The 113,497-nt window shown below is 71.4% G+C and carries 102 protein-coding genes and 3 tRNA genes (1 of these 105 running past the window's edge); 46 read left to right on the top strand and 59 right to left on the bottom strand.

Features of this window, described 5'->3' with window-relative positions; translation table 11 throughout:
- Positions 1-63: 63 nt before the first annotated feature.
- Entirely contained in the window at positions 64-486 is a 423-nt protein-coding gene (locus tag BLW09_RS03085; protein ID WP_089908322.1) for a hypothetical protein, read from the bottom strand.
- A 57-nt stretch (positions 487-543) separates the two neighbouring features.
- Here BLW09_RS03085 and BLW09_RS03080 point away from each other — a divergent pair, with 57 nt between their 5' ends.
- From BLW09_RS03080 to BLW09_RS03070, 3 genes are all read left to right on the top strand, one after another.
- Positions 544-1,518: a pirin family protein gene (locus BLW09_RS03080; protein WP_089908320.1), complete on the top strand. Its 975-nt coding sequence runs from the start codon at positions 544-546 to the stop codon at positions 1,516-1,518.
- Positions 1,519-1,665: 147 nt separating this feature from the next.
- Positions 1,666-1,947, top strand: coding sequence for a FitA-like ribbon-helix-helix domain-containing protein (locus BLW09_RS03075; RefSeq protein ID WP_089908317.1), 282 nt, complete (start codon positions 1,666-1,668; stop codon positions 1,945-1,947).
- Between the two features lie 11 nt (positions 1,948-1,958).
- Positions 1,959-2,357: a type II toxin-antitoxin system VapC family toxin gene (locus BLW09_RS03070; protein WP_231947202.1), complete on the top strand. Its 399-nt coding sequence runs from the start codon at positions 1,959-1,961 to the stop codon at positions 2,355-2,357.
- A 36-nt stretch (positions 2,358-2,393) separates the two neighbouring features.
- Here the strand turns inward: BLW09_RS03070 and cls are convergent, their stop codons facing one another.
- The 15 genes from cls to tilS all read right to left on the bottom strand — a co-directional run bounded on the left by cls (position 2,394) and on the right by tilS (position 16,404).
- Positions 2,394-3,857 (bottom strand): cardiolipin synthase, encoded by a 1,464-nt coding sequence (gene cls / locus BLW09_RS03065; protein ID WP_089908312.1) that lies wholly within the window; start codon positions 3,855-3,857, stop codon positions 2,394-2,396.
- Positions 3,858-4,036: 179 nt separating this feature from the next.
- Positions 4,037-4,210, bottom strand: a complete 174-nt coding sequence (locus tag BLW09_RS19040; protein ID WP_018192119.1) for a hypothetical protein — start codon at positions 4,208-4,210, stop codon at positions 4,037-4,039.
- A 33-nt stretch (positions 4,211-4,243) separates the two neighbouring features.
- Entirely contained in the window at positions 4,244-5,773 is a 1,530-nt protein-coding gene (gene lysS, locus BLW09_RS03060; protein WP_089908309.1) for a lysine--tRNA ligase, read from the bottom strand.
- Positions 5,774-5,814: 41 nt separating this feature from the next.
- Complete coding sequence (gene panC, locus BLW09_RS03055; protein ID WP_089908306.1) at positions 5,815-6,693, bottom strand: pantoate--beta-alanine ligase; 879 nt, start codon at positions 6,691-6,693, stop codon at positions 5,815-5,817.
- 34 nt (positions 6,694-6,727) lie between these two features.
- Complete coding sequence (locus tag BLW09_RS03050) at positions 6,728-7,591, bottom strand: Rossmann-like and DUF2520 domain-containing protein (RefSeq protein ID WP_089908304.1); 864 nt, start codon at positions 7,589-7,591, stop codon at positions 6,728-6,730.
- Positions 7,591-9,414: a PH domain-containing protein gene (locus BLW09_RS03045; RefSeq protein ID WP_231947030.1), complete on the bottom strand. Its 1,824-nt coding sequence runs from the start codon at positions 9,412-9,414 to the stop codon at positions 7,591-7,593. Before BLW09_RS03045 ends, BLW09_RS03050 begins: the two co-directional genes overlap by 1 nt.
- A complete protein-coding gene (locus BLW09_RS03040; protein WP_089908301.1) occupies positions 9,411-9,896 on the bottom strand; it encodes a PH domain-containing protein in 486 nt (161 codons plus the stop codon). Before BLW09_RS03040 ends, BLW09_RS03045 begins: the two co-directional genes overlap by 4 nt.
- The gene (locus BLW09_RS03035; protein ID WP_089908299.1) at positions 9,880-10,359 is read right to left on the bottom strand and encodes a DUF3180 domain-containing protein; all 480 of its coding nucleotides are present in this window, start codon (positions 10,357-10,359) and stop codon (positions 9,880-9,882) included. The genes BLW09_RS03040 and BLW09_RS03035 overlap by 17 nt, the downstream gene beginning before the upstream one ends.
- Positions 10,356-10,898: a 2-amino-4-hydroxy-6-hydroxymethyldihydropteridine diphosphokinase gene (gene folK / locus BLW09_RS03030; RefSeq protein ID WP_089908297.1), complete on the bottom strand. Its 543-nt coding sequence runs from the start codon at positions 10,896-10,898 to the stop codon at positions 10,356-10,358. The genes BLW09_RS03035 and folK overlap by 4 nt, the downstream gene beginning before the upstream one ends.
- Positions 10,895-11,278 (bottom strand): dihydroneopterin aldolase, encoded by a 384-nt coding sequence (folB, locus tag BLW09_RS03025; protein WP_089908292.1) that lies wholly within the window; start codon positions 11,276-11,278, stop codon positions 10,895-10,897. Before folB ends, folK begins: the two co-directional genes overlap by 4 nt.
- The gene (folP, locus tag BLW09_RS03020; RefSeq protein WP_089908287.1) at positions 11,271-12,074 is read right to left on the bottom strand and encodes a dihydropteroate synthase; all 804 of its coding nucleotides are present in this window, start codon (positions 12,072-12,074) and stop codon (positions 11,271-11,273) included. The genes folB and folP overlap by 8 nt, the downstream gene beginning before the upstream one ends.
- Entirely contained in the window at positions 12,071-12,649 is a 579-nt protein-coding gene (folE, locus tag BLW09_RS03015; protein WP_089908285.1) for a GTP cyclohydrolase I, read from the bottom strand. The genes folP and folE overlap by 4 nt, the downstream gene beginning before the upstream one ends.
- A 13-nt stretch (positions 12,650-12,662) precedes the next feature.
- Positions 12,663-14,666 carry an ATP-dependent zinc metalloprotease FtsH gene (gene ftsH, locus BLW09_RS03010; protein WP_089908283.1) on the bottom strand — a complete coding sequence of 668 codons (2,004 nt, stop codon included), beginning with the start codon at positions 14,664-14,666 and terminating at the stop codon, positions 12,663-12,665.
- Between the two features lie 78 nt (positions 14,667-14,744).
- Positions 14,745-15,296, bottom strand: a complete 552-nt coding sequence (gene hpt, locus BLW09_RS03005; protein WP_089908281.1) for a hypoxanthine phosphoribosyltransferase — start codon at positions 15,294-15,296, stop codon at positions 14,745-14,747.
- Between the two features lie 16 nt (positions 15,297-15,312).
- Positions 15,313-16,404: a tRNA lysidine(34) synthetase TilS gene (gene tilS, locus BLW09_RS03000; protein WP_089908277.1), complete on the bottom strand. Its 1,092-nt coding sequence runs from the start codon at positions 16,402-16,404 to the stop codon at positions 15,313-15,315.
- Between the two features lie 45 nt (positions 16,405-16,449).
- On the opposite strand from tilS, the gene BLW09_RS02995 reads away from it, so the two are divergent.
- Positions 16,450-16,941, top strand: coding sequence for an inorganic diphosphatase (locus BLW09_RS02995; protein WP_089908273.1), 492 nt, complete (start codon positions 16,450-16,452; stop codon positions 16,939-16,941).
- Positions 16,942-17,022: 81 nt separating this feature from the next.
- Here BLW09_RS02995 and BLW09_RS02990 read toward each other — a convergent pair whose 3' ends face one another.
- Both BLW09_RS02990 and BLW09_RS02985 read right to left on the bottom strand, forming a co-directional pair.
- Positions 17,023-18,309 carry a C40 family peptidase gene (locus BLW09_RS02990; protein ID WP_089908271.1) on the bottom strand — a complete coding sequence of 429 codons (1,287 nt, stop codon included), beginning with the start codon at positions 18,307-18,309 and terminating at the stop codon, positions 17,023-17,025.
- The gene (locus BLW09_RS02985; protein WP_089908268.1) at positions 18,302-19,588 is read right to left on the bottom strand and encodes a peptidoglycan DD-metalloendopeptidase family protein; all 1,287 of its coding nucleotides are present in this window, start codon (positions 19,586-19,588) and stop codon (positions 18,302-18,304) included. The genes BLW09_RS02990 and BLW09_RS02985 overlap by 8 nt, the downstream gene beginning before the upstream one ends.
- Before the next feature lie 352 nt (positions 19,589-19,940).
- Between BLW09_RS02985 and BLW09_RS02980 the strand changes: the two genes are divergently transcribed.
- The 3 genes from BLW09_RS02980 (at position 19,941) to BLW09_RS02970 (ending at position 20,300) form a co-directional block, all read left to right on the top strand.
- Positions 19,941-20,013: transfer RNA gene (locus tag BLW09_RS02980), tRNA-Glu, on the top strand.
- A 77-nt stretch (positions 20,014-20,090) separates the two neighbouring features.
- Positions 20,091-20,167 (top strand) — tRNA-Asp (locus BLW09_RS02975).
- 60 nt (positions 20,168-20,227) lie between these two features.
- Positions 20,228-20,300: transfer RNA gene (locus BLW09_RS02970), tRNA-Phe, on the top strand.
- Positions 20,301-20,545: 245 nt separating this feature from the next.
- Here BLW09_RS02970 and BLW09_RS19325 read toward each other — a convergent pair.
- The 7 genes from BLW09_RS19325 to kdpF form a co-directional block, all read right to left on the bottom strand.
- On the bottom strand, positions 20,546-20,659 hold the full coding sequence (locus tag BLW09_RS19325) for a VOC family protein (RefSeq protein WP_442911283.1): 114 nt from the start codon (positions 20,657-20,659) through the stop codon (positions 20,546-20,548).
- A 29-nt stretch (positions 20,660-20,688) separates the two neighbouring features.
- Positions 20,689-21,042 carry a hypothetical protein gene (locus BLW09_RS02965; RefSeq protein WP_157696893.1) on the bottom strand — a complete coding sequence of 118 codons (354 nt, stop codon included), beginning with the start codon at positions 21,040-21,042 and terminating at the stop codon, positions 20,689-20,691.
- Between the two features lie 233 nt (positions 21,043-21,275).
- Complete coding sequence (locus BLW09_RS02960; protein ID WP_089908262.1) at positions 21,276-23,816, bottom strand: ATP-binding protein; 2,541 nt, start codon at positions 23,814-23,816, stop codon at positions 21,276-21,278.
- Between the two features lie 12 nt (positions 23,817-23,828).
- Positions 23,829-24,452, bottom strand: coding sequence for a K(+)-transporting ATPase subunit C (gene kdpC / locus BLW09_RS02955; RefSeq protein ID WP_089908259.1), 624 nt, complete (start codon positions 24,450-24,452; stop codon positions 23,829-23,831).
- A gap of 22 nt (positions 24,453-24,474) precedes the next feature.
- Positions 24,475-26,634, bottom strand: coding sequence for a potassium-transporting ATPase subunit KdpB (gene kdpB, locus BLW09_RS02950; RefSeq protein WP_089908256.1), 2,160 nt, complete (start codon positions 26,632-26,634; stop codon positions 24,475-24,477).
- Positions 26,635-26,636: 2 nt separating this feature from the next.
- Positions 26,637-28,310: a potassium-transporting ATPase subunit KdpA gene (gene kdpA / locus BLW09_RS02945; RefSeq protein WP_089908253.1), complete on the bottom strand. Its 1,674-nt coding sequence runs from the start codon at positions 28,308-28,310 to the stop codon at positions 26,637-26,639.
- A 2-nt stretch (positions 28,311-28,312) separates the two neighbouring features.
- Positions 28,313-28,402, bottom strand: coding sequence for a K(+)-transporting ATPase subunit F (gene kdpF / locus BLW09_RS02940; RefSeq protein ID WP_081815236.1), 90 nt, complete (start codon positions 28,400-28,402; stop codon positions 28,313-28,315).
- A gap of 381 nt (positions 28,403-28,783) precedes the next feature.
- Here kdpF and BLW09_RS02935 point away from each other — a divergent pair, with 381 nt between their 5' ends.
- The 5 genes from BLW09_RS02935 (at position 28,784) to BLW09_RS02915 (ending at position 32,821) form a co-directional block, all read left to right on the top strand.
- Positions 28,784-29,344, top strand: a complete 561-nt coding sequence (locus tag BLW09_RS02935) for a hypothetical protein (protein ID WP_089908252.1) — start codon at positions 28,784-28,786, stop codon at positions 29,342-29,344.
- Between the two features lie 23 nt (positions 29,345-29,367).
- On the top strand, positions 29,368-29,886 hold the full coding sequence (locus BLW09_RS02930) for a DUF6611 family protein (protein WP_089916569.1): 519 nt from the start codon (positions 29,368-29,370) through the stop codon (positions 29,884-29,886).
- Positions 29,887-29,948: 62 nt separating this feature from the next.
- Positions 29,949-31,103, top strand: a complete 1,155-nt coding sequence (locus BLW09_RS02925; protein ID WP_089908249.1) for a cation:proton antiporter — start codon at positions 29,949-29,951, stop codon at positions 31,101-31,103.
- 91 nt (positions 31,104-31,194) lie between these two features.
- The gene (locus BLW09_RS02920; RefSeq protein ID WP_089908246.1) at positions 31,195-31,989 is read left to right on the top strand and encodes an oxidoreductase; all 795 of its coding nucleotides are present in this window, start codon (positions 31,195-31,197) and stop codon (positions 31,987-31,989) included.
- A 37-nt stretch (positions 31,990-32,026) separates the two neighbouring features.
- On the top strand, positions 32,027-32,821 hold the full coding sequence (locus tag BLW09_RS02915; protein WP_231947029.1) for an alpha/beta hydrolase: 795 nt from the start codon (positions 32,027-32,029) through the stop codon (positions 32,819-32,821).
- On the opposite strand, the gene BLW09_RS02910 is transcribed toward BLW09_RS02915, so the two are convergent.
- Genes BLW09_RS02910 through BLW09_RS02900 form a run of 3 tightly spaced genes read right to left on the bottom strand, consistent with a single transcriptional unit; the run spans position 32,818 to position 36,631 of the window.
- Positions 32,818-33,645: a helix-turn-helix domain-containing protein gene (locus BLW09_RS02910; RefSeq protein WP_089908243.1), complete on the bottom strand. Its 828-nt coding sequence runs from the start codon at positions 33,643-33,645 to the stop codon at positions 32,818-32,820. The genes BLW09_RS02915 and BLW09_RS02910 overlap by 4 nt on opposite strands.
- 29 nt (positions 33,646-33,674) lie before the next feature.
- Positions 33,675-35,570, bottom strand: coding sequence for a heavy metal translocating P-type ATPase (locus BLW09_RS02905; RefSeq protein WP_231947028.1), 1,896 nt, complete (start codon positions 35,568-35,570; stop codon positions 33,675-33,677).
- The gene (locus tag BLW09_RS02900; protein WP_089908240.1) at positions 35,567-36,631 is read right to left on the bottom strand and encodes an alcohol dehydrogenase catalytic domain-containing protein; all 1,065 of its coding nucleotides are present in this window, start codon (positions 36,629-36,631) and stop codon (positions 35,567-35,569) included. The genes BLW09_RS02905 and BLW09_RS02900 overlap by 4 nt, the downstream gene beginning before the upstream one ends.
- A 147-nt stretch (positions 36,632-36,778) precedes the next feature.
- Between BLW09_RS02900 and BLW09_RS02895 the strand changes: the two genes are divergently transcribed.
- Together BLW09_RS02895 and BLW09_RS02890 are read left to right on the top strand one after the other, a co-directional pair.
- Positions 36,779-37,204 (top strand): hypothetical protein, encoded by a 426-nt coding sequence (locus BLW09_RS02895; RefSeq protein WP_089908239.1) that lies wholly within the window; start codon positions 36,779-36,781, stop codon positions 37,202-37,204.
- Complete coding sequence (locus BLW09_RS02890; protein WP_089908236.1) at positions 37,201-38,577, top strand: MBL fold metallo-hydrolase RNA specificity domain-containing protein; 1,377 nt, start codon at positions 37,201-37,203, stop codon at positions 38,575-38,577. The genes BLW09_RS02895 and BLW09_RS02890 overlap by 4 nt, the downstream gene beginning before the upstream one ends.
- Here the strand turns inward: BLW09_RS02890 and mgtA are convergent.
- Both mgtA and BLW09_RS02880 read right to left on the bottom strand, forming a co-directional pair.
- Entirely contained in the window at positions 38,549-41,200 is a 2,652-nt protein-coding gene (mgtA, locus tag BLW09_RS02885; protein ID WP_089908235.1) for a magnesium-translocating P-type ATPase, read from the bottom strand. The two genes, BLW09_RS02890 and mgtA, sit on opposite strands and share 29 nt — an antisense overlap.
- On the bottom strand, positions 41,197-42,135 hold the full coding sequence (locus BLW09_RS02880; protein ID WP_089916562.1) for a universal stress protein: 939 nt from the start codon (positions 42,133-42,135) through the stop codon (positions 41,197-41,199). The genes mgtA and BLW09_RS02880 overlap by 4 nt, the downstream gene beginning before the upstream one ends.
- A gap of 154 nt (positions 42,136-42,289) precedes the next feature.
- Between BLW09_RS02880 and BLW09_RS02875 the strand changes: the two genes are divergently transcribed.
- Positions 42,290-42,844, top strand: a complete 555-nt coding sequence (locus tag BLW09_RS02875; RefSeq protein ID WP_089908234.1) for a flavodoxin family protein — start codon at positions 42,290-42,292, stop codon at positions 42,842-42,844.
- A gap of 83 nt (positions 42,845-42,927) precedes the next feature.
- Here the strand turns inward: BLW09_RS02875 and BLW09_RS02870 are convergent, their stop codons facing one another.
- From BLW09_RS02870 to BLW09_RS02860, 3 genes are read right to left on the bottom strand one after another with little or no spacing between them, the layout of a single operon-like run.
- Positions 42,928-43,410 (bottom strand): universal stress protein, encoded by a 483-nt coding sequence (locus BLW09_RS02870; RefSeq protein ID WP_089908231.1) that lies wholly within the window; start codon positions 43,408-43,410, stop codon positions 42,928-42,930.
- A gap of 23 nt (positions 43,411-43,433) precedes the next feature.
- Positions 43,434-43,853, bottom strand: coding sequence for a pyridoxamine 5'-phosphate oxidase family protein (locus tag BLW09_RS02865; RefSeq protein ID WP_089908230.1), 420 nt, complete (start codon positions 43,851-43,853; stop codon positions 43,434-43,436).
- The gene (locus BLW09_RS02860) at positions 43,840-44,742 is read right to left on the bottom strand and encodes a universal stress protein (protein WP_089908227.1); all 903 of its coding nucleotides are present in this window, start codon (positions 44,740-44,742) and stop codon (positions 43,840-43,842) included. The genes BLW09_RS02865 and BLW09_RS02860 overlap by 14 nt, the downstream gene beginning before the upstream one ends.
- A gap of 124 nt (positions 44,743-44,866) precedes the next feature.
- On the opposite strand from BLW09_RS02860, the gene BLW09_RS02855 reads away from it, so the two are divergent.
- From BLW09_RS02855 to BLW09_RS02840, 4 genes are all read left to right on the top strand, one after another.
- Positions 44,867-45,883 (top strand): zinc-dependent alcohol dehydrogenase family protein, encoded by a 1,017-nt coding sequence (locus BLW09_RS02855; protein ID WP_231947027.1) that lies wholly within the window; start codon positions 44,867-44,869, stop codon positions 45,881-45,883.
- A gap of 56 nt (positions 45,884-45,939) precedes the next feature.
- Complete coding sequence (locus BLW09_RS02850) at positions 45,940-46,809, top strand: universal stress protein (protein WP_089908224.1); 870 nt, start codon at positions 45,940-45,942, stop codon at positions 46,807-46,809.
- 114 nt (positions 46,810-46,923) lie between these two features.
- Positions 46,924-48,606, top strand: coding sequence for a GAF domain-containing sensor histidine kinase (locus BLW09_RS02845; RefSeq protein WP_089908221.1), 1,683 nt, complete (start codon positions 46,924-46,926; stop codon positions 48,604-48,606).
- Positions 48,603-49,250, top strand: a complete 648-nt coding sequence (locus BLW09_RS02840) for a response regulator (protein WP_089908218.1) — start codon at positions 48,603-48,605, stop codon at positions 49,248-49,250. The genes BLW09_RS02845 and BLW09_RS02840 overlap by 4 nt, the downstream gene beginning before the upstream one ends.
- Here the strand turns inward: BLW09_RS02840 and BLW09_RS02835 are convergent.
- Positions 49,239-49,994 (bottom strand): SDR family NAD(P)-dependent oxidoreductase, encoded by a 756-nt coding sequence (locus BLW09_RS02835; RefSeq protein ID WP_089908214.1) that lies wholly within the window; start codon positions 49,992-49,994, stop codon positions 49,239-49,241. The two genes, BLW09_RS02840 and BLW09_RS02835, sit on opposite strands and share 12 nt — an antisense overlap.
- A 192-nt stretch (positions 49,995-50,186) precedes the next feature.
- On the opposite strand from BLW09_RS02835, the gene BLW09_RS02830 reads away from it, so the two are divergent.
- Positions 50,187-50,906 (top strand): BON domain-containing protein, encoded by a 720-nt coding sequence (locus tag BLW09_RS02830; RefSeq protein ID WP_089908211.1) that lies wholly within the window; start codon positions 50,187-50,189, stop codon positions 50,904-50,906.
- A 45-nt stretch (positions 50,907-50,951) separates the two neighbouring features.
- On the opposite strand, the gene BLW09_RS02825 is transcribed toward BLW09_RS02830, so the two are convergent.
- Genes BLW09_RS02825 through BLW09_RS02810 form a run of 4 tightly spaced genes read right to left on the bottom strand, consistent with a single transcriptional unit; the run spans position 50,952 to position 53,715 of the window.
- On the bottom strand, positions 50,952-51,809 hold the full coding sequence (locus tag BLW09_RS02825) for a universal stress protein (protein WP_172824166.1): 858 nt from the start codon (positions 51,807-51,809) through the stop codon (positions 50,952-50,954).
- A gap of 28 nt (positions 51,810-51,837) precedes the next feature.
- Complete coding sequence (locus BLW09_RS02820) at positions 51,838-52,299, bottom strand: universal stress protein (RefSeq protein ID WP_089908207.1); 462 nt, start codon at positions 52,297-52,299, stop codon at positions 51,838-51,840.
- Between the two features lie 25 nt (positions 52,300-52,324).
- Positions 52,325-53,227 carry a universal stress protein gene (locus BLW09_RS02815; protein WP_089908204.1) on the bottom strand — a complete coding sequence of 301 codons (903 nt, stop codon included), beginning with the start codon at positions 53,225-53,227 and terminating at the stop codon, positions 52,325-52,327.
- Positions 53,224-53,715 carry a pyridoxamine 5'-phosphate oxidase family protein gene (locus BLW09_RS02810; RefSeq protein WP_089908201.1) on the bottom strand — a complete coding sequence of 164 codons (492 nt, stop codon included), beginning with the start codon at positions 53,713-53,715 and terminating at the stop codon, positions 53,224-53,226. The genes BLW09_RS02815 and BLW09_RS02810 overlap by 4 nt, the downstream gene beginning before the upstream one ends.
- A gap of 108 nt (positions 53,716-53,823) precedes the next feature.
- Here BLW09_RS02810 and BLW09_RS02805 point away from each other — a divergent pair, with 108 nt between their 5' ends.
- The 5 genes from BLW09_RS02805 to BLW09_RS02785 all read left to right on the top strand — a co-directional run bounded on the left by BLW09_RS02805 (position 53,824) and on the right by BLW09_RS02785 (position 57,115).
- The gene (locus BLW09_RS02805; RefSeq protein ID WP_089908198.1) at positions 53,824-54,129 is read left to right on the top strand and encodes a DUF5652 family protein; all 306 of its coding nucleotides are present in this window, start codon (positions 53,824-53,826) and stop codon (positions 54,127-54,129) included.
- Positions 54,130-54,231: 102 nt separating this feature from the next.
- Complete coding sequence (locus BLW09_RS02800; RefSeq protein WP_089908195.1) at positions 54,232-55,485, top strand: polymer-forming cytoskeletal protein; 1,254 nt, start codon at positions 54,232-54,234, stop codon at positions 55,483-55,485.
- Complete coding sequence (locus BLW09_RS02795) at positions 55,482-56,159, top strand: hypothetical protein (RefSeq protein ID WP_089908193.1); 678 nt, start codon at positions 55,482-55,484, stop codon at positions 56,157-56,159. The genes BLW09_RS02800 and BLW09_RS02795 overlap by 4 nt, the downstream gene beginning before the upstream one ends.
- 31 nt (positions 56,160-56,190) lie before the next feature.
- Entirely contained in the window at positions 56,191-56,568 is a 378-nt protein-coding gene (locus tag BLW09_RS02790; protein ID WP_089916557.1) for a DUF805 domain-containing protein, read from the top strand.
- A gap of 28 nt (positions 56,569-56,596) precedes the next feature.
- A complete protein-coding gene (locus BLW09_RS02785) occupies positions 56,597-57,115 on the top strand; it encodes a DUF805 domain-containing protein (protein WP_089908190.1) in 519 nt (172 codons plus the stop codon).
- Between the two features lies 1 nt (position 57,116).
- On the opposite strand, the gene BLW09_RS02780 is transcribed toward BLW09_RS02785, so the two are convergent.
- Positions 57,117-57,317, bottom strand: coding sequence for a hypothetical protein (locus tag BLW09_RS02780; RefSeq protein ID WP_089908187.1), 201 nt, complete (start codon positions 57,315-57,317; stop codon positions 57,117-57,119).
- Between the two features lie 206 nt (positions 57,318-57,523).
- Here BLW09_RS02780 and BLW09_RS02775 point away from each other — a divergent pair, with 206 nt between their 5' ends.
- Positions 57,524-59,155: an MFS transporter gene (locus BLW09_RS02775; protein WP_089908183.1), complete on the top strand. Its 1,632-nt coding sequence runs from the start codon at positions 57,524-57,526 to the stop codon at positions 59,153-59,155.
- A 33-nt stretch (positions 59,156-59,188) separates the two neighbouring features.
- On the opposite strand, the gene BLW09_RS02770 is transcribed toward BLW09_RS02775, so the two are convergent.
- From BLW09_RS02770 to BLW09_RS02755, 4 genes are all read right to left on the bottom strand, one after another.
- On the bottom strand, positions 59,189-61,060 hold the full coding sequence (locus BLW09_RS02770) for an alkyl/aryl-sulfatase (RefSeq protein WP_089908180.1): 1,872 nt from the start codon (positions 61,058-61,060) through the stop codon (positions 59,189-59,191).
- A gap of 59 nt (positions 61,061-61,119) precedes the next feature.
- On the bottom strand, positions 61,120-63,435 hold the full coding sequence (locus BLW09_RS02765) for an FUSC family protein (RefSeq protein ID WP_231947026.1): 2,316 nt from the start codon (positions 63,433-63,435) through the stop codon (positions 61,120-61,122).
- A gap of 171 nt (positions 63,436-63,606) precedes the next feature.
- On the bottom strand, positions 63,607-63,996 hold the full coding sequence (locus tag BLW09_RS02760) for an META domain-containing protein (RefSeq protein ID WP_089908177.1): 390 nt from the start codon (positions 63,994-63,996) through the stop codon (positions 63,607-63,609).
- Positions 63,997-64,050: 54 nt separating this feature from the next.
- Positions 64,051-64,473 (bottom strand): hypothetical protein, encoded by a 423-nt coding sequence (locus tag BLW09_RS02755; protein WP_231947024.1) that lies wholly within the window; start codon positions 64,471-64,473, stop codon positions 64,051-64,053.
- A 166-nt stretch (positions 64,474-64,639) separates the two neighbouring features.
- Here BLW09_RS02755 and BLW09_RS19035 point away from each other — a divergent pair, with 166 nt between their 5' ends.
- From BLW09_RS19035 to BLW09_RS02745, 3 genes are all read left to right on the top strand, one after another.
- A complete protein-coding gene (locus BLW09_RS19035; protein WP_172824165.1) occupies positions 64,640-64,798 on the top strand; it encodes a hypothetical protein in 159 nt (52 codons plus the stop codon).
- 169 nt (positions 64,799-64,967) lie between these two features.
- Positions 64,968-66,005 (top strand): L-glyceraldehyde 3-phosphate reductase, encoded by a 1,038-nt coding sequence (gene mgrA, locus BLW09_RS02750; RefSeq protein WP_089908171.1) that lies wholly within the window; start codon positions 64,968-64,970, stop codon positions 66,003-66,005.
- A gap of 303 nt (positions 66,006-66,308) precedes the next feature.
- Positions 66,309-67,880: a hypothetical protein gene (locus BLW09_RS02745; protein WP_089908169.1), complete on the top strand. Its 1,572-nt coding sequence runs from the start codon at positions 66,309-66,311 to the stop codon at positions 67,878-67,880.
- 69 nt (positions 67,881-67,949) lie between these two features.
- Here BLW09_RS02745 and BLW09_RS02740 read toward each other — a convergent pair whose 3' ends face one another.
- Entirely contained in the window at positions 67,950-68,669 is a 720-nt protein-coding gene (locus BLW09_RS02740) for an SOS response-associated peptidase (RefSeq protein WP_089908166.1), read from the bottom strand.
- Positions 68,670-69,076: 407 nt separating this feature from the next.
- Between BLW09_RS02740 and BLW09_RS02735 the strand changes: the two genes are divergently transcribed.
- The 3 genes from BLW09_RS02735 to BLW09_RS02725 are packed head-to-tail and all read left to right on the top strand — an operon-like array spanning position 69,077 to position 76,529.
- Positions 69,077-70,594, top strand: a complete 1,518-nt coding sequence (locus BLW09_RS02735; RefSeq protein WP_089908163.1) for a sugar transferase — start codon at positions 69,077-69,079, stop codon at positions 70,592-70,594.
- Between the two features lie 59 nt (positions 70,595-70,653).
- On the top strand, positions 70,654-75,375 hold the full coding sequence (locus tag BLW09_RS02730) for a PKD domain-containing protein (RefSeq protein ID WP_089908160.1): 4,722 nt from the start codon (positions 70,654-70,656) through the stop codon (positions 75,373-75,375).
- Positions 75,372-76,529 (top strand): glycosyltransferase, encoded by a 1,158-nt coding sequence (locus BLW09_RS02725; protein ID WP_089908157.1) that lies wholly within the window; start codon positions 75,372-75,374, stop codon positions 76,527-76,529. The genes BLW09_RS02730 and BLW09_RS02725 overlap by 4 nt, the downstream gene beginning before the upstream one ends.
- Positions 76,530-76,556: 27 nt before the next feature.
- On the opposite strand, the gene BLW09_RS02720 is transcribed toward BLW09_RS02725, so the two are convergent.
- The 6 genes from BLW09_RS02720 to BLW09_RS02695 form a co-directional block, all read right to left on the bottom strand.
- On the bottom strand, positions 76,557-77,885 hold the full coding sequence (locus tag BLW09_RS02720) for a hypothetical protein (protein WP_089908154.1): 1,329 nt from the start codon (positions 77,883-77,885) through the stop codon (positions 76,557-76,559).
- Positions 77,886-77,888: 3 nt separating this feature from the next.
- Complete coding sequence (locus BLW09_RS02715) at positions 77,889-79,403, bottom strand: polysaccharide biosynthesis tyrosine autokinase (RefSeq protein ID WP_089908150.1); 1,515 nt, start codon at positions 79,401-79,403, stop codon at positions 77,889-77,891.
- Positions 79,404-79,455: 52 nt separating this feature from the next.
- Positions 79,456-80,178: a hypothetical protein gene (locus BLW09_RS02710; RefSeq protein ID WP_089908147.1), complete on the bottom strand. Its 723-nt coding sequence runs from the start codon at positions 80,176-80,178 to the stop codon at positions 79,456-79,458.
- Positions 80,175-80,939 carry a CDP-alcohol phosphatidyltransferase family protein gene (locus BLW09_RS02705; RefSeq protein ID WP_089908144.1) on the bottom strand — a complete coding sequence of 255 codons (765 nt, stop codon included), beginning with the start codon at positions 80,937-80,939 and terminating at the stop codon, positions 80,175-80,177. Before BLW09_RS02705 ends, BLW09_RS02710 begins: the two co-directional genes overlap by 4 nt.
- The gene (locus tag BLW09_RS02700; RefSeq protein WP_089908140.1) at positions 80,936-82,135 is read right to left on the bottom strand and encodes a DUF1972 domain-containing protein; all 1,200 of its coding nucleotides are present in this window, start codon (positions 82,133-82,135) and stop codon (positions 80,936-80,938) included. Before BLW09_RS02700 ends, BLW09_RS02705 begins: the two co-directional genes overlap by 4 nt.
- 179 nt (positions 82,136-82,314) lie before the next feature.
- On the bottom strand, positions 82,315-83,232 hold the full coding sequence (locus BLW09_RS02695; RefSeq protein WP_089908138.1) for a glycosyltransferase: 918 nt from the start codon (positions 83,230-83,232) through the stop codon (positions 82,315-82,317).
- Positions 83,233-83,333: 101 nt separating this feature from the next.
- Here BLW09_RS02695 and BLW09_RS02690 point away from each other — a divergent pair, with 101 nt between their 5' ends.
- Both BLW09_RS02690 and BLW09_RS02685 read left to right on the top strand, forming a co-directional pair.
- Positions 83,334-84,284: a glycosyltransferase family 2 protein gene (locus BLW09_RS02690; RefSeq protein WP_089908134.1), complete on the top strand. Its 951-nt coding sequence runs from the start codon at positions 83,334-83,336 to the stop codon at positions 84,282-84,284.
- On the top strand, positions 84,281-84,994 hold the full coding sequence (locus tag BLW09_RS02685; RefSeq protein ID WP_089908131.1) for a polysaccharide deacetylase family protein: 714 nt from the start codon (positions 84,281-84,283) through the stop codon (positions 84,992-84,994). Before BLW09_RS02690 ends, BLW09_RS02685 begins: the two co-directional genes overlap by 4 nt.
- Here BLW09_RS02685 and BLW09_RS02680 read toward each other — a convergent pair.
- Positions 84,984-86,009: a glycosyltransferase gene (locus BLW09_RS02680; protein ID WP_089908128.1), complete on the bottom strand. Its 1,026-nt coding sequence runs from the start codon at positions 86,007-86,009 to the stop codon at positions 84,984-84,986. The genes BLW09_RS02685 and BLW09_RS02680 overlap by 11 nt on opposite strands.
- A gap of 164 nt (positions 86,010-86,173) precedes the next feature.
- Between BLW09_RS02680 and BLW09_RS02675 the strand changes: the two genes are divergently transcribed.
- Positions 86,174-87,280, top strand: coding sequence for a glycosyltransferase family 4 protein (locus tag BLW09_RS02675; RefSeq protein ID WP_231947020.1), 1,107 nt, complete (start codon positions 86,174-86,176; stop codon positions 87,278-87,280).
- Complete coding sequence (locus tag BLW09_RS02670) at positions 87,277-88,632, top strand: lipopolysaccharide biosynthesis protein (protein WP_089908122.1); 1,356 nt, start codon at positions 87,277-87,279, stop codon at positions 88,630-88,632. Before BLW09_RS02675 ends, BLW09_RS02670 begins: the two co-directional genes overlap by 4 nt.
- 25 nt (positions 88,633-88,657) lie before the next feature.
- On the opposite strand, the gene BLW09_RS02665 is transcribed toward BLW09_RS02670, so the two are convergent.
- Positions 88,658-91,303 (bottom strand): right-handed parallel beta-helix repeat-containing protein, encoded by a 2,646-nt coding sequence (locus BLW09_RS02665; protein ID WP_089908118.1) that lies wholly within the window; start codon positions 91,301-91,303, stop codon positions 88,658-88,660.
- A 240-nt stretch (positions 91,304-91,543) separates the two neighbouring features.
- Between BLW09_RS02665 and BLW09_RS02660 the strand changes: the two genes are divergently transcribed.
- Positions 91,544-92,131 carry an arsenate reductase/protein-tyrosine-phosphatase family protein gene (locus BLW09_RS02660; RefSeq protein ID WP_089908115.1) on the top strand — a complete coding sequence of 196 codons (588 nt, stop codon included), beginning with the start codon at positions 91,544-91,546 and terminating at the stop codon, positions 92,129-92,131.
- Between the two features lie 104 nt (positions 92,132-92,235).
- Complete coding sequence (locus BLW09_RS02655; RefSeq protein WP_089908112.1) at positions 92,236-92,658, top strand: adenylyltransferase/cytidyltransferase family protein; 423 nt, start codon at positions 92,236-92,238, stop codon at positions 92,656-92,658.
- Here BLW09_RS02655 and pip read toward each other — a convergent pair.
- Positions 92,655-93,611 carry a prolyl aminopeptidase gene (pip, locus tag BLW09_RS02650; RefSeq protein WP_089908109.1) on the bottom strand — a complete coding sequence of 319 codons (957 nt, stop codon included), beginning with the start codon at positions 93,609-93,611 and terminating at the stop codon, positions 92,655-92,657. The genes BLW09_RS02655 and pip overlap by 4 nt on opposite strands.
- A 17-nt stretch (positions 93,612-93,628) precedes the next feature.
- Positions 93,629-94,516: a KPN_02809 family neutral zinc metallopeptidase gene (gene ypfJ / locus BLW09_RS02645; RefSeq protein ID WP_089908106.1), complete on the bottom strand. Its 888-nt coding sequence runs from the start codon at positions 94,514-94,516 to the stop codon at positions 93,629-93,631.
- 65 nt (positions 94,517-94,581) lie between these two features.
- Here ypfJ and BLW09_RS02640 point away from each other — a divergent pair, with 65 nt between their 5' ends.
- Positions 94,582-95,571, top strand: coding sequence for a malate dehydrogenase (locus BLW09_RS02640; protein ID WP_172824164.1), 990 nt, complete (start codon positions 94,582-94,584; stop codon positions 95,569-95,571).
- Positions 95,572-95,671: 100 nt separating this feature from the next.
- Here BLW09_RS02640 and BLW09_RS02635 read toward each other — a convergent pair whose 3' ends face one another.
- The 3 genes from BLW09_RS02635 to recQ form a co-directional block, all read right to left on the bottom strand.
- Positions 95,672-97,783: an acyl-CoA dehydrogenase family protein gene (locus BLW09_RS02635; RefSeq protein ID WP_089908099.1), complete on the bottom strand. Its 2,112-nt coding sequence runs from the start codon at positions 97,781-97,783 to the stop codon at positions 95,672-95,674.
- Positions 97,784-98,007: 224 nt separating this feature from the next.
- Positions 98,008-98,499 (bottom strand): DapH/DapD/GlmU-related protein, encoded by a 492-nt coding sequence (locus BLW09_RS02630; RefSeq protein ID WP_231947019.1) that lies wholly within the window; start codon positions 98,497-98,499, stop codon positions 98,008-98,010.
- Positions 98,500-98,842: 343 nt separating this feature from the next.
- Entirely contained in the window at positions 98,843-100,846 is a 2,004-nt protein-coding gene (gene recQ, locus BLW09_RS02625) for a DNA helicase RecQ (RefSeq protein WP_089908093.1), read from the bottom strand.
- Positions 100,847-100,944: 98 nt separating this feature from the next.
- Between recQ and BLW09_RS02620 the strand changes: the two genes are divergently transcribed.
- Complete coding sequence (locus tag BLW09_RS02620) at positions 100,945-101,508, top strand: dihydrofolate reductase family protein (protein ID WP_218857058.1); 564 nt, start codon at positions 100,945-100,947, stop codon at positions 101,506-101,508.
- Positions 101,508-102,371: an EamA family transporter gene (locus BLW09_RS02615; protein WP_089908087.1), complete on the top strand. Its 864-nt coding sequence runs from the start codon at positions 101,508-101,510 to the stop codon at positions 102,369-102,371. Before BLW09_RS02620 ends, BLW09_RS02615 begins: the two co-directional genes overlap by 1 nt.
- Before the next feature lie 90 nt (positions 102,372-102,461).
- On the opposite strand, the gene BLW09_RS02610 is transcribed toward BLW09_RS02615, so the two are convergent.
- Together BLW09_RS02610 and BLW09_RS02605 are read right to left on the bottom strand one after the other, a co-directional pair.
- A complete protein-coding gene (locus BLW09_RS02610; RefSeq protein WP_089908085.1) occupies positions 102,462-102,929 on the bottom strand; it encodes a MarR family winged helix-turn-helix transcriptional regulator in 468 nt (155 codons plus the stop codon).
- Entirely contained in the window at positions 102,913-104,655 is a 1,743-nt protein-coding gene (locus tag BLW09_RS02605) for an MFS transporter (protein ID WP_089908082.1), read from the bottom strand. Before BLW09_RS02605 ends, BLW09_RS02610 begins: the two co-directional genes overlap by 17 nt.
- A gap of 163 nt (positions 104,656-104,818) precedes the next feature.
- On the opposite strand from BLW09_RS02605, the gene BLW09_RS02600 reads away from it, so the two are divergent.
- The 5 genes from BLW09_RS02600 to BLW09_RS02575 form a co-directional block, all read left to right on the top strand.
- Complete coding sequence (locus tag BLW09_RS02600; protein WP_231947018.1) at positions 104,819-107,479, top strand: lamin tail domain-containing protein; 2,661 nt, start codon at positions 104,819-104,821, stop codon at positions 107,477-107,479.
- Positions 107,480-107,672: 193 nt separating this feature from the next.
- Positions 107,673-108,791 carry a DUF1611 domain-containing protein gene (locus BLW09_RS02595; RefSeq protein ID WP_089908076.1) on the top strand — a complete coding sequence of 373 codons (1,119 nt, stop codon included), beginning with the start codon at positions 107,673-107,675 and terminating at the stop codon, positions 108,789-108,791.
- 44 nt (positions 108,792-108,835) lie between these two features.
- A complete protein-coding gene (locus BLW09_RS02590) occupies positions 108,836-109,405 on the top strand; it encodes a GNAT family N-acetyltransferase (RefSeq protein WP_089908072.1) in 570 nt (189 codons plus the stop codon).
- A gap of 115 nt (positions 109,406-109,520) precedes the next feature.
- A complete protein-coding gene (phoA, locus tag BLW09_RS02585; protein ID WP_089908068.1) occupies positions 109,521-111,416 on the top strand; it encodes an alkaline phosphatase in 1,896 nt (631 codons plus the stop codon).
- A gap of 461 nt (positions 111,417-111,877) precedes the next feature.
- Positions 111,878-113,497: the 5' portion of an alpha/beta hydrolase gene (locus tag BLW09_RS02575; protein WP_231947016.1), read on the top strand. The gene runs 282 nt beyond the window's last position; only the first 1,620 of its 1,902 coding nucleotides appear in the window; it begins with the start codon at positions 111,878-111,880; its stop codon lies off the right edge, out of view.

Genomic DNA, 113,497 nt, shown 5'->3' with positions numbered 1-113,497 from the left:
GTCCCGTTGCCCTGTTCGCCGTGGGCGTGACGTGCCGTCGGGGACCGAGCGGATTGCGGCCGATCAGCCCCGATCGGCGGGCAGCGTGAGCGTCGAGTCGGGCAGGACGACGCTCACACCGGAGTCCTTCGCGATGCGGTCGGGCGTCGCGAAGACGGTGGTGTGCGGCACGTAGTCGCGCGTGCAGATGCCTCCGGGTGCCGGAGCCAGCGTGGCCGTGATGGTGTCGCCCGCGGTCGCGGTCACGCTGGCGACCTTCGGGGGGCACGTGGAGCTGCCGTAGAGGACGATCGCGAACCGGTCGCCGCCGTCGAGCCAGGCGGCCCAGGACGCGCCGCCCGCGCTGCTCGCCGGAGCATCCACCCCCTTGGGCTCCCCCGAGTAGTCCTCGACCGGCTTGCCCGCCGCCGTGCTGCAGCCGGCGAGCGCCGCGACCACCAGGATCGCCGCGGCGGCGGGGAGGAGTCTGGTCGCGATCCGGGGCACTCCACCATTCTAGGAAGCCCGCCTCCGACCTTCCTGCCCGACGCCTAGGATGCCGCTATGAGCAATCTGGAGCGCGATCCGGCCGAGCTCGTCGCCACATCGGCCGTGCTCACGGACGCGGGCGTCGAGATCCTCGAACCGCGGGATGTCCCTCTCGGCGGCCCGCGCGCGATGACCGTCCGGCGCACCCTCCCCCAGCGTCGCCGTTCGCTGATCGGCGGCTGGTGCTTCATCGACCACTACGGCCCCGACGACGTGTCGGCGACCGGCGGGATGCAGGTCCCGCCGCATCCGCACACCGGCCTGCAGACGGTGAGCTGGCTGTTCGAGGGCGAGATCGACCATCGGGACAGCGTCGGCAGCCATGCGCTCGTCCGGCCGGGCGAGCTGAACCTGATGACGGCCGGTCGCGGGATCAGCCATTCCGAGGTGTCCACACCGGGCACGCAGCGACTGCACGGCGTCCAGCTCTGGGTGGCGCTACCCGGCGCCTCGCGCGATGTCGCGCCGTTCTTCGAACATCACACGCCCGCCGTGGGCAGCATCGGCCCGGCCACGGTGCGGACGTTCGTCGGCTCGCTGGCCGGGAGCGGGACGACCGCGACCGTGTTCTCCCCGCTGGTCGGGGCGGAGATCGTCGTCCCGGCCGGAAGCCGCATCGAGGTCCCGCTCGACGTGGACTTCGAGCACGGCGTGCTCGTCGATGCCGGCGATGTCACGATCGACGGCACCCCGGTTCCGGTCTCGCATCTGGCCTATCTGTCCCCTGGGCGCACGAGCCTCTCGGTGGGCGCCGAGACGGATGCGCGCATCGTGCTCCTCGGCGGGGAACCGCTGGGCGAGCAGATCGTGATGTGGTGGAACTTCATCGGCCGCAGTCACGAGGACATCGTCGCCTCGCGGACCCAGTGGCAGGCCGAGGTGATCGCCGGCGCCGATCCGCACGGCCGTTTCGGCACGGTCGACGGCTATGACGGGATGCCGCTTCCGGCGCCCGAGCTGCCGACGGTCCGCCTACGGCCGCGCGGCTGACGCGGTTCCGTCCCCAGGCTGACGCCGACCCGACTTCTCCACAGTTCGGAGGGCGGCCGGGCGCTCCGGCGCACGCCCGGGTCAGAATAGACGTACAGTGCATGCAGATCTCTTGTTTCTGCATGCATCAACGTCTAAACTGAACCCATGGGAGTCACCGTGCAAGTGAGAGATCTGGATCCGGCCGTCAACGATCGCCTGAAGGCGGCGGCAGCGGCGAAAGGGTTGTCGTATTCCGAGTATCTGCGCAGGCAGCTCACCCGCATCGCGGAGAGGCTGCGCATCGAGGAGCGCTGGGCGGAGGTGACGGTCGAGCATCACGCGCTGAGCGAGCGCCAGGGTTCGAACGCGGCTCCGCGTCGTCGACCGCTCGACATCACCACCGAGGAGATCGTCCACGGCATCCGCGACGACCGGCAGAGCCGATGATCGCGGCGGTGATGGACTGCAGTGCGCTCGTCGAACTGCTGTCGCGCGACGGTCTCGCCGCGTTCGAGGAGAACGACGAACTGGCGGAGTGCATCCTGGTGGCGCCTCACCTGATCGACCCGGAGTTCGTCAGTGCGATGCGCCGGCACGCGCTCCGGCGACCGGGCGACGCTCAGCTCGCCGAGCAGGTGATCCTCGAGTTCTCGCGGCTCGAGATCATGCGCGTGGAGCACGAGCCGCTGTGGCCGGACGCCTGGCGGTGGCGCGATGATCTGACCGTCTACGACGCGATGTACGTGGCTCTCGCCCGCCTCCTCGAGTTGCCGCTCGTCACGGCCGACGACCGCCTCGCCGCGGCAGCGGAACGCTGGTGCGAGGTCAGGCCGCTGCGCGAGCTCCAGCCGGCATGACGTTCCGGGGCGCGGCTCCGCATGCGCGGCGTCGCCTCACTGCAGCGCGGAGGTCAGCCGGGCCAGGTTGTCCAGAACGGTGGAACGGAGCGGCTGCTTCATCCACTCGTCCAGGGTGAGTTCGCGGCTGTCTTGGCGATAGCCGTCCTCGACCTTGCGCATCTCGTCCACGAACGAACGCCCTCGCACCATCAGGGAGACCTCCATGTTCAGCTGGAAGGAGCGCATGTCCATGTTGCTCGAACCGATGACGGCGACGTCGTCGTCGATGGTGAAGTGCTTCGCATGCAGGATGTAGGGGGCTTTGTACATCCAGATCCGGACTCCGGCCCGCAGCAGCGCCTCGTAGTACGACCGCTGGGCGTGATAGACGAGCGCCTGGTCGCCGATCTCGGAGACGAACAGGTCGACACGGATGCCACGCTGCACCGCCGAGGTGATCGCCATCAGCATCGACTCGTCCGGCACGAAGTACGGAGAGGTGATCACGATGCGCTCCTGCGCGTAGTACAGCAGGGCGAGGAAGAGTCGGAGGTTGTTCTCGCCGGCGAACCCGGGCCCGGAGGGGACGACCTGGGCGTCGAGCTCGTTGGCGTCGATCTCGTCGGTGATGGGCTCGGTCTCACGGCGGAGGAGCTCGTCGGTCTCGCTGTACCAGTCGGTGATGAAGATGGCGTTCAGACCGGCGACGATGGGCCCCTCGAGACGGACGATGAGCTCCTTCCACTTCAGCCCGCGCCTGATGTTCGACTTCTTGTTGTAGCTGCGGTCGATGACGTTCTGCGATCCCATGAACGCCACGCGGCCATCGACCACGAGCAGCTTCCGGTGGTTGCGGAGGTCGGGCCGCTGGTACTTGCGTTTGAGCGGCTGGACGGGCAGCATCAGCTGCCACCGTGCCCCCATGGCAGTGAGCCGCTTGAGGGTGCGCTTGTAGTCCGGCGTCCGGAGCGACGCGATGTGGTCGAGGAGCACGCGAACGGTCACCCCGCGCTGGACGGCGGCCTCCAGGGCGTCGAAGAACGGGGCTGTCGTCTTGTCGAGCGTCAGGATGTAGAACTCGACGTGGACGTACCGCTTGGCCGTGCCGATCTCCTCGGCCATCGCGTCGAGCGAGCCCTGGTAGTCGCCGTTGAGGGTCGCCCGGTTACCGCCGACGAGCGGCATCGCCCCGAGGTTGCGATTCAGCTCGACCACGCCCTCGAGCCACGGGGGCCACGGATGATCGCGGCGGACGCGCTCGATGCCCTCCGTGCTGTCGATGATGAAGCGGTTGATCTCGTCCTGCTTCTGCCGTCGGCTCTTCGGGAGCTTGTAGCTGCCGATCAGGAGGAAGAACAGGATGCCGATGTACGGGATCAGGAAGATCGCGAGCAGCCAGGCGGTGGCCGAGGTGGGCTTGCGATTCCGCGGCACGAAGATGATCGCGAGAACGCGGATGACGAAGTCGATGAGAAGTGCCAGGACGATGGAGAACGAGACCCAGAACCCCGTCTCCATGCACGCATCCCTCGGTCGACCGCGGAAGACGCGAACGCGTCCCCAGGGATACCGTAGCGGGAACGGCATACCGTCGCGGCAACGGCATACCGTCGCGAGAACGGCGCGGCCGCGATATGAGTGCACCCGTATGGGTGCGCGCGGGGTCACCCGCGATACGAGGGGTGTCGCGCGGGAGCTCAGGCCTTGGGGGCGAGGCCGCGGCGGGCGCGCTCCTCGGCTTCCAGCCGCGAGTAGGCCTTGCGCTCGTTGCGGTCGGCGCGCACGATCGCGCGCATGATCGCCCAGAACAGCAGGCCGACCAGCACGGTCGGTGCGAGGGCCCAGACGATACCGCTGATGACGTCGTTCATAGCGCCTTCATCGTACCGCCGGCTCCTGGGAGGCTACTTCACCAGTGGGAAGAGGATCGTCTCGCGGATGCCGAGGCCGGTCAGCGCCATGAGCAGGCGATCGATTCCCATGCCCATGCCGCCCGTCGGCGGCATGCCGAACTCGAGGGCGCGCAGGAACTCCTCATCGAGACGCATCGCCTCGTTGTCGCCCGCGGCCGCCAGCTTCGCCTGCTCGACGAAGCGCTCCCGCTGCACGACCGGGTCGACGAGCTCCGAGTAGCCCGTCGCCAGCTCGAAGCCCCGGGTGTACAGGTCCCACTTCTCGACGACGCCATCGCGCGAACGATGCGCGCGGACCAGCGGGCTGGTGTCGACGGGGAAGTCCATGACGAAGGTCGGGCGCACCAGGTCGGTCTTGACGTAGTGCTCCCAGAGCTCTTCGACGTACTTGCCGGGCAGCGGGTGCTCGATCTCGATGCCGGCGAGGGCCGCGAGCTCGCGCAGGCGCTCGATCGGGGTCTCCGGGGTGATCTCCTCACCGATGGCGTCCGAGAGGCTGTCGTACATGCGGATGCGGTCCCACTGGCCGCCGAGGTCGTACTCCGTGCCGTCTGCCCACGTCACCACGTGCGATCCGGAGACCGCGACGGCGGCATCCTGGATGAGCGTCTGGGTGAGGTCGGCGATGGAGTTGTAGTCGCCGTACGCCTGGTAGGCCTCCAGCATGGCGAACTCCGGCGAGTGCGTGGAGTCGGCGCCCTCGTTGCGGAAGTTGCGGTTGATCTCGAACACGTGGTCGATGCCGCCGACGACGGCGCGCTTCAGATAGAGCTCCGGCGCGATGCGCAGGTACAGCTCCGTGTCGAAGGCGTTGGAGTGGGTCACGAACGGCCGAGCGGAGGCGCCGCCGTGCATCACCTGCAGCATCGGCGTCTCGACCTCGACGAATCCGCGCTCGCCGAACGTTCGACGGAGGCTCGCCACCGCGGCCGCGCGGTCGAGGACGGTCTTGCGGGCCTGATCGCGCGCGATCAGATCGAGGTAGCGGGCGCGGACGCGGGTCTCCTCGCTCAGCTCGCTGTGCAGGTTCGGCAGGGGCAGGAGTGCCTTGGCGGCGATCCGCCACTCCCGCGCCATGACGGAGAGCTCGCCGCGGCGGCTGGAGACGACCTCGCCGGAGACGAACAGGTGGTCGCCCAGATCGACGAGCTCCTTCCACGCGCTCAGCGACTCCTCGCCCACCTCGGCGAGGGACACCATGACCTGGATGCGCGAGCCGTCGCCGGCCTGCAGCACCGCGAAGCACAGCTTGCCGGTGTTGCGCAGGTGCACCACGCGCCCGGCGATGCCGACGATCTCGCCGGAGCCCTCGTCCGGCTGCAGGTGATCCCACTTCGCGCGCACGGCCGGGATGGTCGTGGTGACCGGGACGTGCACCGGGTAGGCGCCACCGCCGGGGCCCTCCGCCTCGGCGAGCAGACGGTCGCGCTTGCCGAGCCGGACCGCCTTCTGCTCGCTGATCTCGGCCTCGCTGAGCTGGTCGTCGCCGAGGTCGGCCGCGGTGGTCTGCGCGTCGGTCATCGCTGTCTTTCCGTTCGAGGGGGCGGGCGGTGGTGCGGTGGTCACGTCGTGAGGCGCTGGTTGTCGATCAGCCGGGTCGTTCCGACGCGAGCGGCTATCAGCATCAGGGCGGGACCGTGGTGGTCAGGCGACGCTTCGCGGAAGGTATCCGGGTCGACGATCGCGAGATAGTCAAGCTTAACGGCTGGGTCCGCCTCCACGTGCGCGCGGGCGGCGCGGAGGGCCGCCTCCACTCCGTCTCCCGCTCGTTCCGCCCCGGCGCCGAGAGCGCGGGACAGGGTCACGGCGGCGAGCCGCTGGTCGTCGTCCAGGTACCGGTTGCGGCTGGAGAGCGCGAGACCGTCCGACTCGCGCACGGTGTCGACGACCGCGATCGAGACCGGGAGGTTGAGGTCGTCGACCATGCGGCCGATGACGTGCACCTGCTGCGCATCCTTCTGACCGAACACGGCGACGTCGGGCTGGACGATGTTGAAGAGCTTGCTGACGACCGTCAGCACCCCATCGAAGTGTCCGGGGCGGGATGCACCCTCGAACAGGAGTCCCGACTCCCCCGCGGTCACCCGCGTCTCCGAAGGACCGCTCGGGTACATCTCGGACGCGGACGGCGCGAACACGACATCGGCGAGGCCCTCGAGGGCGGTGACATCCGCATCAAGCGTGCGCGGATAGCGTTCCAAGTCCTCGCCCGGGCCGAACTGCAACGGGTTCACGAAGATCGACACCACGACGAAGCCCCCGAGGTCGCGGGCCTGCGACACCAGCCGCAGGTGTCCCTCGTGCAGCGCACCCATGGTCGGCACGAGCACGACGCGACCGGTGGGCGCGTCGGACGGGCCGTCCTGTTGCGCGACACGGCGCGCATCCGCGACCCGGGCCCGCAGCTCGGCGATGGTGGTGATGATCTCTGGCATGCGCATCCCTCCGGCCGGGTCGGAACCGGCCGGAACCAGGCTACTCGCCGCGCAGGAACCACCCGCGCCCGTCGTCGTCGGGATCGCCCTCGGCGGAGCGGTCGCGAGCACCGCCCGAGCCGCCCGACGAGCCGGGAAGCGGTCCGACCGAGGCATCGTCGTTCAGCGCACCGATCACATCGAGGTCCAGCCGGGTCGGCGCTCCCGCGCGGGTCAGCGCGTTGTCCACCGCCGAGCGGATGAGCGAACTGAGGAAGGAGCCGGGCTTGTCGACGCCGATGCTCTTCAGCAGCCCCGTCGACTGCTCGACGATGGACCGCGAGAAGGCCGTCGCCGTCGCGATCGCCTCGGCGTAGGCGGGCCGATCGCCCTCGTCCACCACCACCGGCTCGCCGCCGATCTCGACCACCAGGGCCTGGGCGATCGGCAACACCGGCGCCGGGGCGGTCACCGCGAAGTAGCTCTCGCCGAGGCGGGCGAGGTCGAGGCTCGTCCCGGTGAACTCGAGGGCCGGGTGGATGGCGAGCGGGATGGCGCCGGCGGCCGCCGCGGGCTGCAGCACCTCGATCCCGAACCCGGGTGCCGTGTGCATCACGATCTGCCCGGGCTGCCATGTGCCGGTCGCTGCGAGACCGGCGACCAGGCTCGGGAGTTCCGCAGCGGGGACCGCGAGGATCACCAGCTCGCTGCGTTCCACCACGGTCGGGATGTCGAGCACCGGAACGCCGGGGAGCATCGCCTCTGCGCGTTCCCGGCTCTGCTCGGAGACCGCGGACACCCCGACGATCGCGTGGCCGGCGCCCGCGAGCGCGAGGCCGAGCACGGGGCCGACGCGTCCGGCGCCGACGATCCCCACGCCGAGCCGGCCGGAACGCTGCGAAGGCGGACGGGCGGATGGCAGCATCAGTGCTCCTTCTTGATCGGGGGTGCAACGTCGACACGCGGTGCAGCGTCGACACGCGGCACGGCATCGCCACGCGGCGCAGCGTCGACACGCGGCGCGGCGTCGACACGCGGCGCAGCGTCCACGCGCGGCGCAGCATCGGCGCGGGAGCCGCCGTCGGGCACAGCCTGGCCCCAGCGGTGGCTCCGGTCGGCGGCGGCAGCCGCGACGGCGCGCGCCGACACCTCCTCGAACAGGCGGACGCCGGTCGGAGCGTCGATCGCCGCCAGGCGCGGCCGGACCGGGCCGGACACGGTGTGGAAACGGGCCTCGGCGAGCGCGAGCGCCGCATCCAGCGGCCCCTGCTGCAGCTCCAGGCTCTGCAGGCGCGCGAGCGGCACGATCGCGAGACTCCGCCAGACGAAACCGCGGCGCAACAGGATCGCATCGTCCACCACGCGGAAGCCGGTGCGCTGCCAGGAGAGCGGACGGATCCACGCCGCCCGGCGGGGACTCCCGACGTAGACGTCGCGGCCGGCCGACGACATCCCCGACTCGATCAGCTCCCGGTGCTCGTCTGTGGCGAAGCCGGGCAGCGCCAGCGCCAGGACGCGGAAGACGTCGGCCGCGTCGCCCACCGGCAGCATCGTCGTGTTCGGCTGCCCGGCCGCCCCCTTCTCGCGCGAATGGCCCGCCGTGTCGATCCGGATCTGCCACCAGCCGAACGGGCGCCACAGCAGCGGCTGCAGCACCTCGACGGCGTGGATGCGGCCGGGCGGCAGCGTCTCGTTGCTCGTGCTCAGCAGGCCGAAGCCGACGCGCACGCCGTCCGGCGTCCCGGCGATCGAGTACCGCAGCGACTTGGTGAACCGGTTGATGTAGAAACTGGCCGAACCGATGAGCCCGGGCAGCACGACGATGAGGAGCCACAGCTCGCCGCTCGACGCTCCCCAGATCAGGAACGCGACGACGACGAGCACGAAGACCGTGAATCCGCTCAACAGCAGGGAGCCCAGCAGCCGGAGCGGCGGGATCTTCACGACCGACTCCGGCGGCGCCGCGTTCGGGTCGAGCTCGGGCGCCAGGAACTCGTTCACGCGACGACCGACGAGATCCCCCACCGCGGCGACGCGCGACGGCCCCGCGCCGGGTACGTTCTCGCCACCGACGGCCTCCGCAGTCGCCCTCGCACCGTCCGCTGCCGCCGCACCAGCAGCCGCCGCGGCGGCCTCCGCCGCCTCCGCCGCCTCCGCCGCACGCACCCCCGACGCCAGCCGCAGCACATCCGCGCGCAGGCCGTCCGCCAGCGACGACCCCAGGTACGCCAGCTGCACGTTCGCGTCGTGGCCGGCGACCGACACATCCAGCTTGGCCGCCCCGAAGATCCGGGCGAGCACCGGGCGCACGACGTTGATGCCCTGGATGCGGTCCAGCCGCGCCTTGCGCTGGGTGCGGAACAGGATGCCGCTGCGCACCTCGACCGCGTCGCCGGTGATCCGGAAGCTGTGCATCCTCCACGACAGATAGAAGGCGCCGAAGCAGAGCAGCAGCACGACCGCCACCCCGAGCAGCGCCCAGCCCTCCCAGCCGTGGTTGTAGATCGCGTCCAGCGGGTCGCCGCCGTAGTCGGGGGCGCCGACGAAGAAGCCGATCAGGCGTTCGCGCAGGTTCGACAGCACGAACCCGAACAGGGCGATGAACACGATGCCGCCGCGGAGCAGCGGGGTCGCGGGATGCAGCCGATGCCACTCGCCGTCGGTGTACCGCTCGGCGGCCCGCTCCGCACGCGTGAGGGGCGGGCCGAGGGGCGGACCCGTCGGCGCGCCGCCATCCGGGGCGCTCACAGTCCCGCCCGTCTGCTCTCTGCCAGCTCGACGAGCCGGTCGCGAAGCTCGGCGGCCTCCGGCTCCGGGAGGCCGGGGACCATCACCCCGGTGGAGGCTGCGGCCGTCACGAACTTGAGGTCGGCCAGTCCGAGCATCCGGCTGACCGGTCCGCGGTTGATGTCGATCAGCTGCATGCGCCCGTACGGCACCGACACGAAGCGCTGGAACATGATGCCCCGGCGGAACAGCAGGTCGTCGTCACGCAGCCGGTAGCCGATCGAGCGGGCGCGCCGCGGGGCGATGATGAGGGCGATCACCGAGATGACGACAACGACGACGAGCGCCAGCCAGCCGAACGGCCAGCCGCCGACCAGCCACAGGAACAGCGAGGCCGCCGCCAGCACCAGGCCGGTGATCACGGTGCTCGCGATGACGACGAGGACGTACTTGGGTGAGACGCGGCGCCAGTCGCCGATGCTCAGGTCAATCCGATCGGGCATTCACGGTCTCCGTGCGGTCGTCGTCGTCGCCCGGGGGCAGGGTGCAGAACAGCTCGGCGACGAGCCCGGCGACGAGCAGGATCACCGCTCCGGCGGTCGCGAGGGCGGTCAGCAGGATGGCGTTCCCGCCGGGCAGGACGTCCCGGCTGAGCAGATACGCGCCGAGCCCGACACCGATGCCCGTGAGGAGGGCGCCGCTCAGGCCGCACGCCTTGGCGAGCACCACGATCCTGGTCGCCTGGAACGGGTCGATGCGGCGCACGCTCCTGCCGCGGACGGCACGGCGGATCGGCAGCGCGAACGCGATGACGATGATCGCCACCGCGACCAGCGTGATCGGCAGCGTCAGCGGCGGGATGAAGATCGGCTGTCCCATCCCCGCGGCGGTCAGCTCGGCCAGGAAGCCGATGACGAGCCCGGCGACGCCGAGGCCGATGAGCGAGCTCGGACGGGTGCGCTTCACGAGCGGGCCTCCCAGACACGGACCGGATCCGTGGCGCGGGCGGCGAGGTCCGCGACCGGCCCGAAGCCGGCGAGCCGGGCGTCCGGATCGACGTCGAGCCAGGGCACGAGGACGAAGGCCCGCTCGTGGGCACGCGGATGCGGCAGCACGATGCGCGGGTCGTCGTCGGACACCATCCGGTCGTAGTCGACGATGTCGATGTCGATGGTGCGGTCGCCCCAGTGCTCCTCGCGGACGCGGCCCAGCCGGTCCTCGACGCGGTGGACGACGTCCAGCAGCGCGAGCGGTTCGAGCAGGGTGCGGACGAGCGCGACGGCGTTGAGGTACGCGGGCGCCTCGACATCGATGCCGTCCGGCTTCAGCGCGGGCGTCTCGTACAGGCGCGAGACGGCACGCACGTCGACGCCGGCCTCCTCCCCGAGCGCGTCGACAGCGGCCTGGATGGTGCCGGCACGGTCGCCGAGGTTGCTCCCGAACGCGAGCACGGCGGGAACGCCGACCCGCATGCGGACCGGCTTCCCCAGCGGCGCGGCGTTCACGCGCGCCCCCGGGTGATGCGGACGGCGACATCCCCGAATGGGACGCTGATCGGCGCCTGCGGCTTGTGGACGGTCACCTCGACGGCATCCACCGGCTCATGGGCGAGCACCGCCTCGGCGACGCGCTCGGCGACTGTCTCGATCAGGTCGACCGGGTCGCGCTCGACCGCCGCGACGACCTCCTCGGCCAGCTCGCCGTAGTGCACGGTCGCGGCGAGATCGTCACTGGCCGACGCGACCGAGAGGTCGAGCCACGCCGTCACATCGACGACGAACTCCTGCCCCTCGGCGCGCTCGAAGTCGAACACACCGTGGTTGGCGTGGACGCGCAGACCGGTCAGGATGATCGAGTCGGTGGGCCGAGGCTGGAGGCTACTCATCGCGTCCAGCTTGCCATGCTCGCACAACGTCGAGGGCGATCCGGGTCGACGGAACGTCGTGGACCCGGACGGCCCACGCTCCCGCCTGCGCGGCCAGCGCCGAGATCACGGCCGTCGGGGCGTCACGCGCCTCGGCGGGCGCACCCTCGGGCAGCAGCGCCCCCAGGAACCGCTTGCGGGAGGCGCCGATCAGCACCGGGTACCCGAGCGTCTCGATCTCGTGCAGCCCGGCGAGCACCTGCCAGTTGTGACGCGCGTTCTTCGAGAAGCCGAGCCCGGGGTCGAGGATGAGTTTGGCAGGGTCGACGCCGCGCCGCACGAGGTCGGTGACGCGTGCCGACAGCTCGGCGCGGACCTCGGCCACCGTGTGCCGATAGACCGCCCGCGAGTCGGCCGCGTCCAGGCGTCCGCGCCAGTGCATCGCGACGTACTGCGCGCCGGTCTCGAGGAGCACCTCCGGCATCCGCTCGTCGGCGAGCCCTCCGGAGACGTCGTTGATGATCGCCGCGCCCGCCTCGACGGCGGCCCGCGCGGTGGACGCGTTGAGCGTGTCGACGCTGACGGTCACCCCGCGGGAGGCCAGCTCGCGGATCACCGGGACGACCCGCGCCTGCTCGTCGACCGGGTCGACGCTCGCGGCTCCCGGCCGGGTGGACTCGCCGCCGACATCGACCAGGTCGGCGCCCTGCGCTACGAGGTCGAGGCCGTGCGCGATGGCGGCGTCCGGCTCCAGCCAGAGCCCGCCGTCGCTGAACGAGTCCGGCGTCACGTTGAGGACGCCCATGATGAGGGTCACTTGACGCCGCGCCCGATCAACGCGATGAGCTCGGCCCGGACCACGGGGTCGGTGTACGCGCCGCGAGCGGCGACGGTCACGGTCGTGCTGCCGGTCTGCCGGGGGCCGCGAGTGGTGACGCAGGAGTGCGCGGCGTCGAGGACGACGAGCACGCCGCGCGCGGCGGCGCCCTGCTCGATGGTGTCCGCGATCTGCTCGGTCAGGCGCTCCTGGATCTGCGGGCGCGACGCCAGGGTGTCGATGGCACGCGGGATGCGGCCGAGCCCGATCACGGTGTCCCCCGGCAGGTACGCGACGTGCGCGACGCCGACGAACGGAAGCAGATGGTGCTCGCACACGGAACGGAACTCGATGTCGCGCAGCAATACGGTCTCGGCCTGGCGGCCCTCCTCGAGCGGAACCGGCTCCCCGAGGTCGGCTTCGGCATCCCGCCCGATCCCGGCGAAGAACTCGGCGTAGGAGTCGGCGACGCGCGAGGGCGTGCTCTCCAGCCCCGGACGCGCCGGATCCTCGCCGATGGCGGCGAGGATCTCGGCGACGGCCGCTTCGATGCGCGGACGATCGATTCCGCTCATGCGCGCGACGGCCCTAGGCGGTCGCCGGGCGCGGCTTGATCGCGGGCGAACGCTTCGGCTTCGCCGCCGGCGGCTCGGAGTCGACGCCGCCGTCCACCGCGCCCGCGTCGATCGGGGCCTTGGGGAACGGGATGGGCGGGACATCCGAGATCGGACGCTTGTCGCTGGACAGCCACTGCGGGCGCTCCGGCAGCTTCTTCACGTCGGCGAAGATCTCGGCGATCTGATTGTGGTCGAGGGTCTCGTGCTCGAGGAGCGACGCGGCCAGACGGTCGAGCACCGCGCGGTTCTCGTTGAGCACCTCCCACGCCTCGTCGTGCGCCTTCTCGATGAGGGCGCGCACTTCGGCGTCGACCCGCTCGGCGATCCGCTCGGAGTAGTCGCGCTGGTGGCCCATGTCGCGGCCGAGGAACATCTCGCCGTTCGCCTGGCCGAGCTTGACCGAGCCGATGTCCGCGCTCATGCCGTACTCGGTGACCATCTTGCGGGCGATGGAGGTCGCCTTCTCGATGTCGTTCGAGGCGCCGGTGGTCGGGTCGTGGAACACGATCTCCTCGGCCACGCGACCGCCCATGGCGTAGGCGAGCTGGTCGAGCAGCTCGTTGCGGGTGATGGAGTACTTGTCCTCCAGCGGGAGCACCATCGTGTAGCCGAGGGCACGGCCGCGCGGCAGGATGGTGATCTTCGTCACGGGGTCGGTGTGGCGCATCGCCGCGGCGGCGAGCGCGTGTCCGCCCTCGTGGTACGCCGTGATGAGCTTCTCCTGGTCCTTCATGACCCTGGTGCGCTTCTGCGGACCGGCGATGACGCGGTCGACGGCCTCGTCCAGCGCGCGGTTGTCGATCAGCTGCGCGTTCGACCGGGCGGTGAGCAGGGCGGCCTCGTTGAGGACGTTGGCCAGGTCGGCGCCGGTGAAGCCCGGCGTCTTGCGGGCGAGCACCTCGAGGTCGACCGATGCCGCCAGCGGCTTGCCGCGGCCGTGCACCTCGAGGATCTTCTTCCGGCCGAGCAGGTCGGGCGCATCCACGCCGATCTGGCGGTCGAAGCGGCCGGGGCGCAGCAGCGCGGGGTCGAGGATGTCGGGACGGTTGGTCGCCGCGATGAGGATGACGTTGGTCTTGGGGTCGAAGCCGTCCATCTCCACCAGGAGCTGGTTCAGCGTCTGCTCGCGCTCGTCGTGCCCGCCGCCGAGTCCGGCGCCGCGGTGACGGCCGACCGCGTCGATCTCGTCGATGAAGATGATCGCGGGCGAGTTCTCCTTCGCCTGCTGGAACAGGTCGCGGACGCGGCTCGCGCCGACGCCGACGAACATCTCGACGAAGTCGGAACCCGAGATCGAGTAGAAGGGCACACCGGCCTCACCCGCGACGGCGCGGGCGAGCAGGGTCTTGCCCGTTCCGGGAGGGCCGTACAGCAGCACGCCCTTCGGGATGCGGGCGCCGACCGCCTGGAACTTGGCCGGCTCCTTCAGGAAGTCCTTGATCTCCTGCAGCTCTTCGATCGCCTCGTCCGACCCGGCGACGTCGTCGAAGGTGACCTTCGGCGTCTCCTTGGTCACGAGCTTCGCCCGCGACTTGCCGAACTGCATGACCTTGTTCCCGCCGCCCTGCATGCCGGAGATCATGATCCAGAAGAACACGCCGATGAGGAGTGCCGGGATGAGGAAGCCGAGGATGTTGACGAACCAGTTCGGCTGCGGGACCTCGTCGTCGTAGCCCTTGGGGAGGTTCGCGTCGTCGACCGCCTTCACGACGTCCTGGCCGCGCGGGGTGACGTAGTAGAACTGCACCTGGTTGCCCAGGTTGCCGTCCGGCTCCTTGAGCGTCAGGTCGACGCGGTTCTCGCCGTCGACGATCTTCGCGCTCGACACCTTGTCCTGGGAGAGGTACTCCAGGCCCTTCTGCGTCGACACGCTCTTGAAGCCCGACATCGTGATGAGGCTGGAGCCGATCCACACGATGATGATCGCCAGCACGACGTACAGAATCGGGCCGCGGAAGATCTTCTTGACGTTCATGGTGCGACCACAGTACCGCCTGGGCGCTGTGGGTCGCCTGCGTGTTCGCTCTGGGCGGTCTGCGTGCGGCCCGCTGCCTCAGCTGTAGACGGCGGGGGCCAGGATGCCGACCCCGCGCAGGGTGCGGTAGCGCTCGTCGTAGTCGAGGCCGTAGCCCACCACGAACTGGTTCGGGATGTCGAAGCCGACGTACTTCACGTCGATCTCGACGCGCGCGGCATCCGGCTTGCGCAGCAGGGTGAAGATCTCGATGGACTCCGGGCCGCGGCTGCGCAGGTTCGACAGCAGCCACGAGAGCGTGAGGCCCGAGTCGATGATGTCCTCGACGATCAGGACGGTCTTGCCGCTGAGGTCGGTGTCGAGGTCTTTCAGGATGCGGACGACGCCGCTGGACTGCGTCCCGCTGCCGTACGAGCTGACGGCCATCCAGTCCATCGTGACGGGGATGCGCAGCTCACGGGAGAGGTCGGCCATCACCATGACCGCGCCCTTCAGGACGCCGATCAGCAGGACGTCCTTGCCGGCGTAGTCCCGCTCCACCTCCCGGGCCAGCTCGGCGATGCGGGAGCGGATCTGCTCCTCGGTGATCAGAATCTCGGTCAGGTCGTTCTGAACGTCCGTGAGTTCCATGGGGGAGGCGCTGTCCTTACGTGGTGGGGTGAAACGTGAGCAGCCCGTTCTGCCTGACCACTCTAACGCCTGGCAGGTCGACCGGCCCCTGCCCGTGCCAGTCGGTGATGAGCGCCGCGACCGCGAGCGTGTGGGCACGCGTGAGGGACACGCCGAACTCCGCGGAGACCACCAGCCGGATGATGCGCTGGCGGAGCGCCGCGGGGTCGGCCGCCAGACCGCGGACGTCGAGCGCGACCGCGCCGTCGTCGGTCTGGCTGACCAGTTCGAGCGCCCATTCCAGCGCGAGGCCATCGAGCGCCTCGTCGTCCTCGCGCAGCTGCTCGGCCGTCCGCGCGAGGGCCTCGGCGACGCCGGGGCCGAGCTCGCGCTCCAGCACCGGGAGCACCGTCGTGCGCACGCGCACGCGCGTGTAAGAGGGGTCGTCGTTGTGCGGGTCGTCCCAGGGCTCCAGGCCACTGTCGGCGCAGAAGGCCCGCGTCTGGGTGCGGCGGAGGCCGAGGAAGGGGCGCAGCAGGCGGCCCGTGTCGGGCAGCATCCCCTGCAGGCTCGACGGGCCGGAGCCGCGGGCGAGGCCGAGGAGGACCGTCTCCGCCTGGTCGTCGAGCGTGTGGGCCAGCAGGATGCGCTCGGCGCCGGTGGCTACGCGAGCGCGGTCGAACGCGGCGTGACGGGCCGCACGCGCCGCGCCCTCGGGGCCGCCGTCGCCCTCGACGGCGACGCGGTCGACGATCACCGGGTCGAGGCCCAGGGCGGTCGCCTGCTCCGCGGCACGGGCGGCCACGGCATCCGAGCCGGGCTGCAGGCCGTGGTCGACGATCACCGCACCGGCACGGAATCCGTTCCTGGGCGCTTCGAAGGCGGTCGCCGCGGCGAGGGCGAGCGAGTCCGCTCCCCCGCTCAGGCCGACCAGGACGAGCGCTCCCGGGTGGAGGGGCGATGGCCGCTCCGGACCGTGGTCGTTGTGCGGGTCGACCTCCGGCAGGGCCGCCGCCGCAGCGAGCGCCGTGCGGACGGCGCGGCGGGCGTCGGCGATCGGCGGGGTCAGGCGCGGGCGGCGCTGCGGGTCGGGCGAGGCCTGCCCGGCCTCCGATCCGTCGAGGTGCATCCAGTAACGTTAGTGCAGGTTTCGCACAGAGCTAAGGAGTACGGAATGGCCGAATACGACGTCGTCATCGAGATCCCGAAGGGGAGCCGCAACAAGTACGAGGTGGACCACGAGACGGGTCGCGTGTACCTCGACCGCGTGCTGTTCACCAGCTTCGTCTACCCGACCGACTACGGCTTCTTCGAGAACACGCTGGGCGACGACGGCGACCCGCTGGACGCCCTGGTGCTGCTCGAGTACCCGGTGTTCCCGGGCGTCGGCGTGAAGGTCCGCCCGGTCGCCGTGCTCAACATGAGCGACGAGGCCGGCGGCGACGCGAAGGTCATCGCGGTGCCCTACAAGGACCCGCGCTGGCAGCACATCCAGGATGTGAACGACATCCCGGAGCAGACCCGCAAGGAGATCGAGCACTTCTTCGCCCGCTACAAGGACCTCGAGCCGGGCAAGTTCGTCAACATCGAGGGCTGGGGCGACGCGGCCGAGGCCGACGGCCTCATCCAGAAGGCGATCGCGAAGCTCGCCGCCGAGGGCCACTGACCCCTCCACCGTCGAGTACGCAAAAACTGCACGTCATCCGGCTGGATGGCGTGCAGTTTTTGCGTACTCGACGGTGGGGGGTCAGGCGCTGGGGCGGGCGACGAGGCGCCAGGGGGAGCCCCAGACGGACTGCACCTTGACGACGTCGCCCTCGGTGGGAGCCGCGATCATCATGCCGCCGCCGATGTAGATGCCGACGTGGTAGAAGTCGCCGGGACCGCTGCCCCAGAAGATCAGGTCGCCGGCCTGCTTGGCGCTGTACGAGACGAGCTGGCCCCGGTTGGCGGCGGTGTAGTACTGGTTGTTCACCGAGTGGGAGCCGATGTAGAGGCCGGCGTAGGCGTACGCCTTCATGGTCAGGCCGGAGCAGTCGTAGCCGACCGGGCCCTCACCGCCGAAGATATACGGCTTGCCGAGCTGCGCGCGCGCGTACGAGATCGCCGTCTGCACGACGTTGCCGTTCGGGGCGGCCGGCGCCGACCCTCCGCCGCCCCCACCGCCGGACGAGGCCGGCGGCTTGGGCGCCGCGGCCTGCTGCTGTTGCTGCTGCTGGAGCGCCGCTTCCTGCGCCTTGCGTGCGGCCTCCTGCTGCGCCTTCACCTGCTCCCCCTGCAGATACGCGGCCTCGGTCTGGGTCGAGGTGTTCTTCAGCGTGGCGAGCTGGGCGACGAGCTCCGTCGACTTCTGCTGCTGGGTCGCGAGGGCGGACTGCGCGGCCGCCTGCGCGGACTGCGCTGCGGCCAGCGCCTTGTCCGCCTCGGCGGCCAGGGCTTCGCGCTCGGTCTTGGCGGACTTGGCCTGCGCGGTCAGTGCGTCGGCGGTGTTCTTGTCCTTCGTCGCCTGCTCGTAGACCGCCTTCGACTGCTCCGTCAGCTTGCTCATCGTGCCGAGCTGGAACAGCAGTTTGTCCGCCGCGTCGCCGGATCCCCCACCCTTCAACATCAGGTCGGTGGTGACGTCCCCGCCGCCCGACTTCGCCAGGTGGGAGGCGAGGAGCCCTGCGCGCATCTTCGAGGTCTTGGCCTTCTCGGCCGCGGCCCCCGCCTGCTTCTCGAGGTCGGCGGCCTTCGCCGTGGCCGCGTCGAGCGCGTCCTTGGCCTGGAAGTAGGCTTCCGCCGCCTTCTCCGAAGCGATGCGGGCGGCATCCACGCTGGACTGGAGGTTGCCGATCAGCGTGGTGATGTTGTCGATCATCGCCTGCTGGTTGGCCACGTTGTTCTTGGCCTGCTGGACGTCGTTCCACGACGGATAGTCGACCGCCTGAGCAGGGGTGACGATGCCGATGGATGCCGTGACCGCGCCCATGACACCCGCACCGATGGCGAGGCCCGGACGGACCCGGCTGCTCTTCTCGTTCTGGTTAGCCAAGGGGGGCCCGCCTGTCTCTCATGAAGGGGATGCCGTCGATCTTCTCGCCACCGACCCGCACCTCGTAGTGGAGGTGGCATCCGGTGGAGGCACCGGTCGTCCCGACGCGGGCGATAGGCTGGCCGGCTCCGACCTGCTGGCCGATGCCGACCATGATGCCGCCGTTGCGGATGTGCGCGTACCCGGTCTGGATGCCGCCGCCGTTGTCGATCAGGACGAAGTTTCCGTACGACCCGTTGGGTCCCGCGTAGACGACCGTGCCGTCGTGGGCCGCGTAGATCGGCGCGTTGCAGGAAGCGCCGATGTCGATACCCAGGTGGTAGGTGCTGCCGACACCGCCGGGGGACGGACGGGCGCCGAAGCCGTCGGTGATCGGACCGGCTGCGGGCACAGCCCACCCCTGCGGTCCGACGTAGCCGCCGGGGAGTCCGCCTGAACCGCGGGCTGCTGCCGCTGCGGCAGCAGCCGCGACGCCGGCCTGATAGCCGGCGACGGTCTGCGCCGTCGCGTCCTTGAGCGCGGCGAGCTGCGCCTGCATGATGACGATCTGCTTCTGCTGCTCGGCGAGTTTGTCCTGCGCCGCTTTCGCCGCCTCGATCGCCGCCTGCATCGCCGCCTCTGCGACGACGCGCAGACGCTCGCGCTCGGCCTTGGCGACGGTCGCCTGGTCGGACAGCGATTTCGCGGTGTTCTGCGCGGCCTTGGCGTCGGAGTACACCTTGTTGGACTGCTCCACCAGCTTCGACATGCTGCCGAGGTCGGAGAGCAGCTGCTCCGGACTCGTGGAGGTCGCGTGGTTGCCGCTGAGGAAGAGGTTCGCCGTGAGGTTCCGGCCGCCGGTGCGGTAGAGCTGAGCGGCGAGCTTGCCCGCTTGCGTGCTGGCGTCGTCCGCCTTCTTCTGGCTCGCCGCCGCCTGCGATTCGAGATTGGACGCCTGGATCGCGGCCTTGTCGAAGTCCGCTTGAGCGGCCTCGAGCTCTTCGCCGCGCTTGACCGCGGCGGCCTGCGTGTCGGCGACCTCCTGCTGGAGCTGGGCGATGAGGCCGTTGATGCGGTTGACCTGAGCGGAGGCGGCCGCTTCATTGGCCTTCGCGGCCTGAACATCCTGCCAGCTCGGATAGTTGTCGGCGTAGGCGGGGGCGGCGACCGCGCCGATCGAGGCGACGACACCCACGACGAGGGCGGCGAGGGCTCGCGTCGCGCGGGCGCCGAGGACCGCCCGGCGGCGTTCGCCGCGGGTGGTCGGGGGAACCGTTCGGCTGGTCGTTTCGCGTCTCATGCTGTTTCTCGGCCCGCTCACTTCTGCGTCGACGTTCGTCACGCGAGTCACACGCGCCTCACCGTCAACATGCGCAACTCTAGCAACATACGCTTTTCCGTCCTGGTCGGAGGCCGGAATTGGGGTGGGATCGGCGTGCGTCCGCACGAGCGGTCGGGGGACCGCCTGGCTCGCAGACTATGGCGCTGCGTCGCCCGACCCGAGGATTTCCGAGTGGCGTTGCGCGAACCGGTGCCGGGCTCCCCACACGCCGACCCGCCCGGGATCCGAACCCGATTCGCATTCTCCTTCGCACTTCCGTATGCTTATGCGTCGGTGGTCATCGGAAAGCGCAAGCAATTCGGGACAATCCGGCCCCATCGTTTAGCGGCCTAGGACGCCGCCCTTTCACGGCGGTAGCACGGGTTCGAATCCCGTTGGGGTCACGCCGAACGGTGTCCACTAGTATGGATGAGCAGTAAAAACTCAGAAGCACCACACAATTGAAAAAGCACCACAGTAAGGCCCTGTAGCGCAGTTGGTTAGCGTGCCGCCCTGTCACGGCGGAGGTCGCGGGTTCAAGTCCCGTCAGGGTCGCCACGGCGACAAGCCCTTCCCACCGGAAGGGCTTCCGTCTAAGTGGATGCTCACGCATCCCCTGGCTCTGTAGCTCAGTTGGTAGAGCGTTCGACTGAAAATCGAAAGGTCACCGGATCGACGCCGGTCGGAGCCACCGAGAAAAACCCCCGGATTCCCAGCGGAATCCGGGGGTTTTTCTTTTCCGTCCGCCGATGACCCCTGTCAGGGCTGGGCGCTCTCGGACATGGGTGCGGCTTCGTCCTGAACCATCATCCCGACCATGTTCCCGGCCGGGTCACGGAACATCGCGAACGTCCCGACTCCGGGCACGCAAAACGGGATCCCGCCGCTGGTCTGCAAGACGCCCCCGGCGAGTGCGCCGCCACCGGGCGAGAGCAGTCAGTACTCCGGGCCGGAAGGCCGGACCTCCCAGCCGAACAGGCGGCCGTAGAAGCCCGCCAGCGCTCCGCCGTCCGGCGCGCCGAACTCGAAGTGTATGACGGGATGGGACATTGCTCCGCTCCTTCTGATCGAGTGTTCCCTCACGCCCGGCCGCTGCCTGGGGCGAAGAGACGGCGGCACAGCAGGACGCCCACGACCGTGTCGGCGATCACGGCAAGCACGTACAGGGTGTACGCGCCCACGACGAGCGCACGGGGCCAGCCCTCCGCTGGCGTGTCACCGGAGGCGAGACCCGTGAGGTCTGCGCTGACTCCGGTCAGGACGAAGAAGGCGACGATCGCCGCCAGGCCGGTGCCGGTGGCCCACCGGAGACTGCGCGCCAGGACCGCCGCAACGACCAGGGCTGCCGCTCCGGCGACGACGAAAGCGACGAGCTCGCCCGGCATGAGGACGTCGAACCGGAGCGGACCTCCCGCGAACAGAGTTGCAACCATGAACAGGATCGGGATTGCGAGCGGTGCACCCGTGAGGACCGTGCCGCCCACCCCCAGTGACTGCGCCACCACGGACCGTGTGCGTGGCTGACTCACTGTTGTCCGTCGGGCTGGTGCTTCGCCCGTGCCCGCGAATGACGATTCGTGTTGCATGCACCCACACTGCACACCGAGGGAAGGCGTGAACCGGGTCGAAAGTCACTCGGAACCCGATGGTTCCGACGATCCTCACGTCACGCGTGCTTCTCCGGGGCGGAGGCGGCGGAAGGATCGGCGGGATCCCGGGGCTCGCCGTCCTCGACCGGGAGAGAGACCACCATCGTGAGGCCGCCGGCCGGGGTGTCCTCCGCCGCGAGCGTTCCGCCCATGCCCTCGACGAAGCCCTTGGTCAGCGCCAGGCCGAGGCCGATGCCCGCGGTGTTGTCGGTGTCCCCCATCCGCTGGAACGGGTGGAAGATCTCCTCCTTGCGGTCGTCCGGCACCCCGGGGCCGTGGTCGGAGACGCGCAGCTCGATCCAGCCGGCGAAGGTGCTGGCGCTCAGGCGGGGCGGACGTCCCTCCGGCGAGTAGCGCAGCGAGTTGCTGAGCAGGTTGACGATCGCCCTGCGCAGGAGCACGGGGTCGGCGGTGACGGGCGGGAGCGAATCGGGGACGTCGATGGTGACCTCGCCCGGCTTCACCGCGAGCTCGTCGAGGACCGGTGGCAGCAGGTCCTCCAGGTCCACGGCCTGCAACGAGACTCCGAGCACACCCGCCTGGACGCGGCTGACATCGAGGAGATTCGTGAGGAGGTCGCCGAGGTCGCGGAGGCTGTCCTCCGCCGTGTCGAGCAGTTCCGTCTCGTCGCGGGCCGAGAGGCGGCTGCCGGCGGAGCGGAGGCCCGTCACCGCGGCGGTCGCGGCGGCCAGCGGGCGGCGCAGGTCATGGCCGACGGCCGCGAGCAGGGCGGTGCGGACGCGGTCGGTCGCCTCCAGCGGTCCCACCTCGCGCGCCGCCGTGCTGAGGTCCGCGTGCTCGAGGGCCGCCTCCAGCTGCGTGACGATGACCGAGAGCAGCCGCCGGTCCGCCGCCTGGAGGTCGTCGCCGAACAGCTCCAGCGTTCCGCGCTCCCCCACCGGAACGGAGGTCGGGAGGGTGTCCGCCGGGATGTCGCCGTCGGCGGACTGCACGGCGCCGTCGTCGGCCGTGAACCGCACAGCACGGAGTCCGAACGCCTCCCGCGTGCGCGACACCAGCGACTGAACGGCGTCCCCTCCGCGGATGACGCTTCCCGCGATGGTCACGAGAAGCTCGGATTCCGCGGCCGCCCGGGCGGCGCTGCGCGTCCGTCTGGCGGACTGGTCGACGACCACGCTCACTAGGACGGCGATGACGATGTAGAGGGCGAGCGCGATCAGGTGGGTGGGCCGGCCGATGGTGAGGGTGTTGTAGGGGCTGACGAACACGAAGTCGAGGGTCAGACCGGACAGCACCGCGGCGAACAGCGCCGGCCAGATGCCGCCGACCAGAGCGACGACCACCACGAGGAGCTGGTAGCTGAGGGCTTCGGCGGTCAGCGAGTCGTCGCTGCGGATGCGGGTGAGCGCCAGCGTCAGCGCCGGACCGGCGATCAGGGCGAGAGCGAGTCCGTAGAGCCGCCGTCGAACGCTCAGGGCGCCGGTGCGGCGGAACCGGGGGAGGTTGCGACCGCCCGCGGCTGCGTGCGAGACGATGTGGACATCGATGTCGCCGGACTCGCGGATCACGGTGGCGCCGACGCCGGAGCCGGTGAGGAACGCGGTGAGACGGTTGCGGCGCGACACCCCGATGACCAGCTGCGTCGCATTGCTCGCCTTGGCGAAGGCGACCAGGGCCTCCGGGATGTCCGTGCCGACGACCTGGTGGTAGCTTCCGCCGAGCTGTTCGACCAGCTTCCGCTGTGCGGCGAGTGCGGCTGGGTCGGTCTCGCGGAGTCCGTCCTGGCTGGCCACGTGCACGGCGAGGAGTTCGCCGCTCCCCGATCGTGCGGCCACCCGGGCGCCGCGGCGGAGGAGGGTCTCGCCCTCCGGACCGCCGGTGAGGGCGACGACGACGCGCTCCCGCGCCTCCCACTTCTCCTGGATGCCGTGCTCGGCACGGTACCGCTGGAGCGACTGGTCGACCTCATCGGCCAGCCAGACCAGTGTCAGTTCGCGCAGCGCCGTGAGGTTGCCGAGCCGGAAGTAGTTGGACAGGGCGGCGTCGATGCGGGCGGCGGGATACACCTGGCCGTCGGCGAGGCGGTCGCGCAGCGACTGCGGGGTGAGGTCGACGACCTCGATCTGATCCGCGCTGCGGACGATGGCGTCCGGGATGGTCTCGCGCTGCGGCACCCCGGTGATCTGTTCGACCACATCGTTGAGCGACTCGATGTGCTGGACGTTCACGGTGGAGATCACGTCGATCCCGGCCGCCAGGATCGCCTCGACGTCCTGCCAGCGCTTCGCGTTCGCCGAGCCCGGCGCGTTGGTGTGCGCGAGCTCGTCGACCAGGGCGATCGCCGGCTTGCGGTCGATCACGGCGGCGAGGTCCATCTCCGTGAGCGTGATGCCGCGATGCTCGACCGCTCTGCGCGGTATCAGTTCGAGGCCGTCGACGAGTGCTGCGGTGGCCTCGCGTTCGTGCGTCTCGACGACGGCGATGACGACGTCCTTGCCGAGGTCGTGCAGTCGATGCCCCTCTTCGAGCATCAGGTAGGTCTTGCCGACCCCGGGTGCTGCACCGAGCAGCACCCGGAGCCGGCCTCGAACCGCCATCCGGCCGTGTTCCTACTTGTTTCCGGCGGGGTCCATCGCGGCGAGCGCGATGTTCAGCTGCAGGACGTTGACCGTCGGCTCTCCGAGGTAGCCGAGATCGCGCTGCTGGACGTGGGCGTCCACCAGTGAGCGGACCGTGTCGGCGCTGATCCCCCTGGCCCTGGCCACGGCGTCCACCTGCAGGTAGGCGTAGGCGGGCGAGATGTGCGGGTCGAGTCCCGATCCGGAGGCCGTGAGCGCGTCTGCGGGGATGCGGCCCGCGTCCACGCCGTCGGTCTTCTCGATGGCCTGCTTGCGCTCCTCCACCGCCTTCAGCAGGTCGGGGTTGTTCGGCCCCAGATTGCTGCCGCTGGAGGCGCCGCCGTCGTAGCCGTCGCCGGCCGCGGACGGCCGGGACTGGAACCACTGCGGCAGGGATTTGCCCTTCTTGTCGGTGAAGGACTGGCCGATGAGGGCCGACCCGACGACCTTGCCCTGCGACGTGACCGCGGAGCCGTTGGACTGGTTCGGGAAGGCGAGCTGGCCGATCCCGGTGACGACGAGCGGGTAGGCGATCCCCAGCACGACGGTGAGGATGAGGAGGGCCCGCAGGCCCACCCAGTACTGGCGACCGGTTCCCCGTGCCGAAGCGTTCATGATGAGTTCCGTTCCTGGTTTCTCAGAGTCCGGGGATCAGGCTGACGAGCAGGTCGATCAGCTTGATTCCGATGAAGGGCGCGATGATGCCGCCGAGTCCGTAGATCAGCAGGTTGCTGCGCAGCAGCATCGACGCCGAGGTCGCCCGGTAGCGGACACCGCGCAGCGCGAGCGGGATCAGGATGACGATGATGATCGCGTTGAAGATCACCGCAGACAGGATCGCCGAGGACGGCGAGTGCAGCTGCATGATGTTGATCGCCTGCAACCCGGGGAAGACGCCGACGAACATCGCGGGGATGATCGCGAAGTACTTCGCCACATCGTTGGCGATCGAGAAGGTGGTCAGAGCGCCGCGGGTGATCAGCAGCTGCTTGCCGATGCGGACGATGTCGATCAGTTTCGTCGGGTCGGAGTCGAGGTCGACCATGTTGCCGGCCTCCTTCGCCGCCGAGGTCCCCGTGTTCATGGCCACCCCGACGTCGGCCTGGGCGAGCGCCGGGGCGTCATTGGTTCCATCGCCGGTCATCGCGACGAGGTTGCCGCCCTCCTGCTCCTTGCGGATCAGCGCGAGCTTGTCCTCCGGCGTCGCCTCGGCGAGGAAGTCGTCGACCCCGGCCTCCGCGGCGATCGCCTTCGCGGTGACGGGGTTGTCGCCGGTGATCATGACCGTCCGGATGCCCATCCGGCGCATGTCGGCGAACCGCTCGGTCAGGCCGGTCTTCACGATGTCCTTCAGGTAGATGACGCCGAGGATCGTCGCCTCGCCCGAGGCCGACTTCCTGGCGACGGCCAGCGGGGTGCCGCCGACCTCGGAGATGCGCAGGACCTTCTCGTCGAGGTCGCTGAGGACGGACGACGGCACGCGGGCCGACTCCTCCGCCCAGGCGACCACCATGGACGCGGCGCCCTTGCGGATCTGCGATCCGTCGGCGAAGTCGACGCCGCTCATCCGGGTCTGGGCCGTGAACGGCACGACCTCCCCGGCGAGCTCGCCATCGTGCGTGTAGCCGAGCTGCGCGGCGAGCGCGACCACCGAGGAGCCCTCGGGGGTCGGGTCGCTCAGCGAGGCGAGAGCAGCGGCCTCGACCAGCGCGGCGGAGTCGACGCCCTCCAGTGCGGTGAACTCCGCGGCCTGGCGGTTGCCGTAGGTGATGGTCCCGGTCTTGTCGAGAAGCAGCGTCGTCACGTCTCCTGCGGCCTCGACGGCACGTCCGGACATGGCGAGCACGTTGTGCTGCACCAGCCGGTCCATGCCGGCGATGCCGATCGCAGAGAGCAGCGCGCCGATCGTGGTCGGGATCAGGCACACCAGCAGCGCGACGAGCACGGTGACGCTCGGAGCCGCGTTCGCGAAGCCGGCCGTCGGGCCGAGGACGAGCACGACCACCACGAAGATGATCGTCAGGGCCGCGAGCAGGATGTTCAGGGCGATCTCGTTGGGGGTCTTCTGCCGGGCGGCGCCCTCCACCAGTTTGATCATCCGGTCGACGAAGGTCTCACCGGGCTTGCTGGTGATCGCGACCACGATGCGGTCGGAGAGCACCCGGGTGCCGCCGGTGACGGCGCTGCGGTCGCCGCCGGATTCGCGGACCACCGGGGCGGACTCGCCCGTGATGGCCGATTCGTCCACCGAGGCGATGCCCCAGATGATGTCGCCGTCCCCCGGGATGAGCTCCCCGGCGGAGACGATGACGACATCGCCCAGTGTGAGGTCGGCCGAGGCGACCTGGGTGACCGTCGCGTGGGTCGCGGCCGCATCGTTCCTGCCGTCGTAGCCGGTCACCCGGTTGGCGACCGTCGTCGTGCGCGTCTTGCGCAGGCTCGCCGCCTGCGCCTTCCCGCGGCCTTCGGCCACCGACTCGGCGAGGGTGGCGAAGAGCACGGTCAGCCACAGCCAGATGGCGATCGCCCAGGTGAAGGCCACGGTCGTGACCGTTCCGCCGGACTTCTGCGGACCGAGGAACGGCTCGGCGATCGCCAGAACGGTCGTGAGCGCCGCGCCGACCTCGACGATGAACATGACCGGGTTGTGCCACATGTCCCGCGGGTCGAGCTTGCGGAACGCGCCGGGGAGGCCGGCGATGAGCTGGCGGGCGTTGAAGGCGCCCTTCGGGGCCTTGTCGCCCTGATCGTGGTGCTGCTGTCCGCGGGGTTCCGCGGTGTCGGTGAGAGTGGACATGGTCAGTGAAGCCCTTCCGCCAGGGGACCCAGCGCGAGAACGGGGAAGTAGGTGAGCGCGGCGACGATGATCACGACGCCGACGACGAGGGAGACGAACAGCGGGCGGTGCGTCGGCAGGGTTCCCGACGTCGCGGGGACCTTGTCCTGCGCCGCGAGCGAGCCGGCCAGCGCGAGCACGAACACGATCGGAAGGAACCGGCCGAGGAACATCGCGGTCCCCAGGGCCGCGTTGAGCCACGGCGTGTTCGCGGTCAGACCGGCGAACGCGGAACCGTTGTTGTTCGCTGCGGACGTGAAGGCGTACAGGACCTCGGAGAAGCCGTGCTGGCCGGGGTTCCAGATCGAGACCTTTTCGATGTTGTCCCTGATCGCCGGGATCGCGAAGCTGAGCCCCGTCCCGACGAGCACCAGTGTCGGTGTCATCAGGATGTAGAGGCCGGCGAGCTTGATCTCCCGTGCGCCGATCTTCTTGCCCAGGTACTCGGGGGTCCGGCCGACCATCAGCCCGGCCAGGAACACCGAGACGATCGCGACGACCAGGATGCCGTACAGACCGGCTCCGATACCACCGGGCGCGACCTCACCGGTCATCATGTTGAGCATCGTCATCATGCCGCCCAGCGGCGTGTAGCTGTCGTGCATCGAGTCGACGGCGCCGGTCGAGGTGAGGGTGCTTGTCGTCCCGAACAGTGTGGAGCCGAGGATCCCGAACCGCTGCTCCTTGCCTTCGAGCGCACCGCCGGCGGCCTGAGTGGCCGTGCCGCCGCCCTGCAGCTCGAAGAGGGTCAGCGCCACCAGCGAGACGACGAAGATCGTCGCCATCGCGCCGAGGATCGCGTACCCCTGGCGGTTGTCGCCGACCATCCGGCCGAACGTGCGCGGCAGCGAGAACGGGATCAGCAGCATCAGGTAGATCTCGATGAGGTTCGTCCACGCCGTCGGGTTCTCGAACGGATGCGCGGAGTTCACGTTGAAGAACCCGCCGCCGTTGTTGCCGAGGAGCTTGATGGCCTCCTGCGACGCGACGGGGCCGCCGGGGATGGTCGCCGTGCCGCCCGTGATGGTGCTCACGGTGGTGAACCCGTTGAAGTTCTGGATCGCTCCGCCGACGATCAGGATGATCGCGAACACGAGCGACAGCGGCAGCAGGATGCGGAACGTGGCGCGGGTCAGGTCGACCCAGAAGTTGCCGATCGTGCCGGAGCGGTGCGCGGCGAACCCGCGCACCAGCGCGATGGCGACGGCGATGCCGACGGCCGCCGACAGGAAGTTCTGCACCGCGAGACCCGCGATCTGCACCGTGTAGCCGAGGGTCACCTCGGGCGAGTACGACTGCCAGTTCGTGTTGGTCACGAACGAGATCGCCGTGTTGAAGGACAGTCCCTCGGGAACGGGCGGAAGGCCGAGAGAGTACGGCAGCACCGCCTGCGCGCGCTGGAGGACGTAGAGCAGCAGGACACCGAGGACGGAGAACGCCAGGACGCTGCGCAGATACACCGGCCAGTTCTGCTCCACCCGGGAGTCGACCCCGATGATCCGGTAGAAGCCGCGCTCGACGCGCAGATCCTTCCGCGAGGTGAAGGTCGCGGCCATGTAGTCGCCCAGGGGACGGTAGGACAGCCCGAGCAGGAGGACGAGCGTGGCGAGCATCGCCACGAAGAGCCAGAACGTCATCTCTAGAACTTCTCCGGCTTCAGGAGGGCGTACACCAGGTACGCGATCGAAGCGACGGCCAACGCCGCCGCCAGCAGGTTGAAGAAGATCACAGCTTCTCCACCCCTCTGCCGACCAGGGCGACGATCGCGCCGAGCGCGATGATCCCCACGACGCAAATCAGGTCCAACACGGGAATGTCTCCATCCGGGTATCGGCACCTCGTCCTGACGACGAGGCGTCGGGTCCCGGCGCTCTGCCGGAACCAATCACCCATACAACGGCAGGGGGAGCGCGCGAATCCGGGTCCTAACGCGATCCATACGGGCTCGGCCGAAGTCCTAACGGCTTTCCCCCGGGCGAGCCGCGGCGCGCATTCGCGAAGCGTTAGTTTCCCGGGCCGGGGCGTTGAGGTTCCGTTAGGAGCGCCCCGCGACGCGCTCGGGCGGCGTAGAACCGTCGCTTGTGATCATCTTCCGCAGTGCAGGTGCCTCATGACCCTGACCCACATCCTCCCCACCCTCCGCGCCTCCGTGCCCGACCCTTTCGGCCGCGACCTCTGGCCGGAGTTCACCACCGCATCCGTCGACGACGTCACCGTCGCCGGCGTCTCCCTCACCTGCCTGGCCGGATGGTGCGGCACGCCCTGCGTCCACACCGCGGCGGCCGTGATCCCTGGGACCGGAGGGATGCCGTCCCTCACCGACATCGCCTCGGTCGTCGTCACCCGGGTCATCCAGATCAACACGGCGTCCGACGGAGTGCTCGACGTCTGGATCGATGCGCGCCTCGCCGGCGCCGACATCGAGATCGGCGAACTCCGGATGATCGGACGCGTCTCGACCGCGGGCGACGCGCGCGCACGCATCCACTCGGCGGGGGAGGCCGCCGGACCCCGCCCGGTCGAGGCGGTGGTCTCCGATCTCCGTGTCGGAGACCTGCTCGTCCTCCCCTGCCGCGGCGCCGCCCTGCTGCGGGAGGTCGACCCCCGTCGCCGGCATCGCCCGGAGCACCAGGACGCCGCCCCCTGGACGTCGGCGGTGTGCGGACGGTGATCGCGACGCAGAACGGAGGACCGATGAAGGAGACGGTTCGGCGCCTGCTCGAAGGCCGTGCCCTGTGGGGGACCCTCGACGTCTCCCCCGCGACGCGGGGCATCTGGCAGCAGGTGCGGCTCACGGTGTACCCGCCCGGGACCACGCCCGGTCAGCGTCGCCTGCTCCATCTCGGCCGCAGCTGGCCGTCCGGCGGAGCGGCGCTGTGCCTCGTCGTCCTCGTCTTCCTCGGCGACCAGGGGCCCGTGGTGAGCGTGGCGGCGGCAGCGACGATGTACCTCGCCGGCCTCGTCGTCACCGCGCGGCTCACCCGCGACCTGCGCGCACGATGCCGCCGGATCGCGGTGGCCTCCGAGCTCGTCGCCGGCGAGGTCCGCGAGTTCGGCGATGTCCCCCTCCTCCGCGCCGCGGCCACGCGTCTCCTGGAGCTCGAAGCGCGACGCCGGTCCGGTCTGGTCGACCCCGTCCGCTACGAGGCGGAGTGGAGCGAGGTGTACGACGCGCTGCCGGCCGCGGACGTATCGTCGCTCGAACGTCGCTGAGGGGCGACGCCGCGGGATGACCGCGGGGACGCGGCCCGCACGCCGTTGCTAGCATCGACGCCATGACTCCCGCGTCGCTGGCGCTCATCGTCGCGGTCGGGCTGCTCGGGCCGCTGCTCTCCGCGCGGAACGTGTGGCACGTCCCCGTGGTGGTCGGCGAGCTGGCGGGCGGAATCCTCATCGGCGACACCGGGCTGCGGCTGATCGACCCGCGCGCCCCGGACCTGCAGCTGCTCGCCAACATCGGATTCGGCCTCACGATGGTCGTCGTCGGCTCGCAGATCCCCGTGCGGGACCCGCGGCTCCGGTCGCGCACCGGAGCGCTCGGCGTTGCGGGCGCCGCGGTCGCCGGAGCAGCCTCCGCGGTGCTCGGGGTCGCCCTCGCCGGCGCGTTCGGCACCGGGCACGCCGCGGTCTACGGGATCGTCCTGGCGTCGTCCTCTGCGGCCGTCGTGCTGCCGATGCTCACCTCGCTCGGCCTCGCCATGGGGAATCTGGGCCAGCTGGTCACGCAGATCGCGGTCGCCGACGTCGTCTGCGTGATCGCCCTCCCCTTCGCCGTCGCCCCGGCGCACGCGGGCAGCGCCGCGATCGGCGCGCTCGTCATCGCCGTCGCCTCCGTCGCGCTGGTTGCCGTGCTCACCTGGCTGGGGCGGTCCGGCCTGCGGCGGCGGGCGCACGCCTACTCGGAGCGCCGCAGGTTCGCGCTGGAGCTGCGCCTGAGCCTGCTCGTGCTGTTCGTGTTCGCGGCCATCGCCCAGCTGGCGCAGCTGTCGATCATGCTGGCCGGCTTCGCGCTGGGGCTCGTCCTCGCCGCCGTCGGCGAGCCGCACCGCCTGGCCCGGCAGCTGTTCGGGATGACGGAGGGCTTCTTCGGACCGCTGTTCTTCGTCTGGCTGGGCGCATCCCTCGACATCCGCGGGCTGGGCGGGCACCCCGCCATGGTGCTGCTCGGGCTGGCGCTCGGCGCGGGCGCGGTGATCGCGCACAGCGCCTCCCGAGCGGTCGGCCTGCCGTTGACGCAGGCGGTGGCCTCCGCCGGGCAGCTCGGCGTGCCGGTCGCCGCGGTGGCCCTCGGCGTGCAGACGGCGACCCTCCTCCCCGGCGAGGGGCCGGCGATCCTGGTCGGCGCGCTCCTGACCGTCGCGGCGGCGGCCCTCGCGCTCGGCAGACTCGCCGGGCGCGCGTCCGCCGGAACGGTGCGGGCGCCGCGCTGACCCCGGAGGCACGCCTGCAGGACTGGGTGCCGGACTACCAGGAGAACGGCGACCATGCGCCGCCGCGCGCTCTCCCCGTAGCGTCACGCCCATGGACCTGCATCTGACCGACAGACTCGCCGTCGTCACGGGCGCGAGCTCGGGTATCGGCCTGGCGATCACGCGGGCGTTCCTCGACGAGGGGGCGAGGGTGGTCACCGGGTCGCGCACGGTCTCCCCCGAGCTGGCGGCGCTCGTCGACACCGGCCGCGTCGACGCGGTCGTCGTCGACCTGTCCACCCCCGACGGGCCCGCCGAGCTGGTGAGGCGCGCAGAAGCCCAGGGCGGCGCGGACATCCTGGTCAACAACGTCGGTGCGCTGACGCCGCGGACGGAGGGCTTCCTGGCGGTCGGCGACGACGAGTGGATGCGGACCTTCCAGCTCAGCTTCTTCGCCGCCGTGCGCGCGATCCGCGCGGTGATCCCGGGGATGCAGGCGCGCGGCGGCGGCAATGTCGTGACCATCGGATCGGTCAACGCCTTCCTGCCGGATCCCTTCATCGTCGACTACTCCGCAGCGAAGGCCGCCGTCTGGAACCTCTCGAAGGCGCTGTCGAAGGAGTACGGGCCGGACGGCATCCGCTTCAACACCATCAGCCCCGGGCCGGTGTCGACGCCCCTGTGGCTGGGCGAGCACGGGGTCGCCGCGACGGTCGCCGCAGCGCAGGGCACCGACTTCGAGACCGCGAAACGCGACGTGGTCGCCGCGCAGGGCGGCTTCAGCACCGGACGCTTCACCGAGCCGTCCGAGGTGGCGGACCTCGTCCTGCTGCTCTCGAGCGACCGCGCCGGCAACACCACCGGCGCCGACTTCCTGATCGACGGCGGGCTCGTGAAGACGCTCTGACCCCGCCGACCCCGAACGACGAATCGAAGGAGCCGCCATGCCCGCTCAGCCCGTGATGTTCATCCACGGCCTCTGGATCCACTCGTCCGCCTGGCAGCCCTGGCAGGACCTGTTCACCGAGGCCGGATACGAGACGGTCGCCCCCGGCTGGCCGGGCGATCTCGCGACCGTCGAGGAGACCAGGGCCGACCCGTCCGGCCTCGACGACGTCGGGATCGAGGCGATCTGCCGACACTATGCCGGCCTCATCGATGCGATGCCGGCGAAGCCCGTCCTGGTCGGGCACTCTTTCGGCGGACTCATCGCGCAGGAGCTGCTGGCCAACGGATACGGCGTCGCCGCGGTCGCGATCGATCCCGCGCCGATCAAGGGCGTCAACATCCTGCCGTTCTCGCAATTGCGTTCGGCCTTTCCGGTGCTGGGCAACCCGGCGAACAGGAAGCGCACGGTCGCCCTCACCGCCAAGCAGTTCCGCTACGCGTTCGGGAACGCGATCCCCGAAGCCGAATCGGACGCCCTTCATGACGCGTGGACGATCCCCGGGCCGGGTCGCCCGCTGTTCGAGGATGCGACGGCGAACTTCGTGAAGGGGTCGCCCGCCACCGTCGACACCCATGTCGCCGACCGGGGACCGCTGCTCTTGATCACCGGGACGGAGGACCACACCGTTCCGCGGTCGGTGACCGCAGCGGTGGCGAAGCTCTACGCAGGCGGTCCCGCGGTCACGGACTTCCAGGAGTTCGAGGGACGCGGCCATTCCCTCACCATGGACTCCGGGTGGCGCGATGTCGCCGACGCTGCGCTCGCGTGGATGAAGGAGAAAGGCTTCTAGCCCGCGACGCCGGACACGACGACCTCCAGCCGGGCGAGCGCCTCCTCGGAGGCGCTGCCGCGCTCGGCGTGGTAGACGACGATGACGGGGTGGTCGCTCCCCGCGAAGCACAGACGTTCGAAGGCGAGCTCGATGGGGCCGACCACTGGATGCGACAGCAGGTTCACTCCGCTCGCCGCAGCCCCCACGTCGTGCCTCCCCCAGAGCTCGGCGAACCGGCTGCTCCCCTCCATCAGGCCGGCGACGAGGTCGGGCAGGCGCGGATCCAGCGGGGGCGTCGCCGCCTGCGCCCGCAGGTAGGAGACGAGCCGCACGGTCATCTCCTCCCAGTTGACGTAGAGGGCGCGCAGGCGCGGGTCGAGGAACGCCGCCTCGACGAGGTTCACGCCGGGACGGAACGACGGCGACAGCGCTCCCGCCAGGGGATTGGCGCCGATCACGTCGAGGATCCGGTCGTGCACGATGGCGGGAGTCGACAGTGCGGCGATGAATGCGGCCAGGCGGTCCGCGCCCTCCGGCGTCTGCTCCGCTTCGTATCCGCGATCGGGCAGCGGCCGCACCAGCCGGTGGAGGAACTCCTCGGAGGCGGGGGCGAGCAGCAGCGCACGGGCGATGGCGGTGACCACCTGGGTCGACGGGTGACGTTCGCGACCCTGCTCCAGGCGCAGGTAGTACTCCGAGCTGATCCCGGCGAGCGCCGCGACCTCCTCCCGGCGGAGCCCGGAGACAAGGCGCCGGCGGCCGTCCTCGGGCAGGCCGACGTCCTCCGGCCGCACCGATTCGCGCCGAGCACGCAGGTAATCGCCGAGGGCGTTGTCCGCCATGAGTGGATGCTAGCCGTTCGCCTCCCGGATCACACCTGCGCCGGAGCACCGCCGCCGACGACGGGAGCCCTGGCCGCCCGGGGCGCCCGCGCGGCGCGCAGGGCGGCGAGGATCGTCGCGAGGTCGACGGCCTCCTGGAGGAGCGCTCCGACGATGGCCGGGATGACGCCGAAGGCGGCGATCAGCATCAGGACGACGGAGGCGGCGATGCCGAGCCAGATGCTCTGCAGTGCGATGCGGACGGTGCGGCGGGAGATCGCGACCGCGTCGACCACGCCGGCGATGTCGTCCACGAGGAGCACGACATCCGCCGATTCGCTCGCCGCCGTCGCGCCCTTCGCACCCATCGCGACGCCGACGTCGGCGCGGGCGAGCACGGGGGCGTCGTTGACGCCGTCCCCCACCATGACCACGGGACGGTCGGCGATCTCGGCCACCCTGCGCACTTTGTCGGCGGGGAGGCATTCGGAGAGGTACCGGGTGATGCCGAGCGCGGCAGCGGTGTGCGCGGCCGTCTCCTCCGCATCGCCGGTGAGGAGCTCGACGTCCGTCACGCCGAGGTCGCGCAGACCGCGGAGAGTCGCCTCGGCGTTGGGCCGCGGCGGATCGGCTTCGATGATGACCCCGGCGTAGGCGTCGTCGACGGTGACGTACACGGCCAGCTCCCCCGGGCCGATCTCGGCGCGCGGGGTGTCCGGTGCGAACTCCCGCGCGAAGGCGAGCTTCCCGACCGCCACGCGGCGTCCGTCCACCTGGGCGAGCACGCCGTTGGTGGCGTGCTCCTCGGCGGAGGCCACCTCGCGGAGCGCGACGGACCGCTTCTCGGCCGCCTGGACCACCGAGGCGGCGAGGACATGCGAAGAGTACTGCTCGGCGCTCGCCGTCAGCGAGAGCAGCTCGGTCGCGTCGACTCCGGGTGCCGGCCGCACCTCGCGGAGCACGGGGCGGCCGGTCGTCAGCGTCCCGGTCTTGTCGAAGACGACGGTGCGGGCACGCGCGAGCACCTCGAACACCGACCCGGTGCGCACCAGGATGCCGGTGTGCGCCGCCCGGCTCATGCCGCCGATGAACGCCACCGGCGCCGCGATCAGTAGCGGGCACGGCGTCGCCAGGACGAGGACCTCCGCGAACCGCACGGGATCGCCGCTCACCGCCCAGGCGACGGCGCCCAGCAGGAGGGAGAACACGGTGAACGGCACGGCGAACCGGTCGGCCAGCCGGACCACCCGCGGCCTGCTGCTCGCCGCCTGCGCAACGAGGGCGACGATCTGCTGGTATTGGCTGTCGGCGGCGACGGCCGTCGCGCGCAGCCGCACGGCCTCCGAGCCGTTGACGCTGCCGCTGAGGACCTCGTCGCCGGGCGACCGGTCGACGGGAAGGCTCTCGCCGGTGAGCGACGACAGATCGAACGCGGCGGCATCCAGCAGGACTCCGTCCACCGGCACCACTTCGGCCGGCCGGACGAGCAGGATGTCGCCGATGCGGACATCGCCGATCGGCACGTCCTCCAGCCGGTCGCCCGCGAAGCGGTGCGCCGACCGCGGCTCGCGCCGCAGCAGCGCATCCAGCTCGTGCCTGGCCCGGCGGTTGGCGTAGTCCTCGAGCGCCTCCCCGCCGCTCAGCATGAGGACGACGACGAGCGACGCCGCCACCTCCCCCACCGCCACGGTCGCCACGATCGCGACGACCGCGAGCAGGTCGACGCCGAGCCCGCCGGTAGCGAGCGTCCGCAGCATCCGGACGGTGTAGCCGACGGCCACCGCGATCGCGTACAGACCGGCGGTCCACTGCGCGGCGGTCACCGCCCCGGCGAAGAACAGCACGAGCGCGACGACGCCCACCAGCAGCGTCAGCGTGATCACGCGGTAGCGGAGGGCCGCCCTCACCAGCCGTCCCCCGACGCGCGGGCGCTCGGGAGCGGTCACTCCCGTGCTGCTGCGCCCGCGTCGGCAGGCGATTCGACCGGGAGCCCGGAGTCGTAGACGAAGACAAGCCGCGCGGGCACCTGCCCGGCGAGCACCTCTTCGACCGCCTCGTTCACGTCGGCGATGTCACGACGGGCGGCGACGACGCGGGTGCGTCCCGCCGCGTGCAGCGCGAACACCTCGACGAGGTCCTGCCGCGTCCCGACGATGGAGCCGATCACCGAGATGCCCTTGAGCACGGTGTCGAACACCGGGATGGTGAGGGTGCCGTCGGCCGGGAGCGAGACGAGCACGAGCCGGCCGCCGCGATTGAGCGACTGGAAGGCCTGGTCGAACACAGTCGGCGCGACGGCGAGCACGATGGCGACATCCACGCCGCCCAAGTGCCGGATGGCCTGCACCGGGTCGACCTCGGCCGCGTTGACGGCGTGGTCCGCGCCCAGCTCGACCGCCAGCTCGAGCTTCTCCTCTGTGACGTCCACGGCAACCACCTGCGCTCCGACCAGCCGCGCGTACTGCACCGCGAGGTGGCCGAGACCGCCGATGCCGAAGACGGCGACGCGCTCGCCCGGCACCACGCGTGCGGCCTTCACCGCGGCGTACGTGGTGACGCCGGCGCAGGTCAGCGGGGCGGCATCCAGCGGGGACACCCCGTCGGGGACCGGGACGGCGAACCGCGCCTCGGCGATGGCGTACTCGGCGTACCCGCCGTCGACGGAGTACCCGGTGTTGTGCTGCGCCTCGCACAGGTTCTCGCGTCCGTCGATGCAGTAGCGGCACTCGCCGCACGCGTACCCCAGCCACGGGAGCGCGACGCGCTGCCCGACCTCGCGCGTCGTGACGCCGTCGCCGAGGCGCTCCACGATCCCGACGCCCTCGTGCCCGGGGACGAACGGGAGGCCGGGCTGGACCGGCCAGTCGCCGTCGATGGCGTGGATGTCGGTGTGACACAGTCCGCACGCCTCCAGGCGGACCAGCACCTGACCCGGGCCGGGGGTCGGAATCGGACGGTCTTCGAGGGTGAGCGGTTCGCGGTACTGGCTCACGACGGCTGCGCGCATGGGCGGCTCCTTTCGGTATGCCGACAGTGTGCTGCGCGCCCGGCGGCGGCCGCCGGGCCGAAGGTCCCGCGGCCCGGTCGTGGGCCTTTGGACCCTGAACGACCGGCAGCGTCCTCGCCATCCTGGGAGCGAGAGTTCGGAGGAGACATGAAACGCTGGACCCGCATCGTCCTGACCGTCCTGACGGCCGCCGTCGGCCTGAGCGCGGTCGCCGGAGGCCTCGCGCTCATCATCGGAGGAGCGACGACGACGACCGGAGCGGGCGTCGTGCCCGACCGCGCCTACCTCGGCGGCAGCCCGTTCACCTCCTATGTCGCGCCCGGGGTCATCCTCGCGGTCATCGTCGGAGGGACGCACCTGCTCGCCTCCGTCTTGGTGGGCCGGCAGTCCGACGCCGGTGCGTTCGCCGCAGCGGTCGCCGCCTTCGGTCTGCTGATCTGGATCTTCGTGCAGATGATGTTCATCCCGTTCAGCCCGCTGCAGGCGGTCTACTTCGCCGCGGGTCTCGCCGAGCTCGGGCTCGTCCTCCTCGGCCTCGGCCTGTTCGGGCAGCGCCGGCCGGTCACCCCGTGACCGCATCGCTGCGGTTCCTCGGCGCGACCGACACGGTCACCGGCTCCCGGTACCTGATCGAGGACGACGGCGCGCGCATCCTCGTCGACTGCGGGCTGTTCCAGGGCTACAAGCAGCTGCGGGAGCGCAACTGGCGGCCGTTCCCCGTGGAGCCGGCGAGCGTGGACGCCGTCGTGGTCACGCACGCGCACCTCGATCACACGGGCTACCTCCCGGCCCTCGTGCGGGACGGTTTCCGCGGCCGCATCCACGCGACGATGGGGACAGCGGAGCTGAGCCGCCTCGTGCTGCTCGACAGCGGGAGGCTGCTGCAGGAGCAGGCCGCCTTCGCCGACCGTCACCACACCTCCCGGCACGCACCGCCCCGCCCGCTCTACACCGAGCAGGACGCCCTCGCCGCGCTGGAGCACGTCGAAGCGCACGCGTTCGCGCAGCCGTTCGACCTCGGCGGGATGACGTTCCGGTTCGTCCCGGCCGGGCACATCCTCGGCGCCGCCCAGGTGCTGGTGACGACCGGCGCGGGACGGCTGCACTTCACCGGCGACCTCGGCCGTGTGGACGACCCGCTGATGCGGCCGCCGTCGCCGCTGGAGGAGACGGACGTGCTCATCTCCGAATCCACCTACGGCGACCGCATCCACTCGCGGGTGGACGCGGAGGACGCCCTCGGCCGCATCGTCACGGACGTGTGCCGCGGCGGCGGCGTCGTGCTGCTGCCCGCGTTCGCCGTCGGCCGCGCAGAGACCCTGCTGCTGCACCTGAGCCGCCTGCGCGCCACCGGCCGCATCCCCGATGTGCCGATCTTCCTCAACAGCCCGATGGCGGTCGACGCCTCCGAGATCTACGCGCGCCACCCGGAGGAGCACCGGATCCCGCGCGACGAGTTCGCCGCGATGTACCGGCTGGCCACCCTCGTGCGCACGGTGGACGACTCCAAGCTGCTGAACCTGCGCGGCGGCCCCGCGATCATCATCTCCGCCAGCGGAATGCTCGAAGGCGGCAGGATCCTGCACCACATCGACGCGTACGGCGGCGACCCGCGGAACGCGATCGTGCTCACCGGCTTCCAGGCCGGCGGCACGCGCGGTGCTGCGCTGCGGCGCGGGGAGCGGGTGCTGCGCATCCACGGCCGCGACATCCCGATCCGGGCGCGCGTGCACACCCTCGACATGCTCTCCGCGCACGCGGACGCGCAGCAGATCGTCGAGTGGATGTCGACGGCGCCGACCGCGCCGGCCGCGGTGTACCTGACCCACGGCGAGCCGGATGCCGCCGACCAGCTGCGGCTGCGCATCCGCCGCTCCCTCGGCTGGTCGGCCCGCGTGCCCGAGTTCGGCGAGACGGTCAGCGTGAGCGCGGCGACCGGGCCGTGAACCGCGACGCCCGCCGCGCGACCCGGTGCGGGTACGCGCGGACGCGCTGCGGCAGCTCCGGCGGGCGCGACAGCCGCGCGTAGTACCAGATCTTCGCCACCTCGACGAGCACCAGGTAGGCGACCACCATCGCGGCGAGCGCCAGCACGAACACCGCGGGAAGCGGGGTGAAGCCCAGCACGCCGGCGAGCGGCGAGTAAGGCAGCCACGCCCCGATCGCCACGACGGCCAGCACCGAGAGCACGAGCGGACGCGACGGACGGCTGCGCAGGAACGGCACGCGCCGCGTCCGCACGGCGAAGACGATCAGCGTCTGCGTCGCGATCGACTCGATGAACCAGCCGGAGCGGAACTCGGGCGGAGCCGCGTTCAGCGCGAACAGCATCAGCGCGAAGGTGGCGAAGTCGAACAGCGAGCTGATCGGGCCGAACAGCAGCATGAAGCGACGGATCGCCGGGATGTCCCAGTGCGCGGGCGCGCGCAGCTGCTCCGCATCCACGTGGTCGGTCGGGATGGCGAGCTGGCTCGAGTCGTAGAGCAGGTTGTTCAGCAGGATCTGGCCGGGCAGCATCGGCAGGAACGGCAGGACGACGGAGGCGACCGACGCGCTGAACATGTTGCCGAAGTTGCTGGAGGTGCCCATCAGCACGTACTTGATCGTGTTCGCGAAGATGCGGCGGCCTTCGGTCACCCCGTCGGCGAGCACGTCGAGGTCCTTCTCCAGCAGGAGGACGTCCGCGGCGTCCTTCGCGACATCCACCGCCGAGTCGACCGAGATGCCCACGTCCGCGCGGTGCAGGGCGAGCGCGTCGTTGACCCCGTCGCCGAGGAACCCGACGGCGCGGCCCTTCCTGCGCAGGGCGCGCACGATCCTCGCCTTTTGCTCGGGCGAGACGCGCGCGAAGATGGAGGCCGCGCGCGCCGCGTCGATCAGCGCTCGGTCGTCGAGCGCATCCACCTCGTCGCCGGTGAGGGTGCCGCGCCGAGCCATGCCGAGCTGATCGCAGACGCGCTCGGCCACCGTCGCGCTGTCGCCCGTCGCGATCTTCATCTCGACACCCAGCGCGGTGAGGCGCGCCAGGGAGGCGGCGGCGTCGGGACGCACGGCATCGGCGAACACGAGGAAGCCGCGGATCGCGAGGCCCTCCTCCGCGGAGTCGTCGAGCTGGGTGAGCCCCGGGGCGGGGCGGGAGGCGACCGCCACCACGCGCGCGCCGGTCGCGTACAGTTCCGCCAGTTCCGCGGCGACGGCGTCCCCGGCGGCGGTGCACAGCGGCAGCACCGACTCCGGCGCGCCCTTGACGACCACGATCGGCTCGGAGCCGGCAGCGGCGGCGAGCGCCGTGCACCGGCGGCGCTCGTGGTCGAAGGGACGGACCGCGAGCCGCCGGTAGGCGCCGACCGGCGCCTCCGCAGCCCCGGGCGCCCCGAGCAGAGCCGCGTCGAGCGGGGTCAGCCCGGCGGCGTCCCGGCCGGATGCCCGGACGGCGACGGGATCGGCGTCGGTGGCCAGCAGGGCGAGCAGGAGGAGCTCGTCGGCCGGGACGCCGCCCACCGGGACGGCACGGTCGAAGGCGATCCTCCCGGTCGTCAGCGTCCCGGTCTTGTCGGTGACGAGGAGGTCGAGGTCGCCGAGGTCCTCGATGCACACCATCCGCTTCACCAGCACCCGCCGGCGGGCGAGAGCGCGCGACCCCGCCGCGAGGCTGGTGCTCACCACCGCGGGAAGCAGCTGCGGGGTGATCCCGACGGCGATGGCGAGCGAGAACAGCAGGGACTCGATGACCGGCCGGCCGAGCAGCAGCGCCGCAACGAAGATCACCGACGAGAGGATGAGCGCGACGACGAGCAGGAACACCGAGAACCGGCCGAGCCCGCGCTGGAACTCGGTCTGCGGGTTCTGGACGCCGAGGCCGACCGCGATCCGGCCGAACTCGGTCTCCCCCGCCGTCGCCACGACGGCGCCGGTGCCGGTGCCCGCGTGGACGACGGTCCCCATCAACGCGCACGACGCGAGATCCCCGATGCCCGCACTGTGCTCGACGGGCTCGACGGACTTGGCGACGGAGGCGGCCTCGCCGGTGACGATGCTCTCGTCGCATTCCAGCCCGGACGTCTCGATCAGCCGCAGGTCGGCCGGGACGACGGTGCCCACCGCCAGCGCGACGAGGTCGCCGCGGACGAGCTCCGTGACGTCCACGCTGCGGCGCACGCCGTCGCGCACGGCGACGACCGTGTGCCGCAGCCGGTCGTGCAGCGCGTCGGCTGCCCGCTCCGCGCGGAACTCGTTGACGAAGCCGAGGCCGATGCTGACCAGCAGGATGACGCCGATGATGAGCGCTTCGGCCCGCTCGCCGACCACGGCGGAGACCGCAGCGGTCGCGAAGAGGAGCACCAGGATGGGGCTGCGCACCTGCCGCCCGAGCACCCGCCACGGGCGGGCACGATGGCCGCGCACGGCGTTCGGGCCGAAGCGCTCCAGCCGCGACGCGGCCTCGGCGCCGCTCAGCCCGGCGGCGGACGATCCGACCGTGGCGAGCACCGCCTCGACGGACTCTGCTGCGGCTTCGCGCACCGGGCTCACGCCCGGCGGCGGAGTGACCGCCGTGGCGGGGCGGCTCACCGGCGTCCGGCGCCTTCGGCTCCGGAGCCCGACCGGCGCACGACGACGACGGGGGTCCGCACGTTGAGCAGGATGTCGTGGCCGACCGAGCCCAGCATGAGCCGCTGCATCCCGTGCCGGTCGTGCGTGCCGATCACCAGCAGGCGTGCGCCGTCGGCCTCGGCGACGAGGCCGCGGGACGGCGCCGTGTCGAGCACGTCGGTGAAGACGGTCACCCCGGGGTGCCGTTCCTTCGCCCGGTCGGCGGCCTCGGCCGCGATGCGCTCGCGGCGGTCGCCGAGCGAGATCTCCGGCACGAGGCCGGCGAGGAGCGGGTTCGCGACGTAGCCGGCGCAGGCGACCGTCAGCGGCTCGCCGAGGATCTCGGCCTCGGCCGCCGCGAACTCCACCGCAGACTCCGTCTGGAGTTCGCCGTCCACGCCGACCACCACGCCGCGTCCGCCGTCCACCCAGCCGTGCGGGACGGCCGCGACCGGGCACTCCGCCACGGCAGCGACGCGCACGGCGAGCGAGCCGGCGAAAGCACGGCGCCGGTCGGCTTCCGCCGGGGTGCCGATCACGAGCAGGTCGGCGTCGCGCGAGACATCCGCGAGCTCCGGGCCGATGTGGCCGTAGCAGTAGCGCGTGCCCACGTCGATGTCGTCGCCGGTGTCGGCCGGTGCCGCCACGGTCCCCGTGGAGCCCGCCGGGACCGGCCCGCGTGCCCGCACCTCGCGCGCATGGTGCAGCGCGATCGTCTTCTCGGCGTCCAGCAGCGATCTCACCGCGAGGACGAGCAGGTGGCTCGGCTCGTCGGCGCTGTCGCCCCAGGAGCGCTCGATCACGTGGACCAGCTCGAGGCGGGCTCCGTCGCGTGCGGCCCGCGCCGCCGCCCAGTCGAGGGCGGCGCGGTGATCCGGCTCCCCGTCGACAGCGACCATGATCGTGTAGGACATCGCGACCTCTCCTCTGCGCCCGGCCGATCCCGGGATGATGACGACACCTCCGACGATGCCTTCACTCCGCCGGACGCCGTAGAGCCGAAGGTCCCGACCGGTCACGTGACTTTCGGCCCTGCACAGCTGTGCGCGCCATCGTCACACTGACGGGATGAACCAGACACCTCCGGTCGCTCGCGCGACCATCATCTACGAGTCCATGTTCGGCAGCACCCGCGCGGTGGCCGAGGCGATCGCCGACGGGCTGCGCTCTGCGGCGACGGTCACCGTCCTCCCCGTGAAGGATGCGCCGGAGGCCTTCCCCGACGTCGATCTGGTCGTCGTCGGCGCACCGACGCACGCCCACGGCCTGAGCCGGCCGGCCAGCCGCACGGAGGCCGGCGCCTGGGCCGACGATCCCGATCGTCACCTCACGCTCGAACCGGACGCCGAGGGGATCGGCGTCCGCGAGTGGCTGGACAGCTGCGGGAACGCCCCCGCCCGGTTCGCCGCCTTCGACACGCGGGCGGACATGACGGAGCTGTTCACCGGGTCGGCCGCGCACAGCATCGAGAAGAGGCTCCAGAAACTGGGGTCGCGGCGATTCGTGCAGAAGCAGAGCTTCCTGGTCGACAAGAACAGCGTGCTCGAACCGGGCCAGCTGGAGCTCGCACGCGACTGGGGCCGGACGCTGGCGACCGAGCTGCAGACCCCGGCACTCCGCTGAGCGGAGCGGCGCGGACGCGGAACCCCTCCGGCCGTTCGGGTCGGCCGGAGGGGTTGCGTGTCCGTGCCGATAGTTCGGCGCCCTCAGTGGCGGGCGGCGCCCTCTGCTCCGTGGATCACCAGGACCGGGCAGTCGGCGTGCTCCACGCACGAGCGGGAGACCGATCCGAGGAGCAGGCCGGTGAAGCCGCCCAGACCGCGGCTGCCCACGATCAGCATCTCGGCATCCTCCGACTCGGCGATCAGCTGGCGCGCGGGCGACCCGTTGCGGATCACCTTCGAATACCACTCCGGGGTCGTCGGTCCGAAGACCTCCGCCGCCGCCTCGTCCGCGATCGTGTGCGCATCCGCCTCCGGCGACCATCCGTCCATCACGTAGCCGGGCCACGACTGCGGGAACTCCCACACCGTCACCCCGGCCAGCGTGCACCCGAGCCGCTCCGCCATCCGCGCCCCGCGCCGGAGCGCGGAGAGCGAGGAGGCCGAGCCGTCGACGCCGACGACGATGCGGCCACCGGGGTGGATGCGGTCCTCCGACTCTGCGGCGGATTCGTTCCGATCGGACATGTGCGTTCCTTTCCGGGGAGGGGTCACCAGCGCTCGGGCTCCGCCGTGCGGCGGAAGCGCCGGCCGCTGAGAGCGGTGACGTCGATGTGGATGTAGCGGTACTTGAGCGTGGGCACCCACGGCTGCAGGGGCGCGCGATCCGCCTCGTCGATCTCGGCCTGCTGCTCAAGCTGGCGCGCGCGGCCGTGGGCGACGACGCTCCAGGCGTCGGTGTCCGTATAGCCGTCGGTCTCGAACGCGACGGCGCTGTGCACGGTGAGCTCGAGCAGCTTGGTGCCCGGTGCGGTGCGGATCAGGATGCTGTCGCCGTCGGAGTAGTAGTTGACGGGAAAGATGTCGACCTCTCCCCCGACGGTGGTGGCGAGCCGGCCGAGCACGCCCTGCTTGAGCAGTTCGCGGCATTCGGCCCTGTCCAGCTCCTGGACGGGATCATCGGACGACATGGGCCTCCCCTTCCGGTTGCGGCTCCGCCGGAACCGCGGGCGGAGCGTGGACGACGATGGTCGGCGACGACACGTTGAGCAGGACGTCGTAGGCGACGGAGCCCAGACCTCCCGGCTGGGCCTCCTCGCGCCGGGAGTCGCCGACGACGAGCACCTCGGCGCTGCGGGCGATGTCGTTGAGCGCGGTCCCGGGAGGCCGTCGCACCACCCGGCTGCGGATCGTGATCCCCGGCTGGCGGCGGCGGACGCGCTCGACGGCCGCCGCGAGCAGGCGCCGGGCATCGTCGTCGTACTGCGCCAGCTGCTCCGGTTCCGTCTCCCGGCGGGCGGCGCCGGTGGCGGACGCTCCTGCCGACCGCACCGCGATGAGCTCGCAGTGGTGGTCGCAGGCCAGGTCGGCCGCCAGGTCGAGGGCCGCGTTGCCCGCCGCGCTGTCGTCCACACCGACGACGACGCCGCGACGCAGGCGCGATTCGGTATCCGGCACGATCGTGACCGGGCCGACAGCGAGATTCGCGAGCTGCAGGCTGCGGGAGCCGAATGCGCGGCCGTAGTGGAATCCCGTCTTGTGCGTGCCGACGACCAGCATGCTCTCCGCATCCCCGAGGGAGGCGAGGACGGTCATCGGGCTGCCGCTCAGCAGCTCAGCGCGCAGCCCGGCCGTGCCCTCCAGCGAACGCGCGTACGCGACCTCGCCGTCGAGCAGCCGGCGGGCGCCGGCGTCGACCTCGTCGATGAGCTCGGCGCCGACGGCGCCCCACTCGTCGTCGGCGATGTGTGCGAGCGTGACCTCGGCGCCGTGCTCCCTGGCGTGGCCGATGGCCCAGCGGATCGCGGCGCGGGAAGGCAGTGAGCCGTCGACGCCGACGATGTATCTGCGGATCTGCATTCGGGTACCTCCGCTCCCACTGTCGCGCGCGGGAGAACGCGGCGAAGGGTCCTTGGTCCCGCGGGACCTTCGGCCCGGAGCGCTCCGCAGCGGACCGCTTGACTCGACCTCGAGGAGGCGGGCTATGACGTCCATGCGAGCGTGGCGGACCACGGGTGAGCCGGGAGGCCTGGAGGCCGTCCGCATCCCGGTGCCGGAGCCCGCGGCGGACGAGGTGCTCGTCCGGGTCGAGGTGTGTGGCATCTGCCGCACCGACCTCCACGTCGTCGACCACGAGATCCCGGTGCACCGCCCGCGTGTCGTGCCCGGGCATCAGGTCGTCGGGCGCGTCGAAACGGCCGGAGCCGACGTGCGCGGTCTGGCGCGCGGGGATCGCGTCGGGGTCGCCTGGCTGCGGCGCACCTGCGGCGAGTGCGCCTTCTGCCGCGCGGGTGCAGAGAACCTCTGCCCGCGGTCGGAGTACACCGGCTGGGATGCGGACGGCGGCTTCGCCGAGTACCTCACGGCGCCCGCGGCCTACGTCTACGCGCTTCCGCCGGACGCGGACGCGGAGACGACCGCGCCCCTTCTCTGCGCGGGCATCATCGGCTACCGCGCCCTCGAACGGGCGAACCTCGTCCCGGGCGGCACGCTCGGCATCTACGGTTTCGGGTCGAGCGGCCACGTCACCGCCCAGCTCGCGCTCGCCTCCGGAGCCCGCGTGTTCGCCCTGACCCGCGGCGAGCAGAACCGGGAGCTCGCGCGGGAGGTCGGCGCCGCCTTCGTCGGCGCGGAGGACGACGCGCCGCCGGAGCCGCTCGACGCCGCGATCGTGTTCGCCCCGGCCGGCGAGCTCGTGCCGGTCGCGCTGCGGGCCACGCGCAGCGGCGGCACGGTCGTCCTCGCCGGGATCGAGATGTCCGACATCCCGGCGCTGTCCTACGCCGACGCGCTCTTCCGGGAGCGCGACCTGCGGACGGTCACCGCCAACACCCGGGCCGACGGGATGCGGTTCCTCGCCCTCGCGGCCAACCTCCGGCTCCGCCCGCGGGTCACCGGCATCCCGTTCGAGCAGCTGGACGACGCCATCGACCGGCTCCGCGACGGCCGCGCCCGGGGGTCGATGGTGCTGCACGTCGCAGCGGGCCAGAGCGGGTCCTGACAGACGGAGCTCCCGGCACACGGAGCTCCTGGCGCACACAGAGAGAAGGACAACGGATGCTGAAACGGATCGTCGTCTGCTGGAACGGCTCGGTGGCCTCGGAGGCCGCGCTCGCCTGGGCGCTCCGGCTGTCCCGCGACACCGGGCTCCACATCGAGGTCTTCGATGTCGTCGAGCGCGCGCTCTTCGTCGGCGACGACGGCGCGCTCGAACGCGCCACCGCGCAGGAGGAGCAGCGTCTCGCCCTGCGGCTGGAAGAGCTGGCGGCCGATCATCCCGGCGCGGTGACGGCGAGCGCGCTGCTCGTCGGCGATGCGCTCGAGGTGCTGTCCGAGCAGACGACACCCGCGGCGCTGGTCGTCGTCGGCACCGCGCACCGGGTCGGACCGCGCGTCCGCTACGGCTGGTCGCTCGGCGCGCGGCTCGCGACGCAGGCCGCGGGACCGGTCGCGATCGTCCCGGTCGAGGATCCCGCAGTGGCACGCCAGCGGTCCGGCATCGTGGTGGGCGTCGACGGCTCCGCCGTGGCGTCGCGCGCACTGGAGTTCGCAGCCGAGCAGGCCGTGACCCTCCATCAGCCGCTGCGGGTCGTGCACTGCTGGCAGGAGCCGCTGGCGCAGGAGCCGCTGATCGTGCCGGAGGACGATTTCGTCGACTCGCTGGAGGAGGCGCACCGCCAGCTTCTCGACGCGCTCGTCCGCCAGGCCAGGGAGGCGCATCCCGCTCTCACGGCGGAGCCGGTGCTCCTCCGCCGCACGCCCGTCGCCGGCCTCCGGCTCGAGTCGGAGCACGCGTTCCTGCTCGTCGTCGGCAGCCGCCGCCTCAGCGGGTGGTCGCGCACCTGGCTGGGATCCGTGTCGCACGGGCTCGTGCTCGACCTGGTCGCTCCGACCGTCCTGGTCGGACCGGAGAGCGGAGACGACTGACCCCGAGGCTCCTCACGCCGGGGATGTGCCCGGCTCCGGCGGCTCGCTAGAATCGCCCGGGGAGGCGCCCTGCCGCGCGTCTCGCCGCGATGCCTCCGAAAGCGGGTGAGAGCCATGTCGGGCGACGACCCCATCACGTTCCCCGACGCGCCGCGCGCCGAGCTCGACAGCGCGCTCGCCCAGCTCGTGGACCAGGCGTCGAAGGTGCTGCAGACCCAGGGGCGCCTGCGCGCGCTCGTGCGCGCGAATCGCGCGGTGGTCTCGCATCTGGAGCTGCCGACCGTGCTGCGGACCATCGTCGAGGCCGCCGTCGACCTCGTCGGCGCCCGCTACGGGGCGCTCGGCGTGATCGCGGAGGGCGGCGGCCTGGAGCAGTTCATCCACGTCGGGATGACGCCGGAGGACGTCGACCGCATCGGCCACCTCCCCGAAGGGCACGGGCTGCTCGGGGCGCTCATCGACGACCCGCGGCCCATCCGGCTCGCTGCCATCGCCGACGACTCCCGCTCGGCCGGCTTCCCGAACGGGCACCCGCCGATGACGGCATTCCTCGGCGTCCCCATCACGGTGCGCGACACGGTCTACGGCAACCTCTACCTGACCGAGCCGGAGTCCGGCGAATTCACCGAGGACGACGAGCAGCTCGTCAAGGCGCTCGCGGCGAACGCCGGGTTCGCCATCGACAACGCGCGCCTCTACGCGGAGTCGCGCTCCCGCCAGGCGTGGGCGGCCGCGACGGCGGAGCTGACGGCGTCGATCCTGGGCGGCGAGTCGGCCGAGACGTTCACCGAGCTGGTCGACCGGGCGAGCCCCCTCCTCGGCGCACGGGCCACTGTCGTCCTCCAGCAGGAGGCGGACTCCCTCCCGCACATCGTGGCGGCGGGCGAGGACGACCGGTCGCTCGCCGAAGCCGTGGCGGAGGCGGAGCAGGTGCGCAGCGCGCTCGAGGGGATGCAGCCGACGCGACTCGTCGGTCTTCCGGCCGGTGCGCCCGACGGGGCTCCGGACGCCGGCCCCATCCTCGTCGCACCGTTCGCGCTCCTGGACGGCCGGACGGCCGCACTGGTGGCGATCCGCGACGCCGGCGCCCCCGGCTTCAGCCCCTTCGAGCTGGAGCGCGCCACCGCCTTCGCCCGCCAGGCCGAGCTCGCGCTGGAGCTGGCCGCCGGCCGTGCGGACCGCCAGCGCGCCCTGCTGCTGGAGGAGCGCGCACGCATCGCCCGCGACCTCCACGACCACGTCATCCAGCAGCTGTTCGGCGCGGGCATCGAACTGCAGAGCGTCGAATCCGTCCTGGGGCCAGGGGCCGTCTCCGACCGGATCGACGGAGCGGTCACCTCCATCGATCAGGCCATCGCCGAGATCCGGACGGCGATCTTCGCCCTCTCGCACCACAACGGCTCCAGCGGCAGCCTCCGGCACCGCCTGCTCGACATCGTCCACGAGGTCGGCGGCGGGCTCCCCGTCCCGGCGACCGTCTCCTTCGGCGGACCGGTGGATGTCGTGTCCGAGCCGCAGCTGGCGGACGACATCGCGGCGTTCGTGCGCGAGGGCCTGACGAACGTGGTGCGTCATGCGGGCGCCGAGACGGCATCCGTCACCGTTACGGCATCGGCCGACGCGATCACGATCGCCGTCGCCGACGACGGGAGGGGCCTGGGCGACACGACCCGGCGGAGCGGCCTGCACAACCTGGCGGAGCGGGCGCGCCTGCGCGGCGGCGAGCTCCACATCGAATCCAGCGAACGCGGGACGCTGCTCCGGCTGCGCCTGCCCGTCCCGGAAGGACCCCGATGACCGCGACGCCGATCCGCGTCTTCCTCGCCGACGACCACGAGATCGTGCGTCGCGGCCTCGCGGCGCTCATCGACGCGCAGGAGGACCTGGAGGTGGTCGGGGAGGCGGCGACGGCCGCGCAGGCGCGCTCCCGCATCCTCGCCGTCCGGCCCGACGTCGCGGTGCTCGACGTCCGCCTCCCGGACGGGAGCGGCATCGACGTCTGCCGGCGGGTCAAGCAGGACGACCCGGCCATCCGCTGCCTCATGCTCACCGCGTACGACGACGAGGACGCCCTGCGCGCCGCATTGATCGCGGGAGCCGACGGGTACGTCATCAAGGACATCCGCGGCAGCTCCCTGCTCGACGACATCCGCGCCGCCGCCCGCGGCAAGAAGCTCATCGACCCGCGCATCGCCTCCCGGGTGGCATCCCAGTTGCGCGAGCCCGCCGACGACCCGCGGTTCGCCTCCCTCGGCCTCCGCGAGCGACAGGTGCTCGCGCTCATCGCCGACGGGTTCACGAACCGGCAGATCGGCGAACGGCTGGGCCTCGCCGAGAAGACGGTGAAGAACTACGTGAGCTCGCTGCTGGCGAAGCTGGGCCTCGAACGGCGGACCCAGGCCGCCGTCCTCCAGCTGGAGCACCGCCGGTCAGATCACTGACCAGCCGTTGTCGCTCGGCAGGACGGCGCCGTTGACGTTCGCGGAGTCGTCGCTCAGCAGCCAGGCGATGGCCGCGGCGAGCTCGTCCGCGGTCGCCGGCTGCGGCACGTTGGTCTGCATGTATGGCGCCATCCGCTCGCCCGCGAAGGCGGAGCGGAACTCCGCCTGGATGTTGGTGATCGTGGCTCCCGGCGCGACCGCGTTGCAGCGGACGCCCTTCCCCGCGTAGAAGAAGGCCGTGCTGCGGGTCAGGCCGATGACCGCGTGCTTCGAGGCCGTGTACGCGGCTCCGGCCGCCGACCCGCGGAGGCCGGCCTCCGAGGAGACGTTGACGATCGTCCCGGCGCCGCGCTCGACCATCGCGGGGAGGACTGCTCGCGTCAACCGCATGACGGCCGTGAGGTTGACCCGGAGGACCCGGTCCCAGACCTCGTCCTCGACCTCGGCCGGCGGAAGGAAGTCGTCCATGATCCCGGCGATGTTCGCCAGCGAGGTGACCGTTCCGTCCGCGGCCTGGACGACCCGGCCGACGACGCTCTCGTCGGACACGTCGCCGGCCACGGCGATCAGCCGCTCCGTGGCCGCCTCCTCCGCGAGGGCGCTCAGCCGCGACTCGCTGATGTCCGTCCCGATCACCGTTGCGCCCTCGGCCAGCAGCCGAAGGGCCGTCGCCCGCCCGATCCCGGAGCCTGCGCCCGTGACGATCACCCTGGCCCCGTCGAAACGTCCCTCATCGATGCGCATGGCGCCTTCCTCTCGTTGCGGCGAGCCCTGGACTGCTCGGCCTCCGGCGACAGGCTAGGGGCCGCCCGCGATCGTCGTCCGGGTCGAAGGTCCCGAGCGGGCGGCCGTGCCGGCGGGACCTTCGACGCGGGACCTTCGACGCGGGACCTTCGACTCAGCCGCGGCCGCCCGCGCGGGGTCACGCTGGAGGGCATGGACACTGCATCGGAATCCCCGGCCCGGCCCGCGAAGGATCACGCCCGGCGTTTCGACGACCTCACGGTCCGCCAAGCGGTGGAGGCCGAGCTCGCCTGGGCTCCGGATGTGGACAGCGCGGCCATCGGCGTGGCCGTCGACGGCGGGGTCGTCACCCTCACCGGGGACGTGGGCTCGCTGCACGAGCGGATCGCCGCCGTGGAGGCCGCCGAGCGCGTCGTCGGTGTGCGCACCGTCGCCGACGAGCTGCGGCTGGTCTCCAGCGACGGCGAACCGCACGGGCACCGGCTCGCCCAGGCCGTCGACGCGATCCTCGCCTGGACCGCCGGCGTCCCGCACCAGGGCATCCGGGCGGAGGTGAACGGCCATCGCGTCGTCCTGCTCGGCACCGTCGACTGGGACCACGAGCGCGTCGCCGCCAAGAAGGCCGTGCAGCGCATCCACGGTGTGCACGAGGTCGAGAGCAGGATCGAGCTGACCCGCCGACCCGATGGCGAGGCGGTCGAGGAGCAGATCCGCAACGCCATCACCCGCAACGCCGTGGTCGACGCCCGGCGCATCCACGTCACCGTGGACGGCTCGGAGGTCACGCTCACCGGGCATGTCGGATCGTGGGCAGAACGGACGCAGGCCGTCCGCACCGCGTGGTCGTCGCCGCACGTGTCGGCGGTGCGCGACCGGCTGGTCGTCGACACCTCGTCGACCGAGATCGGCTGAGGCCGGTCCACGCGGACCGGCCGGCCGACTCCGATCAGGCATTCCTCAGATCAGGCATTCCGGGGCGACCACGATCGTGGGCGTCTCGATGTGGAGGATCATCGTGTGGCTCACGGACCCCAGCAGGAAGCGGTCGACACCGCGGGCCTGCTGGGTGCCCAGCACGAGCAGCGAGGCCGACCGCGCGGGCTCCGCCAGCGCGTAGTAGACCTGATCGCGCACGAGCGACGACGAGATGGTGAGATCGGGGTTCGCGCTGCGGAGGCTGTCGACGACCGAGTCCAGCATCCGCCTGTGCTCCTCCTCCAGCTCGCCGAGGAGGGGTCCCTCCATCCGCATGTCCGAGACGGCGATCAGCGGGTCGAGCCAGCCGTGCGCCACGACGAGCTCGTGCCCGAGCCTCCGCGCCTCGCGCGCGGCGTAGCGGGCCGCCTTCAACGACACCTCCGAGCCGTCGATTCCGACGACGACCCTCGAGCGGGCCTCGTCCGGCAGAGCCGGGATGATCGCGACGGCCCCGCGCGCGGTCGTCGCCAGACGCGCCCCGAGCGACCAGTGGTAGCGCGACCGCGGACCGCGGCGCACACCGGTGCCCACGACGACGAGGTTGTCGGGCCGCGAGAAGCTGCGCAGCTCATCCACGCGGTCGCCCGCCATGATGTGGGTGTTAACCCGCAGCCCGGGGTGCTCGTCGGAGAGACGCTGCGCCTGCCGATCCGCGGCCTCGTGCCGCGCCGCCACCATCTGCGGGGTGATCACCTGGCCGGGAACCGGCAGGCCGGCGTCCTCGACATCGACGAGGATGATCCCGTCGTCCAGCTCCTCGGCCCGGCGGACCGCCCACTCCAGGGCGACGTCGGCCTCGAGCGAACCATCCCAGCCGACGATCGTATTGGTGCTCATCGTGACTCCTCTGTTCCGCGCGTCCGCCTCACCGGCGGTGCGCATCCCCACTGTCCGGACGGACGACGAGCACCGGGCACGGCGCCTGCGTCGCGCAGTACAGGCTCACCGAGCCGAGGAACGGCGAGGCGAGACCGCTCAGGCCGCGGCTGCCGATCACCAGCATGGCGGCGTCCCTGGCGGCTTCGACGAGCACGGTGCCCGCGTGGCCCGCCTGGGCGCGGAGGTGGACCCAGTCCGGGACCGTCTGCCCGAACTCCGCCGTGACCAGCTCCTGGAGCGTCGTGTACGCCACCACCTTCGGCGACTGCTCCGGCGCAGGGAAGTAGGCGTCGTACATGGAGGTCGAATGCTGCCAGGCCATGACGACCTCGAGCCGGGTCTCGAGCGCCCGTGCCAGGGTCGCCGCCTCGTGCAGTGCGCGCTTCGACTCGTCCGATCCGTCCACACCGCAGACGATCGGCGGCGACACGCTCGAGTGCGTCTCCATGGTTCTTCCCTCCGTCGTCGTCGGTTCAGATCGTGTCGTCGTCCGTGCCGGGGACCACGTACCGGTACTCGGCCGGTGTGACGATGACCGGGCAGGGCAGGTTCAGCAGAACGTCATGGCTGATCGACCCGAGTATCGAAGCGGCCACCGCGCCGCGACCGCGGGTGCCGACGACGAGCAGCGCGGCATCCCGCGCCTGTTCGACGAGCGCGGAAGCGGGGTTCCGGCGCACCACGACCGGGCGGATGCGCGCCTCGCGGGCGATCGGGACGTCGGCGACGGCGTCGGGGATGACGCGGGCCTCCGCCGCCTCGAACTCCGGGTCCGCCTTCCTGCCCTCGTCGATGGCCCGCTGGAACGACTCGGGGACGTCCCAGGCATGCACCGCCACCACGTCCGCGTCCAGCCAGCTCGCCTCCTCGACCGCGAGCGCGAGCGCGGAGCGTGCGAACGAGGATCGATCGACGCCGACCACCACGACGTTGCGCTCGACGGGTCGCGTGTCCAGAGGGCCCGGGTCCGGGACGACCGCGACGGCACCGTGCGCCTTGGCCGCCAGCCGGAGCGGCAGCGAGCCGATCCGCGGCCCGGTTCCGTCGGTGCGCCGGTCGGTGCCGACGACGAGCAATGCGGCATCCCGTGCGGCGCGGATCAGCGCGCCGGACGGCGGTCCGTCCACCCAGCGGGCGCTGACCGGGACACCGGGGGCGCGGCCGCCGGCGTGGCTCTCCGCCTCGCGGAGCCCCGACTCGACGGTCTCCGACAGGTCGGTGTGCGGCCCGAACACGGCCGCGCCCAGGCGGGTGTCGAGCGCCGTCACGATCTCCAGCGTCCCGCCGCGCTGCTCCACGCGGTCGAGCGCCCAGTCCAGCGCACGCCAGGCGGCCGTCGTCCCGTCGAACCCGACGACGGTCCTCCCGTCGCTCATCGTCGTCCCTCCGCACGGCCGGTGACCGTGTGCAGGCGCAGCCGGAAGACCGCTGCGGCCGCGTTCGGGCGTCCGAGCTCCGCTTCCGCTTCGGCCAGGCGCGGAATGTCGAGCGTCCGCACCATGCCCATCTCGGCTCCGGGATGCTCGCTGCCCGACGCCTGCGCCGGCGGACGCAGCCGAGCGAGGAGCACATCCAGCCCCTCCCTGGCCTCGGCCCCGAGCAGCTGCTCGAACGTGCCCCAGGCGATCACGCTCCGCCATTCATCGAGAGAGACCACGTCGTCGACCTCGAAGCACACCTCGGGGTGGCTCCGCAGCGCGTCGAGCTTGCGGCCCTGCGCGCTGTGCGCGTAGATGTCGCCGTCGCGATAGGCGTACGCGATCGGCACCACGTAGGGGACCTCACCGTCCGTCAGGCCCAGACGGCCGACCGGCTGACTCGCCAGCACGTCGTCGATCTCATCGCGGCTCAGTTCCACAGGCATCGGGGGCTCCTCACATCCGTCGGTCCCCCGAGCGTCCCGCGCCGAGGCGGCCCCGCGCCAGGACCTTCGACCCTTCACGGCCGGAGGCGGGGCGGCTTGAGTGGCCGCATGAAGACCAAGCAGCAGAAGACGACGTGGATCAGCGGCCGCGATGTCCCGCCGGGACGCGCCGCGGCATTCGGCGCGATCGTGGCGTGGAGCCTCGCCTGGAAGGGCGTGTCGCTCTGGCGCGCCGCACGGAACCAGAGCAAGCCCTGGTTCGTCACCCTGCTCCTCACGAACACTCTGGGCGTCCTCGACGCGGTGTACCTGTTCGGCATCGACCGCCGGCACCGCACCGACGACCGGGTGGAGCAGGCGATCCTCGCCGCGACGGGCGAACCGCCGCAGCGCGGCCACACCCCCGAGACGTGAGGGGCACCGAGACGTGAGGGGCACCGAGACGTGAGGGACAGCGACGTGATCGACAGCACGGCGCGAGGGACACGACACATGACGGACAGGGGAGGTCCTGAGATGAACGCACGGTCGCACCGCCGCCGGCTCGCCGTGGTGACGGCGATCGCCGGGATCCTGATGCTCGGCATCGGGGGCGCAGCCGCCTATCCGGCCGCGACGGCCGCAGCGGGCGGGGACACCGGCCCGCACTTCTACACCGGCACGGCCATCGACGTCTCCGGTTCCGTCGACGGCGATGTGTACGCCGCAGGCCAGAGCGTGAACATCAGCGGCGACGTCACCGGGGATGTCATCGCCGCCGCCCAGACGATCACCGTCAGCGGAACCGTGGACGGCAACATCCGGCTGGCCGGGCAAGACGTCACCATCTCGGGCGACGTCATGCGCAGCGGCACCATCTTCGCCTCCAGCATCGTGGTCTCGGACGGCGGGTCGGTCCGCAACGACATCGTCGCGGCCGCCGCCACCATCACTGTCGCGGGAGATGTCGGACGGGACATGGAGGTCAGCGTCTCGAGGCTCACCATCGACGGATCGGTCGGCGGTGATGTGACCTACTCCAGCGACACCACCGCACAGATCGCGAGCGGAGCGGTCGCCGGAACGGTGCACCACATCCGGCCGCAGCGGGCGTCGACAGTCGAGATCTCGCCGTGGGCGGTGGCCTTCGGCTGGCTCCTCGGCCTGCTGTACGCCCTCGTCGCCCTCAGCCTCATCACCGTCGCCGCGGGACTGCTCATCCCGCGCTGGCTGGAGCGGGTGACCGATCAGCTCATCCCGTCGCCCTGGCGCGCCCTGCTGGTCGGCTTCATCGCGGCGATCGTCGTTCCCTTCGCCCTGCTCTTCCTGCTGGTGACGATCGTGGGGGCGCCCCTCGCCCTCGCGGGCATCCTGGTCTGGACGGTGCTGACGCTCGCGACGTTCCTGTTCAGCGCCCACTATCTCGGGCGGCTCGTCCTCCGAGGCCGGCACCACCCGGTCCTGACCTCGTTCGTCGGCGGGCTGATCCTGATCGTCGGGCTCCAGATCCCGTGGCTCAACATCCTGGTCTGGCTGGCGATGGTGTTCTTCGGCCTGGGGGCCCAGCTGCTCGAGTTCCGCCGGCAGCGACCGTGGAACACGACGAACCGGCCCGTGGCAGCAGCGCCGTCCCCGGCACCGTATCCGGCGGCGCCCGCGGCGGCGCCGGCCGCACCTGCAGCGGCGTCGGCCGCACCTGCAGCAGCGCCCCCGGCCGGGGCGCCGGTGGAGCCGCCCGTCGTCCCGACGACCGGCGAGCCCCCGCAGGGCGGCAGCACCCCGACGACATGAGCGGAACACCGAGGCGGGCGTTCATCGTCCGCTGGATCGCCGCGGTCACCGTCGGCGAGACGGCCGGGTTCGCCGTCGCGGCGACGGTCGCCGTCGGGGTGACCGTCGCGGGTACGGCCCTCCCCACCTGGGTCGCCTACGCGATCGTCGTCGCCGGAGGAGCGGCCGAGGGCGCGATCCTCGGGGTCGCCCAGCAGTGGGCGGCGGGCAGAGCGCAGGTCGGCCCGGCCTGGGTCGCGGCCACGAGCGGCGGGGCCGCCCTCGCCTGGGCCATCGGGATGCTGCCGAGCACCCTCGGCGTCGACCTCCGCACTCCCGTGGGGATCGGCGCGGCGGTCGTCGGCGGCGCGGTGCTCCTCGCATCCATCCCGACGGCCCAGTGGATGGCGCTCCGCCGGCGCGGCACGGTGCGGTGGATCCCGATCACGATGGGCGCGTGGGCGGTGGCGATCCTGTGGACCGCCGCACCATCGCCGATCATCGACGAGCACACGCCCGTGCCGCTCATCGTGGTGGCGTACCTGGTCGCCGGGCTGCTGATGGCCGTGACGATCGCGGGGCTGACCGCGCCGACGGCCGCGTCGCTGTTCGTGGCGGACCCGGCATCGCGGGAGGACTTTGGGCCCGCCCGGGCGACGCGCGGAACCCTACGCTCGCATCCAGAGAGAACATGAGCACAAGAGGGCATGAGAAGGGATGGGCACCATGTCGTTCTTCGAGGCGATCGCGACCGCGTTCAAGAAGTATGCGACGTTCACCGGCACGGCGGGACGACCCGAGTTCTGGTGGTTCGCGCTGTTCGTCTACCTCGGCGCCGCCGCGCTCAACGCACTGAATCTCATCACGCCGCAGGGCACCATCTACCTCGGCAGCAGCCTCTCCGCCGTCTTCGGCCTGGCCGTGCTCCTGCCGTACCTGGCGGTGACCGTCCGCCGGCTGCGCGACACCGGGCGCTCGTGGGCCAACCTGTTCTGGCTGCTGCTCCCCATCGCCGGGCTGATCGTGCTGATCGTGCTCCTGGCTCAGCCGGGGACCTCGGCGCAGGCGCAGGGGCGACTGCCCGACAACACCGTCCGCGCCTGAGCGGCGCCGGAGCACGCGGGAGTCCGAGATGACCGGATCCGGGCCGTGGACACCACCGGCCGTCCCCCTCTGGGCGCCTTACTACAGCGCGCCGTTCACGGAGGCCGTCGCGCGCTATTGGAAGAAGTACGCGCGGTTCGACGGCCGGGCGAGCCGGAGCGAGTACTGGTGGTGGGCGCTGGCCGACGCGATCGTCGTCGTCGTCCTCGTCGCGACCGTTCTGCTCGGCAGCCTGGTCGGATCGACCATCGACGAGGACGGCAGCTTCACCCCGGGACCGGGGATCGCGATCGGCATCCTCCTGCTCGTCGGCTGGCGGTTCGCGACGCTGATCCCGGGCCTCGCCCTCGGAGCCCGCCGGCTCCACGACGCCGACCTCAGCGGACTGCTCCTGCTTCTGCTCCTCATCCCGAGCCTCGGCGGCATCGCCGTCATCGTGATGACGCTTCTTCCGCCGAACCCGCGCGGCGCCCGCTTCGACCGCCCGGACGGCGGAGCACCGCCGTCGCCGTGGCTCGCCGCCGAGGCCGGCCGCCCGAGCGCGTGACTCACGCGCCGAGCAGGACCAGGACGTGATAGACGACGTAGACCGGCCAGACGATCGCCTGGAGCAGCCCCAGCACGACGCCCCAGAAGGAGCCGTCCGACACGGAGATGAAGTAGATGGCCGCGCCGATGTAGGCCAGCAGGAAGAAGAACCCCCAGGGTCCGTCCCGCACGATGGTCCTCGCGTTCGTCCCGTCACCCATGGCGCTCTCCTGTCTCGCTGTTCGTCTCGTCGTCTCACTGTTCGTCTCTTGGCGACATCCTCGCGGCGGGCGGCGGCCCCGGTGAAGGGACTTTCGCCCCTCGGCCGTCACCCGGTCCGCTCGACCGCGGCGGAACCGTGGGGTGTCGCAGCGACGGGCGGGCGGGCTAGCATGCGGCCACCGGGAGCGGCGCGGGAGGTGCGGCGATGGCGGAACGCTGGGGTGCGGTGACGGTGCTGGGGGCGGCGCAGTTCGTCATGGTGCTCGACAGCACGGTCATGAACGTGTCGATCTCGACCGTCGTCGCCGACCTCCACACGACCATCGCGGCCATGCAGTCGGCGATCACGTTCTACACGCTGACGATGGCCGCGTTCATGCTGCTCGGCGCGAAGCTCGGGGACGTCTGGGGTCGCAAACGCGCACTCGTCATCGGGTCGATCGTCTACGCCATCGGGTCGCTGACGACCGCGCTCAGCCCGAACATCGTCGTGCTCTTCCTCGGCTGGTCCGTCGTCGAAGGGCTCGGCGCCGTGCTGGTCATCCCGGCCATCGCCGCGCTGATCGCCGACAACTACCAGGGCCACGCGCGCGTGACCGCATTCGCCGTCATCGGGGCGTCGTCGGGAGCGGCCGTCGCCGCGGGCCCGCTCATCGGCGGGTTCCTCACCACGTATGCGAGCTGGCGCTACGTCTTCGCCGGCGAGGTCCTCATCATGGCGGTCGTGCTGCTGTTCAGCTTCCTGGTCGGCGACCACGGCACGCGCTCGCGCACCCGGATCGACGCGCTCTCGGTCCTGCTCTCCGCCGCCGGCCTCGTGCTCATCGTGTACGCGCTGCTGCAGACCAAGAGCTGGGGATGGATCCTCGCCGGGGCGGGGGCGCCCTTCACACTGCTCGGGCTGTCGCCCGTCCCCTACCTCGTGGCGGCCGGCTGCGTCCTGCTCTGGCTCTTCTTCGTCCGGCAGCGACGGCTCGTGGCGCAGGGCCGGCCACCGCTGCTCGACGTGTCGCTCCTGCGCATCTCCCAGCTGCGCGCGGGCGTCGGGAGCCTGGCGATCCAGTACACGGTGACGGCCGGGCTGTTCTTCATCGTCCCGATCTATCTGCAGCTGACCCTGGGACTGGATGCGCTCGAGACCGGCATCCGCGTGTTCCCGCTCTCCATCTCACTCGTGCTCTTCTCGGTCCTCGGCACCATGCTGTCGAAGCGGTTCTCGCCCCGCCTGATCGCGCGCATCGGCCAGCTGACCCTGGTGGTGGCCAGCCTCGTCCTGCTGGGCTCGGTGGACGTCCAGCTGAACAACTGGCTGTTCGCCACCGGGATGTTCGTGGCCGGGGCGGCGCTCGGCCTCCTGGCCTCGCAGCTCGGCAACGTCACGATGTCGGCGGTCGGGCCGACGCAGCTGAGCGAGGCGGGCGGCGTCCAGGGCGTCTTCCAGAACCTCGGCTCGTCGCTCGGAACGGCGCTGATCGGCTCGGTGATGATCGCGTCGCTCTCGAGCGTCTTCGCCGGAGCCGTGGCGGAGAGCACGCTGCCCGCCGAGGTGAAGAGCGCTGTGCAGGTGCGCACCGAGCACGGCATCACCCCGGTGGCCGTCGCCGATGTCCCGAAGATCGCGACCGACGCGGGCGTGAGCGGCGACGACGCGACCACGCTCGCGGGGCTGTACGAGACGTCGCAGCTGCGGTCGCTCGAACTGTCGTTCGGGGCGCTCGCCCTGGTGTCGTGCGGCGCGCTGTTCTTCTCGCGCAACCTGCCGAGGGACGTGGTGGGCGGCTCCGCCGAGCCCGTGCCGTCTCGGCCGCAGCGGCGGCGGTCGGCCCGCCGGGCCTGAGCGAGCCGACGCGCCCGACGCGCCCGACGACGTCTACGGCAGCACGATGGAGAAGTCCGGATCGCCGCGCTGCAGCACGGCCGTCAGCTGCTGCAGCACACCGGCGTCACCCTCCAGCACCAGGCTCGGCGGCGCCGGATCGCCGCCGAGCAGCGCGAGGAAGTCCGGCTTGGTGATCGTCACGCGGAGCGGTGCGTCGCCCGCGCTCCGCCGTTCGACATGGATGAGCACGCCGTTCGTCAGGGTCAGGTGGAAGGTGCGGCCCAGGTCGCTGAACACGACATCCAGCGCCAGGTCCAGATCCCACGCGCGCGGGCCGTCGACGGTGATGGCGATCGAGTCGAAGATCTGCTCCGGCGTCAGCTCGGCGAGCACGGCCGGAGCGTTGGCGGCGGTCGGGGTGCCGAAGTTCCCGTCGCGGAGCTCGGTGGCGCCCGAGAGGAAGAAGTTGCGCCAGGTGGCGTTCTCCGAACCGTAGGCGAGCTGCTCCAGGGTGTCGGCGTAGAGGGCCTTCGCCGGCGCGCTGCCCGGATCCGCGAACACCGCGTGGTCGAGCAGGGTGGCCGCCCAGCGGAAGTCCCCGTCGTCGTACGCCGTCTGCGCCAGCGCGACCACCCGGTCCACGCCGCCGAGCGCCGCGACGTACCGCGCGGCGAGGGCTTCCGGGGGATGCGGCCAGAGCCGTGCGGGATTCCCGTCGAACCAGCCGAGGTAGCGCTGGGCGATCGCCTTGACGTTGTGCGAGACCGAGCCGTAGTAGCCGCGCGTGCTCCACTCGCGCTCCAGCGCGGGCGGCAGGGTCAGATCCTCCGCGATCTCCGCGCCGGTGAATCCCCGGTTCAGCAGTCGAAGGGTCTGGTCGTGGAGGTAGCCGTACAGATCGCGCTGGACGCGGAGGAAGGCGACCAGCTCGTCCCGCCCCCACGTCGGCCAGTGGTGCGAGGTGAACAGGATGTCGGCGCGGTCGCCGTACCGTTCGATCGCCTCGGTGAGGTACTGCGACCAGACGTGCGGGTCGCGCACGAGAGCACCGCGCAGCGTCAGCAGGTTGTGGAGGTTGTGGGTCGCGTTCTCCGCCATGCACAGCGCGTTGTAGCGCGGGACGAAGAAGTGCATCTCCGCCGGCGCCTCGGTGTTCGGCGCCAGCTGGAACTCGAACTCCACCCCGTCGAAGGTGAGCGTCTCGCCGGTCGCTGCCACGTCGACCGTGGGGACGAGCAGGGTCGTCTCGCCGGTCGAGAGCGTCAGACCGAGCCCGGCGCCGACCTGGCCGGACGGGCCGCGGTCGAGCGCGGCTCCGTACATGTAGCCGGCCCTCCGCGCCATCGCCGTTCCCGCGAACACGTTCTCCGAGATGGCGTGCTCCATGAACCCGGCCGGAGCGACGATCTCGACCCGGCCCTCGTTCACGTCCTCCGCAGCGACGATGCCGAGCACCCCGCCGAAGTGGTCGAGGTGGCTGTGGGTGAAGATCACGGCGACGATCGGCCGGTCGCCGCGGTGCCGGCGGTACAGCCCCAGAGCGGCGGCTCCGGTCTCCTTCGTGAGCAGCGGGTCGACGACGATGACGCCGGAGTCTCCCTCGATGAACGACATCACCGACAGGTCGAGACCCCGCACCTGGTACAGGCCCTCCGTCACCTCGAACAGCCCGTTCTTCAGGACGAGCCGGCCCTGCCGCCACAGGCTGGGATGCACCGTGAGAGGCGCATCCCCGTCGAGGAAGCCGAACGTGGAGGTGTCCCAGACCACCCGGCCGGACTCGTCGCGGATGGCCGGGTCATCCAGGGTGCCGAGGAAGCCGCGATCGGCTGCCGCGAAATCCGCATCGTCGGAGAACGGCAGCGTCGCGCTCGCGGCGCGGTGGGCCTCCCGGATGCTCGGTGCCGGTTCGTTCTGCTGCATGGTGCTCCCCTCGTGGCGATGATGACGTGCAGATCATCCAGCGCGGCGGGAGTGCGCGGCTAGCCCCCGCGTCCGGCCTCCGCGGGCAGCTGGGCGGGCGTTGCGCCCGGCGGGACGATCGCCCGCTCGAGGCGGCGGACGACCTCGAGGTAGTCGGCGGTCCAGATGATGCGGACGGCCGTCGCGGCTCCGGTCGGCGAGTGGTCGAGCTCGCCCAGCACGGCGGAGGCGAGCGACCGGTCGGAGGCGGGATCCCACGGTGCCGGCGCCGGCAGGTCGTCGCGGGCGGTCAGTGCGGAGGCGAGGGCGCTGTACCAGTCCTCCAGGCGGTCCACCTGCCCGTCGAGGGTCGGGTGCGCTGCGGCGGCGCCGGGAACGGGATCGAGCGTGCGCGGGATGCGGTCCGCATCCGGCTGTGCACTGGCGTCAGCCTGGGCACTCGGGTCGGCCGCCTGGCCGCGCCACAGCTCCAGGATCGCGTCGGCCGCGAGACGGATACCCGCGACACCCGAGACCGTCGCCGTCACCTCCGCGAGCGGGCGCGACTTCGCTCCCCGCTCCGTCAGATAGGTGCGGAAGGCGTCGTCCAGCCGACGGGACGCCGCCGCCGCGCGCAGCGACGCCTGCCGGGGCTCGGCACTCCGCGAGGTCGCGGGGTCGCAGCGCGCCAGCCCGAACTCGACCGCGGCCCGCAGGTAGGCGATGCCGGTCAGGTAGGCGTCTCCGACGGCCGAGCGCAGCGATGCCGAGGCGCCGCGCGGCCAGAACAGGGCGCCGACGACGAGGCTGACGGCACAGCCGAGGGCGACATCCTCGATCCGGATGAGGCCGACGGTCCACCCGGTCGGCGCCATAGCGTTGAACAGCAGGACGAGGACGACGGTGAACGCCGCCTGTCCTGCCGCGAAGGAGATGGTGGCCGGCGCGATGCCCGCGATCAGGATCGCGACGGGGAGCACCAGCCAGAGCGCCACCGGGTTGCCGCCGATGACGAACAGGGCCGCCGCTCCGACGATCACGCCGACGACCGTGCCGAGCACGCCGCGCAGGGCGGTCTGCCCGGTGTTCAGCGCGCTGGAGCGGAGAACGGACAGGGTGCCGAGCACCACCCAGAACGAGTGCTGCACGCCGGTCGCCTTGGCGAGCAGGACGGCGAGGCCGAGACCGATCGCACCGCGGATGCTGTTCCGCAGCCACACCGAGTTCCAGCCGACGAACCCGGTCGCCCGTTCGGTCGCCGCCGCGAGCGGGCCGCTCAGATCGCCGGGCTGGCGGCCCAGCATCCGCTGCCACCAGGTTCGGCGCTCCGCCCGAGCCGTCAGGACGATGTTGCCCGCCACGGTCTCGACGGCGTAGGCGAGCTCCTGGGCGCGGAACCCCGGGTCCAGGGCCGCCACGAACCGCTCGGCCTGCGCGTCGGAGACCGCTCCCCCCGGCACAGGCGAGACGGCAAGCGTCGCCTGCTCGACGGCGACGCGTTCGGCGGCGAGGCGATCGAGCGCCGCCTCCAGGGCTGCGGGATCGGCGGCGTGCTGGGCGAGGACGATGGCGCCCTCCTCGAGCACATCCGCGGCCGCCGTTCCGAGCCGCGATGCCGCCGCCCGTGCCGGGCCGATCGCCTCCCCGTCGAGCGCTGCGGTGCGATGGCGGACCATCTGGCCGATCACCGCATTCAGCCAGTTCAACTCGTCGACTAGGCGGACGACCGTGCGCGCCGGCGCGCTCAGCCCGGTCGGACGGTAGGGCGTTGCGAGGAAGACCTGCTGCAGCGCGCCGACCGCGGCGTCCCCTGCCGCCGCCGTGCGCTCGCGCAGAGCGGCGATGTCCGCGGCGTCCCCCATCGCCGGGAGCTCGGCGCGGATGCGGGCGGCGAGGGCGCGGGACGCCTCGACCGCCGGACGCCGGAGCGGCTCGCGGGCCGGCGCCGGCCAGAGCAGGGTGATCGCGACGAGGGCGACGACCGCGGCGATGCCCCAGCCGAGCAGCCGCGGGCCGATGTCGGCCACCGTGCCGGGCACGGAGACGGGGAGGACGAAGGCGAGGAGCAGGGAGGTTCCGGCCGAGGCGATGACCGAGCTCACCGATCCCGCGAACAGCACCACCAGCGCGACGACCGCCATGGCGACCGCGGACAACCACACCGGCGACGATGCGAGTGTGCCGAGGCTGACCAGGATCGCGCCGGTCACGGCGAGCGCGGCGTGCGCCTGGACGCGTTCGCGCAACGGGCCGCCGAAGTCGACGAAGAGCAGCATGGCGAAGGCGCCGAACGCACCGAACAGGGCGACCTCGGGGTTGCCGATCACGCGGCTCCCGAGCAGGAACAGCAGCGGCACGACGATGGCCGCCCGCGCCGCTCGACGCAGCGCGCTCAACCCCGGATCGTGTCGTCGGAGCCAGGACGTCACCCGCACGCGGCCTCCTCCCTCGGCCACACCCTACCCGCGCCGCCCCCCGTCGAGTCCGCGAATTTTGCACGCCCGCGCGGCGCGTCGCGTGCAAAGTTCGCGGACTCGACGGTGGGGGGATGGGGGGATGGGCGCGGGTCAGGTGCGGTCGAGGACGCCGATCTGGGTGCCGGCCTGGTCGTAGACGTTCAGGGTGTCGCCGTCGGAGCGCGCGCTCGCGGCCTTCGACAGCCACGGATCGATGTCGGGGCAGGCCTTCTGCGTCGCAGCGAGGGGGCCGAAGGTGATCGACCCCTTCGACTCGCTCCACGTGCCCGTCAGCGTGTTGCAGCCGTCGTCGCCGCTGAGCTGGCCGCCGTCCTTCAGCTCGAGCCGGGTGCCGGACGGATGGTCGGACGTCCAGGTGCCGGTGTAGTCGGACGGGCTCGACGGGGCGCACCCGGCGAGCACGGCGGCGGTCAGCAGGAGCGCCGAGACGCCCGCGATGGCGCGTCCGGCGGCGGGTCGAGGGCGATGCACTGCGTTCACGGCCGCAGTATGGGCGCGGTCGGCGTCACCCGGCTAGGCAGTACCGCCGAGGCGTCAGGAGGCGAGGGCGACCTGGCGGAACCGGATGACCGACGAGTCGGCTCCGCGGTCCGCCCGGTCGTACGCGGCGCGGATCGGGTTCACCGTGCGCCCGTTCGGGAGCACCACGGCGAGCCCGGCGTCCTCGCGGACTCCCCGGCGCGGCGCGGCGGTACTCCACCGGCCGCCGTCGGTGCGGACCAGGATCTCGCCGATCAGGCAGCCCAGGCTCTGCAGCGTGAACTCGTCGCCCACGAACCCGTCGTCGGTGCGGAGATCGGTGAACAGCCGCTCGACGTAGACGAGGTCTTCCGGGACGTACGTGACGGTGTGGCCGTAGATGTCACGGATGCCGCCCGCCATCGCCCCAGCGAGCAACGAGCCGACGGCGGGGTCGGGCCGCCGCCGGCGCGTCGCTTCACGAGGGAACCGGAACATGCCGCCAACGGTAGACCTCCGCTCCACGGCGTTGCGCGCCCCAATACGAGTGGCCCGTGTTCGTGGGGCGCGGTCTGATGCTCCGACTCATGCCACAGGCCGGCTCCCGGCACAAGGCCCACGGCTCGTCATTGACGGGACGGCCGGACGGGAGTCAGATGTGGGCATGATAGCTCTCATCATCATCCTGCTCGTGGTCTGGGCGATCCTCGCCATCCTCGGGTTCGCCATCAAGGGCCTCATCTGGCTGGCGATCCTCGGACTCGTCCTCTTCGTGATCACCGCCATCATCGGATGGATCCGGCGAGGTGCGAGCCGAACCTGATCCCGGCCCCCGACCGCGAAGCGGCGGCCGTGTCCCTCCGGGCACGGCCGCCGCTTCCGTCTCACCCGAGGGCGCCCGGGGGCGCAGGGCCGATCGAGCAGCGCCACCGATGGATCCGATCCGTTCGGGATGTTGGACAGCACCGGCCCGCGTCGGCGAACCTGGACGCATGGCCTACGTTGCGAACCCCTCCCGCTATGACGACATGATCTACCGCCGCACCGGACGCAGCGGGCTCGACCTGCCCGCCCTCTCGCTCGGACTCTGGCACAACTTCGGAGACGACCGCCCCTTCGAGACCCAGCGCGCCATCGTCCGCCGCGCCTTCGACCTCGGCATCACGCACTTCGACCTGGCGAACAACTACGGACCGCCCTACGGCGCGGCCGAGATCAACTTCGGACGCATCCTCGCCGAAGACCTCCGGCCGTACCGCGACGAGATCGTCGTGTCGAGCAAGGCCGGCTGGGACATGTGGCCCGGCCCGTACGGCCAGGGCGGCGGCAGCCGGAAGTACGTCCTGGCGAGCCTCGACCAGTCGCTGCAGCGCCTCGGCCTCGACTACGTCGACATCTTCTACTCGCACCGGCCCGACCCTTCCACCCCTCTGGAGGAGACCATGCAGGCGCTCGACACGGCCGTCCGCTCGGGCAAGGCGCTCTATGTCGGCATCTCGTCCTACGGACCGGACGAGACCCGCCGCGCTGCCGAGATCCTGCGCGACCTCGGGACGCCGCTGCTCATCCACCAGCCGTCGTACTCGATGTTGAACCGCTGGATCGAGACCGAGGGCCTGCTCGACACGGTCGAAGACCTCGGCGTCGGCGTCATCGGATTCACCGCACTGGCGCAGGGGATGCTGACCGGCAAATACCTCGACGGCGTCCCGGAGGGGTCGCGCGCGAGCGCAGGGACCTCGTTCGACGCCGACTGGCTCACCGACGAGGCGGTCGCGCGCTTGCGGGCGCTCAACACCATCGCGGAGCGACGCGGACAGACCCTCGCGCAGCTCGCGCTGGCCTGGGCGCTGCGCGACGAGCGCGTGACGTCGCTGGTCATCGGCGCCAGCCGCGTCGAGCAGCTGGAGCAGAACGTCGCGGCCCTCGACAACCTCGAGTTCACGCCGGAGGAGCTCGCGGAGATCGACGAGCACGCCACCGACGCCGGCGTCGATCTGTGGGCGGGCGCGCGCCGCGGCGAGGTCTGAGCGGCGACGCGATTACCACCGCTTCGCGCGGTCGTCATCCCCTGCCCGTCGGCGTCAGGGCGGCCTAGCCTCGGCTGCGAGCACGCTGGATGTGACGACGGCGCCCCCGTGGCGCCCGAGTGTTCCCGGCGTGTGTGGGGCGGACCCCGGGCGCCCGGCGTGAGCTGCTGGAACGCCCGGGGTCCGGTGACCCCGCTCGGCCGGGCGGTGCCGCTTTGAGTTTCCGAAGTGCTCGCCCGGGGTTCGCCCAGTGTTGTCTGATTGGCTGGGCGTGTACTCACCCGGCGATCAGAAGCTGTGTCCATGACTGTCCTCGTCGAACCGGATCTCCGTGCCGGCCGGCCGCTGCGCGCGGTGCGGCCGTGGACGATCGCGGTCGCCGCCGGGCTCGTCGCGACCATCCTCTGCGCCGCGTTCAGCTGGGTGCCGTCCCTCTGGGGCGACGAGGCGGCGACCCTGCTCTCGGCGAAGCGGCCGCTCGGCAGCCTGTTCGGGATGCTCCTGCACGTCGACGCGGTGCACGGCGTCTACTACCTCTTCATGCACGGCTGGATCCGGCTGGCGGGCGAGAGCGCCTTCGCGCTCCGGCTGCCGAGCGCGCTCGCGGTCGGCGCCGCGGTCGCGGCGGTCACGCTGCTCGCCGGCCGGCGCGGCGGAGCGCGGGCCGCGGTGGTCGCCGGCGTCGTCGCCTGCGTTCTCCCCCGGCTGACGTACGCCGGGGAGGAAGCGCGCTCGTATGCCTTCACGGCGGCCGCCGCCGCGTGGCTCACGCTCCTGCTGGTGTGGCTGATCGACGGGGGCGGCCGCCGGCTCGCGCCGGGGGCGCGGCGCCTCGCCTGGCTGCTGTACGGGGTCGGAACGGCGCTCGCGGCCTACCTCTTCCTGTACTCGCTGACGCTGCTCGTCGCGCACGCCGCCATCCTGCTGTTCTCCCGGGCGCCCCGGGCGACGCTGCGCCGCTGGGCCGTCTCCGCCGGCGCTGCGGTGCTCTCCGTCGCGCCGCTTGCGGTCCTCGCCTACCTCGAGCGCGGTCAGATCGCCTACCTCAGCAGCGCCCCGGAGGAGGCATCCACCTGGTACTTCTTCCTCTGGTTCGGGATGCCGTGGGTGGCCGTCCTCGCGTGGCCGCTGATCGGCGTGGCCCTGTGGCCCGCCTGGCGCACCTGGCGGCTCCGCGCATCCGGCGCTGCTCCGCCGATGCCGCCGGGCCCCCGTGCGGTCTCGACCCGGCTCGTCGGCGCCGCCTGGCTGTTCCTGCCGACCGGCGCGATGCTGCTGGTGAACCTGGTGCAGCCGATGTACACCGGCCGCTACTCGACCTTCGCCGCGCCCGCGGCGGCACTGCTGGTGGCCGAGGGCATCCTGGTGCTCGGCCGGACGCTCGGGAGCGACGTGCGGCGAACGGTCGCCGTGACGGCCGCTGCCACGATCGCGTTCGCCGCCGCGTGTGCGCCGGTGTACGCGCTGCAGCGCGGTCCGTACGCCAAGAACGACAGCGACTGGGCGGAGGTCAGCGCGGCGATGGCCGCCAACGCCGGGCGCGGCGACGCCGTGGTGTTCGACGAGTCGGCCAAGCCGTCACAGCGCCCCCGGCTGGCGATGCGCACCTATCCGGACGGCTTCCGCGGGCTGAAGGATGTGACCATCCATGTGCCGTACAGCCGCAACACCTGGTGGGCGGACCGCGCTTACTCGGTCGACCAGGCGGCGCAACGCGGCCGGTTCGACGGCGTCGAGCGGGTGTGGCTGATCGAGCTGGACGTCGATGGCGCGGAGGACACCTGGGGCCTGGGCGAGCTCCAGTCGCTCGGCTTCGCCGAGACCGGGCGCCGGATCGAGACGCACCGGAGCGCGATCATCGAGCTGACCCGCTGAGTCGCTTCGCGGCTCGACCGGGGGCAGCTTGCGCCGGAGGGCCAGTTCGCGCCGGACGGTCGATCTCCCTCAGGCCGCGTCCACCGGCCGGATGAGCTGGGGGCCGTCGTCGGAGGTCTTGAAGGGAGCAACCTGGTCGAAGCGCAGGGTCTCGGCCTCGGCGACGCCCGCGCGGACCGCCTCGTCGACGAGGGCCTGGTCTCCGACGATCGACGGGTCGATCCAGTGCTGCCACATCTCCTCGGGCAGGATGACGGGGTTGCGGTCGTGGATGTCGGCGAGCGTCTGCACGGCGTCCGACGTCAGGATGGTCGCCGTCAGCACCCAGCGGTCGGGGTCGTCGTCGGCTTTGCTGTGGTCGCGCCACCACGAGTACAGCCCGGCGAACCCCATCAGCCGGCCCTCGGGGTAGCGGATGAAGAACGGCGTCTTACTGCCCTTCGGTCCCTGCCACTCGTAGTAGCCCCGCGCCAGGACGATCGCGCGATGCGATTGCACCGGCTTCTTCCAGGTCGACTTCTCGGCGATCTCCTCCGCCCGGGCGTTGAAGGTCGGGAACTTCAGCTTGAGCGTGTCCGACCATGAGGGCACCAGCGACCAGTGCGCGCGCTCGAACCGCAGCTCCCGGGTCTTCGGGGAATCGATGAGCACCGGGATGTCGTCGGTCGGCGCAATGTTGTAGTCCGCCTCCCAGTTCGCCGTCCACTCCTCGGGCCGGCGCCCCGTCGCCTCGACGAACTCGGTGATCTCGGCGTTGACTCTGTCGTCCATCGCGAACCTGCCGCACATGCCGCCAGCTTAGGCGCGACGACCGACAGACGCCCCCCGGGAGGATGTTCGCGGACCGAAGTTGAGGAATTTTCACCCCCAAAAGCGGGTGACGCGAAGCTGAGAAAACGATGTATTCTCACTTTTGTGGATAGGTGAGGAACAGTCACTTAACGGTAGCCGAACTCCGATCGTCCACACCACCCGAAGATGCACCAACCCGACCCGCAGGTGACAAACGTGTACCCGATTTCGCCACGCCGAGCGCTTCCCGCACTCAACCCCATCCGAACGGGGAGCGCTCGGCGCGCGCGATTCCACGACCGTCACCCCCTGAGCGGAGTCGGCGGCGGTGAAGCCGTTCGAGACCACGGTTTCCCCCCAGCCGCCGTCGGCTCCCCGGTGGGCCGCCTCGTGGGGGCGCAGGCATGACTGTCATCCGCCCGCGCCTCCACGCCCCGGTCGCCCCGACCGCGCTGCATGGACTGAGCACCGAGCGCAACTGGGCCCGCCTCTACCGGTACCGCCTGCTCGCGACCGACACGGCCATCATCCTCGCCGCGACGATCGGCGCGGTCTTCGTGCGCTTCGGCTTCGACGACGCGGCGGCCCCGGCGGCGGTGTTCCACATCGACTACCTGTACCTGTCGCTGATCATCGCGACGACCTGGCTGTTCACGCTGTCCGTCTACCACACGCGGGATGCGCGCGTCGTCGGCCTCGGCGTCTCGGAGTACCGCCGCGTCGTTTCGGCGACCGCGACGACCTTCGGCCTGCTGGCCATCCTCTTCCTCGTCGCTAAGGTCGACATCGCGCGCGGCTACTTCATCGTCGCGCTGCCCGCCGGGCTCGCCGGCGTCCTCTTCTCGCGCTGGCTGTGGCGCCACTGGCTCATCCGGCAGCGCATCTTCGACCACTACCTCTCGCGCGCCCTGGTCGTCGGGCGCTTCGACGACGTCGACTACGTCGTCCGTCAGATCCACCAGAAGTCGGGAGCGGCCTACAACGTCGTGGGTGCCGCTCTCGACACAGGAAAGCGCAAGGGGGCGAAGAAGGACGCAGAGATGCGGCGCCGGATCGCCGGCCCCGAGCGCGAGGTACCGATCGTCTCCGACCTGTCGGGGGTCGCAGACGCTGCGGCGCGGCTGGGCGCGGACACGGTGATCGTGGCCGGCCGCGCCCTCAGCAGCGGGGACTTCGTCCGCAAGCTGGCGTGGAAGCTGGAGGGCACGGCGACCGAGCTGGTGCTCGCCTCGCCGCTCACCGATGTCGCGGGTCCGCGCATCCACTTCCGCCCCGTCGAGGGGCTCCCGCTCATCCACGTGGAGATCCCGCAGTTCGAGGGCGGCAAGCACGTGCTCAAGCGCGCCTTCGACTTCTTCGTCTCCGGGATCGCGCTGCTGCTGCTCTCCCCCCTCTTCCTGGCGATCGCCGTGCTGGTGAAGCTCGACGACAACGGTCCGGTCGTGTTCGCGCAGGAGCGCGTCGGCCGCAACGGCGAGCGCTTCACGATGTACAAGTTCCGGTCCATGGTCGTCGACGCGGAGGCGCGCCTCGCCGCCCTGCAGGAGAAGAACGACGGCAACGGCGTGCTGTTCAAGCTGAAGCACGACCCCCGGGTGACCCGCGTCGGCCACTACCTGCGCAAGTTCTCGCTCGACGAGCTCCCGCAGCTGGTCAACGTCTTCCTCGGCGACATGAGCCTGGTGGGCCCGCGCCCGCCGCTGCCCTCCGAAGTCGAGGGCTACGAGAACCACGTCCACCGCCGCCTCTACATCAAGCCGGGACTCACCGGGATGTGGCAGGTGAACGGTCGATCCGATCTCTCCTGGGAGGAGAGCGTCCGTCTGGACCTCTACTACGTGGAGAACTGGTCGCTGACCGGCGACCTCGTCATCATGTGGCGCACCGTGAAGGTGCTGACACATCCCGTTGGGGCGTACTGATGCGCCCCGACGCCCAACCTCCTCGCTCCCTCCCCCGACCGAAAGACACCGAGGTTGTCATGAGCACAACACACCGCCCACGCTCTCGCTCACTGGGCATCCTGACCGCCGTCCTCACGGCGATCGGCCTCGTCTTCGGCGGCCTCGCCATCGCGCAGCCCGCCGCAGCGGACACGGCACCGCCCGACCCGACGAATCCGGCGACGCCGGTCACGGTCAGCGATGACGTGCTCCCGGCGCCGCAGATCAACGGCGTCGCCTGGGCGCAGACGGTCGTGGGCAACACGGTCTACGTCGCGGGCAAGTTCACCTCCGCCCGTCCGGCAGGGTCGCCGGCCGGGACGAACGAAGTGGCGCGCAACAACATCCTCGCCTACGACATCACCACCGGCGCGCTGCTCCCGTTCGCGCCGAACCTGAACGCGCAGGCGCTGGGCATCACCGCATCGCCCGACGGCAGCCGCATCTACGTGGTGGGCGACTTCACCTCGATCGACGGCAAGGGCTACTACCGCCTTGCCGCGTTCTCGACGGCGACGAACACGGTCATCAGCTCGTTCCGCCCGATCATGGAGTCGCAGACGCGCGCCGTCGCGGCATCCAACACGGTCGTCTACACCGGCGGCGACGCCTCCACCATCAACGGCGTCGCCCGCGCGTACGTCGGAGCGGTCAGCGCCACCGACGGCTCGACCCTCAACTGGCAGGCCAACGCCGACGCCCCGGTGGATGCGCTGACGCTGACGAAGGACGGCTCCAAGCTCATCGTCGGCGGCCGCTTCCAGAACATCGGCGGCGTCGCCAACTACGGCCTCGCGGCGGTGGACGCCAGCACGGCCGCCATCCTCCCCTTCGCTGCGAACCAGACGGTCCGCAACGCGGGCACCCAGGCGAGCATCACGGCCCTCTACGCCACCAGCGACCGGATCTACGGCTCGGGCTACGTGTTCGGCGCCGGAGGCAACCTGGAGGGCAGCTTCTCGGCCGATCCGAACACCGGGTCGATCAACTGGGTCGAGGACTGCCACGGCGACACGTACTCCATCTACCCGCAGGGCGACAACGGCCCGCTGTACGTCGCCGGGCACCCGCACTACTGCGGCAACATCGGCGGCTTCCCGCAGACCAGCCCGCAGTGGACGTTCTACAACTCGATCGCGTTCAGCAAGGCCGCGACCGGCACGATCACGGCCGACCCGTACGGCTACTACAACTGGGCAGGCACGCCGTCCCCGTCGCTGCTCGACTGGTTCCCGAAGTGGACCGTCGGCACCTTCACCGGGCAGAGCCAGGCCACCTGGAGCGTCTCGGGCAACAGCAAGTACGTCGTCTACGGCGGCGAGTTCCCGACCGTGAACGGCATCGCGCAGCAGGGCCTCGCCCGCTTCGCCGTCCCGTCGTCCGCACCGAACAAGGTCGGCCCGCAGGGCATCCCGCTCACGCCGACGGCCGCCTCGTTCAACGCCGGTCAGGTGCGCGTCAGCTTCGCCGCCACCTACGACATGGACAACGGCTACCTGACGTACAAGGTCTACCGCGACGCGGGGACGACGCCTGTCTACCAGACGACCGTCCGCTCGAACTTCTACACGCGACCGCTGATCGGCTTCACGGACACCGGCCTCACCCCCGGCAGCCATCCGATCTACCACGTCAAGGTCTACGACCCGTTCGGCAACACGACATCGCGTGACACGAACGCTGTGACCGTCACGGCCACCAGCTCCGGCGGACCCTACGCCGACGCGGTGACCCAGGCCGGGGCGTCCGCCTACTGGCCGATGGACGAGGCGAGCGGCACGACCGCCCTCGACCACATCGGGTACACCGACCTCACGGAGACCGGCGTGACCCAGGGAGCGGCCGGACCGATCTCGGGCGTCACCGCGGCGACCTTCAACGGCAGCACCGGTTTGGCCGTGACGCCGACCGCGATCGCCGGACCGAACACGTTCACCGTCTCCGCCTGGTTCCGCACCACCAGCACCAGCGGCGGCAAGATCATCGGCTTCGGCAACGCGAACACCGGCACATCCGGGAGCTACGACCGGCACGTCTACATGGACAACTCCGGCCGCATCATCTACGGCGTGTACACCGGAGCGACGCAGACGCTGAGCACGGGCACCGGCTACAACGACGGTCAGTGGCACCAGGTCACCGCGTCGCTCGGCGCGAACGGCATGCGCCTGTACCTCGACGGCCGTCCCGCCGGCGCTCGCACCGACGTCACCGCCGGCCAGGCCTACACGGGCTACTGGCGGATCGGCGGAGACAACGTCGGCGGCTGGCCGAACCAGCCGGCGAGCAACTTCTTCGGCGGTGACATCGGACAGGTGTCGCTCTACCCGACCGTGCTCGACAAGACCACCGTCACCAACCAGTACATCGCCTCCGGCCGGCCATCGCCGCTGACGCCCGCCCCCGCGGACGCCTACGGCCAGGCCGTCTACAACGCATCGCCGGACATCTACTGGCGGCTCGAGGAGACCAGCGGCAGCACCGCCGCCGGCTCCGACCCGTACGGCACCACCGGCGCATACTCCGGGACCGCGACGACGAAGAACCAGACCGGCGTGCTGCCCGGCACCACCGACAAGGCGGTGAAGTTCAACACGAACAACTCCGGCTCGACCGGCGGTCTCGTGACCAGCAAGACGCAGATCAGCAACCCCACCACCTACACCGAGGAGATCTGGTTCAAGACCAGCACCACCAAGGGCGGGAAGCTGATCGGGTTCGGCGACGCCAAGACCGGACTGTCGAGCAACTACGACCGCCACGTCTACATGCAGGACGACGGACGGATCGTGTTCGGCACCTGGACCGGCCAGGCGAACACCATCACATCGCCCACTCCGCTGAACAACAACCAGTGGCACCAGGCGGTCGCCTCGCAGGGCGCCGACGGCATGAAGCTGTACGTCGACGGCCAGCTCGTCGGCACCAACCCGCAGACGAGCGCGCAGGCCTACAACGGCTACTGGCGCATCGGCGGGGACAACACCTGGGGTTCCACCGGCCCGTACTTCAACGGGACGCTGGACGAGGCCGCGGTCTACGGCTCGGTCCTCTCTGCTCAGGATGTGGCAAACCACTACAGCCTGGCCACGACGGGCACCCTGCCGAACCAGACTCCGGTCGCGTCGTTCACTCAGAGCACCTCGGTGCTGACGGTGAACGTGGACGCGTCGGCGTCGTCCGACCCGGACGGCACCATCGCCTCCTACGCCTGGGACTTCGGAGACGGATCGACCGGCACGGGAGCGACCGCGTCGCACACCTACAACGGCACCGGCGTCTACGCCGTGACGCTCACGGTGACCGACAACCAGGGCGCGACCAACGCGACGACGCAGAACGTGGGCGTCACCGCACCGCCGCCGAACCAGCCCCCGGTGGCCGCATTCACCTCGAACGCGACCTTCCTGAACGCTTCGTTCGACGCATCCGGATCGTCCGACCCGGACGGCACCATCGCCTCCTACGCCTGGGACTTCGGAGACGGAGCGACGGGGACCGGCGCGACCGCGACCCACAGCTACGCCGCCGCGGGCACCTTCACGGTGAAGCTGACGGTGACGGACGACAAGGGAACGCCGACGAGCGTCCTGCACGACATCACCGTGCAGGCTCCGCCGCCGAACCAGCCGCCCGCGGCCGCGTTCACCTCGTCGGTGACCAACCTGTCGGCAGCGTTCGACGGCTCGGGCTCGACCGACGCGGACGGCACCATCGCCTCCTACGCCTGGGACTTCGGAGACGGAGCGACCGGCACCGGCGCGACCACGACCCACGCCTACGCGGCGGCCGGCACGTTCACCGTGACGCTGACCGTGACGGACGACAAGGGCGCGACCAACCAGGTCCAGCACCAGGTCACCACGACCGTCCCGCCGAACCAGCTGCCGACCGCCTCCTTCACGGCGACGGCCAGCAACCTGCAGGTCGCGGTCAACGGCAGCGCATCGGCCGACCCGGACGGCACCATCGCCTCGTACGCCTGGGCGTACGGTGACGGCGCCACCGGGAGCGGAGCCACCGACAGCCACACCTACGCGGCCGCCGGAACCTACACGATCACGCTCACGGTGACGGACAACCGCGGAGGGACCGCCACGGCCACCAAGACCGTGACGGCCACCGCGCCGGCACCCAACGCGATCGCTCAGGACGGCTTCGAGCGGACGACGGCCAACGGCTGGGGCACCGCCGACATCGGCGGCGCGTGGACCCTCTCGGGCGGCGCGACCAGCTTCAACACCACCAACGGCCTCGGCCAGCAGGTGGCCGCGGCCGGGTCCACCAAGACGGCTCTGCTCAACTCGGTCACCTCGACCAGGTCGGATGTCACGGTCACCATCTCCGCCGACAAGGCGGCGACCGGCGGCGGCATCTACTACTCGGCGATCGGCCGCATGGTCGGATCGGCGGACTACGAGGGCCGCGTCTGGGTGAAGTCGGGAGGCGCCGTGCAGCTCCAGCTGCTGCAGGGCTCCACCACCCTCCAGGCCGCCAACATCACCGGGCTGACCGCTCTCGCGGGCGACCAGCTCAAGGTGCGGGTCCAGGTGTTCGGCACATCGCCGACCACCATCCGCGCCAAGGTGTGGTCCGCGACCGGCACGGAACCCGCGAACTGGATGCTCAGCACCACGGACACGACCGCCGCCCTCCAGGTGGCCGGCACGACCGGGCTGCGCACCTACATCTCGGGCACCGCGACCGACATCCCCGTCACCACCCGGTTCGACAACTTCGCGGTGGTTCCGGTCCCGTGAGCGGAGCGGGCAGAGCTCGCCGCACCATCCTCGTGGCGCACCCCGGTTCGGAGCTGTACGGCTCCGACCGGGTGCTCCTCGAGTCCGTGAGCGGGCTGGTCGACGACGGCTGGGACGTCATCGTGGCGATCCCCGGCGACGGCCCCCTCGTCGCCGAGCTGCGACGGCGGGGCGCGCGGGTGGAGCTGTGCGCCTCGCCCGTCCTCCGCAAGAGCGTCCTCCGGCCCCGCGGCTTCCTCCGGTTCGCCGCCACCACGGCCCGCGGCATCCGGGCCGGCTCGGCTCTGCTGCGCCGTGAGCGGCCGGCGGCCGTCTACGTGAACACGGTGACCATCCCGCTGTGGATCGGGCTCGCCCGGCTGGCCCGCGTGCCGGTCGTCGCACACGTCCACGAGGGCGAGGCCACCGCGTCCCGTCTGGTGAAGCGCGTGCTCTCGGCTCCCCTGCTGCTGGCGGAGAGCGTCATCGCGAACAGCCGCTTCAGCGTCGGCGTGCTCGAGAGCGCCTTCCCGGCCCTCGGCCGCCGCACCCACATCGTCTACAACGCCGTTCCGGGCCCGGAGACCCGCAGCCCGGCGCGTCCGCAGCTCGACGGCGACCTCCGGGTGACCTACATCGGGCGGCTCTCGCCGCGCAAGGGCGTCGACGTCGCCATCGACGCGATCGCCGAACTCGACGCCCGCGGGATCCCCGCCAGGCTCGATCTCGTCGGCGCCGTCTTCCCCGGTTACGAGTGGTACGAACGCGACCTGCGCGACAAGGTGGAGGCGAAGCGCCTCCAGTCGCGCGTCTCCTTCCGGGGCTTCCAGCCCTCCGTCTGGGACTTCCTGAGCACCGGCGACGTCGTCCTGGTGCCGTCGGTCGCCGACGAGCCGTTCGGCAACACAGCGGTCGAGGGCATCCTCAGCGGCCGGCCGGTGATCGCCAGCGCCACCAGCGGGCTGCTGGAGGCCACGGACGGCTACCGCACCACGGTCACCGTCGAGCCGGGCGACGCGACCTCGCTGGCCGACGCGCTCGAGCGCACCATCGCGGAGTGGGACGCTGCGGCGCCGCTCCTCGACGACGACGCCGAGACCGCGCGGCGCAAGCACAGCCCGGAGTCGTACCGCCGGCGCATCGCGGAACTCGTCCGGGCCGTCGCACGGCGCTGACGATTCAGCCGCCGCGCCGGTCCCGGCTCAGCGGCGTCCTGCGGCGAGCTCATCCTGCGACGCATCCCGCTGCGGCACGCGCGCAGGAAGCCCGAGGACGAGCGGACGGCTGGCGTCCGGCGCGAGCTGCGTCGTCGCCGCCAGCCCCGCGACGAACCAGACGAAGATCGAGTACTGGGTGATCAGGGCGACCGTCGCGAACGCCGGGATCTGCGCGACGAGCGCGATCGTCGCGGGCGACGCCTTCCCGCGGAGGACCAGCAGGATGCCGAAGGCGAGCGCGACCGCGATCGCGATGAGCACGATGATCCCGTTCGTCAGCCCCGTCAGGATGAGCTGGCTGTCGATCGACCGGAAGTTGCCGAAGTAGAGGGAGCCGGCCGAGTTCTTCTGCGCGGAGCCCGCCACGCCAACCAGGTTCATCGTCCCGAACAGGGAGACGAGGTCGCCGCGGTAGTCGGCACTATTGGACGCCTCCGCCCCCGCGTCGTCGAACACGGCGGAGACCAGGGGGAAGACCACGGCGGAGGCCAGGACGACAGCCGTCGTGATGGCGATGCGCGCGCGGCGCGAGATCGCATCCCGCATGAAGAGCACGGAGAGGGCGACGCCGAGCAGGGCGCAGATCATCCCGATCCGGCTGAACGTGTAGACGGTGGCGACGAGCATGGTGAGCACCATCAGACCGCGCACCCACAGGCGGAACGGCGCCGCCAGCGTGATCGGGACGGCCATCGCGAGGCTCGCGCCCAGAGCGATGCTGTGCCCGAACGCCCCCTCCGCCCGCGGCACGCCCCCGCGCTCCTGGATGGTTCCCCAGATCGAGTAGAGGGAGTTGCCCGACTTGATCAGCACGAAGGGGTTCCAGTGCGTCAGCCCTTCGACGATCGCGAGGACGGCGACGATGGTGAAGCACACCGCGATGGCGCCGTGGACCCACGCCGGGTCAACGCGGAGCGGGGCGATGCGGCCGACGACGTAGCCCGCGACGAAGTACGTGACGACGATGATCGCGGCGCCGAGGGCGATGCCCGCGTTCCCCGCAAGGATGGACGCGAGCGCCGCCACCACGACGAGGGTCATCAGCGCGTCCATCCAGCTGAGCCGGAACCGGCGGACGGGAAGCAGTGCCGCGACGACCAGGAGCGCCGCCGCGGTGGCGGGCGGCAGGTAGTAGTTGCCGTTGAAGCCGATGCCGAAGCCCAGCCAGATCGGCACGAAGCACAGCACGACGATCCAGGAGGCCACAGCCAGTCGGGGCGCACGGCGCAGCACCAGGAAGCCCAGCACGGCGACGCCGAGCGCGACCGCCAGCAGGAGCATCCGGTCGACGAGCGCGCCGCTGAGGAAGCCCATGGGTCAGGAGGCGCTGTGACTGCGCGCCGCGTCGGATGCGGACTCGGCGTCCGCTGCGTTCTGAGCCGCTCCGCCCTTCGACGGCCGCTTCGTCGAGCCTGCCTCCGCGTCCGTGTCCGTACCCGCCTCCGCCGCGGCCCCGGCTCCGCGGCGGCCGGGGAGACCCAGGCGGCGCGCCGGCTGCTCCGCCATGTAGTACGCGTTGCGCTCCTTGCCCGACGCGACGCGGTTGAGCACGATGCCGAGCACGGCCGCTCCCGACTTCTGCAGCGAGTCGACCGTCTGCGCGAGCTGCTGCTTCCGCACCCGGGTGCGGTCGACGACGACCAGCGCGCCGTCCACCTGGCGCGCGAGGATGGAGGCGTCGGCGACCGAGCCGAGCGGCGCGGTGTCGATGACGATGACGTCGTACCGGGCGCGCAGGCGCTCCAGCAGATCGCTCATCGCCCGCGACGAGAGCAGCTCGCTCGGGTTCGGCGGGATGGGGCCGGCGGCCAGCACATCCAGGTCGCCTGCGCCCCAGCGCTGCACGACGTCCTCGAAGTCGGCGCGTCCGGCGAGGACGGACGTCAGTCCGGCGTTCCCCGACAGCGCGGTGTAGCCGGCGATGGCGGGACGACGCAGGTCGGCGTCGATCAGCAGCACGCGCTGACCGGTCTCGGAGAGCGCGAGCGCCAGGTTGGAGGAGATCAGCGACTTGCCCTCCGACGGGATCGACGAGGTGATCACGAACGACCGCGTCGGGGAGCCGAGCGTGACGAACTCGAGGTTCGACCGCAGCTGGCGATAGGCCTCCGCCGCGTTGGAGAGCGGCGCCGACACGAGCACGGGGACGCCGTCCTTGTTCCTCTCGCGCTGGATCGATCCGACGAGGGGGGCCTTCGCGACCTCGGTCGCGGTCTCCGCGTTGTGGACGCCGGTGTCGAAGGTGGCGCGCAGCACGACGATCAGCGCTCCGGCGATGAGCCCGAGCAGCAGACCGGAGAGCACGTTGAGCCGGGTGTTCGGCGAAGAGGCGAACTTCGGGACGGCGGCGTGCTCGATCACGCGAACGGACACCGTCGCCGCGCCCTGCGCGGTCTTCGGTGCGATCTGCTCGACCGTGCTCGACAGGCTGGACGCCACCGCGTTCGCGATGTCCGCCGCCTGACGCGGGCTGGTGTCCGTCACGGCGAGCTCGAGGATGACCGTGTTCTGCGGCGTGCTCACCGAGATGGAGTCGGCCAGCTGGCTCGGCGTGATGGCCAGGTCGAGCTGGTCGATCACGGGCGTGAGCACGACGGGCGACTCGGCGAGCTGCGCGAACGACAGCATCTGGTTCTGCGTGTACGTGGACCCCTGACTGAGGTCGTTGGCGGACCCGCCGAAGTTCAGCGAGAAATACAGCCCCGAGGTCGCGGTGTAGCTCTTGACCGCCAGCTGCGACAGGCCGAAGCCCAGGAGCGCTCCCGCGATCGTCGCGATGACGACGACGTACCAGAAGCGCCGGAACGCCTGCGCGTACTGCTTGGAGCTCATCGATTCTCCCCCTCGGTCGCCCGGTGCTCGGTCCCGCGGCCCTCCGCCGGCCTCACTGGAACACCACGAGCTGGGCGCCCGCCTGGTCGCTGAGGGTCACGGTGACCGCTCCATCCTCGTCCGCCGGAACCGTGAAGACGTACACCGCCGTGGCGGATGCTCCGGGCTGGAGCGATCCGGTGAACGGCTTGGCGGCGGTGTCGCCCGCCACCGGCGCCGCGGGCGTCGCACCCGAACCGTAGTAGGCATTGACGGTCGCCGTCGAGAGGGGGAATGCCCCGCCGGTCCCGTTGGTCAGCCGCAGCGTCACCTTGACGGCCGGTCCGCTGACCTCGCCGGGGCGGGTGGCGGTCGCCGTGTAGGACTCGACGGAGACCACGTTCGCGGTCAGACCCGACGGCGTCTTCACATCCTGCTTGACCTCGGCCGTCTGGGCGACGACCCCGCCGAAGCGCGCATCCATCTCGCCGGGTTTCGCCGGGGATGCCGTCGCCGGCGCCCCCGTCGGTGCGTCAGAGGGCGCTGGAGTGGACGTCGCTGCATCGGTGGGCCGCGGCAGCTGCGTCGCCGCCGGCTTGAGGGCGTTCGCCACCGGGCCGCCCGGGGGACGGGCGAAGGAGTACACCGAGGCGATCACGATCGCGGCCACGATGGCGAGGCCGCCGACCGCGGCGAGAGCGACCAGCGCGATGCGCTTGCGCGTCCACCGGCCCTTCTTCTCCTGCGACGGCTCGTCCGGGGTGGGCAGCGGGGTGGTGGTGTCGTCCGACGTCATGGCCGGCCTCCTTCGGAACGGAGCTCGCGGAACCAGGTGACGGCTGCGGCGAACAGGAAGAGCGTCGTCGCGAGGACGATGAGGGTGTAGAGCACGAGGAAGCCCGGGAGCCAGCCGAGCAGGACGAACGAGAGGCAGAGCACCCCGTAGTCCATCGGGAGGACCAGCACCGCGCGCAGCCAGGACGGGCGGCCGGGCGCGTCGGCGGCCAGGGAGACCCGTCCGTGCTGGCGGCGCAGCTGCTCGGTGAGGATCATGCCGAAGAACAGGACGGAGGAGATCACCGCCGAGACGAGGGGGACGACGAGCCAGGCGACCGGTACCGCGTCGTGCAGGTAGAGCCCGAGACCGAGTGCCAGCGGCATGCTGACGACCTTCGTGGCGTCCACCATGTGGTCGAGCCACTCGCCGGCCGGGCTGCTGCGCCCGGTCAGCCGGGACAGCTGGCCGTCCGCGCTGTCGAAGGCGTAGCCGATGAGGAGCATGAGCGCGACGCCGATGCCCAGCAGCCAGGACGGCGGGAACACGACCAGCAGGATGAGGGCCGCGAACGTCCACGCGGCGCTGATCGCCGTGACACCGTTCGGGGTGAGCCCGGCCCGGTAGGCCCACGCCGTCAGGTACCGGCCGAGCCGGCGGTTGACGAAGCGGGAGTAGGCGGGCGCGCTGCGGGCGGCCGGCTTCTGCGCGGCGGCGAGCCGGCGGAGGACCGACCCGTACGTCTCGCGTGCGGCCGTGCCGTCGAGCGTTCCGCCGGTCACGACTCGACCGCCTTGCCGGTGAGGCGCGGGGCGGAGCCGACGCGCTGCGCGGTGAGAGGCCGCCTCGCGCGCACCTGCACGCCGTCGGCGAGGTCGCGGCAGAGCAGTTCGTACTTGTCGGCGACGTCGTCCCAGTCGTAGCCGGCCGCGCGGGCGCGGGTGGCCGCACGGCGGGCGGGATGCCCGGCCGGGTCGGCCTCCGCCGCCTCGACGACGCCGGCGACATCCGCCTCTGTGGTGAAGTAGGCGCCGCTGTCGCCGAGCACCTCGCGGTTGAAGACGACGTCGTAGGCGAGGGTGGGCGCTCCGGCGCCGATCGCCCGGAGGAGCGAGGGGTTCGTCCCGCCGACGGAGTGCCCGTGCAGGTAGCTGAAGGCGTTGGCGTAGAGCTGGTCGAGGAGGCGCTGGTCCCAGACCCCGCCGAGGAAACGCACCCGGTCGTCCGCGAGGTCGTGGACGCGGGCGGTGTATGCGTCGGCGTACGGCGCGGAGCCGACGACGATGAGCGGGAGGCGGGCGCCGCTCCGGCGGTATCCGTCGACGATGGTGTGGACGTGGTTCTCCGGCTCGAAGCGGGCGACCAGGAGGTGATACCCCTGCGGCTCCAGACCGAGCCCCGCCAGCAGGTCGGATTCCTCGGCGACCCGCGGTGCGCCGTAGGCGATCAGCCGGGTCGGCGCGTGGAACTCCTCGCGGTAGTAGTCCGCGATCCCCTGCGCGTCGGCGATAAGCCCGTCGGACCAGCGGACGGCCGCCGATTCGGCGAGCCGGTAGTAGCGGCGGCCGGTCCCCTTCCACTTGTCGCGCTTCCACTCCAGGCCGTCGACGTGGGTGGCGACCGGGATGCGCGCCGCGCGGATCAGCGGCAGGTACGGCGAGTTGGCCGCGTTGAAGACCAGGGCGACGTCCGTTCGGTGGCGGAGCAGGTGGGCGACGGACAGGCCCGTGTGGCTCAGGGTCTCGAGCGAGCGGCGGTGCATCGCGCCCTTGTGGACGAGCTCCATCCCGCGGTACTCGGCGGGGCGCTCGCCATCGCCCGGGCGGCAGTAGACGACGACACGGTGGCCGCGCTCGGCCAGGCGCGATCCGACCTCTTCGACGGCGGTCTCGAAGCCGCCGTACCGGGCGGGAACGCCGCGCGTTCCGACCATGGCGATGCTGAGCGGATCCCCTGATCGCCTCGCCTTGCTGTGCATCGGCTTCTCTCGTTCTCGTCGGTCGGTACGGACGAACCCGACGACGGAAGCGATGGCCGTGACGGGCGGGCGAGAATCCGCGTATCTCGGTCTTCGGAGTGCACCAGGGTCGGGTCTCTGTTGCCCTCACAGTCTATGACGAGAAATCCTCAATTGTTGCTCCCCTGTTCGGGGGACTTTCACCGGGAGCGTGTACCCCGAGAGGCCCGCAGACCGTCGCGCACCCCGCGGAACGCCGCCGCGAGCGGGGCCGGAGACCGCAGAAACTGACGCCGTCCGCCCTGCAGCAGCACCTCGTAGGCGATCGGGATGCTGGCCCGCCGCCAGCGCTTCACCGACGCCGCGTCGAGGTTGCGCGCCGCGAACACGAGACGGTTCCGGATGTTGAAGTAGTAGTAGGTCGCCGACTTCGCCTCGCCGCTCGTCGCATGCCCGTCGCCCTGCGTCCCGCCCTCGGCGTGCACCGCGGTCGCCGCATCCACGACCTCCACCCGGCCGCCGGCGCGACGCGCCCGGAAGGACAGCTCCACATCCTCCCAGTACAGGAAGTACCCGTCGCCGAACCCGCCGATCCGCCGCCACAGCTCGGCGGTGGCGAGCAGACAGGCCCCGCTGAGCCACTGCTCCGCGTCGCGGACGCCGAGACGCTCGCGGTTGCGGGTCGCTGTGATCCTGCCGTCGCCGAGGTGCAGGTCGGAGCCGTCGAACCACACCGATCCGTCGGGCCGGAGCACGCGCGGCGCCAGCAGCACCAGCGGGTCGTCGCCGGCCGCGGCGAGCAGCGCGGACACGTCCGCCGGCTCCATCGTGGCGTCCGGGTTGAGCAGCAGCAGCCGCGTCGCGCCTGCGGCGATGGCGCGCTCCGCGGCGAGGTTCATGCCGAGCCCGAAGCCCAGGTTCTCCGCCGGTTCGAGCAGCTCCCAGCCCTCGGCGGCGGAGAGCCGGCGCATCGCCGCGCGCTCCGCGTCGGACGTACGGTTGTCGACGACGAACGTGCGTGCGCCGTCCAGCCTCCTGGTCAGCGGAGCGAGGTTGCCGGCGAGCAGTCCGGAGGAACCGTAGCCGACGACGATCACCGCGAGCCCGTCGAACGACATCCCGCTCCCCTCCTGCCGGCCGCCCCCTCCGGGCGCTGGCGTGAAGCCTATACCTGTGTGAGCATGGTGACTCCGCCACCCGATCCGAGGACCAGAACGCGATGACCGACCAGCGCCTCCCCGTGACCATCGCCGTTCCGACGTTCCACCGGCCCGAGGAGCTGCGCGTCCTGCTGCCGCTGCTGAAGGCGCAGGCCGAGGATCTGGATGCCGCGGGCGCGACGAGAACCGACGTCCTGGTGGTCGACAACGACGCCGGGGCGAGCGGTCGCGCGGCGGCCGAGGAGGCCGGCGTCCGCTACGTCGTCGAGCCGCAGCCCGGCATCGCGGCGGCGCGCAACCGGGCGCTCGACGAGAGCGCCGGCTCGCGGCTGCTCGCCTTCATCGACGACGACGAGCATCCCCACGCCGGCTGGCTGCGCGAGCTCGTGCGGGTGTGGCGGATCTCGGAGCCCGCCCTCGTCTCCGGCCGGGTGGTCGCGGAGTTCGAGCGGCCGCCGGGACGGTGGATCGAGGAGGGCCGGTTCTTCGTGCGGCGGTCCCTGCCGACCGGCACGCCGCTCCAGGTCGCCGCGGCGGGCAACCTCCTGCTCGACCTCGACCAGGTGCGCGAGAGCGGCGTGCGGTTCGCGCTCGACCTCGGCCTGAGCGGCGGGGAGGACACGCTGTTCAGCCGACGCCTCGCCCATGCCGGTTACCGGATGGTGTGGTGCAACGAGTCCGTGATCACCGATCTCGTGCCCGCCGCGCGGATCAGCCGCCGGTGGGTGCTCCGACGTGCGTGGAGTCACGGGAACTCGACAGCGGTCGTCAGCGTCCGCCTGGCCGGGGGCCGGGCAGGTCGCGCCGTCGCGCGCGTCCGCGCCGTCGTCGGTGGCGCCGCGCGCGTCGTCCTCGGGGTGGCGAGGACGGCACTGGGACTTCTGCTCCGGTCGCCCGGCCACCAGGCGCGCGGCTCGCGGGCCGCCTACCGGGGTGCCGGAATGGTGTGGGCGGCGTTCGGCGGCGTCTACCAGGAGTACGCGCGGACCGCCGACGGGGCCGGGAAGTGAGCGTCCGCGACGCGGTGGTCGCCGCCGTCCGCCGCGCCGGGGCTCCGGTCGGATCCGTCATGCGCGTCCGCACCGAGGAGCCGGTGGTCATCGCGACGTTCGACGACGGTCCGTCGTTCCGCACGGCGACGGTGCTGAGCGCGCTCGCGGACGCGGGGGCGACGGCGACGTTCTTCGTGCTGCTCAGCCGCACGCGCCGCGATCCCGGTCTGCTCGACGACATCCTCGCCGCCGGCCACGAGCTCGCCCTGCACGGTCCCGATCACCGGCGGCTGACGACGCTCCCGCCGGACTCGCTCGCGGGGCGGATGCGCGACGCGCGCTCCGAGCTGGAGGACCTCGCCGGCCGCCGCATCCGCTGGTTCCGGCCGCCGTACGGCGCGCAGAGCCTGCGCTCCTGGCGCGCGGTGAGGGCGGCGGGCATGGAGCCGGTGCTGTGGGGGCCGACCCTCGCGGACTGGCGCGACGCCCCGCACGACGAACGGCTGCGGCTGGCGCTCTCCGCCGAGCGCGGCGCGATCGTCCTCGGCCACGACGGCCATGCGGACGCCGTCGACGGCGTCGACGACGGACCAGCCCCCACGGTCGACCACCGCACGCTGCTCTCCGAGGTGACGGCGGGCTATGCGGCGCGCGGCCTGCGCCTCACCTCGCTCGGATCGGCTGCGGAGAACGGCCGGCTGGTGCGGGAGGCGCGGTTCAGGAGCTGACCGCGCGGCCGCGCCGGAGCAGGCCGATCGCCCGACGGTACGCGGTGGCGTGCTGCGGCCCCGCATCCGCCCAGGAGCGCGCGCTCAGGTCGGGCCGCCCCTCGACCTCGCGGGCGTGCTCGGCGGCCTCCCGGATCACCTCGGGCGTCAGCTCCGCGTACCGGCTCACCCACGCCGGGCCCACCTCCTCGGCGAGCGCCGCGGTCGTCGCGTTGTCGGGCACCAGCACCGGGCGATCCAGCGAGAGCGCGGTGAGCACCCCTCCCGAGTTGTGCATGTCCCGATAGGGCAGCACGATCAGCTCGCTGCGTCCGACCAGGTCGGCCAGCTCGGAGTCCTGCAGGAAGCTGAGCTGCACCCGCACCCGCTCGTCACGGTCGGCCAGCGCGCGGATCGTCTCGGCGAGCTCCTCGGTGGACGGCTTGCCCGCGACGGTCAGCCGCAGGTCGTCGCCCGGCACGCGGGAGAACACCTCCAGCAGCTGCTCGACCCCCTTGTAGCGGCGGATCAGCCCGAAGTACCCCAGCCGTCCGGGCTCGCGCTCAGGCCGCGGGTAGCGGCCGAACCACTCCCGGTAGTCGCCGTGCAGGATCGTCTCGTACGCCGTGCCGTCCGGGAACGGCGTCGTGGGGTTGAGGCGGATGCGCAGCGTCGTCCGCCGGTCGAACCAGCGCAGGATGGCGCGCTCGCGCCGTGAGATGCCCTCCGGGAGGTGGAGGTTGTGGACGGTCCGCACGATCGGGGTGCGGGTGACCCGGAGCTTCAGGAGGAGCACGACTGTGAGGCCCTGCCGGACGAGCGCCTTCGCCGGGCTCTGGCCCGCGACGAGGATCTCGGGCCAGTGGGCGTGGAACACGTCGTACCGGCCGAGCAGCGCGCGCCGCCACGAGAACGTGCGCACCTCGAGGCCCGGGGTCGCCGTGAGCGCATCGCGCAGCATCACGATGTACGGGTTGGTGGTGGGCCGGGGGTCCGGGAAGGACTGCTGGACGACGATTCGCTCGGGCTCGGTCATGGTGCGATCCACCCTAGGGGCCGTTCCACGGTCGGAGCCAGCGCCGACCCCCAAGACTGGGTGCATTTTTGAGAATATCTCGTTATTTGGCCTCCGTCTGTCTAGACTCGCTCAGCAGAGGCCCGACACCCGACACGAGGGCCCGACCAGACCCGGAGCTGCCCGTGGCCAGCGAAGCGCCAACTCTTCACCACCAGCACGTCCGCCTGTACGACCAGGTGCGCAGCGTGCACCTGGAGCGCGCCCACGAACTCGACCCCGCCGCGATCGTCTACCGGGTCAAGCGCTACGACTTCGACCCGCAGCTCGCCTCGGGCATCGAGCTCGCGCAGGCGGGCAGCCTCGCTGCGGCACGGATGGCGCTCCGCAGCAGGATCACGCGGGTGGAGGTCGACGAGCCGCTGTACCTCGACTCCCTCCCCCGGACCGCCGCCGTGCTCGCCACCCTCGGCCTCAAGCGCCTGTTCGGAGCACCCCGCGCCGAGGTCGCGACCTACGCGATCGAGAACCTCGACCCCTTCGCCAGCCGGCCGCCCCGGATGCGCAGCCGCCTCCGCCGCGCCCTCGAGCGCGTGCTCAGCGGCTACGTCTGGCACCGGCTCGACACCGTCGTGTACGGGACGCCCGGCGCCCGCGACCTCTACGGCGAGACCTTCGCGCGGCGCCCGCGCCGCCAGCTGACGGTCGAGGCCCTCCCGAGCCCGTGCCGCTGCGATGCCGGGCGCACGATCCAGCGCGATCCCGATGGTGTCGTCTTCCTCGGCGCGTTCTCACCCCGCAAGGGCTTCGGCGACGTGCTCGCCGCCTGGCCGGCCATCCGCTCCCGACGCCCGCAGGCGACGCTCACGCTGATCGGGTCGGGCGGGATGCTCGATCAGGCGCGCGCCGCGGCCGAGGCCGACCCGTCCATCCGGCTCCTCGTCGATCCGCCCAGGGACGTCATCCACACCGAGCTGCTGCGCGCGCACGTGCTCGTGCTGCCGTCGCGGCGGGTCGGGGGCTGGCGCGAGCAGATCGGCCTTCCCCTGGTGGAGGCGCTCGCCCACGGCTGCGAGGTCGTCACCACCTCGGAGACGGGAATCGCGGAGTTCCTCATCGACGCCGGCCACCTCGTGCTCCCCGGCGACGCCGACGCGGCACGGATCGCCGACGGTGTGGATGCCGCACTCGCCCGCCGCCGCACCGCCGCCGACATCCGCTCCGCCCTCCCGGCCGTCGACGGCCGGATCGCCGCCGGCCGAGCTCTCTTCGAGGAGCGGACCCCGGCATGACGGCCCTGAGACCGCAGAGAACCGGGATGGTGCGGGCCGTCGGGTCGACGGCCGTCATCAAGGTCGTCGTGATGGGGATCTCCGGGCTCATCGGCATCGTCAACAGCCGGCTCATCATCCAGAACTTCGGCACGGACGCCTACGCCCAGTACGGCCTGCTCGCCGCGCTGCCCGCTCTGCTCCCGTTCGCCGACCTCGGTATCGCCGCCGTCGTGATCAACGCGGTCGCCGGGTCCGACAAGCCCGCCTCGGACCGCCTGGTCCGCAGCACGATCGTGACGGCGTTCCGCATCCTGCTCTGCTCGGCCGCCGCGATCGTCGGCGTCGGACTCGTGATCTCGCTGCTCGGCTGGTGGCCGGCCATCCTCGGCGGAGCGCTGCTGCCCGACGGTGGGAGCCTCGCCGCCTTCCTGTGCCTCGGCACCTTCGCGCTCGTGCTGCCGCTCACGGTCGGTTCGCGCGTGCTGGTCGGACTCGGCCGCACCAGCACCCAGACCGCCAGTCAGGCCGTCGTGGCGCCTGCGATGTTCCTCGGCCTCGCGACGCTGGTCGCCCTGTCGGCGCCGGCCGGCAGCTTCCTCGCCGTGCTCTCCTACATCGCCAACGGCCTCGCCTCGCTGATCTGCCTGATCGTCGCGGCGCGTCTCATCCGCCCGCAGATCGGGAAGGCACTGCGCGAGGTCCCGTTCCCGCGGCGCTACCCCGGCGTGCCCGCGATGGGCGTGGCCTGGCCGATGCTCGTGCAGATGGTCGCCCTCCCCATCGCCATGCAGACCGACCGCCTGCTGCTCAGCCACCTGACGACAGGCACCGAGCTGGCGCAGTACAACCTCGCCTCCCAGCTGTTCGGGCTGGTGGTGCAGACCATCGCGGCCGCCGGCGTCGCCCTCTGGCCGATCTACGCGAAGGCCCGCTCCGAGTCGCGCATCGAGTCGCCGATGAAGCCGACCCTGTGGTTCCTCGCCGGCGGCCTCGGCCTCGGCCTCGTGCTCGCCGCGCTGTCGCCGCTGCTCACCCACTTCATCGCGGGCGACAGGTTCACCCTCGACCCCTGGCTGGTCGGCGGGTTCGTGGTCTTCGTCGCCCTGCAGGCGGCGAAGTACCCCGCCGGGATGTACATGACCGACAAGCGCGGCCTCACGTTCCAGGTGTGGCCGATCCTCGCCAGCGTCCCCCTCAACCTCGTGCTCTCCTGGTGGCTGATCGGCGTGATCGGAGCGGGCGGCCCGATCGTCGGCTCTGCGATCAGCGTCGCTGTCTGCCAGGTGCTGCCCAACCTCTGGTACGTCACACACGACCTCGGCCGCCGCCGGGCTGAGGTGCCCGGCGACGGCCGAGAGGACGTGCTCTAGAGATCCCGCGCTGCGGGCGCCCTTACTACCAGGCGCCGACGTGGACGGTGCCCGCCGGCTTCCCGATCAGCGACGCAATGTCGCCGGGGAGGGCCGTCGCCGTTCCGACCACGGACGCGATCAGCTGGGACGGCGCCAGCGACGGAGCGTTCTCCGCCGTGGTGCTGTGCGCCTCCTGCCCCGTGGCCGACGTGAACGCCGAGAACGTCGGGTACACGGCGGGGTCACCGGCGCCGCGGGACCAGATCACGGCCCACGACGGGGACGACGCCGAGGCACGGCGGTACACGTTGTAGTCGCTGCTGATCTGCATGCGCTCCGCGGAGAGCTGGTGCGAGTAGTCCTCGACGCACAGCAGGCAGTTGCCCGTGCCGCCGGAGATCACGTTGTTCCGGATGGTGACCGGCCCGGTGACCCAGGTCATGGTCGGGTCCGGGAACGCCTGGCGCGGGTCGTGACCGGCGTCCGACGCGTTGTTCCCGCGACGCGCATCCTGCGTGATGTCGAGGTTGCGCGCGTTGTCGCTCAGCGTGTTGTTCCACACCTTGGCGGAGCTGATGTTGTTCAGCTTGATCCCGGCCGAGGTGTTCCGCGACGCCACGTTGTCCACGAGGGTCGCGGTCGACGAGATCTCCAGCGAGATGCCGTTGCCCGCGTTGCCGATGGCGTCGTTGTGCGCGATCGTCATCCCGTACACCGACTCGTCGAGCCAGAGCCCGGCCGCCTGGTTGCGGAGGAACGCGCTGTTGCGGATGTCGATGATCCGCGATCGCGTGATCTTCACGCCTCCCGACACCGGCGAGGTGTTGAAGTGCTCGGAGTTGTTGTCCGCCGCGAGCACCCCGTCCAGAGTCAGGTGGTCGGAGGAGTTCGCGTGGACGCCGAGCAGGCCGTTGCGTGCCACGGTGACGGAGCGCAGCGTGTTGCCGTCGCCCCCCAGCGAGACGCCGGTGGTGGCGTTGTCGGTGAAGGAGACGTTCTCGAAGAGCGCGCCGCCCTTCCACGCGGTCACCGCACCCATGTCGGGGACGGACGGTGCGTAGCGGCGGACGCCGACGCCCTTCAGGACGAACCCGGCGGACTGCACGCTGATGGCCTTCTGCAGGTCGCTCGCGCGGACCTCCTGGCTGCCCGGGTCGGTGCCGAGCACGAGGGTCTTGCCCGCGGTGTCGTAGTAGAACGTGCCGGGGCGGACCTGCGACCGGCTCGCGACCTGCTGCTGGGCGGCGTTGCCGATCCAGACCTGGTCGGGGTGCGCGGCCATCGGGTACGACGGGTTCAGCCACTGCCAGCCCGGGGTCGAGCCGTCGCCGGCGCCGCGGGTGTAGGTCGGGCTGGAGTCGAAGACGTGGTTCCAGCCGCCGGCGACCCACGTCGAGCCGCTCTGCGTCCAGCCCTTCACGAGGGAGCTGCCGTCGAGGTAGGCGGCCTCCTTCGGATACGACTGGATGGTCAGCTTCTTCGTCGCGGGCACGGTCAGCGACTCGTGGTAGCTGCCGGCGCGCAGAACGATCGTCGCGCCGTTGCCGGCGACGTCGATGGCGTGCTGGACGGTCCGGAACGGAGCGGACGCCGTGCCCGAGCCGGTGTCGGAGCCGTTGGGAGCCACGAGCAGGGCACCGGCGGGAACCGCGTACGCGGTGCTGCCGATGGCGGCCGCTCCCGTCGGGAAGCGCGTGCCGGAGGTGTCGACCGACGGGTCGCCGGTCGGAGCGGGCTGCGGCGGGGTCGGCTCGGTGACCGGCGGGGCCGGGTCGACCGGCGGGGCCGGGTCGCTCGGCTTCGGGGTCGGCGTCTGCGTCGGGGTCGGCGTCTGCGTCGGCGTGGTCGTCGGCGTCGGGGCGGGGGTGTCCTGCACCGGCTTCAGGCTCGAGGCCGTCAGCGTGTCGAAGGCGACGGGCTGCGCGGCGGTCGATCCGGAGACGTACGACCAGGCGGCGAGGCTGCCCGCGGAGGTCAGCCGCTTCGCACTGGAGTCGTCGGCGACGGACTGCCAGTCCGGCTTGGCCTGACCGTCGGGCCACGCCCGGGCCTGCAGATGCACGGGGTTCGTCCCCGTGGCCTGGAACTCGAGGTGCACAGAGGCTCCGGCCTTGAGGCCGGTGGCGACGCGGATCTCCTTGCCGACCGTGGTCTGAGCGGCGGTCGAGCCGTTGACGCGGAGGATCGTGAGGGTGAGGGCGCCTGCGGCGTTCACGCGGACGTTGGCCTGGTAATACGAGCCTGCGGCGACGCGTGTCTGCACACCGGCGAAGATGCCGTTGCCCCCGGAGGGGATGCGCGGGACGTCGATCGTCGCCGAGGTCGTGACGTCGCCGGCGGTGACCGATGGCAGGGACGCGGTGAGCGAGGAGCCCGGACGCGGCAACGTCATGCTGCCGGCGTCGCCGGTCGCCGAGAAGGGCGTCGTGCCGGTGGTGCGGTAGGCGCCGCCGATCGGCGCGCTGCCCCATCCGCCCGCGGTGACACGGGAGAAGTCGTCGGAGACCAGCTGGCTGCCGACGACGTAGTTGGAGGGCGCAGCCGACGCCGTGATCGCCGGCAGGCCGAAGACGGCGATACCGGCGGTGGCGACCGTCGCCACAGCTGTGACGACGATGTTGCGGGTGAAGATGCGGGGAGCGGGGGACTTTTGGGTGTTGGTGAGGCGGTGTCTGGCCTTGCGGACCATGGACTGTCTTCCAATACTGATAGTTCGCGAACAGAAAAACACAGAGGTGAGACCAGGCCTTCTGCGCGGAGCTGAGAAGAAAGCTAGCACGCACTCCTGCGAGATCGCGAACCAAAACCGTTAAATCTATCGCGCGTCGCTGTCATCACGCCATGCCGGCGCACCCCCCCTTTCGGGTGGCCCAGCCCGGTGCGGCGGAGCGGAGGGACGGCCCGGCCGGCTTTCCGGAAGAATGGCTGCATGCCCGGCTCCGACTCGTTCCGCATCCTCACCGTCTGCACGGGGAACATCTGCCGCTCCCCCGCGATGGAGTTCCTGCTGGCGCAGGAGCTGGCGGCCGAGCCTCGATTCCACGTCCACTCGGCCGGGACGCACGCCGAGCGCGGCTGGCCCGTGAACCCTCCCATGGATCGCCTGCTCGAGGACCGCGGGATCGACGTCTCGGACTTCTCGGCCCGCCAGGCGGACACGCGGCTGCTGTCCGGATCGGACCTGGTGCTCACCGCGACCCAGCAGCACCTCGCCTGGGTCACCGAGCACGAGCCGCGGATCGTGCGGCGCGCGTTCACGCTGACGGAGTTCGCCGACGCGATCGCCGACGTGCCGGACGAGACGGACCTCCCCGGCCTGGTCGCGTGGGCGGCGGCGCATCGCCCGGCACTCCGCGTCCGCTCGCTCGGCTCTCCCACCCGACGGGGATACGACGAGGGCGACATCCTCGATCCCTACGGTCGCGGCGAGGCCGCCTACCGGGCAGCGCTCGGCCAGATCGAGCCCCTCGTGCAGCGCATCGCCCGCGCGCTCCTGGGGGCAGCACAGTCCGCCTGACGCCCGCCACGGGCACACCCGGCGTCTCCCGAGATCACTTGGTGACAAATCCTCACTAATCCGCCAGAATAGGTGAGGAAATCTCAAACCAAGGGGGGAAGCCCGTGACCCGACGCGTCGGCTACGCCGCAGGGGCGTTCGATCTGTTCCACATCGGACACCTGAACATCCTGAAACACGCCAAGAGCCAGTGCGACTACCTCATCGCCGGCGTCGTCTCCGACGAGATGCTCGCGCTCACCAAGGGCATCAGCCCCGTCATCCCCCTCGCGGAACGGCTCGAGATCGTCCAGAGCATCGACTACGTCGACGAAGCCGTCGCCGAGACCGTCCCCGACAAGCTCGACACCTGGCGCGAGCTGCGGTTCGACGTGTTCTTCAAGGGCGACGACTGGCGCGGCACCGAGAAGGGGATGCGGCTGGAGCGCGAGTTCGCCGCGGTCGGCGTCGAGGTCGTGTACTTCCCGTACACGATGACGACGTCCTCCACGCAGCTGCGGAAGGCGCTCGCGGCGCTGGCCGGTTAGCCGGCGAACCGGTCGGTCGCCTCGATCAGCGCATCCAGGATGCCCGGCTCGTCGAAGGCGTGCCCGGCATCCGGAATCAGGTGCAGCTCCGCCTCCGGCAGCGCGCGATGCAGGTTCCACGCGGTCATCGGCGGCGTGCACACGTCGTAGCGGCCCTGCACGATCACGGTGGGGATGCCCTCCAGCTTCGCCGCGTCCCGGATCAGCTGGCCCTCCTCGAACCAGCCGCCATTGACGAAGAAGTGGTTCTCGATGCGCGCGAAGGCGACGGCGTGCGTCGGCTCGGTGAACGCCTCCACGAGCTCCGGGCGCGGCAGCAGGGTGATGGTGGACGACTCCCAGCGCGACCAGGCGACGGCGGCGGGCAGGTGCACGTCCGGGTCGGTGTCGAACAGCAGCCGGTTGTACGCGCGCATCAGGCGCGAGCGCTCGCCCGCCGGGACGGGCTCCAGGAAGCCCTCCCACAGATCCGGGAAGAGCGCGGCGGCGCCGCCCTCGTAGAACCAGTCCAGCTCCTGCGCCCGCAGGGTGAAGATGCCGCGCAGCACGAGCTCGGTGACCCGCTCGGGATGCGTCTCGGCGTATGCGAGCGCGAGCGTGCTGCCCCACGAACCGCCGAACACCTGCCAGCGCTCCACACCGAGGTGCTCGCGGAGCCGCTCGATGTCCGCCACCAGGTGCCAGGTGGTGTTGACGGTGAGGTCGGCCTCCGGCTCGCTGGCGTGCGGGAGGCTGCGGCCGCACATTCGCTGATCGAACAGCAGGATGCGATAGCGCTCCGGATCGAACAGCCGGCGGTGCGCCGGGGTCGTCCCGCCGCCCGGTCCGCCGTGCAGGAAGACGACCGGCTTCCCCTCCGGATTGCCGCTGACCTCCCAGTACAGCTGCTGGCCGTCGCCGACGTCCAGCATTCCGCTGTCGTACGGCTCGATCTCGGGGTACAGGCTCCGCATGGGTCGAGGCTAGCGGCTCAGAGCCGCGACGCGGGGACCGCGAAGGTGTCGCAGGCCGCGGCGCCCTGCCGGAACCCGGTAGTGAACCAGCGCTGCCGCTGCTCGGCCGACCCGTGGGTCCAGCCCTCTGGGTCGACCCGGCCGGTGGAGGCCTGCTGGATGCGGTCGTCCCCCACCGCGGCCGCCGCACTCAGGGCGTCGGCGATCTGCTCGTCCGTGATCGGCTCCAGGAAGGGCCGCCCGCTCGGGTCGTCCGTGGAGGATGCGGCGCCCGCCCAGCTGCCCGCGAAGCAGTCCGCCTGCAGCTCGGTGCGCACGCTGTCCGACGCCGGTCCGGTCTCCCGGCCGCTGTGCTGCTCCATGATGCCGCCGATGTTCTGGATGTGGTGCCCCCACTCGTGCGCCACGACGTACATCTCGGCCAGCGGGCCGCCGCTCGCCCCGAAGCGCGAGCGCAGCTCGTCGAAGAAGCCGGTGTCGACGTACAGCGTCCGGTCGGGCGGGCAGTAGAACGGGCCGACGGCGCTCGTCGCCGAACCGCATCCCGTGCCGGTCTGGCCGTCGAACAGGATGAACTCGGGCGACGAGTACGTGGCGCCGAGCTGCGGCGCCTCGCTCGACCAGTACGCCTCGAGGGACGCGGCGGCGCCCTTCATCCGGCAGTCGACGCTCGCGTTCGCCTCGGCGCCCGTCGTGCAGTCGACCGCCTCGTCGCCCGTGCCGATCTGCTGGGTGCCGCCGCTCGCATCCCCGCCGACCAGCCCGGTGAGGTCGACCCCCAGCAGCTGCGAGACGAGCAGGATGACGACGGCGCCGAGGCCGACACCTCCCGCCGCGATCCCGGCGGTGCGGCCACGGCGCCGCACCCGGCCCCCACTGATGTCGGCATTCGGATCGAACGTCATGCCGCACACCGTACGCCGCGATCGGGGAGTCCCGGGCGCGTCGGGGGCGGTCTAGGCTCGGCAGCGTGAGCGCATCCACACCCCCCGTGAACGTGACCGTCACCGGGGCGGGCGGGCAGATCGGCTATGCGCTGCTGTTCCGCATCGCCTCCGGCCAGCTCCTCGGCCGCGAAACCCCCGTCCACCTGAGGCTGCTCGAGATCCCGGCCGGTCTGCGGGCCGCCGAGGGCACCGCGCTCGAACTCGAGGACGGCGCGTACCCGCTGCTGCACGGCATCGACGTGACCGACGACGCCCGCGCCGCCTTCGACGGCGTCAACATCGCCCTGCTCGTCGGCGCGCGCCCGCGCGGACCGGGGATGGAGCGCAGCGACCTGCTCGAGGCCAACGGCGCGATCTTCGGGCCGCAGGGTGAGGCGATCAACGCCGGCGCGGCGGACGACGTGCGCGTGCTGGTGGTGGGCAACCCCGCCAACACCAACGCGCTCATCGCCAGTGCGCACGCGCCCGACGTGCCCGCGGAGCGCTTCACCGCCATGACGCGGCTCGACCACAACCGCGCCGTCGCGCAGCTGGCCCGCCACCTGCATGTCCCGGTGCGCGCCATCGACGGCGTCATCGTCTGGGGCAACCACTCGGCGAGTCAGTACCCCGACATCACCCACGCGACGGTGGACGGCCGTCCCGTCGCCGAGCTCGTCGACGAGCGCTGGCTGACCGGCGAGTTCATCCCGCGGGTCGCCAAGCGCGGCGCCGAGATCATCGACGTGCGCGGGTCGTCGTCGGCGGCGTCGGCGGCGAGCGCGGCGATCGACCACATCCACGACTGGGTGAACGGCACGGGAGAGCGCTGGACCAGCGCCGCCATCGTCTCCGACGGCTCGTACGGGGTGCCGGAGGGACTGGTGTCGTCGTTCCCGGTCCGCTCGGTCGACGGAGCCTGGCGGATCGTGCCCGGCCTTGCGATCGACGCGTTCTCACGCGAGCGCATCGACGCGTCCGTCGCGGAGCTCGTCGCCGAGCGCGACGCCGTGCGCGCCCTCGGCCTCCTCTGACCCCTCCCTCCCCGAACCAACAGCTCCTGAGTTTTTCCGCCTTTTCGCGTCGATTCGGCGGAAAAGCTCAGGAGCTGATGGCGTGGGAGTGGCAGAGGGGTCAGCGCTTCTTCTGCGACTTCTCGGGGGTGGGGAGGGTGCCCGCGGCTCGGCGCTCGGCGTAGTAGGCGCGGGCCTCCGCCTGGCGCTCCGCCTCGGCGCCCGACGCGATCTTCGCGCGCACCAGCTCGTCGTCGTAGCCGAACGCATCCACCAGGTCGACGGCGTGCGGGCGGATGCGCGTGAGCAGGCGGTCGATGTACGCCGACACCGCCTGCGCCCGCTGGGGCGAGAGGCGTCCGTTCATCAGGTACCAGGCGAGGTGCTTCTCGATCAGCCCGAAGCCGAAGAGGTCGCGCAGCCAGGTGAGCACCTGCTTCGTGCCGGCGTCGGGAGCCTGCTCCAGCGCGTCCGTGAACGCCTCCCACTGCAGCAGCTCGCCGTGGGCGCGAGCGGCCTCGATGAGCTCGTTCTGCTGCGAGTTGAACAGCTCCGCCGCGGCCTTCTTGCCGAGCTTGGACGCAGGGCGGAGACGGCCGGCGATCTGGGCGATCATGGTCTCGACGCGGCCCGTCAGCAGCTCCCGCTGGGTGGCCGGCTCCTGGAGCCAGTTCACCGAGCGCGCGGTGGACCCGAAGTCGCGGACGGTCTGGGCGACCGTGCGCAGCCCGGAGCCGTGGTACGCCTTGCCCGCGGCCTGGGTGACCACGTACCGCGCGAGCGCGCCCGCATCCGCCTTGGCGAACTTGCGGCTGTAGTCGGTCAGCAGGCGCTTCGCGACGAGCTGGAGCAGGACGTTGTTGTCGCCCTCGAAGGTGACCCAGATGTCGAGGTCCTGCCGAAGCGAGGTGAGCCGGTTCTCGGTCAGGAAGCCCGAGCCGCCGCACGCCTCGCGCGCCTCCTGCAGCGTGTCGAGCGCGTGCCAGGTGCTCAGCGGCTTGAGCGCCGCCGCCATCGTCTCGAGGTCCTGCCGGTCGGTGTCCGTGTCGGCCGTGCCGCTGAAGACGTCGTCGAACTTGTGCAGGAAGACCTCGTGGGCGAAGCTCGCCGCGTACGTCGTGGCGAGCAGCGGGAGGAGCCGGCGCTGGTGCCGCTGGTAGTCGAGCAGCACCTCCTCGTCCGTGTCGCTCCCCGCCGTGAACTGGCGGCGCTGGTCGGCGTACGTGAGCGCGATCTTCAGGCCGATCTTGGCGCCGATCGTGGCGGACCCGTCGAGCGAGACGCGGCCCTGCACGAGGGTGCCGAGCATGGTGAAGAAGCGGCGACCGGGGCTCTGGATGGGCGAGGTGTATGTGCCGTCCTCGGCCACATCCCCGTACTTGTTGAGCAGATCGGTGCGCGGGATGCGGACGCCGTCGAAGTGCAGGCGGCCGTTGTCGATGCCGTTGAGGCCGCCCTTCTGGCCGTCGTCCTCACCGCCGATGCCCGGGAGGAAGTCACCGTTCGCGTCGCGGATCGGCACGTAGAAGGCGTGGACGCCGTGGTTCACGTTCTTGGTGATCAGCTGAGCGAAGACGACAGCCGCCGTCGCATCCACCGCCGCGTTTCCCAGGTAGTCCTTCCACGCCCCGCGGAACGGGGTGTCGATGACGAACTCCTGCGTCTCCGGGTCGTAGGTCGCCGTCGTGGCGATGCTGGCGACGTCGGAACCGTGTCCGGTCTCGGTCATCGCGAACGCGCCGGGGACCTCCAGCGACATGATCGCCGGCAGGTACTTCTCGTGGTGCGGCTCGGTGCCGAGGTGCAGGACCGCCGCACCGAACAGGCCCCACTGCACGCCCGACTTGATCTGGAGGGACGGGTCGGCCGCGACAAGCTCCTCGAACGCGGCGATGTTGCCGCCGTTGTCCTCGCTGCCGCCGAGCGACTTCGGGAAGGCACGGTGCACCTGCCCGTTCTCCACCAGCAGCTTCAGCTGCCCGAACACACGCCTGCGGTGATCGGCGACCGAGAGTCCTTCCTCCTTCTGCATCTCGGGGCGCCTCGACAGCTCCCGGGACGCCAGCCGGGCCTCGGCCCAGTCGCCCAGCAGCTGACGGCCGAGTGCTTCGACGTCGACGCGCGGGGTGACGGCGGGCGCGGTCGCCGGGGCCGGGGTCGTGGCGGGCGCCTTCCCGGTGGCGGAGGTGGATGCGGGGGTCGCGCTCGGGACGCGTTCGGCAGTGTCGACCATGACCTCTCCTAACGAAAATCGTGGATTCCGTCACGCTACGACCGGTCGTCCGCCAATGGAAAACGTCGGTGCGCCGCCTACAAATGACGAGTCCGACGCCCCTCCGCCCGATTGTGGAAACCTCCAAATCCGACCACGCGCGACGTGACACCCCGCACAACGCGTGCCGGACGCGAAAACGCCGCCCCGAGCGATCGGGGCGGCGTCTTCTGTGAGCTCGCGGGTCAGGCCGCGCGACGCGGGGCGCGGGGCGTGCGAGCGGCGCGCAGGTCGCGCTGCTGCGTACGCGGCGACCGGAGCGGCGTGGTCAGCGCCGCGCGCGCGGCGGCCGATCCCTTCAGCTCGATGACGGCGCCGGCCGCCACCTGGGTGTCGCGCTCGATGCGCGCGCCGTTGCCGACCATCGCGTTCTCGCCGAGCTTCGCGCCGCTGCCGATCTTCACTCCGCTGCCGACGATGCAGCCTGCGCCGATGTGGACGTTCGCGCCCACGAAGGTGCGGTCGCCCACCGTGGCGCCCTTGTCGATCCAGCTGCCCGCTCCGACGTACGCCTCCATGCCGACGCGCGCGTCGGCCTCCACGTAGGCGGTCGGCTCGATGTAGGCCGACTCGGCCACACGCGCGGACGGCGAGACCAGGCCCCGGCCGTTCACGTGACGCTTGTACTTGATGACGGCGCCGGTCTCGTCCTCGAGCTCTTCGATCATTCGTGCCATCTACTACTTCCTCCTCCGAGATCGCCGCAGTAATCGTTCAATGTCATAACACAGGCGGCCAGGAAAAGATTCCCTGATGACCGCCCGGAACGAAGGACGGTACCCCTCCTTCCGCCGGCGGCACAGGGGTGGTCACGAATCGACGCGCGGCCTCCGTGCGCGCCGGCCGCGCGCCGAGTTGCGACATGATGTCGCAACTCGGCCTGAGTTGCGACATCATGTCGCAACTCAACGGTCGCGGGCGCGGATCTCCGACGGTAGGACGCGGCGGAGCGGCCGGGCGGCGGAGCGGCGGGGCGGCGGGGCGGCCGGGAACCGCGGAGCGGCTACTGCGCGGGCGGGATCAGGCGGAGGCGACGACGGAGAGGAGGGCCTCGCCGTAGGCCTCGCGCTTCTTGGCGCCGATGCCGGTGATCCCGTCCAGGTCGGCGAGGGAGGCCGGGCGCGCGGAGGCGACGGCGCGGAGGGTGGCGTCGCCGAACACGATGTAGGCCGGCACACCCTGCTCGCGGGCCTGGACGGCCCGCCAGCTGCGCAGCGCCTCGAAGAGGGGCTGGTCGGCGGCGGCGAGGTCGGCGGACGCGGTGCTGCGGGAGGCGCGCGGCGCCCGTTCTGGACGGTCCGGCTCGCGGCGCAGCACCACGGGGCGGCCGCCGGAGAGCACCTCGGCGCTGGCCCGCGTGATGGTGAGCACGCCATACTCCCCCTCAGGCTTCAGCAGCTCCTTCGCGATCAGCTGGCGGATGACGCCTCGCCACTGACTCTCGGACAGGTCGTCGCCGATCGCCCACGTCGACAGGCGGTCGTGGCCGTACTGCTCGACCCGTGCGGTGCGCTTGCCACGCAGGATGTCGACCAGGTGCCCGGCGCCGAACCGCTGGTTGCGCTCGCGCTGCAGGCGCACGACCGTCGAGAGCAGCTTCTGCGCCGGGACCGTGCCGTCCCAGCTCTCCGGCGGCGTCAGGCAGGTGTCGCAGTTGCCGCACGGTCCGGACGGCTGCCCGAAGTAGCCGAGCAGGTCGATGCGGCGGCACTGCACCGTCTCGCAGAGGGCGAGCATCGCGTCCAGGTGCTGCGTCATCCTCCGCCGGTGCGCCAGGTCGCCAGGGGAGTCGTCGATCATGCGGCGCTGCTGCACCACGTCTTGCAGGCCGTACGCCAGCCACGCCGTCGACGGGAGGCCGTCGCGCCCGGCACGACCGGTCTCCTGGTAGTAGCCCTCGACCGACTTGGGCAGGTCGATGTGCGCGACGAACCGCACATCCGGCTTGTCGATGCCCATGCCGAACGCGATCGTCGCGACGACGATCACGCCCTCCTCGCGCAGGAAGCGCGACTGCGTCCTCGCCCGGAGCGACGCATCGAGACCCGCGTGATACGGCAGAGCCGTGAGCCCGTGCGAGGACAAGAACTCGGCCGTCTTCTCGACGGACGCCCGCGACAGGGCGTACACGATGCCCGCATCGCCGGGGTGCTCGCTCGTGATGAAGTCGAGCAGCTGCTTACGCGGCTCGACCTTCGGCACGATGCGGTACTGGATGTTGGGCCGGTCGAAGTCGGAGACGAAATGCTCCGCGCCCTCGAGCTTCAGACGGGAGGTGAGCTCCTGGTGCGTCGCCTCGGTCGCGGTCGCCGTCAGGGCGATGCGCGGGACGTCCGGCCAGCGCTCGGCGAGCTCGGACAGCGCCAGGTAGTCCGGACGGAAGTCGTGCCCCCACTGGGAGACGCAGTGCGCCTCGTCGATGGCGAACAGCGCGATGCTGCCGCGCTCGAGGAAGCGCTTCGTCGACTCCGACGACAGCCGCTCCGGCGCGACGTAGAGCACGTCGAGCTCGCCGGACAGATAGGCGCGCTCGACCGCCGACCGCGCCGCCGCATCCTGCGTCGAGTTGAGGAACGCGGCCCGCACGCCGACGGCGGTCAGCGCATCGACCTGGTCCTGCATCAGGGCGATGAGCGGCGAGACCACCACCCCCGTCCCCTCCCGGAGGAGCGACGGGATCTGGTAGCAGAGGCTCTTGCCCCCACCGGTCGGCATCAGGACGACGGCGTCTCCACCGGCCGCGACGCGCTCGATGATCGCCTGCTGCTGCCCGCGGAACTCCTCGTACCCGAACACCGTGCGCAGCGCCTCGGCCGCCGAGGCGAACCGCGCGGGCGTCGCGCGCACGACCGGGGCCGTCCGCACCGCCGTCCGCACCGCGGCACCCCCACCGGCGCCCGGAGCATCGGCCTCCCCCGACGACGGCACGCTCGCGTACGGGTCGCCGAAGTCGGGCATCGGCGGCTCCTCGTCGAGGGGAGGGGCATCCCTGTCGTCGGGGATCCAGCCGTCGGTGAAGCTCATCCCTCGATCGTATCCGGGGCCGCCGACGATCCGCCGGGCTCCGCGGAACTGTGGAGAACTTCCGCATCCACAGGCCGGCCTCGGGTACCATCGCGGACATGCGGCGGCTCATCGTGACCGAGTTCATGACGCTCGACGGAGTCGTCGAGGCTCCCGGCGGCGAACCCACCCACCGGCATTCGGGATGGACGATCCCGTTCAGCTCCGACGACCTCCGCGCCTTCAAGCTGCAGGAGGTGCTCGAGGCCGAGTCGCTGCTGCTGGGCCGACGCACGTACGAGCAGTTCGCGGAGGCCTGGCCCCCGCGCGACGGCGAGTTCGCGGACAAGATGAACGCCATGCCCAAGGCGGTCGCGACGTCCCGGCCGGCGGAACTGGGCTGGAACGCGACCGCCCTCGAGCCGCCCGTGCGGAGCTCCGTCCAGTCGCTGAAGGACGGCGACGGCGGTCCTCTGCTCGTCGCCGGCAGCGCATCCCTCGTCCGCTCCCTGCTCGTGTGGGGCCTCGTCGACGAGCTGCGGCTGCTGGTCTACCCGGTGATGGTGGGCGGCGGCATCCGGATCTTCCCCGACGACCGCGAGAAGTGGACGTTCGAGCTGACCGAGCTGCGGCGCTTCGAGTCCGGAGCCGTCCTGCACACGTACCGGCTGGCCGGGAGCTGATGCCGGCCGCAGTCCTCGGGCTGCTGAGCGCCGTCGTCTACGGGTCCGCCGACTTCCTCGGCGGCGTGGCGGCACGACGCATCGGCCCGGTGCGCACCACCGCCGTCGGCGCCGTCAGCGGCCTGCTCCTCCTGCTGCTCGCCCTGCCGTTCGCCGGCGGCGCGTGGTCGGCCGCCGCCCTCGGCTGGGGCGCGCTGTCCGGTTTGGCCGGGTCGGTCGCCGTCGGCCTGCTGTACGCGTGCCTGGCCATCGGGCCCATGAGCATCCTGTCGCCGCTGACCGCCCTGGTGTCCGCCGTCGTGCCGATGGCGTGGGGCCTCGTCGGCGGCGACCGGTTCGGGGCCGTCGGCTACCTGGCGCTCGGGATGGCGCTGGTCGCGGTGGTCCTGGTCGGGTTCGTCCCCGAGAAGGGCGCCGTGCGGCCCTCCGCGCGCGCTCTGCTGATGGCGGTCGGGGCGGGCGCGATGATCGGCGTGTTCCTCATCCTGCTCGACCAGGCGCCGGAGGACTCGGGGGTCGTCCCGCTGATCGCCAACCGCGCGGTCAACGGGGCGGTGATGTGGACCTTGGTCGGAGTCCTCGTGCTCCGGGGGCGGCGCCGGGCGGAGGGACATCCGCCTCGGCTCGAACCGCGCGGCACCGGCATCGCCGCGGCGGGCGGCGCCCTCGACGCGTCCGCCAACGTCCTCATCCTGCTCGGCCTGCGGCTCGGCGACCTGACCACGATGTCCGTGCTCGTCGCGCTCTATCCGGCCGGGACCATCCTGCTGGCCGCCGTCGTGCTGCGCGAGCGGGTCGCACCCGTCCAATGGGTCGGCCTCGTGCTCGCCGTCGTCGCCGCCGCGCTCCTCTCCCTCACCTGACCCCCGTCGCGCCCGCGCCCGCAGGCGACGAGTCGTGAGTCATTGCCGGTATCCGGGTCGAGTTGCGACATCGTGTCGGAACCCGGCGGGTCAGGAGGCGGGCGGGGCGACCTGCGCGGCCTGCTCCAGCGCGGGGAGAGCGGAGCGGACGGCATCCACCTGCTCCGGGGTCAGCTCGGCGAGGATGCCGGCGACGGCCCTGGCGCGGTCCGACCGCGCCTCCAGCAGCAGCGCGGTGCCGGCGTCCGTGCCGGAGACGAACAGCGAGCGGCGGTCCTGCGGGTCCGGCGTCCGCTCCACCAGGCCGCGCGCCCCGAGCTCGGCGACGATGCGCGTGATCGTCGGCGCCGCCGCCACCTCGATGGCCGCGAGCTCGCTGGGGCGCAGCGGGCCGGTGCGGACGATGGTCGACAGGGCGGAGAGCTGGCCGTGGCTGAGCCCGCCGGTGGACGAGCGGATGCGGCGGTTCAGCCGCCCGACGGCCAGGGCGAGTCGGCCGGAGACGTCGTCGTCTCCTCCGGCCGACGGTCGCTCGTCAGCTTCATGCGCGGTGGGCACCGACTTCCTCGCCTTCCTCGGTGGCCTGCCGCTCGGGTGCGACGGCCTCCTCATGAACATACTTGGCTCCGCCCAGGAAGGAGGCGACGGCGCCGATGACGCTCATGACGGCCGCCGCGATGAAGACGACAACGAGGCCGTCGTGGAAGGGCCCGGAGATCAGCTGCGGGAAGAACTCCTTGCCGGTCAGCGTGGCCCCGTCGACGTGCGGCGCGGTGAGGATGCCGGTCGGCCCGAGCAGGCTCTGGATGGGGTTGTAGCCGAGGAAGGCGGCGAACAGGCTGCCGACGGGCGGGGTGTTGCCCACCTGCGCCGCGATGTTCGCGGGGACCCCGTGCGAGGTCAGCCCGTTGGTCAGCGCCGACGGCAGCGCGACCGACAGCCCGGCGATCATCAGCGAGAAGAAGATGCCGATCGAGAGCGAGCTGCCGGCGTTGAGGGCGACCCCGGCCATCCCCGATGCGGCACCGCGCTCGTTCGCCGGGACGCTGTTCATGATCGCCGTGCGGTTGGGCGACGAGAACAGGCCGGAGCCGATGCCGTTGAGGCCGGTCAGCAGGGCGAACTGCCAGTAGTCGAAGTTCACCGGGATCAGCAGGAGGCCCACGAACGTCGCCGCGACCAGCAGCAGCCCGACGGTGGCGAACGCCCGCGATCCGAACCGGTCGGAGAGGGCGCCCGAGATCGGGCCGGCGACGAGGAAGCCGATGGTGATCGGCAGCATGTAGATGCCGGCCCACAGCGGTGTGGACTCGTAGCTGTACCCGTGCAGCGGCAGCCAGATCCCCTGCAGCCAGATGATGAGCATGAACTGCAGCCCGCCGCGGCCGATCGCGGCGAGGAAGCCGGAGAAGATGCCGGAGGAGAACGCGCGGATGCGGAACAGCCGCATGTCGAACATCGGCGCCGGCACCTTCAGCTCGACGACGACGAACAGCGCGAGCAGCAGGATGCCGCCGATGATCGATCCGAGCACCCACGGGTTGCCCCATCCCTGGCTGGAGCCGCCGTAGGGCTGGATGCCGTAGGTGATGCCGGTGAGCAGGGCGATCAGTCCGATGCCGAACGTCGCGTTGCCCAGCCAGTCGATGCGCCCCGGGTTCTTCTGGCCGACCTCGTGCAGCGACTTGATGGACCAGATGGTGCCGATCACGCCGAAGGGAACCGAGACGAAGAACACGGCGCGCCAGTCGATCTCGGCGAGCACGCCGCCGAGGATGAGGCCGATGAAGCTTCCGGCGATGGCCGCGACCTGGTTGAGGCCGAGGGCGAAACCGCGCTTGTTGGCCGGGAACGCGTCGGTGAGGATCGCGGTCGAGTTGGCGAACAGCATCGCACCGCCGATGCCCTGCACGAACCGCCAGACGATCAGCCACATCGCGCCCGGTCCCCCGCTGAACGGGTCGAGGCAGAGCGCGACGGCGGCGAGCGTGAAGATCACGAAGCCGAGGTTGTAGATGCGGACGCGCCCGAACTGGTCGCCCATCCGCCCGAACATGACGACGAGGACGGCCGTGACGAGCATGTAGCCCATCAGCATCCAGAGCAGGTAGGAGACGTTGCCCGGCTCGAGCGGGTTGAGCTTCACGCCGGTGAAGATGGCGGGCAGCGAGATGATGACGATCGACGAGTTGATCGTCGCCATGAGCATGCCGAGCGTGGTGTTGGAGAGCGCCACCCAGCGGTAGTGCGGGTGGTCTTTGGTGAAGATGCCGGTGCGGGCCACGGGAGTCCTTGTCAGAGTGCGCGCGAGTACGTGGGAAGTCGGTTGTTTATATGCGTCAACTATATAACTGCAGAGCGCGGGCCCGAGGGCCCCCTCACTCGTTCCCCCTCCGTTCACCTCCGCTTCCCCGCGCATACCGGCGGCTTCGTTAGCTTCCGTTCCTATGCGACTTCTCAGAACCCGAGCCGTGGCGGTCCTGGCCGCCACCGCGACCGCCGGAACCCTGGCGTTCGCACTCCCGACCGCGGCCCAGGCCGCGGCGACCCCCGACGTCCGGATCACCGAGTGGATGTACAGCCCCGGCACCACCGGCGGCGAGTTCATCGAGCTCACCAACCTGGGCTCGACGCCGGTCAGCCTGGCGGGCTGGTCGTTCGACGACGACAGCGAGACGCCGGGGACGGTGCCGCTGGACGCGCTCGGGACGCTGGCGTCCGGGGAATCCGCGATCATCACCGAGTCGACGGATGCCGCCTTCCGGGCCGAGTGGTCGCTCGGCGCCGACGTGAAGATCCTCGCCGGGAACACGACCGGGCTCGGCCGCGCCGACGAGATCAACCTCTTCGACGGCACGGATGCGGTCGCCGACCTGGTCGACCGGCTCACCTACAACGACCAGGGCACCGGCGCCGCGAAGGGTCCGCGTACGCAGGGGAAGTCCGGCGTGCCCGCGACCGCCGCGGCCCTCGGGGCGAACGACGCGTCGCAGTGGCAGCTCTCCGCGGTCGGCGACGCGGAGGCGTCGTGGGCATCGGCCAGCGGCGACATCGGCTCGCCGGGCGCGAGCCGCTTCGCACCGGCCCTGCCGGCGTGGAAGAGCATCCACATCAACGAGGTGTCGTCCGACAACACCGCCACCCCGGTCGGCGACGCGATCGAGCTCGCCAACACCGGGTCGGTGGATGTGGACATCACCGGCTGGCTGCAGACCGACAGCAGCGCCGCGACCGCGGCCGCGACCTTCTCGGCGTCGCTCGCGGACGGCAGCCCGACCACGGTCGTTCCCGCGCACGGGTTCGCGTACTTCTCGTCCACCAAGGGCCTCGGCAGCGGTGGGGACAGCGTGAAGCTGTACCTGCCGGACGGCGCGGGAGGCACCGCGGGCACTCTGGTCGATTCCGTCGACTACACCGCGGGCGAGGCCGGCACCGACGAGGGCAACGGGTTCGGAGCGGGCGCTTACGCGCGCTGCCCCGACGGCACCGGCTCCTTCGCCTCGGTCGCGACCAAGAGCTTCGGCTCCTCCAACGCCGGCGCGTGCCAGAACGTGCTCACCAACCCGGCCGACGGAGGCAACGGCGGCGGCAGCACGCTGACCTGCCAGCCCGAGGCGCCGTCCGGAACGGGCACCCTCCCCGCGAGTGCGCCGACCCCCTCCACCTGGCCGGGCAGCAGCACCGTCGCGGTCGCCGATGCGCTCTGCGCGTGGGAGACCACGACCGGCCCAGAGGGCCGCGACGTCAGCGGCCTGGTCTTCGACCCGACGAACGCCAACGTGCTCTACAGCGTGAAGAACAAGAGCTGGGTGTTCCGCATGGTGAAGCAGAACGGCCTCTGGGTGGCCGACACCGCCAACGGCTGGGGCGCCGGGAAGCAGATCTTCTTCCCTGGGAGCACCGACACCGCGACGAACCAGCCGGACTCCGAGGGTCTGACGGTCGGACCGGACGGCGCGCTCTACGTCACCACCGAGCGCAACAACGCGGCCAACACCATCCCGCTCAACTCCATCCTCCGTATCGATCCCACGTCGTCGGCCACGCAGCTCGTCGCGACCGACCAGTGGAACCTGACGTCGGAGTTCCCGGAGCTGCACGCCGGCAATAAGACAGAGGCCAACCTCGGCTTCGAGGGCGTCACGTTCGTGCCGGACAGCTACCTCACGAGCACCGGCTTCGTGGATCAATCGACCGGGACGACGTACCGGCCCGCCGACTACCCGCTGCACGGCACCGGCCTCTACTTCGCCGCCCTCGAGAACGACGGGAAGCTGTACGCGTACGCGCTCAACAGCGACCGCACCTTCCACCGGGTCGCGGTGGTGGACACGAAGATGGGCCACGTGATGGACGTGCAGTTCGACACGGCCACCCAGCGCATCTGGGCCCTCTGCGACAACACGTGCGGCGTCACGTCCACGGTGCTGAAGGTCGACGGGACGGGCGCGATCGTCCCGCAGGTCGCGTACAGCCGGCCCGCCGGCCTGCCGAACGACAATCTGGAGGGCTTCGCGCTGGCGCCCGCGTCGACCTGCGCCGGAGGGACACGCGAAGCCCTCTGGGCGGACGACGGCGTGTACGGCACCGGCCCGGGCAGCGCGACGGAGGGCCACGCGCTCTACAGCGGGCGCATCGCGTGCGATCTCGCGCTGGGCGCCCAGGGGGTCGCGGGCTCGGTGACGAACCCGGCGACGGCGCTCACGCTGTCCGCCGGCTCCGGCGCCGTCGGCGACCGCATCACGGTCAGCGGCACGCACTTCACTCCGGGTACACAGGTCGCTCTGGTGTTCAACTCCACTCCGGTGACGCTGGGCACGGCGACTGCGCAGGCCGACGGCACGCTGACGCTCGCCTTCTCCGTGCCGACCGTCCCCGCGGGCGCGCACACCGTCACGGCGTCGATCGGCGGGACCGTCGTCGCCTCGGCGGCCTTCACGGTGACGGCGGCCGGAACGACGTCGTCCAGCGGCGATCCGGCGGCCCTCGCCTCGACGGGGTCCGACGTGAGCGGGGCGGCGGGCCCGATCGCCCTGGTGCTGCTGATCGGCGGCGCGCTGCTGATGCTGCTGCGCCGGCGCGCTCGGACGCGCACGACCGGGGAATGAGCGCACCGGGGGAGGTCCGGCACGGCCGCGCCCTCCCCCGGAAGCAGTCACGACGAGATCCACGCCCAGGTTGCGCTGCTATGGTTCCCGGGCCGGCACTGCGCCGGCTTCAGGGAAGACGCCTCGTTGACAGATGGATCCTCCGGATCCGGCCACGACTCGTCGCCTCCTCTGTGCACACAAGAGGAGCGCCATGCCCGCGTCCGTGAAAGCCGTCGTCTACTGCGAAGGACTGTTCGGGAGGCTCGACGGCAAGACCGCCAACGGTCTCGTCCGCCATTCCGAGAAGTACGAGATCCTGAGCGTCATCGACAGCACCCGTGCGGGCGCCGACGCAGGCGAGGTCCTGGACGGTGCGCCGAACGGGATCCCGGTGCTCGCGAGCCTGGACGCATCCCTCGACCGTGCCGGCTTCACCCCCGACACCCTCATCTTCGGGATGGCGCCGACCGACGGTCTGCTGACCGCCGACCACCGCGCCGTGCTCCTCGACGGCATCGACCGCGGGATGAACCTGGTCAACGGACTGCACGAGTACCTCAACGACGACGCCGAGTTCGTCGCCGCGGCCCTGGTGGCCGGTGTGACGATCAACGACGTGCGGCGACCGAAGGAGATCGCGGAGCTGAAGCTCTTCAGCGGCCGCATCTTCGATGTCACGTGCCCGCGCATCGCGGTGCTCGGCACGGACGGGTCCGTCGGCAAGCGCACGACGGCCACGCTGCTCACTCAGGCGCTGAACGCGCAGGGCATCCGCGCTGTGATGGTCGGGACCGGGCAGACGTCGCTGATCCAGGGCGCCCGGCACGCGGTCGCGCTCGATGCGACCATCCCCCAGTTCTGCTCCGGCGAGGTGGAGGCGCAGGTCGTCGCCGCGTTCGACGAGGAGGACCCGGACGTCATCATCGTCGAAGGCCAGGGCGCGCTGAGCCACCCCGCCTACCTCAGCTCGGGCGCCATCCTGCGCGGCAGCCGGCCGGAGGGCGTCATCCTCCAGCACGCGCCGGCTCGCGTGATGCTGGGCGACTTCCCGATGATGCCGATGCCGACGGCCGCGAGCGAGATCGCCCTGATCCAGGCGTTCAGCGACACCAGCGTCATCGGCGTCACCATCAACCACGAAGGCCTCACCGCAGCCGGGATCGACGACGCCATCGCCGAGCACGAGGCCGAGCTCGGCCTTCCCGTCACCGATCCGCTCACCCGCCCGCTGGAGGAGCTCGTCGACATGGTGCTGCTCGCCTTCCCGGAACTGGGTCTCCGCGGCGGGCCGCTCGCCGGTGTCGCGGCCACGGCATCCCGCCGGGCGTAGTCGGCGCGCCTGACGTCGTCGGTGGGCCGGAATACACTTCCGGCATGGCCGTCGACGTCCTCCCCGCCACCGGTCGTTTCGACGACTTCGCCACCTTCATGGTGCCGCGGAAGCCCGGCGCGGGCGGGTGCGTCTGCATGTCGTACCGGGATGCGCGGCTCGACACCGCCGGGCGGGTGGCGCACATGCGCGCCGAGTGCTCCACCGAGCCCGGCCCCGGTGTGCTCGCGTACCTCGACGGCGACGTCGCAGGCTGGTGCTCCGTCGCCCCGAAGGCGACGTACCGCCGGCTGATGAACTCGCGCACCATCCCGCATCTCGACGAGGATCGCGACCCCTGGTCGATCGTCTGCTTCGTCGTCCGCGGCGGCTTCCGGAAGCACGGGCTGATGCACGACCTCCTGGACGGCGCGGTGGAGCACGCGCGCGCCTCCGGTGCCGCGCTGGTCGAGGGGTACCCGGTCGACACGGGCGGCGAGCGCGTGGACGTGATCAGCGGCTACGTCGGAACGGTCGAGCTCTTCGAGAACCACGGCTTCTCGCGCGTCCGGGCGACGGACGCACACTCGGGCGGGCGCGTGCGCTGGCTGATGCGGCGCGAACTGGGCACCTGACGGGCGCCGCGCCCGATCCCTGTGAGAGTTCACATGTACGCTCTCTCAGGTTCATCCCGGCGTCACCGGCGCCCGGTCGGATGGTCCGGTCACTCGACCGAAAGGACCACCCCGCATGTTCCGTTCCGCTTCGCGCTGGAAGGGCGGCGCCGTGCTCGTCGCCGCCTCCGGCGTGCTCGCCGCCGCGCTGCTCCCCGCGCCCGCGCTGGCCGCGACCTCCGACAACGGCGGCGCCGCCCGCAACCCCGACGACTCCACGACGGCGCTCCGGCAGTCGATCGTCAGCGGGCCGGCCAAGAACGTCATCCTGCTCATCGGCGACGGGATGGGCGACAGTGAGATCACGGTCGCCCGCAACTACCAGTACGGCGCGGGCGGGATGCTGCCCGGCATCGATGCGCTGCCGCTCACCGGCCAGTACACGACCTACTCGCTGTACAAGGACGGCGCGAACAAGGGCAAGCCCGACTACGTCCCGGACTCCGCCGCCACCGGTTCCGCCTGGGCCACGGGCACCAAGACCTACGACAACGCGGTCTCCGTCGACATCGACGGGAAGCCGCAGGCGACGCTGCTGGAGCTGGCGCGCGCCAACGGCCTGCGCACCGGCAACGTCAGCACCGCCGAGATCCAGGATGCGACGCCGGCCGTCGAGGTCGCGCATGTCGGCGCCCGCTCCTGCTACGGTCCCGACAGCGCATCGTGCGGCTCCGACGCCCTGCAGAACGGCGGCCTCGGCTCGATCAGCGAGCAGCTGCTCGACACCCGCGCCGACGTGACCCTGGGCGGCGGCTCGGCCTCCTTCACCCAGACCGCGAAGGCCGGTCCGTGGTCGGGCAAGACGCTGTTCGACCAGGCTGCCGAGCGCGGCTACCAGGTGGTCGGCGACGCCGCCGGCCTGGCCGGGGTGACCGCGGCCGACCAGCAGAAGCCCCTCCTCGGCCTGTTCACCGCGGGCAACTTCCCGACCCGGTACGCCTCGACGACGGCGACCGTCGGCGGCGCGGACCAGGCGCCGGTCACCTGCAGCCCGAACCCCGACCGCCTGGCGACCGACCTGTCCCTTTCGTCGCTGACGAACAAGGCGATCTCGCTGCTCGATGCGCCGGGCGGCGACGGCTTCTTCCTCCAGGTGGAGGGCGCGAGCATCGACAAGCGCGACCACTCGGCCGACGCGTGCGGTCAGATCGGCGAGACCGTCGACCTCGACGAGGCCGTGCAGGCGGCGCTCGCGTTCGCGAAGAAGGACGGCAACACCCTGGTCATCGTCACCGCCGACCACGCCCACACCAGCCAGATCGTGGACAGCACCCCGCCGGCGACGCTGTCGACCGCGCTGACGACCGCGGACGGCACCGTGATGAAGGTGGCATACGGCACGGCGGCCGCCGGCGGCTCGCAGCAGCACACCGGTTCCCAGCTCCGCATCGCCGGGTACGGGCCGGGCGCCGCGGACGTGGTCGGCCTGACCGACCAGTCCGACACCTTCTTCACCATCGCCCGCGCTCTGGAGCTGAACCGCGACTATGCAGCACTCAGCGCTGGAGCCTCCGTGGCTCTCAGCGCGACCACGGTGGAGCCGGGCGACCCGATCACCGCGACGCTGGCGGGCTTCCGCGGCGACCGGCAGGTCACCGGGGTCATGCAGTCCGACCCGGTCGCCCTGCCCCGCACCGATGTGCTCGGCGGATCGGCGGCCGTCACGGCGACCGCGCCGACGGAGCTCGGCGCTCACACCATCACCGTGACCGGAGCGCAGAGCGGGAAGGCGGTGACGGTGAACTTCGAGGTCACCGCCGACGGCCAGCCGTCCGGCGCGCTCCCCGGCGGGTCGACGGGGAGCGGCAACGGAGCAGTCACCGGCGGATCGGCCTCGACGGCCGGCTCGCTCGCCTCGACCGGTTCGGTCGTCGCGCCGCTCATCGCGGTGATCGCACTGGCCCTGCTGATCGCGGGCTACCTGTTCGTCACCCGGGGCCGTCGCCGCCCGGGCGGCGCCCCGCAGGTCTGACGCACTGCACATCGTGAGGGGAGGGATCCGACGCGATCCCTCCCCTCACTGCGTTCCCCTTGATTGCGGCCATACCCGGCTCGCTGCCTCGTCGCCGATGCTAACCTACTCCAAAATATCCATTGATATATCTGGAGCGCGGATGGCGAGAATCGGTGCCGACGCAGGGCGATTGCGCGAGGGCTCGAAGGCGTTGAAGCGCAGCTCCGCCGGACGCCGTCCAACAGCGGACGGAGCGGATGGCTTCGGATCGTCGGTGGCGCGTGCCGCCGTAGCCCGTTTCGAACGGTATTGGGTTTCCGGGCAGTCGGCCGTCGATGAGTTGGTGGTGGGACTGGCCGGTGCTCTCGAGCAGGTGGCGGCCGCCCACGAACGGCGGGATGCGGAAGACGCCTCCCGGTTCCGCATCGACGGGGGTGAAGTCATTGGGTTCTAGATGGGCGGATTGGTCGCCGGCCGGGTTGGACACCGACCCGACCCCGGGCGACCCCGGAACGGTGGATGCCCTGGCCTCTCACCTCACGACGTGGGCGGAGCGACTGGACGGGCAGGCCACGGCGGCGGACGACCTGGTGAACACCGGGCTCGAGGCCGCCGCATGGTCCGGGCTGGCCGCCGACGTGTTCCGGGACCGGTTGAGGACCCTGGCAGACGCGGCGCGCATCGCATCCTCGAGGCACTCGGCGGGCGCCGCCGCCGCGACGACCTGGCTGACGTCGATGACGACATCGCAGAACACGGCGGACGCGGCGCTGCAGGACGCGGAGGAGGCCCAGGCCGACCTGGAGGAGGCAGAGGCGAAGGTCGCCGCACTCAGCGTCGAGCATACGGCTCTGCTGCTGGCCGCGGATGCGCTGCAGAGGGCCTATGCGTCCGGGAAGGAGTCCTCGCGCCGGACGATGCTCGACGCCCGGCGCGCGGAGCAGGACGCCGAGGACACGCTGATCCGGGCCCGGTTCGCGATCGAGGACGCCCAGGAGCGTCTGGACGACGCCCGGAAGCGCGCCAGGCAGGCGGCGCACGAGTACGACGCTGCCGAGAAGACCTTCGCGAGCGCACTGGACGACGCTCTGCAGGGCGCCATGCCCGTCATCCCGGCCCCACAGGTGGCCGCGTTCGCGACAGCGGTGAGCAAACTGTCCGCCATCGCGGGGTCGGCGAGCGCGAACGCGTCGCTGATGGAGAGTCTGACCCGGCTGACCCCGGAAGAACTGGGCATCCTGATCGCCCAGGACCCGGAGATCGTGCAACGGTTCTGGGAGCATCCCCCGCCTCCGGACCGGGTCGCGACATGGTGGAAGCGTCTCCTCCCCGAGCAGAGGACCGCTTTCCAGACCGCCGCGCCCGAGATCCTCGGAAACCTCGCCGGGTTGCCCTACGTCGTGCGGAACACCTGCAACCTGACCATCTACGAACGTGCGAAGAAAAGGCCCGATCTAACCCCGGAGCAACGGAAGGTGCTCAGCGCACTGAAGGACGTGCTCGCGAGAGGGTCCGCCTCGCTGGTGTCCTTCAACCTGGATGCGTCGGTGCCGATGGTCGCTATCGGCTACGGCGACCTCGACACCGCCCACACCGTCACCTGGGCCGCACCCGGCATGAACTCCGACGCCACGGACGCCACCCGGAACTGGTCACAGGCCGCGTGGAACCTGTACGAAGAACAGAGAAAGCGTGATGGTCGGCACACACATGGGGTGATCGGCTGGCTGGGCTACGACACCCCAGACCTCGTGACGGTCAACAATCCCGCGCTGGCGCAGGACGGCGCCTGGCGGTTCGCCACCGAACTGGACGGCACCCACGCCGCCCGGGCCGGCAACCTGCCGTCGGTGGCCGTGCTCGCCCACTCCTACGGGACGACCATGGCCGCGAACGCTCTGACTCACACGAAGTATCCGGTGGACTCGTTCACGATGCTCGGCTCCGCGGGCATCGACACCGACACGGTGACCTCGCTCGCCGACCTGCACGTGAAGAAGACCGACGTGCTCCCCTCGATCTACACGACCGCCGCCTCGCAGGACCACCTCGCCCCGTTCGGCTCGACCGTCGGGGGCCGGGCCGAACCCAACCCAGAG

The organism is Leifsonia sp. 21MFCrub1.1 (assembly GCF_900107895.1).
Lineage (GTDB): Bacteria > Actinomycetota > Actinomycetes > Actinomycetales > Microbacteriaceae > Leifsonia > Leifsonia soli.
The sequence above is the reverse complement of the archived record's forward strand: the minus strand, read 5'-3'. Positions and strand labels throughout refer to the sequence as shown.

Bases quoted from the DNA above. Each gene is read 5' to 3' on its own strand.
- BLW09_RS03040 (WP_089908301.1), bottom strand. From the start codon at position 9,896: ATGCCCGATCGGATTGACCTGAGCATCGGCGACTGGCGCCGCGTCTCA.
- BLW09_RS02820 (WP_089908207.1), bottom strand. From the start codon at position 52,299: ATGGAGACGCACTCGAGCGTGTCGCCGCCGATCGTCTGCGGTGTGGAC.
- BLW09_RS02670 (WP_089908122.1), top strand. From the start codon at position 87,277: ATGACGGCCCTGAGACCGCAGAGAACCGGGATGGTGCGGGCCGTCGGG.
- BLW09_RS02835 (WP_089908214.1), bottom strand. From the start codon at position 49,994: ATGCGCATCGATGAGGGACGTTTCGACGGGGCCAGGGTGATCGTCACG.
- BLW09_RS02695 (WP_089908138.1), bottom strand. From the start codon at position 83,232: ATGTCGTTCGACGGGCTCGCGGTGATCGTCGTCGGCTACGGTTCCTCC.
- BLW09_RS02875 (WP_089908234.1), top strand. From the start codon at position 42,290: ATGAACCAGACACCTCCGGTCGCTCGCGCGACCATCATCTACGAGTCC.
- BLW09_RS02745 (WP_089908169.1), top strand. From the start codon at position 66,309: ATGACTGTCCTCGTCGAACCGGATCTCCGTGCCGGCCGGCCGCTGCGC.
- mgrA (WP_089908171.1), top strand. From the start codon at position 64,968: ATGGCCTACGTTGCGAACCCCTCCCGCTATGACGACATGATCTACCGC.
- BLW09_RS02995 (WP_089908273.1), top strand. From the start codon at position 16,450: ATGGCCGAATACGACGTCGTCATCGAGATCCCGAAGGGGAGCCGCAAC.
- BLW09_RS02665 (WP_089908118.1), bottom strand. From the start codon at position 91,303: ATGGTCCGCAAGGCCAGACACCGCCTCACCAACACCCAAAAGTCCCCC.
- BLW09_RS02930 (WP_089916569.1), top strand. From the start codon at position 29,368: ATGAAGGAGACGGTTCGGCGCCTGCTCGAAGGCCGTGCCCTGTGGGGG.
- phoA (WP_089908068.1), top strand. From the start codon at position 109,521: ATGTTCCGTTCCGCTTCGCGCTGGAAGGGCGGCGCCGTGCTCGTCGCC.
- BLW09_RS02865 (WP_089908230.1), bottom strand. From the start codon at position 43,853: ATGTCGTCCGATGATCCCGTCCAGGAGCTGGACAGGGCCGAATGCCGC.
- BLW09_RS02855 (WP_231947027.1), top strand. From the start codon at position 44,867: ATGACGTCCATGCGAGCGTGGCGGACCACGGGTGAGCCGGGAGGCCTG.
- tilS (WP_089908277.1), bottom strand. From the start codon at position 16,404: ATGCACCTCGACGGATCGGAGGCCGGGCAGGCCTCGCCCGACCCGCAG.
- BLW09_RS02680 (WP_089908128.1), bottom strand. From the start codon at position 86,009: ATGACCGAGCCCGAGCGAATCGTCGTCCAGCAGTCCTTCCCGGACCCC.
- pip (WP_089908109.1), bottom strand. From the start codon at position 93,611: ATGCGGAGCCTGTACCCCGAGATCGAGCCGTACGACAGCGGAATGCTG.
- BLW09_RS19325 (WP_442911283.1), bottom strand. From the start codon at position 20,659: ATGTCCCATCCCGTCATACACTTCGAGTTCGGCGCGCCGGACGGCGGA.
- BLW09_RS02710 (WP_089908147.1), bottom strand. From the start codon at position 80,178: ATGACGTCGGACGACACCACCACCCCGCTGCCCACCCCGGACGAGCCG.
- BLW09_RS02925 (WP_089908249.1), top strand. From the start codon at position 29,949: ATGACTCCCGCGTCGCTGGCGCTCATCGTCGCGGTCGGGCTGCTCGGG.
- BLW09_RS03070 (WP_231947202.1), top strand. From the start codon at position 1,959: ATGGACTGCAGTGCGCTCGTCGAACTGCTGTCGCGCGACGGTCTCGCC.
- folB (WP_089908292.1), bottom strand. From the start codon at position 11,278: ATGAGTAGCCTCCAGCCTCGGCCCACCGACTCGATCATCCTGACCGGT.
- BLW09_RS02755 (WP_231947024.1), bottom strand. From the start codon at position 64,473: ATGTTCCGGTTCCCTCGTGAAGCGACGCGCCGGCGGCGGCCCGACCCC.
- BLW09_RS02740 (WP_089908166.1), bottom strand. From the start codon at position 68,669: ATGTGCGGCAGGTTCGCGATGGACGACAGAGTCAACGCCGAGATCACC.
- BLW09_RS03050 (WP_089908304.1), bottom strand. From the start codon at position 7,591: ATGCTGCCATCCGCCCGTCCGCCTTCGCAGCGTTCCGGCCGGCTCGGC.
- BLW09_RS02850 (WP_089908224.1), top strand. From the start codon at position 45,940: ATGCTGAAACGGATCGTCGTCTGCTGGAACGGCTCGGTGGCCTCGGAG.
- BLW09_RS02630 (WP_231947019.1), bottom strand. From the start codon at position 98,499: ATGGCACGAATGATCGAAGAGCTCGAGGACGAGACCGGCGCCGTCATC.
- kdpB (WP_089908256.1), bottom strand. From the start codon at position 26,634: ATGTCCACTCTCACCGACACCGCGGAACCCCGCGGACAGCAGCACCAC.
- BLW09_RS02615 (WP_089908087.1), top strand. From the start codon at position 101,508: ATGCCGGCCGCAGTCCTCGGGCTGCTGAGCGCCGTCGTCTACGGGTCC.
- BLW09_RS02800 (WP_089908195.1), top strand. From the start codon at position 54,232: ATGAACGCACGGTCGCACCGCCGCCGGCTCGCCGTGGTGACGGCGATC.
- BLW09_RS02915 (WP_231947029.1), top strand. From the start codon at position 32,027: ATGCCCGCTCAGCCCGTGATGTTCATCCACGGCCTCTGGATCCACTCG.
- BLW09_RS02780 (WP_089908187.1), bottom strand. From the start codon at position 57,317: ATGGGTGACGGGACGAACGCGAGGACCATCGTGCGGGACGGACCCTGG.
- BLW09_RS02845 (WP_089908221.1), top strand. From the start codon at position 46,924: ATGTCGGGCGACGACCCCATCACGTTCCCCGACGCGCCGCGCGCCGAG.
- BLW09_RS02830 (WP_089908211.1), top strand. From the start codon at position 50,187: ATGGACACTGCATCGGAATCCCCGGCCCGGCCCGCGAAGGATCACGCC.
- BLW09_RS02660 (WP_089908115.1), top strand. From the start codon at position 91,544: ATGCCCGGCTCCGACTCGTTCCGCATCCTCACCGTCTGCACGGGGAAC.
- BLW09_RS02900 (WP_089908240.1), bottom strand. From the start codon at position 36,631: ATGCGCGCAGCCGTCGTGAGCCAGTACCGCGAACCGCTCACCCTCGAA.
- BLW09_RS02595 (WP_089908076.1), top strand. From the start codon at position 107,673: ATGCCCGCGTCCGTGAAAGCCGTCGTCTACTGCGAAGGACTGTTCGGG.
- ypfJ (WP_089908106.1), bottom strand. From the start codon at position 94,516: ATGACGTTCGATCCGAATGCCGACATCAGTGGGGGCCGGGTGCGGCGC.
- BLW09_RS02860 (WP_089908227.1), bottom strand. From the start codon at position 44,742: ATGCAGATCCGCAGATACATCGTCGGCGTCGACGGCTCACTGCCTTCC.
- BLW09_RS02700 (WP_089908140.1), bottom strand. From the start codon at position 82,135: ATGCACAGCAAGGCGAGGCGATCAGGGGATCCGCTCAGCATCGCCATG.
- BLW09_RS02805 (WP_089908198.1), top strand. From the start codon at position 53,824: ATGAAGACCAAGCAGCAGAAGACGACGTGGATCAGCGGCCGCGATGTC.
- BLW09_RS02870 (WP_089908231.1), bottom strand. From the start codon at position 43,410: ATGTCCGATCGGAACGAATCCGCCGCAGAGTCGGAGGACCGCATCCAC.
- BLW09_RS02935 (WP_089908252.1), top strand. From the start codon at position 28,784: ATGACCCTGACCCACATCCTCCCCACCCTCCGCGCCTCCGTGCCCGAC.
- BLW09_RS02620 (WP_218857058.1), top strand. From the start codon at position 100,945: ATGCGGCGGCTCATCGTGACCGAGTTCATGACGCTCGACGGAGTCGTC.
- hpt (WP_089908281.1), bottom strand. From the start codon at position 15,296: ATGGAACTCACGGACGTTCAGAACGACCTGACCGAGATTCTGATCACC.
- BLW09_RS19035 (WP_172824165.1), top strand. From the start codon at position 64,640: ATGATAGCTCTCATCATCATCCTGCTCGTGGTCTGGGCGATCCTCGCC.
- BLW09_RS02730 (WP_089908160.1), top strand. From the start codon at position 70,654: ATGAGCACAACACACCGCCCACGCTCTCGCTCACTGGGCATCCTGACC.
- BLW09_RS02690 (WP_089908134.1), top strand. From the start codon at position 83,334: ATGACCGACCAGCGCCTCCCCGTGACCATCGCCGTTCCGACGTTCCAC.
- lysS (WP_089908309.1), bottom strand. From the start codon at position 5,773: ATGACCGACGCGCAGACCACCGCGGCCGACCTCGGCGACGACCAGCTC.
- BLW09_RS02965 (WP_157696893.1), bottom strand. From the start codon at position 21,042: ATGGTTGCAACTCTGTTCGCGGGAGGTCCGCTCCGGTTCGACGTCCTC.
- kdpA (WP_089908253.1), bottom strand. From the start codon at position 28,310: ATGACGTTCTGGCTCTTCGTGGCGATGCTCGCCACGCTCGTCCTCCTG.
- BLW09_RS02825 (WP_172824166.1), bottom strand. From the start codon at position 51,809: ATGAGCACCAATACGATCGTCGGCTGGGATGGTTCGCTCGAGGCCGAC.
- BLW09_RS03075 (WP_089908317.1), top strand. From the start codon at position 1,666: ATGGGAGTCACCGTGCAAGTGAGAGATCTGGATCCGGCCGTCAACGAT.
- BLW09_RS02770 (WP_089908180.1), bottom strand. From the start codon at position 61,060: ATGCAGCAGAACGAACCGGCACCGAGCATCCGGGAGGCCCACCGCGCC.
- BLW09_RS02715 (WP_089908150.1), bottom strand. From the start codon at position 79,403: ATGAGCTCCAAGCAGTACGCGCAGGCGTTCCGGCGCTTCTGGTACGTC.
- BLW09_RS02910 (WP_089908243.1), bottom strand. From the start codon at position 33,645: ATGGCGGACAACGCCCTCGGCGATTACCTGCGTGCTCGGCGCGAATCG.
- BLW09_RS02895 (WP_089908239.1), top strand. From the start codon at position 36,779: ATGAAACGCTGGACCCGCATCGTCCTGACCGTCCTGACGGCCGCCGTC.
- BLW09_RS19040 (WP_018192119.1), bottom strand. From the start codon at position 4,210: ATGAACGACGTCATCAGCGGTATCGTCTGGGCCCTCGCACCGACCGTG.
- BLW09_RS02810 (WP_089908201.1), bottom strand. From the start codon at position 53,715: ATGCCTGTGGAACTGAGCCGCGATGAGATCGACGACGTGCTGGCGAGT.
- BLW09_RS02985 (WP_089908268.1), bottom strand. From the start codon at position 19,588: ATGAGACGCGAAACGACCAGCCGAACGGTTCCCCCGACCACCCGCGGC.
- BLW09_RS02735 (WP_089908163.1), top strand. From the start codon at position 69,077: ATGACTGTCATCCGCCCGCGCCTCCACGCCCCGGTCGCCCCGACCGCG.
- BLW09_RS02960 (WP_089908262.1), bottom strand. From the start codon at position 23,816: ATGGCGGTTCGAGGCCGGCTCCGGGTGCTGCTCGGTGCAGCACCCGGG.
- BLW09_RS02785 (WP_089908190.1), top strand. From the start codon at position 56,597: ATGACCGGATCCGGGCCGTGGACACCACCGGCCGTCCCCCTCTGGGCG.
- kdpC (WP_089908259.1), bottom strand. From the start codon at position 24,452: ATGAACGCTTCGGCACGGGGAACCGGTCGCCAGTACTGGGTGGGCCTG.
- BLW09_RS02815 (WP_089908204.1), bottom strand. From the start codon at position 53,227: ATGAGCGACGGGAGGACCGTCGTCGGGTTCGACGGGACGACGGCCGCC.
- panC (WP_089908306.1), bottom strand. From the start codon at position 6,693: ATGCGCATGCCAGAGATCATCACCACCATCGCCGAGCTGCGGGCCCGG.
- BLW09_RS02775 (WP_089908183.1), top strand. From the start codon at position 57,524: ATGGCGGAACGCTGGGGTGCGGTGACGGTGCTGGGGGCGGCGCAGTTC.
- cls (WP_089908312.1), bottom strand. From the start codon at position 3,857: ATGGAGACGGGGTTCTGGGTCTCGTTCTCCATCGTCCTGGCACTTCTC.
- BLW09_RS02590 (WP_089908072.1), top strand. From the start codon at position 108,836: ATGGCCGTCGACGTCCTCCCCGCCACCGGTCGTTTCGACGACTTCGCC.
- BLW09_RS02840 (WP_089908218.1), top strand. From the start codon at position 48,603: ATGACCGCGACGCCGATCCGCGTCTTCCTCGCCGACGACCACGAGATC.
- folE (WP_089908285.1), bottom strand. From the start codon at position 12,649: ATGAGCGGAATCGATCGTCCGCGCATCGAAGCGGCCGTCGCCGAGATC.
- BLW09_RS02795 (WP_089908193.1), top strand. From the start codon at position 55,482: ATGAGCGGAACACCGAGGCGGGCGTTCATCGTCCGCTGGATCGCCGCG.
- ftsH (WP_089908283.1), bottom strand. From the start codon at position 14,666: ATGAACGTCAAGAAGATCTTCCGCGGCCCGATTCTGTACGTCGTGCTG.
- BLW09_RS02790 (WP_089916557.1), top strand. From the start codon at position 56,191: ATGTCGTTCTTCGAGGCGATCGCGACCGCGTTCAAGAAGTATGCGACG.
- BLW09_RS02635 (WP_089908099.1), bottom strand. From the start codon at position 97,783: ATGGTCGACACTGCCGAACGCGTCCCGAGCGCGACCCCCGCATCCACC.
- BLW09_RS02600 (WP_231947018.1), top strand. From the start codon at position 104,819: ATGCGACTTCTCAGAACCCGAGCCGTGGCGGTCCTGGCCGCCACCGCG.
- recQ (WP_089908093.1), bottom strand. From the start codon at position 100,846: ATGAGCTTCACCGACGGCTGGATCCCCGACGACAGGGATGCCCCTCCC.
- BLW09_RS02720 (WP_089908154.1), bottom strand. From the start codon at position 77,885: ATGGGCTTCCTCAGCGGCGCGCTCGTCGACCGGATGCTCCTGCTGGCG.
- BLW09_RS03080 (WP_089908320.1), top strand. From the start codon at position 544: ATGAGCAATCTGGAGCGCGATCCGGCCGAGCTCGTCGCCACATCGGCC.
- BLW09_RS02880 (WP_089916562.1), bottom strand. From the start codon at position 42,135: ATGTCCTACACGATCATGGTCGCTGTCGACGGGGAGCCGGATCACCGC.
- BLW09_RS02920 (WP_089908246.1), top strand. From the start codon at position 31,195: ATGGACCTGCATCTGACCGACAGACTCGCCGTCGTCACGGGCGCGAGC.